This window comes from Bradyrhizobium oligotrophicum (genome assembly GCF_051168495.1).
Taxonomy (GTDB): domain Bacteria; phylum Pseudomonadota; class Alphaproteobacteria; order Rhizobiales; family Xanthobacteraceae; genus Bradyrhizobium; species Bradyrhizobium oligotrophicum_A.
Genome location: NZ_JBNPVB010000002.1, coordinates 626,017 through 741,089, shown reverse-complemented (window position 1 = coordinate 741,089; position 115,073 = coordinate 626,017). Strand labels below are relative to the sequence as shown.

Genomic DNA, 115,073 nt, shown 5'->3' with positions numbered 1-115,073 from the left:
GCGGAAAAGGCTGCGCGCGACATACCCGCGACGTTGGCAAGTCCTTCCACGGTCCAACGCCGTGAGACATCTTGATGGATCGCACGAAGAACCCGACCGAGCCGGGGATCTGAAAGCGCGCCAAACCATCCAACACCGGCTTGCTCGGACTGGCTCGCATAAGCGCGGATCGCTTCTACCAACAACAGGTCGGCCAGCCGTGCACTGACGACCTCTCCCCCAATTCTGTCTCTCTGGAGCTCGTCGTTCATCAGGCCGAGGATCGTTGCTATTGCGCTCGACGCAGGTGTGACGCGGGAGACGAGCAGAAAGTCCGGGAGCATGTCGAGCAAGAAGTCTGCATTGTCAGCGGCAAACGTGACTGTTCCTCCGATCCCTATTGTGTGATCGCCGCCGAAGCGCGTCACATCGCAGCCTGGAGCTCCATAAAAAGCCTCTCCATCGATCGGCGTTTGTGTCGGATCGCTGGCCACGACGTAAGGGGTGCGTCCGAGCAGACAGACGTCGCCCGCATGCAGGCACTGCGGCTGGCGCGAGGGCAGTAGCATCCAGCCTGTGCCGCGCAGCACCGCGACGAACTTGAGCCGATCCATCGCGGGAAACGCGAGAGCCCAGTCTCCCGCGGCCTCCATGCGGGTGCGCCGCGTCACCCTCGCCCCAAGGGCATCGAGAACATTCGATAGTGGGTCGGGCATCAATTTGGACGATTGCGACAACTTCATAGCCTGCGAAGCATAGAGCACCTTGTTCCGCTTAGCTATCGTTCTGGCAAGGACCCGCAATGGAGATGGGCAATGAGCGTCGAAGGCAAAGTCGTTGTGATCACGGGGGCGAGCAGCGGCATTGGATGCGCCACCGCTAAACTGCTGGCGGGACATGGCGCTTTCGTCGTGTTGGGCGCCCGTAACGAGAAGGCGCTCGGAGCGATCACGGAGGAGATCATAGCTGCAGGCGGCAAGGCCGGGTTTCAGAGGACGGATGTGCGCCTTCGTCAAGATCTGGAAGCGCTCGTCGCATTTGCGGTCAAATGCGGCGGCAAGCTCGATGCCATGATCAACAACGCTGGCATCGGACCGATCTCACGTTTCGACGCACTGCGGGTCGAGGACTGGGACGCCATGATCGACGTCAATCTTCGTGGCACACTGTATGGGATCGCGGCCGCGCTGCCCATATTTTTGCGCCAGGGAAGCGGTCACATCATCAACGTCGTCTCCACGGCGGGACTCAAGATATTGCCGACAATGGGTGTCTACGCTGCGACCAAGAATGCAGTCCGTACGGTCACGGAGGCATTGAGACAGGAGGCAGGACCGAACCTTCGTGTCACAGAGCTATCACCGGGAATGGTCGCCACCAACTTCGGAGAGTCGATTACAGACCAAGCGGTCAAGGAGGCCATCGGGAAGCGCTTAGGAAATATCGCGATCTCTCCCGATGCCGTCGCCCGGGGCATTTTCTTTGCGCTTGAGCAGCCGTTCGAAGTCGATGTTGGCAGCATAGTGATACGGCCGACAGCGCAAGATTGAAGCGAGGCGCTTGCGTTCTGGCTGAAGCACCCTTGCTTGACATTTTGTATTTCTTCGATCCCTCAAAGAACCACTCTTGACATCAAGTTAGCTAGCTGACATTATATGTTAGATGGCTAACAAAAGCAACGATCAGGGGCTTCTTTCGGTTGGGGCGTGGGCAAAGCGCTGCTATTTCGCTGGGCGAGCGATGATGGAAGATGCGCTGCGGCCGCATGGGATCGGCGCTACTCAATGGTATGTCCTGCATCAGTTGGCCCAAGTAGGGCCGACGATGCAGCGCGAACTGGTGCGCTTGCTTGAAATTGAACGAGCGACGCTGAGTATCATTGTCGCGACGCTCGTCCGCAAGGGGTTGGTTGAGCAGGTCACTGACGATGTCGATCAACGCCAGAAACTGCTGCGCCTGACCCCGTCGGGAAGAAGGCTGTGGGGAAAGCTGCCCGATCTGGGCTTTATCCATGAGGCGGCATTTGGCGGTTTCTCTGAGGCTGACCTTGCAACGACCGCGCGCGTGCTGAAAGCCGCGACCGAGCGCCTCAATCAACGAATGAAAGCATAGAAATCATGACAGTTCTGGTAACCGGAGCAACCGGCTTGGTAGGCGAGCGCCTGCTGCCGCGCCTCATCGCAGTGGGCGAGGATTGTCGGGTCTTGGTTCGTCGTGGCAAGTACGGCCCAGCTGGCGCGACATCCGTTAGAGGAGACCTCCTTGAGCCCGAATCGCTGGCGGAGGCCACCACCGGCGTCTCAGCAATCATCCACCTTGCAGCAGTGTTTCGCACGCAAGACGACGACCTGATTTGGCGTAGCAATCTGGACGGTACACGCAGCCTTATCGCCGCGGCGCAGACCCATGCGCCACATGCGCGCTTCATCATGGCGAGTACCTCCAACGTCTATAACAAGAATAGTCCGCAGCCCAGCCGAGAGAGCGACAGAGTTGATCCGGAGCTTGCCTACCCGGCGAGTAAGGTCGCCGCCGAGGCGCTGCTCCGCGACAGCGGGCTGAACTGGGCGATTGTACGGTTCCCGTTTGTGTATGGTGACGGTGATGGCCACCTGGAGATGCTTCCCAAGCATATGTCGGCGTTCGGATTCCATCCCGCCAACCGCATGAGCACGATCCACCACCGCGACATCGCAACTGCCATGAAACTGGCACTCGCAGGTGTATTCGATGGCCGCATCGTCAACATCGCCGACGAAGCGCCCACCACAATTTACGAGTTGGTCGGTCTCGTCGGTGCAAGGATGGAGGCTTCAGCGAAGCCGATGGAGAACCCCTGGCATCTGCACATCGATGCGTCGCTGGCGCGTGGCCTCGGTTTCCAACCCACCGTACGCACGGTCTATCAAGCGGTACAAGAAGCCCTACTTTGAGATCGCAAATTGATTAAGGGTTAAAGGGGCATAGCTCTGGCGGATGAGCTGAAGGGCGGGCAGGGGATGCATGAGGCAATGCCATCTTCCAGGAGTCGACAAAATTTAGGAGAGTCCGTAGCCCGTCTAATCAAGACCTTGCCAGCTTAGAGCAGCTCTCCATGTCGGACTTGTTTATTGTGAGGCCCCGCCGCTGGTTCTCTCCTCTATTTCCGCCAACAACCTGGAGGCACGGACGAGGTCTTGCGTACCAAACCCTTCAGTAAACTCCCCTAAAATCGGAGCGAGCAATTGGACTGCGCTGTTTTCGCGGCCTGTCGCCGCCCAATGAGCCGCGAGGTCAGTGGCGGTCCGAAGCGCGAAAGTCAATGCGCCGATCGCGCGGGCGTCGGCAAGCGCCTGCTTGAACAGCTTTTCAGCGCGGACAGTTTCGCCCGTTTGAAGAAGGATCGATGCATTGACACGCAGGAGTTCCGCACGGCACCAGCGTTCGCCTTGCCGTTCCTGATAATCGATCGCTCGCGTAATGGCGTCTCGCGCGTCCGCCACCCGTCCCTGCCGCAGGTAGGCGCGAGCGAGGAAAGCCAGATAGCTGCCGATCCGCATCAAGAAGCGGCATTCTATCAGTTCGTCGATCGCATCCCGAATATCCTCCACCGCCCGCCGATCGCCGCGCAGATTGCGCAGGCAGGCGGAGAAATAGCGCTCGACTGAAACCCAGCGAGAGATGCGCTCTCGTTCAAGGTTACGACGCAAACGTTCCGTGAAGAACGCGAGCGCGTCAAGATCGCCAGTTTCAAGCGAGATGGGAAGAGCGGCCAGCCCAAGTGCGTTCGACTGCGACACCCAATGGCCCCCGCGGTCTGCAGCATCGACGGCGTCGCGGGCCAGCTTGGCGGCGTAGTCGGCCTGCCCCTGCATCCACGCGACGAAGGGCAGGTTGAAGCGGACGGTGATGAAGCGGTAGACCTCATTTGCATCCTTGCGCGAACGCCCCTCGGCCAGCGAATGGGTTGACGCAAGACGATCGAGAACTGGGCGGCTTTTGCCCAATTCGCCTGCGAAGGCGTTGGCCCAGGCCAAGGCCCTGTCGGCCTCTGATGTGGCCGTCGAATCGCGGTCGCGGCCGGCCAGCGAGGTGGCCTGCTCAAGATAGGTTATGGCACGTGCGATTTCTCCGATCTGGAGCAGGTAGAACGCGAAACCCACCAGCGCGCGCTGCTGATAATCGACGTTGCCGGCGCTTGTCGCGAATGCGATGGCATCAAGCCAAGCGACCTCGTTCTCGTTCGAGCTCTTGCGGGCGTAGAACAGGCTCCAGCCGAGGGCACAGGCAAGCTTTGCTTTTGAGAGATCGTCGCATGGGACGCGTTTGGCCAAGGCGAGTGCGACCTCCAGCCGCGCCTGCGCCTCTGACAGGATGGAGGTTTCCGACCAGAGAGTGATAGCCGCAACCGCAAGCCTGATGCCGAGCATGGGATCGCCTTGCTCGCCGAACGACCACGATAATGCGCTTCTCAGATCGGCAATGCGGCCGAGGTAGCGCTCGGTCCAATCGGCCGGCTCGCGCCAATTCCACTCCTCCTCGGACTGCTCGAACAGCGCTATCATACGTTCCGCATGACGGCGCATCGCCGAGCCGCACGCCGGATCGGCCCGACACCGCTCGGCAGCGTAGCTGCGGGTACTGTCGAGCAGCCGGTAGCGCAGGCTTGCGCCGCGGGCCTGCGCGCTCAACAGTGATTTGGCGACGAGACTCCCGAGTGCGGTCACAACGTCGATTGGCGTGAGCCCCGCCGCTTCTGCCACGAAGACCGCATCATCGTGCTCGAACCCGTCACTGAACACGGACAGTACGGCGAAGAGTCTGGCTTCCTTCTGCGAGAGCAGCCGGTAGCTCCAGTCAATGGTTGCCATCAGCGTTTCATGGCGCGGCAACGAGACGGCGATGCTTGCCGCGGTAAAACCGAGCTTCTGATCGAGATTGGCCAATAGCTCCCGCGGAGTGAACCTGCCGATTTGGGCTGCAGCCAATTCGATGGCCAATGGAAGTCCGTCCAACGAGTGGCAGATCGCAGCTATTGCGTCGCAATCTTTGTCGACGAGCTCGTAGTCCGACCATTCGGTGGCGCGTCGGACGAACAACTCCACCGCCGAGAATCTGACAGCCTGATCGACCGACAGTCCAAGACCGAAGCTCGGAAATGAGAGAGAGCCGAGCCGAACGACATGCTCGATGGTGGTGCCGAGCGGTTCGCGGCTCGTGGCAAGCAGCCTTGATGACGATGTGTCCGTCATGAACTTGCTGGCAAAGATCGTGGCAGCAGGCAGCACATGCTCGCAATTGTCGAGAATGAGCAGCATTTGCCGGGGCCTCAGAAAGTCGAGGACAGCAGCCAGACCAATGTCGGTATTGCCTCGGATACCGAGCGCCGTTACCAGCGCCGCGCCGAACAGGGTTGGATCGGAGATTGTCGCGAGATCGACGAAGCAGACGCCGTCGCGATATCTTGAAGCGTACGCCTGAGCGACGGCTAAGGCGACGGTTGTCTTTCCAATCCCTCCAGCGCCAGCCAGGGTTACGTGTCTGTCCTCGGCGAGTAGATCGGCGACGGCGGTGATATCGGCTTTCCGGCCTACGATGCCGCGCGGCAATGGCGGCTGCAAAAGCGGGGGCGGATCGGCCGGCGTAGGCTCCTCCTCGATATTGCCGATCCCGACCCGGACATCGGCGATGAATTTGTAGCCGCGCCGTGCGACGGTTGCGATGTAGATGGGCTCGATCTGGGTGTCTCCCAGCGAGCGCCGCAAGCTCCACATATTGACCTTGAGATTGCTGTCATGGACGAATGTGCCAGGCCAAGCGGCGGCCGTCAGTTCGTTCTTGCTGACGAGCTCGCCACGGCGCTGCACCAGCAGCCGCAACAGCTCGAAGGCGCGCCCGCCGAGTTTGACGGGGCGCTCGTCCAGCAGAAGCAGCTGACGGCCGGGGACCAGTCGAAAAGGACCGAAGCTGAACGTCAGCTCCTGTCGGGGTGCGCCCCGTTTCTTTGTGGCGGTCCGCATTGAGCAAAGCCAATCGGTCGACGAGATACACTGGTAGTATCATCATCTGCAAAGTTGTTAAAGAGAACCATTTGCAACTGCATGAGTGCAGCGCAACACCTCTCGTCCGAGGTCGGTCTGGCTACTTTTTGGGCATGCGTCGAGGGGCCGTGCTTATCGGCCCGATGGCGCGAGCGCAGCAGTCGCCGGGGTTGGCTTCCTCAAGCGCCGCCCGTGATCCTCGGGAATGACTGGGCCGATCGCTCCGGAAATGACCGTTGCCACTACCTTGTTCGCCTGCGCGAACTGCAGATCCGCCATCTTGGCGGCGAATGAAAACGTAAGCGCGTCATCGCTGGCTCTGGACCTTCGAAATTGCCGTTTGCCAAGCCCGTTAGCGCGCGTGATGAGTTGGGATGTCTCTAGTTCCTGCGCGACCATGACCGCATCTTACTCATCTGCGGTGAGAGCGCGAGTGCAATCTGTTGCTCGCCTTTAACCACTTTTAACCGCGCCACGTCTGGACTTGGCTGTCGCTCCTTGTGAGAATTTGAGTGTCAGCGGGGCAGCGGCCCGGGCTGCATTCATTCACCGGGCGGAATGATCGCTCTCTTGAGGCCGGAAATAACCGCAACTTGCGGGATTCGTGATGGCTCGTGACGCATGGAGATCAGAAGTACCAGAACAGCAAGAAACGCGCAGCTGGCAACGACTGGCAGGGCTGAGCATAGAACATCGCAAGTTTGAAGCTGGATGCGAGAAGATGCCGGTTGCGCTCTGCACCGAGCTGATGATGTTGCTGTCTGGCGGCGTGATGTTATGTCGCACCGGCAACGGTGAAATCCGGAAGAACCTGGCGGGTCCCGGCATGAGCTATCTCGTTCCAGTCGGGGCGCAGGAAAGTCATCTCGAGCTCTCGGACCGAATGAGTGTCTTCATCTCTACCTCCCACCGACGCTCCTCGACCCGAGCACGCTGGCGGATTCCAACATCGATCCGGCCACGATCGAGAGTGCCTACGCTCAGGGTCTGACCAATCGGGTGCTCTTCCATATCTGCTCGCCGCTTCGGCATCTGCTCTATCGTCCGCGTTAGTCGACTGACGCGCTGTTCGTGGACGGATTGCAAGTCGCGCTCGCGGCACATCGTCTGGGCAACTATACGATCGATTGCTGGCGTTCGCCCGACAGGCCTCCGTCGCTCGATCCAAGGCGGCTGCTGCGCGTGCTCGACCATATCGAGACGTCTCTGGGAGACGAATTCAGACTCGACGATCTGCAGCTCAGGGCTGTCTCAGCCCCTATCATTTCTGCCGGCTGTTTCGCGAAGCGACCGGATTGTGACCGCACCGATACGTAACGGATCGGCGCGTTCAGGCTGCGCGGCACGGACTCGCGCGCGACCGGATCTCCTTGGTAAAAGTCGCCCTGAATTCGGCTTTGGCTCGCAAGCAAACGTCACGCGCGTCTTCCGCAAGGCTGCAAACCTCGCTCCTGGGCACCATCGAGAATTATGCTGCGGCCAGATCGAAGCAAATGCCCGCGGGTCCGATCCGAGTGACCGCAGTTATTGCATATGATTCCGCAGGATTTGCAAATACGGCTCTGGCGACCGGCGATACTGTCGTTGCGCAGCACTCCAGGAAGCTCATTATGACCCAACACGTCCTGTTTATTGTCAGCAACGCAGCAGTGATCGGCCCGCAGAATCGCAAGACGGGCTTCTTTTTCGCTGAGGTTGCGCATCCGTTCGATGTTCTTGACAAGGCAGGCATCGCGGTCGAGTTCGCTTCCCTAAGAGGCGGATGGACGCCTTACGATGCCTATGACGAGCAAGATCCTGCGCAGAAGGCCTTCTTGGAAAGCAAGGCGTTTCGCCGCCTCAATCGCAGCCGGAAGCTGGCCGAGGTGGACGCTGCGGACTTTGATGCCATCCTCGTACCAGGCGGTCTTGGACCGATGGTCGATATCCAGCGAAACCATATCGTTCAGGATGTAGTCGCGCGGGCGTGGAGCACGGGAAAATTGGTGACCGCCGTTTGCCACGGTCCGTGCGCGCTTCTCGGAGTCGACCTCGGGGACGGCAAGCCGTTCGTGCAGGGACGGAAGCTGACATCGTTCTCGAAGAAGGAAGAGTACGATTACGCACGTGAAGATGTTCCGTACGAGCTTGAAGATGCTCTGCGGGCGGAGGGCGCTGAATATACGTCTGTGGAAAACTGGCAACCGCACGTCGTCGTCGATGGACGCCTGATCACCGGGCAAAATCCTGCATCGGCCGGGCCCCTGGCGAAGGAGCTGCTGGCGGCGCTCAGAAGTAGCCAAGCTTAACCTGTCCGCATCGGAGGGGCGCAATCAAAAAGAAAGTCGGTTGAACAATGCCGTCAAAGATTACTGCCATTCTGGTTGCCCACCCCGGCAAGAGCCTCGAGCTTAGAGAATTGCTTGTCAGTATGGCACCACATTGCAGGGCAGAGCCCGGCAATCTGCGTTGGGACATCTGGCGCGACAGTGTGGACGATCATCGTTACGTCCTTGACGAGCTCTATCGGGATGGCGCCGCAGTCGAAGCGCATCGCGCTTCGCAGCATTATCAGGCCTACTTGGCCAAGGTCCCCCCACTGGCCGAACGTACGGCAGTCTTGGCAGAAGTCGTGGACGTAAGATGATCGCGAAGTGATGCCGATCATATCTAACTATCGCGGAATGAATCAGTTGTACAGCCGACGGAGCTGCCATGCGTCTTTGTTTCGCGACTGTCATCGCCCTGATGATTGGAGGTGTATCTCCATCGTTCGGAGAGTCCGCGGGGGCGCCCGCTCATGGCTGTACTTTGCCAGCTGCGACCTGCGGCCAGGGCGCCTCGACGATCCATTACCGCGCGGCCGTCGTCAACGGCGTGAACATGTTCTACCGGGAAGCTGGGCCAAGCGACGGTCCCGTCGTTCTCCTTCTGCACGGGTTTCCGACGTCATCCCATATGTTCCGCAATTTGATCCCGAAGCTGGCTCACGCTTACCATGTCATTGCGCCGGATTATCCGGGCTTCGGGCAGAGCGACGCGCCCGACCGTAGCCGGTTTTCCTATTCGTTCGCGAACTATGCCGAGATGATCGACGTGTTGCTCGATAAACTTGGCGCAAGACACTACGCCATGTTCGTCATGGATTACGGCGCCCCGGTCGGCTTTCGCCTCGCCCTCAAGCATCCGGAGCGGGTCACTGGCCTCATCATCCAGAACGGCAATGCCTATGAGGAGGGATTGGGAGAGGCCTGGGAGCCGATCAAGGCATATTGGAAAGAATCAACGGAAGAACGAAGAAATGCGCTTTCATTCCTCGTCTCGCTCCAGTCGACGAAGTTCCTGTACACCGATGGCGTGCGCGATCTGACGCGCATCAGTCCCGACAACTGGGTCCACGACCAGGCACTGCTGGATCGTCCAGGCAACAAGGATATTCAGCTTGACCTGCTGTACGACCACGCGACGAACGTCCCGCTTTACCCTGCCTTCCAGGCGTTTTTTCGCGAACGTCAGCCGCCCACTCTGATCCTCTGGGGCAAGAACGACAAGGTCTTCGCCGAAGCAGGTGCGCACGCGTATCTGCGCGATTTGCCGGTAGCCGATCTGCACATCCTCGACAGCGGCCACTTCGCACTCGAGGACCAACTCGACGTGATGGCGCCGTTCATCAACGACTTTCTCGACCGAATTAGCGACCGCCACTGATGCAAGACGTTCGCACGAAGCCGAAGCTGGCTGACTGGTCATGCCGGCCACAACACGAAAGGAATTCAGATGAAGTACCTGGCACCTTTGCTGGCGCTCTCCGCGCTTGCCATGACGTCGACCTCCTCGGGAGCTCAGCAGCAGAAAACGACATCCGTCGTCCTCGTCCACGGAGCGTTCGTCGATGGCTCCGGCTGGCAAGCGGTATACGATCTTCTCAAGAAGGACGGCTACGAGGTGTTGGTGGTGCAAAATCCGACCATCACCCTCGAAGGCGACGTCGCCGCGACAGAAACTGTGATCGCAGCAGCCAAATATCCCGTCGTGCTGGTCGGCCACTCCTATGGCGGCATGGTGATCACGCAGGCTGGCGAGAACCCGAAGGTCAAGAGCTTGGCTTACCTCGCGGCTTTTGCGCCGGACACTGGCGAATCTGCCGCATCGCTCAATGCATGGCCAGCAGAGCCCGGCGAGGCGAAGGCGCCCCTGCTGCCTCCGGAGAACGGCTATCTCCTGGTCGATCCCGCGAAGTTTCCGACGTCCTTTGCGGCGGATTCCCCCGTGGCGCTCACCGAGTTCATGGCGGTCGCCCAAGTGCCCTGGGGACTGCAGGCCGTTGAAGCGAAGGTCACGAAGGTGGGCTGGAAGACGAAGCCAAGCGTCTTCCTGATCCCGTCGAACGACCGCATGATAACCCCGAGCTCGCAAAGAAAGATGGCCAAGCGAAGCGGTGCGCGTGTGGAAGAGATCAGCAGCAGCCATGCAGTGATGCTGTCTCATCCGCGGGAGGTCGCCGCGTTCATCGAGTCCGCCGACCGATAATCGAGGCGGAATACGATACATTTCGGTGCGACCCGCAGCGACTTCTGCTGCGGGTCCTGGTTTGCGGGTACACGCAGCTAAACCGTCAAGCGAATGAAACGATCTCTGGGCGACGGCCTTGCTGGATCGAGCTCGCGAAGCGAGTTCCGATTTCAGCAGCGCTGTCGCTGCATTGAAAAGGGCTACCGTGGAGCTGATTGTAGCGATATGCTTGCAATGACGACGTGGAGGGGCAGCTGTTGGGTGGTTCACCAGGGAAAGTGACTATCGCGAGTAGCAGCGGCCTTCGTCCATTGCTCAGGGGCACCTTATTCTTCGTAGTAGGCACCGCCTTCGTGTTGCTTGCTAGCTGCGACAAACCACCTGAGCAGGCGGCGGCACCTCCACCCCCGCCGGTGACGGTGGCTCAGCCGACGAAACGGATGGTCACGGATTGGGACGAATTTACGGGCCGCTTCGACGCAGTGGAACAGGTGCAGATCCGCGCCCGTGTGACCGGTTTTGTGACCAAAGTGGCATTCAAGGACGGCGCTATCGTCAGCGTCGGCGACCTGCTCTACGAAATTGATCCGCGCCAGTATCAGGCCGCAGCCGAGCAGGCGCAAGGTCAATTGGCCGACGCCAAGGCGAAGGTGGAACTCGCGCAACGCGAGCTCGAGCGCGCTACGACCTTGATCCGGACACAGGCCATCTCGGAAAACATCGTTGATCAGCGCAAGCAGTCGCTGGCTGCGGCCGAGGCGGCGACATTGCAGGCGGAAGGTGCGCTGAAACGCGCTGAACTGGACGTCGAATTCACCAAGGTCACGGCTCCGATTGCCGGCCGGATCAGCCGTCATCTGGTGACCGTCGGAAATCTGGTGCAAGGGTCCGAAAGCGGTGCGACCTTGCTCACCTCGATCGTATCGATGAATCCAATCCACGTCTATTTCGACATGGATGAGTCGATCTATCAGCGGAACAGCAGGCTTTGGTTCGAAGGCAAGCGACCAAGCTCTCGCGATACGCCCAATCCTGTACAGATCATCATGGCGGGCGAAACGAAACCGTCCCGCGCGGGCAAGGTGGATTTTCTCGACAACCGTCTGGACGTCGGCACCGGTACACTCCGATCGCCGCGTGGATGCGCCCGACATCCATCAAATAGACCGAGAGGCCAAGCAGGGCGAGCAGCTCCGAGCGGAGGTCGCAGGCCTTGCGCGAATAGGCAACGGCCTTCAGCCAGCATTCTTCGGTCTCCGGCGGAAACTGGCGCGCATACATCATGCTCCAGGCATACGGGATCGTGAGTTTCGCTTTGGTGAGATCGTCGATCTGCAGCGCCTCGGCATGGTCGAGCGCCACTTTCACCCGCGCTTGCGTGTCCGAGATGAGCGAGGTCTCAAACCACAGCGGGATCGTCAACATGGTGAGGCGGACGCCGAGCGCGGCATCGCCGCCGTCCGTGAAGGCCCAGGCCAAAGCCGCCTGCACGTCGGCAAGCCGGCCGCGATAGGTCTTTGTCCAATCATCGCTGTCACGCCAGCCCCATTCGGTCTCCGACTGCGCGAACAGCGCCGTGATGCGCTCGGCATGCCAGCGCCGCGCCTGCGCCTGCAGGCCAGCGTCCTGCAGGCGCTTTGCGGCATACCGTCGCGTGCTGTCGAGCAGGCGGTAGCGGAGATTGGCGCCCTCGACTTGGGCTGTCAGCAACGACTTGAGAACGAGACCGCCAAGGCCGATGGTCACGTCGATGGGGGACAGGCCTCGTGGCGCCGCGATGGCGATCACGTCTTCCAGGTCGAAGGCGTCGGCGAACGCCGAGATCAGGCGGAACACCTCGACCTCGTGCGGCGACAGCAAGCCGTAGCTCCAGTCGATGGCCGCGAGCAGCGTGTCGTGGCGGCCCGGCGTTCTGGTGGGATCGTCGGCATGGAAACCGAGATAATCGCTCAGCCGCGCGGCCAGCTCCTGCACAGGACGATCATCGAGCTCGCCCGCCAGCAGTTCGATAGCAAGCGGAAGCCCGTCCACCGATCGGCAGATCTGGGTGACCGCGTCGCGATCGGCTTCGATGATCTGATAGCCGGTCCATTCCGAAGCTCTGCGCGCAAACAGCTCTACGGCGGGAAATTTCAGGAGCTCGTCGAGCGTGGACAGGTCGTGTGCTGGGAATGCGAGCGGATCGAGCCACATCACATGCTCGCCAGGGACGCGCAGCGGCTCGCGGCTCGTCGCCAGCAGTCTGGACCGCCCCGGCTGACGCAAAAAGCTGCGCGCGAAGATGGCCACGGCCGGCAGCACGTGCTCGCAATTGTCGAGCAGCACCAGCATTGCCCTGTCCTTGAGATGGGCGACGGCGGCGATGAGGGGATCGCCCATGTCGCCGCGAAGTCCGAGCGCTGCGACGAAGGCCGACGGCAGTAGCGCGGGATCATCGATTCTGGCGAGATCGACGAAACAGACGCCGTCGGGATAGTGGTCCTCCAGGCTGCGCGCCGCGGAGATCGCTACGGTGGTCTTGCCGACACCGGCGGGTCCGACCACTGTGACCTCGGGATGGGTCTGCAGCAGTTCGATCAGGCGGGCGATCTCGCGCTCACGGGCGATGACGTCCTCCAGCACCGGCAGCCGGCTCGGGCGTGCCGCGACCGGGGCGGCAGCCACCTCGGCGGCAGCAACGTCAGTTCGCTGCACCTGCGCCACAAAACGATAGCCCCGCCGGGCAACGGTCGCGATATAGGCCGATTGCTCCTGCGTATCGCCGAGCGAGCGACGCAGGCTGTGCATGTTGACCTTGAGATTGCTCTCGTGGACGAAGGTGGCAGGCCATGCATAGGCCATGAGCTCGTCCTTGGAGACCAGTTCGTTGCTGCGCTCGACGAGGAGGTGCAGAAGTTCGAAAGCTCTCCCGCCCAATTTGACGGTCGCGCCGTCACGCGTGAGCAATTGCCGCTCCGGAAACATCCGGAACGGTCCGAACGAATACACGACCTTCTGACGCATGAGCTCCTTTGACGTCGAACCTTGGATCGAGGCTTGCGGCCTCCGTTCGACTATCTATCAATGGAGCCTGCTATGCGCCAGTCGCGGCCCCCTTGGAGGCCGTCGGCCGGTTCGACGTGACGTCCGTTTCGCCTAATGGAACCTCAGGCGATGAGGGCGGCTGCCTTGCTTTGCTGCGTTTCGCCCTTTGCCCGGAATTCGATCATGGCCGCGGCGCGCCGAGAATCGTCATCCGCATGACATCGACGCCGCCCTCGGCAAGCTCCGGCAGCTTGGCGAACCACGCCTTCACATAGGGCATGGCGTTGTGGGCGTCGAAATCGGCCTGGCTGGCAAACACCTCGTAAAAGACGAAATGTCCCGGCTTGGCACGATCCTCCTGGAGGAAATACACGAGGTTCTTCGGGTCGGCTCGGACCAGATCGATCAAGGGCAGGGTGGCCGACCTCAGCGCATCCTCCTTGCCCGGCTTTGCCCGCACCTGCGCGACCACGGAATAGGCGCCGTTTGGAATAGCCGCATAACTCGGCGACGAGGTCTGCTCGGCGGAAGCAGCCGAGCCAGTCAGCGTCGATGCAGCGAAGAGGAGGGCGGTGAATAGCTGAGTGTGCAAGTATTTTGGCATGGAATGTCCTTTTCGCGAGGGAGGCCGCGATGAGCCGGTGTGGGCCGATCAGCCGTCGGTGGCACCAGCAGTCAGGTGGCTGCCGGCGCGTCTGGCGGATCAGCGCGTGATGGTCTGCTGCCGCTTGGCGAGCGCCTCGCTGAAGCGTTGCTTGACCGGGCCGAGCGCCTTGACGAATTCGAGCTGCTCGCCTTCCGGCCCCTTGCAATAGATCAGCTCCCACCCGTTCGACGGCTCCTCGGTCACCCGGTTGGTGTTGGCGCTGCGCGGCGCGGCCTTGCGCTCGGCCTCTGTCCGCACCCGCACGGTGCGGTTGGCCCTGACCTGCGTCATGCCGCGCTTGGCGGATTCCGCCTCGAGGTCGGCGATGAACTTGTTAAAGTCGACCTCGTCGCGCACGTAGAAGCAGATGTGCATCATGCGCGGAAAGGCAGGGCTCATGTGCTGCACGGGCTCGGCGAAGCTGACGGCGCTGCCCATCGGCTGGTCGGACTCGCGATATTGCAACAGTTCCAGCACCATATTGTCGAACTGGATGAAACGGACGTCGAGCCGCTGGGCGCCGCTGCGCAGGTCCGGAACGCCGATCGTCCGCGGATTGACGCCCCGGCTGTTCGCCTCGATCTCCTGATCGGCGAGCAGGGTGTTCTGCACGCCGTCGCCCTGGAAATCGCCGTGGCGGAAAACCTCCGTGCCGCCGAGCACCTGGGTGTAGAACTCGTAGGCGCGCTCCATGTTCTGAACGGTCAGTCCGAAATGCTGCATGCCCTGCAGCCGTGCGCCCAGCGGAGCATCGTTGCGCGCACCCGCTGCACCGCCCGCACCCTGCGCGGCGGCGTGCTGACCCCCGCAACGCTGCTCGCGGCAAGTCCTGACATCACAGCAGCACCGGCGGCGCGAAGCATGGTTCGGCGTTCGATATCGGCGGCATTGATCATAGCGTCGGTCATCTGCAATCTCCTTGAGGTCAACAGGCAGTGTTGCGGCCGAGACAGAGCAGGGACCGGCCGCATGTCTATGCAGCCAGCTCTGAGGCTCGTCAGTCCGTCTCCGGGACCGGAGCATCTGGATGGATGAGGCAGGCCGCACGCAAGTCGCTCCAGAACGCGGGCGGGATGACTTCCGCGAGCGCGGCATGATCGGCCGCGATACGGTCGGGGCGGCTTGCTCCGGGAATGACGGCGGCGACGGCGGGATTAGCGAGCGCGAACTGCAGGCCGGCCGCCTTCATGCTGATGCGATGGCGATCGGCGATAGCCTTGATGCGTGCCACCTTTTCGATGATCTCGGGTGGCGCCGGCGCGTACTCGAAGTTCGGACCGCCGACGAGCGCTCCGGAACTATAGGGGCCGCCGACAATGAGTCCGAGCTCGTGCTCGGCGACCATCGGCATCAGCCGCTGCAACGCCTGGGCATGGTCGAGCAGCGTGTAGCGGCCCGCCAGCAGGCAGCCATTGGGGCGGGGCGCATCGAGCGTGAGCAGCAGTTCGATCGGCTCGACTCGGTTCACGCCCAAGCCCCAGGCCTTGATCACGCCCTCGTCGCGCAACCGGTCGAGCACCTTGAACGCGCCCTTGCGCGCGGTATCGAATACGCCAAGCCACTCGTCGCCGTAGAAGTCCTGCGCAACGTCGTGAACGAAAACGATGTCGATGCGGTCCAGGCCCAGCCGCTTCAGGCTGTCCTCGATCGAGCGCAGCGTCGCATCGGCGGAGTAGTCGTTGACGATCCTGTTGGGACGTCCATGCTTGAACACGCCGCCCTTCTCGCCGAGGTCACGCGCGTTCACGTCCTCGATCTCGTCGAGGATCAGCCGGCCCACCTTTGTGCTGATCACATAGTCGGCCCGCGGCCGCCCGGCGAGTGCTGCGCCAAGGCGCAGTTCAGCGAGCCCTGCGCCGTAGAACGGTGCCGTGTCGAAATAGCGGATGCCGCCGTCCCATGCGGCGCTGACCGTCGCCAGCGCTTCGTCTTCGGGAATGTCGCGAAACATGTTGCCGAGCGGCGCGGCGCCGAAGCCCAGTTTGCCCGGCAGGATAGTCTTCAGTGACATGGTCTCGCTCCTTAGACTACGGGCGACGCCGGCATGCGGCAAAGGGACTGGCTGAGAGACACGATGACCTCCGATCGCGACTGTGGACGTGGCTGATTGGCTCAGCCTCCCTTACGGCGGATGAGCGCGGACATCTTTTCGATTTCTGCGCGATGGTGGACCGATCTTGCTGATTTCTGCGCAGCCTCAACAATCGTCCGAGAGGAATGAGCCTCCAGGAAGCCTCTGTACCTGCTGCGATTTACCTCTTTTAACCGTGGGCCCGCTGGACTTTGCCTGCGCTGTCGCGAACAAATGCCAAGTCAATGCAGACGTCCGGCAGCGTTCGTCGGATACCCCAGACCGAGCGGAGGCCACGATGCCGCTCCCCACGCATGGGGACGAGAAATACCAGAACAGTGAGAAGCTCGCGGAAGCCAAGGACTGGCAACACCTCGGCATCGAGCATCGCAAGTTCGAGGCCGGTCGTCAGGAGACGCCCGTTCCAATCTGCAACGAGCTCGTGCTGCTGCTGTCCGGCGGAGGCATCGTCTCGCGCACCGGTAATGGCGAAACACAAACCAGTCTCGCCCGACCGGGGATGACCTATCTCGTTCCGGTCGGCACGCAGGAGAGCCATCTCGAGCTGTCGGACCGGATGGAGTGCCTGCATCTCTATCTTCCCCCCGCGCTTCTCGATCACAGCGCGCTCGCCGATTTCGATGTCGATCCGGACAAGGTCGAGATCGTCTATGCCGACGGCCTCGCCGACCACGTGATCTTTCAGATCTGCTCCCCGCTGCGCGATTTGTTGTATCGGCCGCGCCAGCCGACCGACGCGCTGTTCGTCGAGGGCATCCAGACCGCGCTCGCGGCCCATCTCATCGGTTGCTACACGATCGATCGCTGGCGGCCGCCCGAGAGATCGCCTTCGCTCGGTCCGCGCCGGCTGCAACGCGTGATCGACTTCATCGAAGCTTCGCTCGGCACCGACATCCGGCTCGACGAGCTTGCCGCCCAGGCCTGTCTCAGTCCGTTCCATTTCTCGCGCCTGTTTCGCGAGGCGACCGGCCTGTCGCCGCATCGCTACGTCACCGATCGCCGAGTCCAGGCGGCGCGGCATGAGCTGACACACAACGACGCACCGCTAGTCCAGATCGCGCTCGACTTCGGCTTCGGATCGCAAGCCAATTTCACGCGTGTCTTTCGCAAGGCCACCGGCTTGACGCCGGGACAATATCGCGAGTTGTGCTGCGGCTCGTTGCAGGCGAAGCCCGGCCGCCGCGATCCGAACCAGCGCAGGGATTGCTCATGATCCCGCAGGATTTGCCAATACCGGCGCACCGCTTTGCGGCAAATTGCACGTCTCAGCTTTGCTGAGCTCACGACCGGTCTGATCCGGGGCGCGATGATGATCGCCATGCGCAAGCTGGCCGGCGCCTTCGCTTTCGGCCGTAATCCCTGCGAGAGGAGCATCAATCGACATGATCGAGTTCACGGTCAACGGAACAAAGCGCCAGGTCGACGTCACTCCCGACATGCCTTTGCTTTGGGTGCTCAGGGATGAGCTTGGGATCACAAGTGCCAAATATGGCTGCGGCGTCGCGCAGTGCGGCGCGTGCACGGTTCACATCGATGGCTTGGCGGTCCGCTCCTGTCAGTCGCGGATCGGCGATCTTGCTGGCAAGTCGGTCGTCACGCTCGACGGTGTCGACGGACGCGATCAGCATCCGGTGGTGCAGGCATGGATCGAGCATCAGGTGCCGCAATGCGGCTACTGCCAGACCGGGCAGATCATGCAGGCGATCTCGCTGCTGGACCTGATCCCCAAGCCGACCGACGAACAAATCGATCAGGTCATGTCCGGCAATCTTTGCCGCTGCGGCACCTATCCTCGTATTCGCGCCGCGATTCACACGGCGGCCGCAAAGAAGATGGCGGAGAAGTAACATGGATATCGCGCAAGGTGTTTCGCGTCGGTCCTTCCTCGTCGGTTCCGCGGCGCTGGCCGGCGGTGTTGCATTCGGCGGCTACGGCGCGGTCCTGCAGGCGGCTGAATCGGCCAGCGACAATCCGCTGGCTGCGGGCCTCGCGCCCGATGCCGTGACCTTCAATCCATGGGTCGAGATCAGTGCCGGCAAGATCACGCTGATTGCCCAGCATGCCGACATCGGCCAGGGCACCGGCTCGGTGCAGCCGATGATGATCGCCGAGGAGATGGACCTCGATCCCGGTCAGTTCGAGACCCGGTTCGCGGGACCGCACCCCGCCTATTTCAATACGGGCTTCAAGGAGGAGCTCGCACCTTTCCTGGCTGCGGACCAGAGCCCTGCCGCCGAGGAGGCGCGCGCCGCCGCGCTCGAAGGTCTTAGGAAGTCCGGCCTGCAGATGACGGGTGGGTCGAGCACCATCCCCGACACCTATGAGAAGCTGCGGGTGGCCGGCGCCGTCGCGCGCGAGACGTTGAAGCTTGCGGCGGCCAAGCGCACGGGCGTGCCGCTGGCCGATCTCCGCACCCAGTCCGGCCATGTGGTGCTGCCGAACGGCACTCGGATCGCCTATGTCGATCTTGCAGCGGACGCTGCGCGCATTCCGCCGGTGCTCGACGCCAAGCCGCGCGACCCCTCGACGTGGAGAATTCTCGGCAAACCAATGATGCGGCTCGACATCCGCTCGAAAGTGCTGGGCGAATTGAAGTTCGGCATCGACATGAAGATGGACGGCATGCTGTACGCCGCCGTCAAACTGAACCCCAACAAGGGGCAGCCGCTGAAATCCTTCGATGCCGCCAAGGCCCAGACAATGCCGGGCGTGAAGAAAATTATGCGTTTGAAGAACGGCGTCGCTGCCGTCGCGACAAACAGCTGGTATGCCATGAAGGCGGTCGAGACGATCGATTGCGAATGGGCGCCGTCGACCTATCCTGCCGAACAGGCCGACCATTGGAAGACGCTGGAGGGATCCTTCAAACCGGAGTTTCTCGGCAAGGAGTGGCGCAGGGTCGGCGATGTCGAGGCCGGGCTCAAGCAAGGCAAGCGGGTCGAGGCCGAGTATCGCGCACCTTATGTCGGTCATCAGCCGCTGGAGCCGCTCAACGGCGTCGCCCTCGTAACCGATGTGGGCATGGAGATCTGGGTCGGGCATCAGAGCCCACAGGCGGTGCAGGCTATCGCGGCTGCCAATGCCGGTCTGAAGCCCGAGCAGGTGACGTTTCACAACCAGTGGACGGGTGGCAGCTTCGGGCATCGTCTGGAGTTCGAGAACGTCCGCGTGCTGGCGGAGATCGCCAGCCAGATGCGCGGCACGCCGATCAAGCTGGTGTTCTCGCGCGAGGAGGATTTCCGTCAGGACATTCCGCGCCAGATATCGATCGCCCGCCACAAAGGCAGCGTTGCCAAGGGAAGGATCATTTCGGCCGATCTGAAGCTCGCGGGCACGATGCCCTATAACGGACTGCTCGAACACATGGGCATGCCGACCAAGGATCCTGATCCGCAACTCGCCGCCGGGCTGTGGAACGTCTACTACGATATCCCGCATTTTCGTGCGACGACCTTCGAGGCGCGCAACCTGTCGCCGTGCACGACCTGGCGCTCGGTCGGCGCATCCACGGGCGGCTTCTTCACCGAGAGTTTCATCGACGAGATGATTCATGCGGCGGGGCTCGACCCGATGAAGGCTCGCATCGAGATGTGTGCCGTGCCGACCTATCGCAAGGTGCTCGAGACGGTCGCGGAGATGTCGGACTGGAAGGGACCGCTCGGCCAGGGCAGGGGACGCGGCGTCGCCTTTGTCGAGTCGTTCGGAACACCGGTCGCCGAAGTCGTTGACGTGACGGCGACGCCGCGTGGCATCCGGGTCGACAAGGTTTTCGTCGCCGTCGACGTCGGCAAGATCATCGACCCCGTCAACTTCGAGAGCCAGGTGCAGGGCGGCGTCGTCTGGGGGCTCGGTCACGCCATGAATTGCGAACTGACCTATGCCAAGGGCGGGGTGCAGCAGACCAACTACAATCATCACGAAGCGATGCGGATGTACCAGTGTCCGGTGATCACCGTGCGCGGTCTTGAGAACGATCCGAAGGTGAGGGGCCTCGGTGAGCCGCCGGTGCCGCCTGTCGCGCCCGCCCTCGCCAACGCGATCTTCGCGGCCACGGGCAAGCGAATCCGCGAAATGCCCTTCAACAAGTTCGTCGAATTCGTGTGAGGCCGGCCATGAAACGCTCTTTGATTGCGATCGTCGCCGCCACGTCAGCTATTGCGGCGCTCACTGGCATCGTTGCCGCCAAAGACGAGGCCAACAAGGACGCGCTGCCGCCCGGCAGCGTCAGCCGCGCGGAAGGACTGAAGGCCTGGAAGCGGATCGAAGCGGTCATCACTCATCCGCGCTGCGCCAATTGTCATGTCGATGCCAGGGCGATTCCGATCTGGACGCCGGCGGGGGAAACCAAGCCGCGCGTGCACGGCATGAACATCCATGGCGGCGAAAGCCGCATCGGCGCCGAGGCGGTGCCGTGCTCGACCTGTCACATGACCTCGGCCATGCCGAATGATCCGGCGCCTGCGCCGCCGCACGCGGGCATCGACTGGCAGCTCGCGCCAGTCGAGTTCATCTGGTTCGGCAAGAAAGGCGCCGAGATCTGCGCGCAACTCAAGGATCCCAAGCGCAACGGGGGCCGCGACGCCGTCGGTCTGCTCGAACATCTGCGCCACGACGCTTCGCAGAATGGCTTCATCCCGCGCGGCTGGGCGCCCGGTGAGGGACGCTCGACGCCGCCGGGCACGTTCGAGGATCACGTCAAGGATGTGGCCCTCTGGGGCGCAGCAGGACAGCCTTGTCCAAAGTGACACAGCCACGCGGCGGGTTCCGAAGGCGTGAATAGTTGTACGCCAGAGCTTCTGCAGTGCGGACGCGCTGACATCAACATGTGAACCGAATGCGAGATCGTCGCGCCATGATCGCCACGATCTGACCTTCTCTGTGAGTGGAGACAGTGATGCTCGAGAGCGCCTACCGAGCGCAATGCGCAGCCGTCGAGGACCATTGCACGGATGAAACCCAGCAGCCCAGGCGCGGCCTGACGCTGTTTGCGCTCGCGTTCGGAAGCTTCTGTATCGGCACGTCCGAATTCGCGAGCATGGGAATCCTTCAGTTGCTCTCGAACGGGCTTGGCGTCGACATTCCGTCCGCAACCTACGCAATCACGGCTTACGCGTTGGGCGTGGTGGTCGGAGCGCCTCTCGTGACGCTGACGGCCGCGCGACTCAACCGGCGGACGCTGCTGCTCTGCCTCATGGCGCTGTTCGTGCTCGGCAACGCGCTGTCGGCGATTGCCCCAAATCTGCCGCTTCTGGCGCTCGCGCGCTTCGTGAGCGGACTGCCGCAAGGTGCCTACTTCGGCGCGGGCGCCATGGTCGCGTCCTACATCGTCGGTCCCGGTCAGTCCGGCAGGGCGTTCGCGCAGGTCATGGGCGGACTGACGATTGCAACCATCATTGGTTCGCCGCTGGCGACCTTCCTGGGTCAGGCGATCGGCTGGCGGCGGACCTATGCCGTCGTCGCATGCGTGGCGCTGCTTGCCCTGCTGGCGCTGTGGGCGTGGGTGCCGGTCAGTCAGGCGCTGCGCGGCCGTCCCTTGATGCAGGAGCTTGGCGCGCTGCGCCGGCCCGCCGTGTGGGGCACCATGCTGGTCGCAGCGCTCGGCGTCGCCAGCATCTTCGCGGTCTACACTTTCATCGGTCCGCTGGTGACTGACCAGGCCACACTCGATCGCGCCTGGATCCCGTTCGCGCTGGCGCTGTTCGGGTTCGGCATGACTTTCGGCAACTTCATCGGCGGGCGACTCGCCGACGCCTATCCCGCGCGTGGCCTTGTCGTCGGCTTCGGTTGCGCTCTCGTGGTACTCGCCGTGCTGGCGATCGCGGGCAGCCATGTCTGGGTGCTCATGCCCGCCTTGTTCGGGGTGGGCGCCACGATGATGACCGCGATCCCGACCATCCAGGTCCGGCTCACGCGCCTGGCGCCGGAAGCGCCCACGTTGATGGGCGCCATGAATCTCGCCGCGCTCAATTTGTCCAACGCGATCGGCGCATGGGCCGGGGGCCAGGTGATCGCGTCCGGTCACGGACTGCTGTCATGCGCATGGGCTGGTTTCGGTTTGACATTGCTGGGGCTCGCCGTCTTCGCGCTGACCCTGGCAAGGGTGCCGCAGCTCGCGCGGGCATGAACGAGGCCGGGTTGGCTGCATGGAACCGGTGAGTGACGATCATGGCTATCAGTGAGGCTCGCCGCGAGCAGATCTTCCCGACGCTTTCGGAGTTGCAGATCAGCCTGGCCCAGCGCTTTGCAAGCGCGGACGCGCGCCGGTTCGACGCCCATGAGACGATCTACGACATCGGTGCCCGCAACATTCCGGCCTGGATGATGCTGGAGGGATCGGCCGATGCGCTCATGCGCGGCGCCGCGGGCAAGTCGTCGCTGGCAACGACCTATCATCGCGGCCAGTTCACCGGCGAGACCAATCACCTGTCAGGCCGTCCAACGCTGATGTCGGTCGTCGCAGGCGAACAGGGGGCGCTGGCTGTTCCATTCGATGCGCCGCATCTGCGCGCCCTCGTCATTGCCTCGGCCGAGGTCGGCGAGATCATCATGCGCGCGTACATTCTTCGTCGCATCATGCTGATCGAGGAGGGGCACGGCGGTGGTGCCGGCTCCGTCCTGGTCGGCCGCAGCGATGCGCCCGATATCGTCCGCCTCGCCGGCTTTCTGGCGCGCAACGGCTATCCGTTTACCACGATCGATGCGTCGGAGGCGGAGGGATCCGAACTGGTGCAACGGCTCGGTATCGCGGCCGACGATCTGCCGTTGATGATATGCCCCAACGGCACGTTGCTGGCGAAACCGAGCGATGCCGACGCTGCGTCCTGTCTCGGCATTTTGCCGGTGCTCGACCCGCAGACGGTGTACGATGTCGCCGTCGTCGGCGCCGGGCCGGCGGGACTGGCGGCGGCGGTCTACGCCGCATCGGAAGGGCTCTCTGCCCTGGTGCTCGATTCCCGCGCCTTCGGCGGCCAGGCGGGTGCGTCCGCGCGGATCGAGAACTATCTCGGCTTCCCCACGGGCATTTCAGGTCAGGCCCTGGCCGGACGCGCGTTCAATCAAGCCGTCAAGTTCGGTGCCGAAGTCGCGATCCCGCTCACGGTCGACCGGCTTCACGGTCACGGGGATGGGGCGGATGCCGCCTTTACGCTGGCGCTCGGCGGCGGAAGCACGGCACGTGCGAAGACCGTCGTGATCGCGTCGGGAGCCCGCTATCGGCGGCCGGACATTGCCGGATTGGGCGAGTTCGAAGGTGCCGGCGTTTCGTACTGGGCGTCGCCGATCGAGGCCCGTCTCTGCGCGGGTGCCAAGGTCACGCTGGTCGGCGGTGGCAACTCAGCGGGGCAGGCGGTCGCCTATCTTGCGCCCAGGGTCGAGCGGCTTGACCTCGTGGTTCGCCGGCCGCTTGCGCAGACCATGTCGCGCTATCTGATCGACCGGATTTCCGCGCTTCCCAATGTCGAGCTGCATCTTGGCCCGGAAGTCGTCGGCCTGCACGGTAACCGCGCGTCGGGCGTGACCGCCGTGACGCTGCGCGACAACGGCAGCGGTACGACCCGCACCCTGGAGGCGCGCCATCTGTTCCTCTTCGTCGGCGCCGATCCCAATTCGGAGTGGATCAATGGCTGCGTCGACATCGACGACCGCGGCTTCGTGCTGACGGGCGAACAAGCCGGACCGGGGCACAGATTGCCGCTCGAGACGAGCAGGCCTGGCATCTTTGCGATCGGCGATGTCAGGGCAGGTTCGACCAAGCGCGTCGCAGCCGCCGTCGGCGAAGGCGCCACCGTCGTCTCGCAGATCCATTCGGTCCTGACGCGAAGCCGCTGACCGATCGATAACCTCCTTTCCTAGTCACGAGAGGCTCCTGAAAGACGAGAGCGTCCCTGTCGAGCATTCGACAGGGACGTTTTCATCTCGGAGTCAGGCGCGTGCCGACCGCCTCCGCTTATTGTTATCATGAATGCTGAATGACGTTCTTTGCACATCCGGGAGCACGGGCGCTGGATCATCCATGCACTGGACTGGCCTCGCATCTGGGAGTAGCTTGTATGCTAAAAAAGATCTTGTGCAGCCACACGCGATGACCGGATCTTGACGAAAACAGCTTTGCGACGGCGGTCTTAGTGAGGACCGTCAAGTCAATTGAATGTCGCGCAGTCGTCTATTGCGTCGCCGCGTAAGCGGAGTTGCGAACTTTCTGTCACACCTATTCATCAATAAGTGGATTAAAACTGGTCCTGTTCTGAGTCTCACAGGAGGCGGTAATGACAATTACTGTGACACCGAATCCGAACGGCACAATCACCATCAGCTGCGGCACCGAATCTATGATAATAGGGGCAGCTTCCGGGACACCGAAGGCGCCTGACACCCCGATTCCGATCCTTTGGCCGAACCCGGGCCCAGCAGCCTCCATCATTGCGGAGCGCAAGCAAAAGACAACAATCGTGCATGTCCCGTCGAATCGTGACCTCTTAAGAATGATCATGGAGCAACATGAGCTAAATCGGCTCAATCAGAAGCCGACGATCTTCGAGTTTCATGTTCAAGGGGAAGAGCCGCTCAGCGTCGAGGAGGTTAGTAAGGCATTCGCCGATCTTGGCAATCCCGATTGGATGATTGCACAGATTAAGATGACTGGCGGGCGAGTATGAGTGATACGTCAGCGCCTGACCCTTATGCCACGGCCAAGTCAAATCTCCGCGACACGATAAAATGGCTGGCGACGAGTCTTGCGGCTGTCGGAGCTGCTGTCATTGCGGGTGCGTCAATCAACGGACTCGCGGGTCTTGAGGGGCGGCCGCTCTACATGGCCTGCGGGCTTGGAGTAGTGGGACTGCTTTCCATTCTCCTTGCAGTCGCAGTTTTGCTAAATCTGCTTACGTCTGACGTTTTCTATTTTATGGAACTTGAGAAGGCGGACAATCCGATCACAAGGGAAATAAACGCTAACGCTAAGGATATTCTATCGCCGCAAACTGAAACGATTGAGGCGCTCATAAAATTTAGACAAGATGCGCATACGAAGGGAAAAAATTCCAAACCTGGCGAGGCTGATTATGCCGCCGGTTTCGCTGAATGGATGGCGGCAAATGGAATGATCGCGCGCATCACGAATTTGGCGCAGTTTCTCGCGCTTCGGAATAAGTTTAGATCCCGCCAGTGGCTGCTGTTCGGCCTAACAATACTAAGCATTGTCACACTCGGAGGTTATGCGCTACTCGCTGGCGGCAAATCGAGCGCGAGCCAGGAGCTTGCACAGAAGATTCGCTTTGACCCCGGTAGCAACTGGTCTGCCGCTAGCAATGCACTTGCAAAGGAATGCGGGTCAGATCCGCTGAACGGGATTCTGCTCTCGAAGAAAACGTTTGATGGATGGACCAGCGTACGGCTGACAGGCACCGGAAAGTGTAGCGGTCTTGAGCTGTCTGTTCCGGTTGGATTGGTTGCGCTGCTCGCGCAGTGATGTCGTCACGATCCAGTCAGGTGCAAAGCAAGCCGTTCGTCACCAGAGCGCCGACGTGGGTGCCTCGCGCCGCATCGGTGCGGCCATCGCCAAGCGGCTGGCCGCTGACGGTGCCAGGGTCGCCGTCACCTATGCGAGGACACTACGGCCGCAGCGGCTGTCGTCAAGGCAATAGGAAGTGCCGGCGGCCAAGCGATCACGATCCAGGCCGACGCGACCGATCTAAGACCGTGCACGCTGCGGTGGAACAGACCGTGGGCATGTACTGTAAGCTCGATGTGCTCGTGAACAATGCCGGCACGGCGATACCAAAGACATCGAGGAGACGCCCTGGAAGAGTTCGACCAGATAATCAACCTCAACATCCGCAGCGTCTTCGTCACGACGCAGGCCGTACTCAAGCAAATGAACGATGGCGGCTGAATTATTTCAATCGGCTCCTGTGTTGGCGAACGCATGATGACGCTTGGCCTGTTGCCAATTCCGCGAACAAAGGGGCAATTCGCATGTTCACGCAACGCCTGTCGCGCGAAGTCGGAGAACAACGTACAGTCAGGACCGATCGCCACCGATCTCGATCCCGCCTCTGGATATTGGGCCACCCTGCAGAGGGCGGTCACAGCCTTCAACCGCTACGGCGAGCTAGGAGAGGTCGCTGCGCTCTTGGCATTCTTGGTCAGCGAGGACTCGTCATATCTCACGGGAGCAAAGTTAACCGTCGATGGTGGAACCAACACCTCATGGGCTCGTGATTAATGCGCGTGTGGGCGGGGTACTTCCAAACGTCACGGCCGACGTTCGATCAAAAAACGGCCTGCGGGTCGCGCGCCCCCTAACGTCGGGTTTCCGAAGAAGCGTCGATCAATGAAGACGACGATTGAGCCAACTTCGCTCGATCGTCTACATCGAGCTCTTCCGCCGCCAAGCCGCCACCCAGCGCCGCGCGGCGGTCGAGGATTTCCGGCTGCTCGCGGTCGCCAATGCCATGTGAGCGCATCGAGGAGGCGACGGAGGGTTGGCAATGCTCTGCCGCTCGAATGACAGCGTGTCCCCTGATCTGGACCTGCTTGGTTGGATTGCTGGCTGGGGAGGATTTGCGGAAGAAAGGAGGCCTCCAACGAATCTTCCTGCTCAACTCGCGGGTTGGCTCATCCTTCGATATGAGAACAGAGCAGGCAAATCGTGGGTCTAGCGGTCTAGCGATGTAGCGGACCCCCGCTACCACCTTTCCCCACACTCCCTTCACTCTGCTTGGGTAGGCCTCACCGCCAATCAGCGAGTTGAGACGGCCTTCAATTTCGACACAGACCCCGCCCGGGCGTGTGTCATCTCTCGACACCGTCACCGTCTCCACGAGATCTCGGATTGCTTCGGCAGCCTCCTCGTCACCTGCGCTCACACCTTTGCCGAGCACACTTTCGAGCCGCATCAATTGCTCTTCGTATCGCCTTAGAATGACGGGGTGGAGCACGATCGACTGCGGGGCGGGTGGCTGCCTTTGCAATTCGGCCATGATCCGCTTCCGATCGGCATCCAAAGCCGTGGACCGCGGGCCGAGAATCGAAGGATCTCCATGCCCCTTGGCAATTGCGTCAACCAGCCGATCGATCTCGCGGTTCAATTGCCCGAGTTGCTGTTCCAATCGCCCTCTTTTCGCGCTGGCTGAAGCTGCCAACCGCTTCCTCTCCTCCAGGTAAGTCGTCACATACTCCGCAATCACCTTCGGCGAGCGCATTTCGGCACGCAGACCGCCAAGAACCGCCCGCTCGATCAAGTCGAGGTAGAAAGTCTTGGCGTCAGAACAGGTGCCGCTTTCCTTCGCTGCCGAGCATCGAACACGAACCCGCCCAGATTTGTCGCGGCCATTCGTTGACAGGCCCGACCCGCAGGCTGCGCAGCGCAGAAGGCCGGACAGCATCCTGCGGGGACGGCGCTGATAGCTCGGATGGGTGGAACTGCGTTCGCCCTTGCGTCTTTGTGCCGCCTCAAACAGGTCGGCGCTCACGATGGCAAGGTGTGGCACCTCGACAATCCGCCAATCGCTCTTTTGGTTTGGTCGAGAGAGGCGCTTGCCAGTGTCTGGATCCTTCACCATACGGACCTTGTTCCAGACGAGTCGCCCGACATAGAGCTCATTCTGCAGGATGCCCGAGCAGCGCATGCGGTTTCCGTTAATAGTCGAGGCATTCCACGATCGCCCACGCGGAGGCGGCACGTTTTCCCGGTTCAGGTCGTGTGCAATGTCTCGTGGCGTTCGACCGTCGACATAGTTCTGGAAGATCCGCTGCACGATCTTGGCTTCGGCCTCCACTATCGCCCGCTCTCCGCTCTTGCCGGCTACAGGCGTATAGCCATAGGTTACGCCCCCGCCGGCGAGACCTTGACTAACTCGGCCAGCCTGACCGCGTCGCACCTTGTGTGCATTGTCCTCACGGTAGAGCTGGCCAACCAATCCCCTTAGTCCGACAAGCACCGTGTTCACGACCCCCTCATGAACGGCTCTGATCTCGATACCGAGAAACGAGAGGCGCTTGTGGATGCCTGCGAGATCCTCCATGTCGCGTGACAAGCGATCGAGTGCCTCCACGATCACGACTTCAAAACATCTGTCCCTTGCCTGATCAAGCAACCGCAGAAGGCCGTCGCGTCCCATGACAGAACCGCCAGACCGCGCTCGATCTTCGTGAATATTGATGACCTCGAGGCCTTCGCGCTCCGCGTAGCTTTGACAAAGCGAAACTTGATCTTCAATCGATCGTTCGTTCTGCAGGTCTGTGGAGAAGCGAGCGTAAATTGCTGCCGTCTTCCTCTTCCCGTCGGGAAGCGATCTCGCGTTCATGATCTTCCCTCGCTGCTATCCGAGCAAGTGCGCGTGCGAGACGCAAGATCGCTCTATCTGGAGTCGCCGGCAAGGACCATTTGCGATTACGGGTCCGCACGGTCGTGCTCCAGGATGTTGCACGCGTAAGGAGCCCCGTCGTCTTCGGCGGGGCACACCTCGCAAATATCGACCGCGCTGATCATGCTCCATGGTTATGTTAACGGAGTAGGCGAGAGGAATGTTTGCCCAGATCGAGCCGTAAAGCTGGATGCCACAGCGAAGAAAAAGAAGTTCAGTCCTGCAGCATGATGGCCGGGACGGGGGTGCCCGCCACCTCACAGACCGCCTCGATGAGCAGGCGAACCGCTTTGGCATGCCAATCGATTTGGTCGATCGGCTTGTCCCAGTACTCTGACACGACGTGGGCAGTGTGACGTGCCTTCACGCCCAATCCGGCTATGCTACGAGCAGGCACTGTCATGAGTGCATGTTCGACGGGATACAGCTTTGCCAGGATGTCCTCGACCTCAGCTCGATGGGATCCCGCTTGTTCATTTTGCATCCTGGCAAGTTCATCCAGGAGCGCCGTCAACTGCGCTTCCAAAGTGAGCAACCTTTGGTCATCGGCCGCAGACGACGCGATTTCAGCTGAGCTCTCCTGCGCGTTCTGGACGGCATCGCTCTCTCCGACGGTCTGATTTCCCATGGTGGAGCCTCCAATCGAGCGCGCATTCGCGTCCGCCTGTTGAGCCATCTGGCTTTGTTGAGTATACTCAATTGATGGGTATGCTCAACAGGCCGCATTCGTTCACGAATGAACGATTTGCGAGATACTGTTGCTCGGAATTTGCGTCGCCTCCGAACGGGAAAGGGCTGGACGCAGGAGGAGCTCGCGTTCCGAGCAAAAGTCGACCGGAGCTATGTCAGTCAGCTGGAGACGGGCGTGTACAGCGCATCTGTGACGATGCTCGGTAAGCTGTCAAAGGCGCTCGGCGTAGATCCCAGCGAATTTCTAAAACCTTGACCAGAGCCTGGTACTCGTTTCGCTTGGGTGCTCTGGAAGAACATTCAGGCGGAGATGGTCGAACCGTTCACAGGGCGAGGCTGTCGCCTTTCTCAAACAGCAAGACTATAGGTCGACCTTCCTGCGAAGTCTGCATCATCCCATGGCGTACCAACTAACGTATTGGGATGATTGTGCACCAATATTGTTTTCGAATATATCGCATTGATTCAAAAAGATTTTCTATTGAGACAAGAGATCGATGGGGTATGAGTTTGGGGTCGGTAGTCGATGATCTAAAGTGATCTTCATCCTTGGCAACAGCTGGTCACGCTGAGGATGGTCTGAGCACGTTGGGTCACCAACAACTCTACCGCATTAGCGCGAAATGCTCAAAATCCATGCGCTTCCAGCTTTGCAGTGGCTGACTCCTTCGTCTGAAAGATTCGGGATGCGCAACGAGGCTCGATCGTTGTCGCTGAAAAGGAAGACAGCCGGCTGGGCGTGGCAGCCAGCTAAAGCTGATCGGGCTGATACGCTACTTGGGCGACCACTTTCGACGCATCACGTCGGCTCTGATATTTCCCGATCAGCGAACCACTTGGACCGTCGACTGTGCTTACGCGGTAGAGGTTCCACATCTTGTCCTTTGTCGGCGAGAGTCGATAGAGCCGTCCGTTCGTGCGGCAGTGCCAGTCTGGCGATTTCGCTCGCTGCGTCCATTTACAATCAGCGCCGGACAGAAGCCGATGCTCCCGGGCGATCCGATCTTTCCCGCGGGATTGCTCATAGCGTTCTTTTTGCTGGATCCTGAGGCGCTCTTCCTCGCGTTCGACATGATCTCGCAAGAGCCCGATAATGGCCGGCAGCTCGGTTCCTTTGGCCTTCTCACGTTCATAAATCACCAAGCAGCCCGGCTGCAGCTCTTCCTTCGGGTAGGAGAAATAGTCTTCATCTTCGAAGGCCCGCATGCGCTGGGTGACGTCTGTCGTTGTCAGGACCGGTCCAGGCATCCCGTTCAGAAAATCGCGCAGATCGTCGAATGGAATCCAGCAGCCTACGGCTGATTTGACGAGCTTCTCCCGATGTCCATCCCATTTGAGCCAAACTGAATTGCGGCCGTTGACGACGCGCATGACCTCGTTCGCGAGCACGATGACTGCATGCGGATCCCGGATGTGGCGCAAGGAGGGGCTCCGCACATAATTGAAAAGGAGATGCTTGATCGCCTGTAACCTCTCGTCTTCTGGCATCTCATCTCCTTTGGCTCTCCGGTTCGGTTTCTGGAGCGGCCGCCGGTTTCTCGATGGACGTTCCATCCTCGGTGATCTGAAGGCGGCGTACTGGATCGATCTGGTCTGCGACTCCCAAGGCCCAGGCCGTCCAACCTGCGACGGGGCTTTCTTCAGCCTTTTCCGAACCGAAGGCCGTGATGGCGGCTGCGACGAATGCGCGAATATCCTGGGCGGCTCGATGATCTGCTGCCATTCGGAGCAGCATCTTGCGTTGCTCTGCTTCCGCCTTGATGACTTTCTCGCGCGCAAGTCGGTCTGCCTCATCACGTTGTTCGGCCAGCCGACGCTCCATCTCGGCACGACGTCGGCATGCGTTTTCATAGACGGCGTGGGCGTTGGCGCGGTACTGAATCTCGCCGGCCACGATTAGTTTCAGAATGATTTCTCTGAGGCGATCTTCGATGCGACCGCTGTCATCATCTGCCCAGGAATCCCCAGTGGCTGGGATTTCCAGTCGGAGGGTTTCGTAAGCTTCGTGCGGCGTTTGGATTCGTCCGCTGGCTTGCGCCCTGGCTCTGGGGTGGTCGAGCGTGAACGAGATCTTCTGGCTGCCTACCGTCACACCCACATTGCGAGCCTGTTCGCCAAGCCAAGGCTGGTGGCGGGCTTTGATCAGGGCAAGGAACAGGTTGTTCAGGATCCGCAGCCGTCTTCGTTCGAATGGGCTATCAAAAAGCGGTTCGCTATAACGGAGCCTGTATGGAGCATCGCTGGGTTTCAGACGACGCAACGCATCTTCGTCGAGGAGATGGCGGATCAAGCTATGTGCCGACCCGAGATCGCGCACAAAGCGAATCTTCCCGAGTGACTGGTCCACTCTGACGGCGACAGCTTCGATGGATTCGGCGAACGTGGGCTCAGTCGGCGGCGGTGCGGCAAGTACGGCTTCAGGATTGGGAGGCCATAGATACGAGCGCGGGCCGCTTCCGATCGTCACGTCCGTCGCCATTCCCGGTGACCGTGGCGGCAGTTTTTGGCGGATAACCTTCTTGTCTGCGCGGAGTTTTGCCCAATAGCCCCGGTCCGGTACGGGAATATCGGCCTTGGCGCAGCACTTTTTCAGCCACACATCGGAGACGCCCATGCGCTGAGCGATCGCGCGCACCGGCTCTGTCCAGACAAGGTCGTAAAGTGCTTCACGAGAAATGGTGGTCAATCCAATCCTCTGGGTCAGTTCGACTTCACTGTAATCATTGAATATTGCGAAGGCGCGACGCCCTCGGCCTGGCTCCGGTGTTCGATCGAACGGATAGATGGGGTGGGCGGTCGATGCACAGGTGTCGGAGTGCGAAAGCGGTGCCCACGTGATGGACGGACCTAATGAAGCTCCTGACCGGGCTCGTCTAGACTAGAGCTTCACAAGGACAGCCTTGCCGTGTTGAGCTGTTCGCTCGAGATAGCGCCGCGTTTGCGGGTGCGCTCCTCAATCCGAAGCCGGTGAACGCGCGCTTTCAGGATACCGTTCGTCGTCACCGCGCGCTCATGGGGATATGATGAGCGAGAGCCCCTGAAAGCCCCCTGCAGGGGGAGTACGGGTTATACGTTGAAGCGTATTTCGCTGTGTTTTATGCGCCGCAGCGTATATGGCGTACCAGCGGGGATTCTCCGAAGGTTGGCGATCGATATCCGAAAGTCCTTGTCATCCAACCCGAAGCTCGTGCTCCGGGTCGATCGGCGCACAGGCGAGTGCCGAATGGCGGGCGAACGGCCCAGCCCGAAGGCGCCTCCCGAACTCAAGCCGCTTAGTCCGCTCGCGCGCCTTCACATGCGGGACATTCTGCTCGTGACCACTGTCGATTGACAATCCTAACGCCCGTCTCCCCCTCGCCGTAAGCCAACTCACCGTAAGCCGACAACCATGACTCACTGAGGCGGCCGCCGAGATTCGCGATGCGACCTTGCGACGTGACGAATACCCTGGTGAAAGAATGCGCTGGCGGCTGGAGCACGCAGTCGAGGGCAAGCTCGCTAAGCATCGCGGTCACGTAACTAAGTTCGATCGGACCATACGGCTGATAATGAGCGCCACACGCCGGCTCTTCCTGATTGGCGTCTCCGCCCTCCGGCCATTCCACAACTTTGAACGACGGTGTTCCCGTACGGCCGATGTGGCATTGTAGGCAGCCGCCAGCCTCGGCGATCGCCACACCGTGTCCGGCGCAAGCATGCGCCTCGGTCCAGCCATACACGATTGGTCGATCTCGTCCCTGAGCAACATGCCAGCGATTAAGAGCGGACTCAGCTGCCCAGCTTCCCGTTGCAGAAACGATCAAGTCAGCCGCCACCATAAGATCTTGCTCGGTATGAAGCAGGCGATGCAGGTCGCAATCGCGGTGCTCGATTGTAAGGTGGGGAAAATCAGCCTGTAGGCGCTCAGCCAGCGCCTCAGCCTTATTGCGGCCGACCGCAGTCGCGCCCAGAGGGTGCCGACCGACGTTCGGCCAGCTGAGTGTATCGTAATCGACTAGAATGAGGCGACCAACGCCAGCTTGCGCCAACGCAAGAGCGATCGGGGCACCAACGGATCCACATCCCACTAAGACGACAGTGGCCCGAAGCAAATGCTCCGTCCGAGGGTCGCGATCTCGGCCGTGGATCCAACTTGCGTCGGCGCGTTGCACCGAGGTTCTGACAACGGGGAGGGGCCCGAAGAAGCGACTGAGCAGAACCGGCCTCGGCGTGTGGCCGCGTCGAAAGCCTTTGGACAGAGGCTCAGCCGCCGATCGGACATGGTCCTTTAGGCACTTCGGATTTGGTACCTTGACGCCGATCAGGGCGGCACCGCCGCGGCCAGTCGCTCCCAGCATGGCGACGAGATAATCGGGTTCGCCAACAGCAGCATCCTCGAGCACCCCTTTTGATTCATGCCCGATCGCGGCAGCCAACGCGAGGAGATCTGAAGAGGTCTCGGGGTAAGCGGCGGGAAGCAGAGGTTCACCAAGCCAGATGAAGGCGGCGACCTCGGTCCTGGTATCCACATTGTCGCCGAAGCGGCGACGCACCCACTGTGCGAGTGAAGCGGCATCCTCACCGACGACTTCCAACCCTTTTCCTCTCCAAACCTGCACAAGTCTCGATGGCGGCGCAGGAGCGACCAAGCTGTAAAAGTCTGTTCCTTTCAAATGGGCCTTGTAGGCCCAGTAAGTCAGAAACTCCTCGCGGAAATCGCGTTCGATGATCGAGCCTTCAAGCAGCTCCTCAATGAGTCGTACCGAGCGGTGAAGCAGGTTTGCGGCGACGGCGGAGGGATCATCGGGATCATATTCCGCCATGTTCGGCAGCAGACAAAGAATGCCGTCACTCTCGACGTGTGGCCATGTCATGAAATCTGGATGATCGACGAGCGCGGTCCTAACCGGAACGGTTGGAAAGGCCGCCGTTGCCACCACGTCCACGCGACGCGTTCCACCATCGGAAAAGACCACGCTGACCCGCCACGCCGCGACCCATCGGCGCGAAGGATAGCAAGTGCTGATCGTCGCCTGGTCGAGCCGTTCGGGTGCCTGCCCTGTCAGTTCGCGCAGCGTACCTTCAAGGCGAAGCGCCGCCTGTCGCCAACGCAGCGGAAGCGTCTTCTCAGGCATGCCGACCGCCGCCAGCGCTGCTGACAGCGGCGGCCGCTACCGCGGTCTGCGAAAGCAGGCCGGCCGACGTGATGATCGCCGGGGCGGCGACCGCGGCGCGCTGTTCCTCCTCTAGCCGCTCGCTGAAGAAGGTGGTCGCGAAAACCTTGTCCCAGCACTTTAGCGCACGCTCGCGCGTGCAGTCGGCATCGAAGAGGGGCTGTAAGGTATCGATCGCTTCGGTCAGCTTATCGCGAAAGCAGCGCGCCCGAGCGTCGTCGGGCTCGCGGGTGATATAGTCGCCGGGCGTGACCGGGTGGGCGACTTGGAGATCGCCGTTGAGTCGATCACGGATTGCGACCATGCTATCGTAGAGGGCTTGATCCTCCCGGTCGTTGTGACGGAATCGCTCCGTCGTGAGTACCGAGATGCCGAAGCCGCTCAGGATGCCGTCCCGCCAGCTATCGCGGCTGCGTGCATATTTTTTGAGGTCTCGATTGATCCGACGGAGCTGAACGCCATCGGCGGACTTCGCGCGTTCGTCCTCGTACCAGTCCGACACGTCCCGTGCGTCGGATCGCTTCCACCCACTACTCGCTGCCAGCTCGTAATGGATTTCTTCGCCGAAGGCGGTTGACGTCAGCACTCGTCGATAGACCGGTAGGTCGACGTGATAGCCCTTTTCGTAAAAGACGCGCACGCAATTCGACCGAACCTCGGGCGGCGTCTTGAACTTGCCGTCATCAACGGCGTCGCGGACCATCTGGCGCGCCTGCAACGAAGTCATCTCCGCCCCGCGATCGCCGACCAAATCTTCCTTCCGAAAGTAAACGCCGTCATCGATGTCGTAGTCATTGTTGGGATCGCGGGTCATCGTCTTCATGGCGTAGCTGCCTTGCTTGACGAACTCGAGCGGCGCCGGCTTATCTGCTTCAGCAAGCCCGTTGCGGAGTCGGGTGCGGTTAGCGTTGCGCCGGTCGCGCATCGCGTCCTGCTCGCTCTTCGGCAGGGTCACTTCCTGATCGTGATATGCACGAACATCCTTGGAGCAGTCGAACATCCTCTATCCTTTCTGGTCGGAGGCTGCGGGGCGGTCCCAGACCGCTCCTGTGGCCGGCATCGCCGGAAGTTCGGTCATGAGGCGTCGGATCATCCGACCATCCTCGCTATTTGCGTCGTCGCAGGAGCTCTTGGTCAGGTCGGCATCCGTATGCGCCTGCGCGATCAGGCGCTCCATTGCTTCCGGCCGCGTGTCGTCGAGCGCCAGGTAAGGCATCATGCTTGCCGGGACAGGCTTGTTGGGGAACCGCACCCTCCGGATCGAGCGCCCACAATTGCTGATGGCGTTCGCCAAAAGCCGCGCCATGTGATCGAAGGCAAACTCCTGCGCCGAGATGCTGAGCGGCGCAACGTCGGCACCGAGCGTCCAGTCCAACATCGATCGATGGGCGCTTTCCGCGTCGAGATGATCTCCTTCGGGACGCGGACAGGTTCCCAACGAGAAGATCTCAATCGTGCGGTCCGGCGCGGCGATCGTCAGCGCATCGACGAGCCCGACCATGATAGGGTTATTGGCCCAGAGACCTCCGTCCGCAAACACTTGCTGTGGCCCGCCCGGCGTGTTCGGATCGTCGATAGCCGCAAGCGAGCGATAGATCGGCGCTGCGCTGGTCGCCATGCACACATCCACCAGCGGGTAGCGATCATCGCGGACGCCGCTCTTCGGCGTCTTCTTGAATACCCAGGCGCGGTGTTGGCTCATCAGCACGGCGGGAATTGACAGGGAGATGCCGCGCCCGTCGAAAACATCGCGCATCGTCACAGCGCCGAGGACACCTTGCAGCGCATCGCGAAGCGCTTTGTCGCCCTCGCGCACGAACCGGCTGCCCTGCGTAGCGCGATAGATCGCGCTGCCTTTCCCGGCGATCCGGTGCGGAAAGATCTTAGGCCCATGTTCACGGTAGAGCGCCACCACCTCGGACATGGGTCGGCCGACCGCGAGAGCACAGCCGACAATCGCCCCGGTGCTCGTGCCAGTGATCAGGTCGAACCCACGGCCAAGATCGAGCGCTGTCTCACCTCTAATCCGGGCGAATTGGTCGGTCAGGCGAGATAAGAACGCGGCGGTATAAATGCCCCGCATGCCGCCTCCATCAAGGCTCAGAACGCGAAAGGCGCGTGCCGTCTGTCGATGTTCCTCAGATATTTCCATCCGACGGGCCTTGGTAGCAAAGTAGGGGGCGCTCACACATCGATATGGACTTTCTGGCTCGTACGACTTCCGCCTCGGGGAATGGGCCACGCAACGGCTGCCGTCGGCATGTGGTTATCCTTTCGGCGGAAAGGGGTCGTTGCCGTACGAATTCGCGTCCCGGATACGACCATCAGGACGGTGGATGACGACTTCGCCATGCTCGCGAAGCGCGGTCTCGCGCGCAGCTTCTGTCGCTTCGGCTTGGGTGTCGTGAGTGGAGCCCACCCGCGACGCGCCTTCGCGGCGTGTGGCCCACCCCGTTTCGTGCGGCACTACATGGATGCGTTTTGACATTGCGGGTTCTTTCGACTCGCGGGGAGCCCAGCGCCCACCGGCCAGGATAGAGATTCCCGAGTTCAAGCTGGATGTCAACTATTGATCACATTGATATGTGAGTAATAAGCACATCATGTTTGTAATATTGACATCGGCCGCGATGCAGCGCAAACATCGGCTATGGCAGGCGATCCGGTCTATAGGGCGTTCGGGAGTGCCGTTTCGGCCCGGCGAAAGGCGCTCGGGCTGACTCAGGCGCAACTGGCAAGCAAAGTGAAAATGTCTCGCGCGTCGATCGCCAACATCGAGAGCGGCCGGCAGAACATATTGCTGCATCATGTCTATGCGCTCGCGGCCGCGCTCGACTTCGCGAAGGTCGCTGACTTGCTGCCGCCATTGCCGCAAAGGTCCATCGGGGAGGAATTGAAGATGACGCTGTCGAATCAGGCGCTGTCGAAGCAATCGCTATCGGAACATGCGGGGGCTCAGGTCGCGGACTTGATCACGAGCGCGCTGGCGCCACGTCGCGGTTCTAAGGTCGGATCGTGAGAGACGCCGATCCAGGTCGAGCGCGCGAAGCCGCGCGCGCGATCCTCCGGGAGTTCGGCGTTTCAGCGCCGCCCGTCCCGGTCGAACGCATCATCAAGTCGCGCAAGATCGTCCTTCAGTACGCGCCGCTGGAAGAGGATCTTTCGGGCATGGCCTATATCAAGGACGGCGTCGGCATCATCGGCGTCAACGCGCTGCATCATCCCAACCGCCAGCGCTTTTCCGCAGCCCATGAGCTCGCCCATCATGTGCTGCACGACGATGACATCAGACAAGCCGTTCATGTCGACAAGGGGATTCGTGTTCTCTTCCGGGACGACATCTCGGCGCTCGGAACCGAGCCGATGGAAATTGAAGCCAACGCCTTCGCCTCAGAGCTATTGATCCCCGGCGATCTCTTGGCCACCGCCTTGGAAGGCGGTGGCGTGGACCTCGAGGACGAGGCGGCGATTGAGGGTCTCGCGCGTCGGTTTAGGGTAAGCCCGGCAGCGATGCGTTTCCGGTTGACCCGTTGGTAGCACACCCATGAGCTTCGTCTTTTTCGACACCGAGACGACGGGGCTGAAACGGGGATTCGATCAGATACTCCACTTCGCGGCTGTTCGCACTGATGCGAACCTGAACGAGCTGGCGCGGTTCGAGACGCGCTCGCGTTTGCAACCGCATGTGCTTCCCCATCCTTCGGCGCTTCGCACGAATGGCTTGCCGATCGAACGGCTGACCGATGGGAACCTGCCGTCGCACTACACGATGGTGACAGACATTCGCCGGACCCTGATTTCCTGGAGCCCGGCGGTGTTCGTCGGCTTCAACTCCATCCGCTTCGACGAGGAGATGCTGCGCCACGCGCTCTTTCAGAACCTATATCCGGCATATCTGACGAGTAATCACCGCAACTGCCGCGCCGATGCGCTCAGCCTGGTGATGGCCGCCGATGCCGTATCCCCTGCGCAGCTGGTCGTGCCGGTCAACGAGGAAGGGCGGCGGACTTTTCGATTGCAACAGCTGGCGACCGCGAATGGCGTCTCCCATGCTCGCGCGCACGACGCGATGCCCGATGTACTTGCGACGCTCGACCTATGCCGGCTGGTCTACCAACGATCGCCGGAGTTGTGGCAGCGGTTTGTGCGCTTCTCGAACAAGGCGACCGTCGCGGATTTCGTCGAGGCCGAAGACGGCTTCGTGTTGACCGAGTTCTTCGGCGGCCAAGCCTATCATTCGCCGGTCGTCTGCATCGGCTCGGATCCCGATCAGGCCAATGGCCGGCTTTGCTTGAACCTCAACGAAGATGTGGGCCGGCTCGCCGCGATGAGCGATCCCGAACTGCAAGTTCATCTGACGCAGAAGCCGAGTCCGATCCGTCGCTTCAGGATCAATGCCGCACCCACACTGACGGCGTTCTTCGACGCTCCCGAGCATATGTTGGAGGGCGGTGCGATTGGCGATATCGAAGATCGGGCCCATCGGGTGAAAGCGGACATTGGTCTGCGCACGAGGCTTGTGGCTGCGTACATCGCCGCGCGCGAGCCCTACGCGTTATCTCCGCACATCGAAGAGCGCATCTATAACGGCTTTCCCGGCCCTGCTGACGAGGCACGAATTGCCGCCTTCCACGATGCGCGATGGGAGGACCGCTTCGCGATCGTCCAGGGCATGGAAGACGAGCGACTGCGCTGGTTCGGCCTCCGGTTGATCTATTTCGAAGCGCGTTCGGTTCTCCCCGAACCTGCTCGATTGGAGGTCGAACGCTATTTGACCGATCAGATGACGGGTGACGGTTCGGGTTGCCTCACTATCGATCAGGCGATGGCCGAGACGGGAAGGCTACTGGGAGAGGCTGTCGGTCCGGACGACCTTCTGATGCACTATCGCACTTACCTGCAGGATCGACGGGCGCGGTTGGAGGCCTATCGGGCGAAGTTGGTCGCCTGAATCCGCAGATCGGGACGGGTCTGACTTTCGCGCATCTGAAATGCGCGATTGTCCTTGACATTTTCCCCGGTTTCAGCGACTTTCGCGCATCTGAAATGCGGGCAAGTCTGTGACAATCCTTCTAGTCGGTGAAACCATTGACAGGCGACGCGCCCATGCCCAGGCGGCAGCGGGCGAGCTCATTCAGCTCGTCCGTGGGGTCTACGCCCAGGCCAATGCCGACGTCGATGCGGCGGTCTTGGCCCACGCCGTGCGCATCGCACATTATCTCTACCCGACCGCTTATCTCTCGTCGGCGTCCGCCGCGCTCCTGCGACCAACCCCCGACGGCCGGCTTTTCCTAAGCGGACGACGCAACCAGCGAACCCGGATCCGCACGCTCGAGATCGTCCAAAACGAAGCGCCCGCTCATCCGTCGACGGCGCCGGCGATCGTGGGCGACGATCAAGGTGAGATCAGGATCGAGGTGTCGTCACCGCGCCAGCGGTTCCTGGAAGCGTTCCGGCTCCGAAGCGAGCATGCCAGCGCTATTACCGACGAGCTTCGTGCCGATATGGCGGCACGGCTGATCGAGGAGTTTGGATCATCACAAGCGGCGGCGGACGCCGTCTGGGCGCTGGCTCGCGAGAATGGCTGGTATCGCGAGGGGGAAGGGGCCGAGCGCTACCTGACCACGCGCACCTCTGCCGGAAAGGCGGTGGCGAACAAGGCGGCTCTTGAGCGGATCGTCGCCTGGCATGGCGAGCCTCTCGGCCGCCTGATGCATGACGGCTTCGAATGGCGTTGGAAGGCGACGGCGAATACGGCACCGCCGCTCGTTCGCCAGACAGCTCCCGGCAAGCTCCCAGCATTTGTGGAGTCGCTGTTGCCGGAAGGCTGGCTCGCCCAGGTGCTTCACGAGCGGGACGATCGCGATGCCATTCGCCGCGGCAAGCGGTTCATGTCGAACGTCGCTGTTGTTACCAATAAGAAGGAGCTCGAAGCGCTCCCGCTCGACGTCCTGCAAGCGCCGCTTGCGAAGTTCGCGAAAGGCGGGGAATTCACTGGACGCTATGTCGGTCCATCGCGGGGTGAGCTGGAGCACAGCTTCGAGGAGAATCTCGCGCAGTTATTTGAGCGTGCGGAGACGCCCCGTCTGTCCGGCGTGCAAATCAAGGCACCGATGTGCCTGACGTCCGAGGGCGAGCTGATCCCGGCGATCGACGCGCCGTTCACCCACATCCTCAAGCCTGCGGGGCTCGCCGGCTTCGAGGCGCTGCCAGTCGTCGAATGGATCTGCCTGGAGCTCGGTCGAGCGGCGGGGTTCGTCGTGCCTGATGCCGCACTTGTCGGTATGCCCGACGGCATGGCGCCCGCACTCGTCGTCGAGCGGTTCGACATCAGGCGGGACGAGGCTGACGAGCGCCGCCTCGCGCTCGAGGATTTTTGCTCGGTGCTCGATCTGCCCGCGGCGGCAAAGTACGACGGCACTATCGAGCGCGTGGCGCGCGGGCTTCGACCGCTCTCCACCGATCCCGCCGACGATCTCGATATTCTATTCCGGCGCGCGCTCTTCGCCTGGCTGATCGCCGACGGCGACATGCACCTCAAGAACCTGGCGTTGCTGAAGATCGCCGCGCCCGGCGCGCGGCATTTCGAGAGCGTCCGGTTCGCGCCGCTCTACGACGCGGTCACGACGCGGGTCTTTCCGGGCCTTGCCAGTGATCGCATGGCCCTCAAACTGAGTGGGAAGGACGAACGGCTCACGCCGAGTGATTTTCTCACGCTTGCCCGTACTATCGAGCTCCCCGTCGCGCGCGCGGAAGACGCGATGGCGACCGTAGCGGTGGCAACGCGCAAGGCCGCGGATGCCTTATCGCTGCCCAAAATTGCGCGTGACCGCGAAGGCGCCACGTCCGCCGAGGGGCGCGTCAAGGCGATCGTGGCTGAGCGATGCGGTGCCTTCGCATGAGCTTGGAATCGGTCAAAATATATGTTGGCGTGACCGACCTCGACTGGTTCGAGTTTCTGTCCGCGCGAAGCGTCGACGAGGTCAATTTCTGGCAACCAGGTGGCCGATCGCAGTTTCGCGCGCTTCAGTCCGGCGAGCTGTTTTTGTTCAAGCTCCATAGCCCGAACAACTTCATCGTCGGCGGCGGTCTGTTCGGCCATGCCTCGATCGTTCCGATCTCGCTCGCATCGGAAGCGTTCGGGGACAAGAACGGTGCCGCCTCGCTCGACGAAATGCGCGATCGGGTGGCTCGCTATCGGCGCGAGCCGGTCGACTTTCGAACCGACTATTCGATCGGTTGCCGCATCTTGGAGCAACCGTTCTTCTGGCCGCGGGATCTCTGGCTTCCAATTGCCGATCGCTGGGCGCCGAGCATTGTGGTTGGAAAGGGGTCCGACACCGGCGAAGCGGACGGACGATTTCTATGGGACGCCGTTCGAGAGCGACTGACTGCCGCGCCTGTCGGTGCGTCGACTCCGCTCGCCGAGGTCGCGCGGTACGGCGATCCTAGGCTTGTACGGCCACGCCTTGGTCAAGGCACGTTCCGGGTTGCTGTCACTGACAGCTACGGTAGGCGCTGCGCAGTCACGGGCGAGCGCACGTTGCCGGTCCTTGATGCTGCACACATCCGTGCGTACGGGGCTGGCGGCCAGCATGAAGTTAGTAACGGCTTGCTCCTTCGCACCGATATCCACAAACTGTTCGATCGCGGCTACGTGACGGTAGACGCTGATCACAGGTTTGTTGTGAGCCAACGCCTTCGAGAGGACTTCCAGAACGGTCGGCACTATTACGAGTTGGAGGGGCAACGGCTCGCATTGCCAGTGCGCGTCGACGATAGGCCCGACATCGATGCGTTGCGGTGGCACCGCGAAGAAAGATACCTCGCGTGAAGACGAGCAAATCAGCGAGCACAAACGAGAGTGGAGCAGGTTCCGCTTCGCTTGCGGGCTATGAGTATCAGATCGACGTCTCAATATGGCTGGCGCTGGATCTGGTCCTGATTTCGCGCCTCACAGACGAGCTTGTCCTCGAACCTGCGAGCCAAGAGGACCTTGAAGCTACGCTTTCCGATGCCGAACCGGGACGGCTCGTCAGTCGAGTGCCGATGACCGGCTACACGCTGATTGTACAAGCCAAGCGCCGTGGCGGTGACGCTTGGACGCCGACAACACTCAAATCCCTGTTGAAGCACGGAAGTGACACTCGGATATCGGCGGCCGAGCGACTGAAGAACCTCGGCGCGCGCTATCTCTTGGTGACGAGCGCCGGCGTCAATGGCGATGCAAGGAAGCTGAACAGACGGCAAGCTGGCTCGTGGCCGAAGCCCAATGCGATGCCGAACGTCATCTCCAAGGACATCGATCACGACATCTCTGGGCGGGTTGCGGTCATTGCAAATCAGGATGACGAACGTCTGCGCGGAGACATTGATCGCCTTCTTTCAGAGGGCTGTCGCGTCCCCAATGCGCGCTTAGCTTCCTGCCGGTCGAAGCTGCGCGAGGAAGCACGTTCGAGAATTGCGCGAGCCAGCGGAGGGCGATGGCGCCGGCAGGATATCGAAAGAATCGTTCGGGAACACGAAGGTTATCTCGCGAGCGCGCCGGAGCTCGAACATTATGTGTACCCCAACAATTGGGGCGATCTTCGCGAGGCGATGGCCAAGGAATCGGCCGCAATCATCATCGGCCAGTCCGGAACGGGCAAGACGCTTGCGACCAAGATGCTCTACGATGAGCTCCGGAAGGTAACGCCCGGTTTGACACGTGTTCCGATCCGGCTTGGACCATCGCAGCTTCGCGATGACACGACGCCGCCACCAGTTCTCTACGACATCGAAGATCCTTGGGGGCGGTTCGACTTCGACCCGAACAGCCGACCGTGGAATGATCAACTGGGCGACTTTCTTGCATCTGCTCGGCCCGACCGCATGATCATCGCCACTTCGCGGCTCGACGTGGCGCAAGCAGCAGGCGTCCTTCCGACGATCAAGCCGTGGGTCGTGGGTCTCGAAGCCGAGAACTATGGCAAGGTCGCACGGCAAAAGCTGTACCGCAGCCGTATCGACAGCCTGCCAAGAGATCTGAGGCCGCTCGCACGCAGCTCCGAACGCCAAGTTCTCGATAATTTGGCGACGCCCCTCGAGATTCAAAAATTTTTCGACGCGTTGCGAACACAGGATCGCGAAGGGCTCAAGAATCCGCCTGGGTTCGTCGGAGCTGCCATCGATCGTGCTCATCAGGACTCGATCGAGCTCACTGTCATCGAGCAGATCGAGGGGCGGCGTGATGTGCCCGCCGCCGCTATCATGTGGGCCGTGCTAGCCGCCAACGACAAAGTAACGCGTTCAGTCCTTCGCGAGATTGAGGACGGCCTTGCCGATATCGATGCTACGATGGAGAAAGGTGTATCTCCGCTCGTCGACTTTTTCGTGGCGGCCCGTAACTTCCGCCAGAGCGACGGGGGGATCGTCACCTACTATCATCCGCGAGTCGAAGCCGGGATCACGCGGGCGCTTGAAAAAAATCGGCAGACGGTTCGCCGGACATTGCGCCGGCTAATCGACTTTCTGGTTTCGGCAGATGGCCCAGGGGAGGAATGGGGTGCGGGCGCAGCAGCCCGCATCCTGTCGCGTGCCCGCACTCAATTTGGTGTAAATCCGACAGGCAGCGCAGCACTCAAAATCGATGCTTGGCTTGAGGTAAGAGTTGCTTCCGGCGGAAAGGAATTCGGAGAGCATCTTGAGCTTGCCGCGAGCGCCGGCTCGACGGCCAGCAACGCTGCAGAAGTGGCGCGCTTCCTACTGCATCGTCCAGACAGATCGTTCGGTGGCATGCTCAGTTGGGGGCGACAGAAGAAGGATGTGGACTGGTACAACGCACGCGCTGCAAACCCAGCGACGAAGCCTCTGGTCGAGACGTTCATTCGTACGATTCTACCACAAGACCGCGTTCATTACCCGACCTCTCTTTCTGATGAGCTCGCACGGCTTTCTTCGGGCCTGACACCTGCGTTTCTGGAGGCTGCCGCAGAAGCCGTCCACTACGGTTACATCGCGTCGGATGACGTGATCGCTTATGGCGCGCTCAACGACATCGAGGGCTTTGAAGCGATCGTCGATTCTGCGGTTGCCGTTCTCACACCCTCCGAAAAGGAGCTGCGAGAGGCAGCTGAGACACATCTTGATATTGTCAACGACGTTTACAGTGATGATTACGCGCAGCACATCTCAGAGAACGATGACGGTTACACCGCCAGCGAGTTTCTGAAAGCGTATGTTGGACGCGTTCGCCGGGAAAGAGGTTGGCAGCTCATAGCCCAACATCGGCATGCCGAGAAGTTGCGGTCTTATTGGCTCAGAGCGCTTGCCGAAGAGGCTCGCGAAGGCCCGGTTAAAAGTGACGAGCTGGCTGGCGCATTTCAAGCCGTCTACGGCACGAAGGACGAAGACGACCTCTGGGTGGTGTTGCTGAAGCAATGGGATCCGCAATATACTCGAGCCCTCGCGGCACGCTTGATCGAGGGATCATCAGACGGCGGCGTCGAACGGGCAGCGCTGACGTGCCTCATTGAACACGATCCCAAGGCGCTTTCCACGATCATAGCTGACCTTATCGATCGAGGTGCAATCAGCCGCCTCGTCGGTCTCAGCAGCGGTATCGCCTACCTCCGTTGCGGGCGCTCACGTGATGGTGCGGAGCACGTAGCTGCTGTTGAAGCTGCGACAGCACAATTGCCTGAGCCATTTGCTGAGATCTGCAAGGCAGAGATGGCGCTCGCCAAGGAGGAGGTACCGTTTCTATCGAGCGCGGCCCGCGACGTGCTTGATAGCATACCCGACCCAAGCGATTCGGTCCGCATCCTTCGGCTCGAACTTCATCCGAGCAATGTCCTGTCAGTCGGAGGCGACATTCGCTGGGGACTCGAGAAAAGCGATGATTCTGCGACTGCCGTTCTCGCGGTTGAGGCTGCCATTCGCGAAAATATGACCAGCGAAGTGGAAGGGGCGCTCGATCATCGTTTTGCGCATGTCGCCGCGCGCGCGCTGACCTCAATCGCGACTCCCTTATCTGCCCCGCTGCCGTCGCGTCTCTTGAAGCTTGCCGACCATCGAGGGAGCCCGGTGAGAAGGGCGCTCGTGGATGTGCTGAAAGCCAAGCCGCACCGTGCGCATCAGGCGACATTGATCCAGCTCGCGGGCGATCAATGGTCGAAAAACACGATGCACTACGGGCAAGATAGCGATGATTACCCTATCGCACAGACAGCGGTAAACGCGCTTGCGGACGTCGCGCCGCTTGGCGGCGCAGACGATGAGGCGGTCTTCGCGATCGCGATCGACACGTCGGACCCTGATGTTCGTAACGCGATATTTCAGCTGCTTGCAAAAACTGGCGGTCTTGCCATGCAAAACAGACTGTTCGACATCGTAGTCGAACCTGGACGGACACATGTTCGATCGTCCGCGGCTCATGCAATGCTCCAAGCTGCGGAGCAACTTGATCCGGCCATCGTCGACAAGATCACGCCGCGGTTGCTGGCGACGCGGTACGAACCGGTCGCGGGCGTGCTTGCTATCCTAATCGCTTGGCGAGGTGAGATCGCTTCGATCCGCGCTGCAGCGGAGGAGATCGCGACAAATTCCAAGCGCAGGGTGCTACTTCTTCTTATCGTGTGGGTCCTCAAGGACCGCGACCCGCAAATCGCCGAGGAGATCGCGGCCATGTTGCCCGCAGGCCATAAAGCGGTGGCTTGGGCGCTCGGTGGCGAGCTTGCCAAGGTGGACGATTCATTGATCGCGGACTTGGGCGATCATGCCGTGTGCGCCGAAGTGTTGAAATACATGAGGCCTACATCTGACACGAAGCCGCAGAAATCCAAAAGGACATCGAGTCAGCATTAAGGGGTGAAGAGGTACGGCCCGCGTATGACACAATCAGTTGCCTCTAGCTGACGGCGACCGGCCGAATGACCCCGATCTCAATAATCCTGCCAGCCCCGAGCCCACTAGAACACAGGTGCGTAAGCTCGGGAGAATGATGTCGGACCCACGCAAAATCCCGTACAAGCACTGACCGTTAGTGCCTGACCGTGATGATCGGTGCCTAATGGTTAGGCGACGGATTGTTGTGCATGAGCGCGGCGCTGCAGCGATCTAGTTGATAACACGTAAACTTTCGGAGGCCAGCAATGAAATGGGGACTGAGAGTGGGGACGGTAGTGCGCGACAAATCGTGATCATCACGCCTGATCAGGCCCAGTCACCGGCGGTCGTCCTGGCGCACGGCAAGACACCATGTTTCTCTTGTCCCAAGCATCGAGTTCGCCAATCGGATATAGGACCGCTTTCCCGATTTTGACGAACGCCGGGCCTACGCGCATCGCTCGCCAGTTACGGAGGGTCCCGACGCTCACTGAGCCACGGTAGCGGTCCGAGACTTCTTCCGCCGTGAGATATTTTCGATTGTCCATTGCCGCACTCCCGGTCACGCGACCATGAAAGCAGTAATTCACGGTCCTGGCCGCTCTCGGAAGCTGGATGCATCGTGGATAGTGAAAGAGAGGGCTAACGGCGACGCAAAGGCGGATCGTCGACGTCAACCCGAGATCCGGCCGAACATTTCGATGAGATCGATTACGTGAAAATCACGAAGGAAATTCTCGATCTGGCGAGGCACGTCGTGGAGTAGAAGGCCGCCACCTTCGAGCCTCGCAAGTTCGAAGATCAGTATGGAACGGCTCTGGTCGACCTCATCAACCAAAAGCACGCCGACTGCCGAATAGTCGGAGGGAGCGCCCCCGTTGCGAGAACGTCGTCGACCTGATGGATACGTTGCGCGAGCGTCGGCTCCGTAGCGACAGAGACCAAGGCTCGGATCTGAGTCCTGAGCTCGATCCAAGCTGACCAGAAGGATTTCCTGATGCTCTCCCGGTCTTTCTGCTTCACTGTCGTCGGGAGAGCCTGCACCTCTCCCGCGAAAGGACGTCCTCATCGATATCGGTCGGCGCCTTGATCTCGCCCCGCGCTAACTTCACGCGCAAGGCTTCGGCCTTTCCGGTCGACTGGCGGCAGGCCGACTTCCTCCGCGAGAGCTGATCGACCAGCGTGTTGCGCGACAACGGATAGGTGGCAACCTGCTTGCGAAGATCCTCCCTTCGACGGCCGTCTATCGGCTGTGGTCGATGTAGAACCACACAGGAAACCACTTCCGTTGCACGTGAGCCTGGAACTGGAGGTACTGCGCCGGCTCGGCGACCTTTTCGTTCCATAGGAAGTTGCGGACGACAGCGTCGGCCGTGACGTGCTTGCGGATGACCTTCGTTCGCTCCCTTCTCGACCTCCGAGATCGACTCGATGTCGCAGATCCTGAGCTCTGGCGCGCCCTTCTCGTCGAACTCGCCTTGGCGAGCGACAAATCCAGAATAGCGGCCTACCGCACAAACTCGGTCAACTGAGCAACGGTACCAGCCTGTCTGAACAGAGTTGCGCGCAGATAAATGCTGGAACAGCTCACGAGATCGATGCCAGAAACATGGTCACATATCGACGCCGGCTGACAGTTCGCCCGAACATTGTGCCGATTGTTGAGTCCTTAGCCTTCCCGCTTGAAAAATGAGAATCTCTGCATCTTGGTCGGCGCAACACGCCTGTGCAGAAGCCTGCTCATGAGAAGGCAATAATGCAACTACGTTTGTCGATTGAGTGGTGGCAGCACGCGCCAAAGGGACAATCAAGTAGCAGATCCAAATTCAAGCCTAAAGTGGCGGTTTAAGAAAAAACAATCTTGGGCGTTGAATTACTAACGCGGGACCGCAATTGTTATGGCTGCATGAAGCCTGCAGCCGTCGACTTCGTAAAGGTGAGCCATGGAAGCAATGCAATTGACACGACTCGTTCAGCGTTTGGTGGAGGAAGAGCACGGCTCCTCTAGTATCCTACATCTGACTGCTAACGAGAATGTTCTGTCGCGCCTCGCGTCCAGGTTCGTGGCTGGCGCCCTGTACGGGCGGTACCATCTGGGGCACGCCAACAAGCGGGAGATCGAACGATTCGCAACAACGTTTTCCGGCCTAATTCTTAGGTCACTTTCGAGCGTACACGAAATGGAACAGGAAGCCCTGCGGGCATCTCGCGTACTGTTCGGCGCTGCCTACGCGGATTTCCGCCCTCTATCAGGGGTCCATGCGATCATCGCGACTCTCTCAGCTCTGACCTCACCCGGCGACACCATCTATTGCCTGAGGCCAACTGAGGCAGGACATTTTGCGACGGCCAACATAATCGGTCGGCTCGGACGACACTGCAGCTACCTTCCGTGGAACAATGAGTGTTCCGACTTGGATCTAAACCAGGCCACTGAGCTGTTCAAGAAAGTGCCTCCCAATGCCATTTATCTCGATCATTCTGGATCATTGTTTCCGCTTAACATCCGCGGTCTTCGCAGACTTGTCGGTAAGGAGACCCTAATAATCTACGATGGATCGCACCCGATGGGCTTGATTGCAGGGAGAATGTTTAAAAATCCCCTGGAAGACGGCGCGGATGTGCTGCAGGGAAGTACCCACAAGACCTTCCCAGGCCCTCAGAAAGCGATCGTGACCATGAATTCATACGAGTTGTGGCAGCGTTTTTCGAGGACGATGGATTCTTTCGTGTCTAGCCAGCATTCCGGTGACACTATGGCGCTGTACCTCTCGATGCTTGAGATGGAGGTATTTGCCAGCGAATACGCGGCGCAGGTCCTTAAGAACTCGAGCGCGCTCGCTCGAGCACTTCAGGAGCGAGGGTTTAGAGTATTTTCGAGAGATGGTGAGCTCCCGGTATCGCATCAGGTGCTCTTGATGGGTTTTGATAGCGGAGAGCATTTGCTTGGAGCCCAGAAGCTTCTTGATTGTGGCATCAGCGTCAATTCCAAGACTGCTCTCGGGAAAAGTATAATTCGGATCGGCGTGCAAGAGTCGACCCGTAGGGGCATGAAAGAACCAGAGATGCGTCGGATTGCCGATCTTTTCTGGGACGCGTTGGCTGGTATAGATAGCGCTCATAATATTCAGCGTAAGGTGGATGATCTCCTTCTCAGGCATCAGGATATCCGGTATTCGTTTGATAACCTTTGCTGAATTCGAGCGCGTGGTGCAAGTCGACAGCTCATACCAAGTTGGAGCCCGAAGGGGCTCCAGGTTGACGGGGCCAGCCGGAGCTATTCTCCTTCGCCCGGGGCGGAACTAATGCGGACAAAGTGATGGCCATGTCCGAGCCTGACGTGGGAGGGATGGGTGCCATCCACTAGCCACTGCCTTGGCCGCTCCGACGGTTATTATTGATCTTCTCCGTCCCGGTACCTTCCACGTCGACAGCGACAATCGGGTAGGCAATCTGCTGTCATCGGCTGCCGAAGCGACTCTGAAAGTTGAAGGGACGAAACAAAGAGCACTTGCGCATGGAGCGTCACCGGAAAGCAGTCTGTTTCGAGATAAATGAGCCGCCAAGCGACTTATTCCGGCACCTCGATTGGCGAAATGTTTGGAGACAAAGCGCTTTCAATCAGTGAGATGAGCTCACGTCCCGTGAATAACATATCGCCTCTTAGAATGTCTTGGACGCGCGCCAAATCGACCGGGTTCAGACCCTGAACAAGTATAGAAACGAGCTCCGCCAACGCCTCGCGATGAAGTCCTAGGCAGGAGTCGTCGGACTGCAACTGCAGACGGGACGGCGTCTTGCCGAGCACCGCTGGGCGCGGCTCTGTTTGCTGAGCAGCAGATCGAGCCGTCTTCAACTCTTCGCGGAGTCTCGAAATGGGAATCTCCTCGCCGGCCTCTACTCGAGCCATGACGACATGGACGAAACTCTCAGGTGTGCTTGATGAAGAAAGGAGGTAAAGGATAGAAGGTGGCAAATGTGCAACAGTCGGGCCCTTACCAGATGCCCAACCAGCGACACGCATGTAGGCCTGAGCGGTGCGGGCAGGAATCGAGACCTCGCTCTCGACCCAGCTTAGGAAGGCTCCGTGCGAAACATGGCGCTTCGCTTCGATCAATGCTTTCCCAATTTGAATTATTGAAGTTGCGCACTGGCGTCGAATTCGATCTGCCTGACCCTTGAGAAATTTTGCGACCGGCGGCGATAGGCTGGCGTAATCGAACGCTGGATTCGTGATCGCTTCGACGCGTTCGACTGAAAATCTTTGGTGACTGCCCAAGGTTCCCTCCACGCTCTTTCGACGCTCTTGTATGAAACACCGTCAGATTGCCGTCGTGTTCAGAAGCACCCGTGGTTGACGGTATCTAACTAATCCTTCTGGGATAAGAAAGGGCCGATTGTCTGCACCATGCTGGACAAATCGCCAGTTGCGATGAGGCGAGTGCTGAGCGGCAGGGGTAGAGATATAGTGGACTGGCAGCGCGCTCTGGGGACCCACTTGATTCCCGCCAAGAGTCACCGATTGACGCATTTCCATCGGCTCGGCCGCGAGGAGATCCTGGGGGGTACAGGTGCGGTTGACCGTGGCACGATGCTAGTCTCAGGTGGGCATGGCCGCCGTCTAGACGAGAAGCTGAGAGCGCTGTCTGGGCCGAACCGCCCCGTCGTAGAGTTTCTGCGACCGCGCCAGCGCGCGCCTACCCCGGCTTGATAACGAAAACTAATGAATTTATGGGAGTTCTACGAGGCTTGGCCTGGGGCTCCGGCCGGAAAAGCGGTGCGCACCGGCCGCATAAATGTTGTGCGCGCTATCCTGGCTACGCCTCCTTTCTCCTCATGGCTGAGTTTGCGCACTTAGCACCGCGGGTCACCCGATAATGATAGCGTCGGCCGGTGAACTCCCCGTCAGCAGGCGTACGACATCAGCCGAAAAATAGAGTGACCCTATGACATACAGAGTCGCCCCGCCGCGCTTAGCTTCGTCTATCGCTAACTCGAGAGCTTTGGGTAGATCCTCTGTGACCGAAACAACATTTCCGCCACAGTCCCTAAAGGCGTTCGCTAATTGGTCCGGATTCAATCCACGCGGTCCCGATCTTGAAACAATGATGGAAGCCGCGAGCTGCACAAGTATGTCGGCGATCCCTTGCCAATCCTTGTCCTCTGAAACGCCGACAAGCAGAACGCGCCGTTCTTGTCGCCATCTTAGCAGTGTACTGACCACGCCCTTCACCGAGTCAGGTGTATGTGCAGCATCCACCACGATCGTTGGATTCGTGCGGATGGTTTCCAGCCGCCCGGGGACCGAAAGCCCGTTCCACGCAGTGCCTGCGACGCCGATCCAGTCTACATCGGGCCCAATGTCCGGTTCGGTGAAGTGTTCGGCTAAGGCTAACGCGACGGCGGCATTGTTTAGTTGATACTGTCCAAAGAGCGGTAATCTAACAGAACGATCTCCGGAGGAGGCTCTGGCTCGCACTCGCGCGCGAGCACCATTAACATCCTCCGCGTAATCGTAAAGGCAAAACCGATCAGTCGCTCGCACCATCTTGATGTCGCGCCGTGACGCATAATAGCTCACACGGTCGACAAGTGTCGGGTCAATGGCGCCAAGAATTGCAGTCGAATGCGTTCCGCCAATGTCGAGCTTGTCGCATGCGATCTGATCGACAGTTCTACCTAAGAGGTCGGTGTGTTCCAGTTCAACGGAAGTTAGGCCAAATAATTTAGCTCCAACCACGCTAGTGGGATCGAGGCGACCACCGATTCCTCCCTCAAGGATCGCACAATCGACTCGTTCGTCCTGGGAGAGAAGGACTGCTGCTAAGAACAGGATTTCGAATCGGGCAAAGGTTTCCTGGTATCGACGACTGACCGTAGTCGTCGCGTCTAGAACCCGCTGTAAGAGGTCCTCAAATTGCGCGTCGTTAATGGGATCTCCATTTAGCGCGATGCGCTCAGATGGTGAAATGAAGTGCGGTGAGGTATGTCGCACTGTACGCAGGCCGATTGAGCGCAACAGCGCGTCGGTCATCGCTGCCACTGAGCCTTTGCCCTTAGAGCCGGTGATGGCGATTGAGGGCGGGCACACAATGCCCTCGTTTTCCAGTACCGCTGACACTCGTCGAAGACATATAGTGGAAACAAAGCGCGGCATAGCCGCGAGCCGTTCGATTGCACTATTGACCATGAACTTCTTCCCTTCATGTCCGGGCGGTTGAGAATAGGCTGCGAAGTCTTGGGAGCGTCGCGGCGAGCGGCCCGTGATCGTCAACCAAGAGCCCTCGACTGGCGGGATCGCCCTGCGACCAATTTGCCTCGACGGGGCTTTCCGGGCCGCCCACGGCAAGTGCCGGGCACGCCAGCGATTCCGCCCGCAGGCGAGAGGAGCGGTCTGTTCGTCGTTCTACGATCAATGATCACGGCGACTTATCCGCTTTGTTCGACCTCGCCACAACAAGATAGAAGGTCTCCCGAAAGACGAACGAGGGCATATCCAACAATGACGGCGGATCGGCAGCCAGGGCAGCCCATGTCCTAATGTCTCGCGATGGCAGCTCATAATATTGCGCGATCGAGCAATAGTAGCGCAGAAGCTCGGAGACGTAATGGCGCGCCTGGTGAGCCAGTGGGAAGCGGTGTTTAACTGTGTACTTCACACGCTTTAGGACATTGACATCATGGCGTGTTAGCCGGTCGGCGAGCGAGCCTCCGCACCAAGGCCCTAACCGCTTGCTTTGATTGCCTCGCTCAATTCGTGCGAGTTGCAATCGCAAGAGCAGTCCTCGATCCAGCGGCGCCAGCGTCGTCTCCCTGACGTCAACCTCCTTTATCGCGATCCGGCCACCAGGTTTGAGCACACGGCGAAATTCGTCGATGCACACATTGAATTCGTCTTCCAAGAGATATTGAACTACGTTGGCACACCAGACGTGGTCGAAAACGCTTTCGGCAAATGGGATACGCGTCACGCTGCCTACGCGTGCTTCTACTGGCGTAATGAGAGGTTCGCGCGCGAGCCGTCCGTTGAGAGCGTTGATAGCTTGTGCGGAGATGTCGATTGCCGAAATACGCCCGGACGGACCCACTTGCGTAGCTATCCGAGCCAGGAGGTCTCCGCCACCGCACCCAGCATCCAACACTCTGGACGATCGTCCGATTTGCGCGTCACGGATGGCGCTGTTGTATTCTGTTTCAGCGATGGCGTAATGGTTCGAGAGATGACCCGCGTTGGAGGCTCTCTCGAGCTCCGGGAGCGCGAGCCGTCGGTCTGACGCATACATTTGCACACTACCTTCTTCTGAGGAGGCGTTCACGTGAATGCCCACGTAACACACAACACGTCATTGTCGTTTAGAGCGAGGTCTTAACGCGCAGCAGCAGACGGAGCACAATCAGCAAAGAGATGGCCGAGAGCATCACTGCAACCCGGATATCTATCAGCTCAGAAACGCAGCCAAAGACGAGAGCTCCAAGCGCAGGCCCGGCCTTTAGCAAAATGTTGTATAAACTGTTCAAACGCCCGCGATATTCAGGGTGGACGCCGAGCTGAATCGCGCTGATCACCGCAATATTGTTCAGCGATAGGAATATGCCCAGTGCAAAGGCGCCGCCTAGGGCGATAGCCTCCTTTGGGCTGACTCCGTACAAGAGCAGTGCAATTGCAGCTCCGCTCATTGTGACGCTGATCGACGTGAGTTGATCCATCAAACGGATGGAAGCAAGAAGGCCGCCGGCTAGACCTCCAGCAGCAAGAAACGAGGCCAATCTGGCCAACGTATCGACACCCCCGCCAAGGACGGTCTCAGATATGGCCGAGCCCAGCGACAAGATTCCGCGCGCCGTGAGAGCCAGTGTAGTGAACGCGCTCAGGAGAATCCACAGTTGCGGATTGTGACGCAGATGCGCGATACCATCGCGTATCTGTACGTCGACAGGGAGGTGCGTTGATCTCGCTGACATCGCGTCGGCGAGAGTCCGGACAGGCGGGCTCATGATTGTCGACGGAACATACGCAGCGACCACGACCGCTGCGGCCGCCTGCAAGCCGTGATTAGAAATTAACCAGCCAGCGATCACTGGCCCCAAGAATGATGCCCCATTACTGGCTAGCGAATTGAGTGTGACGAGCCGTACGTAGTTCTCCCGCTGGACCATCAATGGGATGAGAGAGAGCCGTGCTGGCAAGCTAAAGGCGGTGCAGATCCCGAGCCAGGCCGAACATACAAGTATCCAGAAGGGTGCAACCGCTCCAGATGCAACGAGCGTTAGTAGTGTCAGGCCTTGGATGCATGCCGCCACTTGACTGAGTCGGTAGATCGCGGCTGGGTCCGCGCGATCTATGATCGCGCCCGCAGGTCCGCTGGTGATCAGCGTCGAAACAAGATCGGATACTGCAATCGACGCAACCCATACACTCGAGTGGGTCATCGTCCACATTGCCCAGGCCATGGAAAGCCGTTGCGCGGACAGCCCTGTAAGTGACACTGCTACGGCTGCGATCATCAGGAAGGGCATATAGCCGCTCCCGAGTCGGTGAGCATGGTGATATGTCGGGATCGAGTGTAAGCGACCAAAACAGGTCGTCCAGCACGCATACGCTGTGGTCGCTCAGCGAGAACATATCCAAGATGGCCTAAAGTCATCATTTTCCAACGCCACAGAACGCGAGGACTGGGCGGCGAATGATCCTGAGGCGCAAATGCGCAGCCATTGCGCTTTTGACCCAACCAATCTCCCACGTGCCTGCCTCGCCTCGCATGCTCATTGAAGGGCCAAAATTCTCACGGGGTGGTTTCGGCCCATTCGGTTCTCGACGATCAGATCTCGCTGAGCCGGATCAATGCGACCCACGAACGGAGCTCGCTTTCATCGCGCATCATGCGACGCAGGTGCGGACCTAGCAAGGATTTCGCGTGTCTGATTGATCGATCCGTTATCAAAAAGCCTGATACATGTATCAGCGCTTCTGGTTATTGCAGGCAGCGTACCTCTGCTACCTTTGGTATTGCCACTGAGTTTTGCGGGCTAGCGATCGGAGTGACCATGCGAACGGGTTACGATGCATCTACGGGGTGTTCGGTATCATCGATTCCAAGTCGACATCCGCAGGCAAACTTAGCGCTTATCAGCCACTCTTCGAATCGGCCGGGTCTAGAACGCGCGCCCGTCTTGTTCTTCCACGGCGCCACCGTCCCGACGTTTATGACCTCAGCGTTTCGGATCGACGGCACCTCGTGGTTCGACGCGTTGGCCGCTGCTAAGCGTCCGATCTACGGGATCGATCTTCTTGGATATGGCGAGTCGGATCCATACCCGTCCAGCAGCGAGGGCGAAGAAATCAATCCCGCTGACTTTGGCCCGGGACGAGAACTTGTTTCCGAGATTGACGTCGTTGTGGACGCAATCCGTCGGGAGTGCCACGCCGACAAGGTACACATTATCGCAATCTCGCGTGGAGCAATTCCGGCCGGCTACTACGCGACTGAGCACCCAGAAAAGGTGCAGACGATCACGTTTCACGGACCGATAACCAGGCAGGTGGGGCTGGGCCGCTCGGTCTCGCAGAAGTACTTTGGCGTCCCCGAACTGCCGCGTGTTTCGCACTTTGCGGTCAGCGCCAAAGAGAGATTCGTGCTTCTGCGCGATGATCGCCCGGCTGGGACGGAGTCGCCTCTTGAGGAGGACTTTGTCCGCAATTGGGCGGCGATCTATAGCCAGCGGGCGCACGGAGATGCCAGCAAGGTCGATGAGCCTATTCGCGCGCCGATGGGCTTCGCGGTCGATATCTTCAATGCGTGGGAGGATACGTATTTCGACGAGACACGTCTCACGATGCCGACCTTCATTATTCGTGGCGAATGGGACCAGTATCTCACGCCGGCCGTAAGCTGCCAGCGGATGTTCGAAGTAATCTCGAACTCACGGAAGCTCTATCTGCAGCTGCCAGAGGGCACACATTCGATGATGTTCGAGCGGTGCCGCCGCGCTCTCTATCGGCACACATCACAGTTTCTTATTGAAAACGAATGAGCGGTCAGGAGAGTCATATGTATAAGCGCCCGCGTATCATCAAGCTTGACGGCAAACGGGATCCAGAATTCTATCGTGAGCGTACAAAGCGCAATGAGCTTTTTCTCGGAATCGATCCAGAGCAAATGAATCGCTCGCAGCAGCGACTCGCCGGTGCGGTCGTCGGGGTAGCGGGGTCAGGCGGACTAGGCGGTGGTCTCGCGATGATGCTTGCCCGACTTGGCGTTGGACACATCAAGATCTGTGATCCAGATAGCTTTGAGATATCCAATATCAATCGGCAGCTCGGCGCGACCCCGAACACCATTGGTCACAACAAATCGATGGTGGTCGGCAACTTGATCCACGAGACGACGCCGGATGTTACTGTTGAGATCTTTCCGGAGGGAATGCAGAAGCACGTCGCGAAGGAGTTCGTCGACGGATGTGATCTACTAGTCGACTGTGTCGACTTCTATCTGGTCGATCAGCGTTACGATATGCATAAGGCGTTCCGCGAAAGCAAAACGTGCAAAAGCTGCGTCGCTGGAACAGTTGTGGGGTGGGGGGCAAACGTATACCACTTCACTCAAGACGGACTCACCTTGGAGGAATTTTACGGGATTCCGCCAGATGCGCAGCAGACAGAAGAAGTAGTCGATAAGCTTGTGAAGCTGCAGGCGTCATTCCTTCCGCGGTTTCCCAGCAAGGACGCCATCTACGACTATATGCGTGATACGGGGAATGTCCCAATTCTGTCACTTGCGCCGGCGCTAGGGCAGTACATGATCGTTGCACGGGCAGCGCTCATACTTATGGGGCTCGACAAAGCGCCGTACTGTACTGAGTTGCCCCCAATGCCCTCTTATCTGTGGATGGACGCCTCAACAATGGAGTGCGGCGTCTACGAATTCAACGGCGAGTTCGTGAATGAGGAAGAGTTCGACCAGCACTTCACGCCACGGCTTCTCGAGCCATCTCTCGCGTAGCTGACTAGTTCGAGAGTTTGGAGAGGCAAACATGACAATCAGACAGGACGGTGAAGCTGCGGAATTTGTGTTAACCAGGCGTGTCAATAGTGCCAAAGATCTGGAAGCGGTAACGTCTTTGTGGCGGTCCGTCTACGGGAGCGAGTTCGGGTGGTTGAGCGACGACGCGAACCCTGTCACTGACGGCTTTCACGAACGTTCAGATTATTATGTCTCTTGGCTCAATGGCCTGGTGCCAGTCGGAACAATGCGCATTGTGCGAGCCCAGCAAATGGGCTTCCACATCACCGATGCGGTTGATGTCCGATCCCTCTCGAGCCGTCAGCCGTTGGTGGTCGAGGTGCAGCGCCTGATGGTGGTCGGAAAGTTCCGCGACAAGCGTTTTGCAGGTGCTCCATTTGGAATCTACGGTTGCATGGTGAAGGCCTGTCTTCACCATGCCGTAGCGTACGGGGTGGACACTATTCTGGCCGACTGCCATCGAGATATGGCGATTAGCCCCCTCAAATCCATGAAGCAGATGGGGTTTCGTGAAACGGGAGACACGTATGTGGACAGCATGAACGGGTTAGTCTGCGTGATCCTAACGATCGATACCAAGGCGTGGCTTCAGAAGATCTACACGAACCAAAATCCCTTTAATCAGTATCTTCTGGACATGAACGACTGGAGCCCTGGGTTCGCACAAATATCCGAACAAACCGGTAAACGGAACGGGCCGTCAACGAAGGAACGAGCTCATGCATGAGGCCAACGTCGAGCAAGGGGTCGGGAGATCGGGCGCGCACCTAGGGGTTTTGACTATTGTGCTCGCTCTCCAGATTCTTCCGTTCTCCGACATCATGGCAAAATACCTCGCTCTGAGTGTCCCCGTCATTCAGGTCATCTGGGGGCGCTTCTTTTTTCACTGCATTGCTACCGGTATCTATTCGTCGGTCGCGTACGGGCCGCGCTATCTCAAGCCGACTCTGTCGAAAATGCTCCTACTTCGAAGTGCGGCCTTGTTTGCCGCAGTAGGACTGTTCTACGTGACGATTCACTATCTACCGTTGACCACGTCACTAACGCTCTGGTTCGTCGAGCCATTCATTCTGACGCTAATGGCCGCAGTTATCCTGAAGGAGAGAGTGACGCGCCTTCAGTGGGTAGCCATTGCTGTCGGGTTTATCGGCATTCTGATCGCAGTACGGCCGACATTTGTGGCACTGCACTGGTCGTATGGAACGGGTCTCCTTGCGGGCTTCTTTTACGCGCTATTTCTATTCTTGACACGATTCATCGACGCCAAGGTTCCGTCCGTGGTTTCGGTATATCACACGGGACTCGTTGGCGGCGTAATTGCTTCCCTAGCTGTCGCCCCGGTCTGGGTGAGCCCAAGCGGTGAGCAGTGGATATTGCTGGTTGCTACTGGAATCATCGCAGCCGTCGCACACCTCCTTATCATAAAGTCGTTCGAATGGTCGAACGCGAGCACGATTGCACCATTTACCTATACCGAAGTGGTGATGGGTGCGATCCTTGGTTATGTGGTGTTCAATGACGCGCCGGATGCATACTTATTCGCAGGGCTCGCGATCATCGTCGCTTCGGGGATCGCGCTGCTGAGAGCGAAGCACGACGAATAGGTGGAATAGTAGGAGGGTGTCATGAACGTGCAAGGCATTGATGTCGAGTCTGAGGTTCGCAGTTACTGTCGATCGTACCCAGCGACGTTTTCGCGGGCAACGAGTGCCTTTATGGTGTCCGAGACGGGCGAGCGTTACCTCGATTTCCTGTCGGGGTGCGGTGCGCTGAATTACGGTCACAACAACGTTCATCTTAAGTCCGTTCTAATGGACTACTTATCCGCAGATGGAATAGCGCTGGGGTTAGATCTGAAAACGGGAGCAAAGAACGCCTTTGTGGAGGCGTTCTCCAATCTGATCTTAGGGCCGCGGAGTCTTCCCTATCGGATCCAGTTCCCGGGGCCGACCGGCGCTAATGCTGTTGAAGCGGCGATTAAACTGGCGCGAAAAGTCACCAAGCGGACCAATATTGTTGCGTTCTCGAATGCATTCCACGGCTGTTCGCTCGGCGCGTTGGCGTTGACGGCAAACTCATATAATCGGGAGTCGTCAAGCCCTCTGCTGACTCATGTTGATAGGGCACTCTACGATGGATATCTCGGCTCGGATATCTGCACGGCGGATATTCTTGACAGGCAGTTAGGTGATCCATCGGGAGGGCTGGACAAGCCGGCGGCGATCATCGTTGAAGTGGTGCAGGGAGAAGGGGGGCTCAACGTCGCAAGCCGCAATTGGCTGCAGAAAATTGCCGCCATTGCGGCAAAAAGCGGAGCACTATTCATCGTTGACGAGATTCAGGCCGGATGCGGTCGAACCGGCAGTTTTTTCAGTTTTGAGAATTATGGGGTCGTTCCAGATATTGTGACGATGGCAAAATCGGTATCAGGGTTCGGATTGCCAATGTCTCTGGTTCTGTTGCGCCCTCAACACGATGTCTGGTCTCCCGGCGAGCACAACGGCACGTTTAGAGGCAACAACCATGCGTTCGTGACGGCCACTGCCGCGCTCAGACACTATTGGGCGGACGAAAAATTTGAACTGTCGGTTCGTCATAAGAGCGAGGTTCTATCCGATCTCCTCGGAGATTATTGCGAGTCGCGCCCCTTCCGCCCAAAGGGGCTGGGCCTAATGCAGGGGATCGATGTGAAGGATCCGCGCGTGGCCTCGGAGGTTAAGGCCGAAGCGTATCGGCAGAAGATCGTGGTGGAGCTGTGCGGTCCGTTGGATGAAGTAGTCAAACTGATGCCGCCACTGACGATCTCGGAAGAGGATCTCGTGGAAGGAGCCCAGAGGCTATTGGCGATCGTGGACGAGGTATTTGCCAGGCAGACGTTGGTAAGTGTGGACTAAGAGATCAGTGAGCGAGTGTCACCGGGGGTGTTCTGGGAGGCTAGAGAAATGTCATACGTGCAACCGCCCGAGTTTGTCACCAAGATGATAGACGCCGGTCAGGCGAAGGTTGCTATGGGTACCCGGGACACCTTAGTGCGGTCATTTATGGCTGGAGCGATCTTGGGGTTGTCTGCAGCCTTTGCGGTTTCGGTCACCGTGCAAACTGGGCAACCCCTCGCGGGGGCTGTCCTGTTCCCCGTCGGTTTTTGTCTTCTCTATCTTATGGGCTTTGATTTACTCACAGGCGTCTTTACATTGGTCCCTCTGGCATTGATTGATAAGAGGCCAGGAGTGACGGCTCTGGGCGTTCTGCGCAATTGGTCGCTGGTGTTCGCGGGGAATTTCGCGGGCGCCCTAACGGTCGCGATCCTTATGGCTATTGTTTTCACTTATTGCTTCAGCGTACCGGCGAATGATGTCGGCGTGAAGATCGGGCATATCGGCGAAAGCCGCACTCTAGGATATTCGGCTCACGGAGTCGCTGGGATGGTTACGCTCCTTGTCCGAGGAATCCTTTGTAATTGGATGGTGTCGACAGGCGTTGTCGCTTCGATGATGTCGACGTCCGTGACCGGAAAAGTGATCGGAATGTGGATGCCTATAATGGTCTTCTTCTACATGGGCTTTGAGCATTCGATAGTTAACATGTTTCTGTTTCCTTCCGGACTAATGCTTGGTGGTAGATTTTCGATTGTCGATTATCTCGTATGGAACGAAGTCCCCACTATCGTTGGCAATGCTATAGGGGGACTCGCATTTGTGGGCTTATCGCTCTACACCAGCTTCGCATCTGCCCGGGAAGGGCGAACGGCACTCAATAGCACAGCAACTTCGGCAAAGGTCATAGAGTTCGGCTAAGAGTTGTTGAGGTAAGGGGCGGCCGACTTTCGTATAGCTTGGCTTCGCGTCGGCGATGCCTGCGAGCGCCTGTCGGCTCGACGTTGTGCCGCCTCGTCATAGTGCGATTGCCGGGATCTTAATTGGGTTACATGCGTACTGGCCCAATGCTTCCAGGCCCTTGACCGCTGAGGCTCTTATGGCTCCTGTTGACGCAGCAGACGGCGCGAGACCGAGCCGCTCCGGTGCCGGATTCGGGACGAAGCAGTAGCGCTTGGCGGCCGGTCCATTGGAAGGAGCAGAAGATCGTCTTCCGGACCCGCGATGAGGGCCGAGTCGGCTCGTCAGACTGCGCGGACGTGGGCAATCTTAAGGGTTGCCTACACGGTACGCATCCGGTGAAGACCACAGGCGGAGTAGTCCGCGCGAATGGACGATTGATGGGAGCGATCAGGCGGCGGCAGAGATGGCGGGGGGCTTCCAGTTCCAGGGCAGCAGATCTGCGATCCTGCTAGCCGGATGATCGGGCAGCCAGGCGAGGGCGTCGGCAAGCCACGCCTGCGGGTCGACGTCGTTGAGCTTCGCAGTCTGGATCAGGGTGTAGATGGCGGCACGGCGACCGCCCTCGTCTGAGGTCCACACGCGCCCCGTGCGCGTCTTGCCCTTGGCCAGAACCTGCACCGTGGTGTCGTCGGCATGGATGCGCTCGCCAGCGAGGACATGCGCCTTGATCTCCTCGACCAGCGGCATCAAGGTCGCAGCCGCCGCGCCGACCCAGTCCGCGAGTGTGGAGACATCGAGCGCGATGCCCTCATGCGCATACGTCGTGCTCTGCCGGTTGAGGGGCAGGTGCAATCCGTATTTGGCAAACAGGATGTGTGCCAACAAACGCGGTCCGGCACGTCCGCGTGAGATCGGATGGAATGGTGCCGGCGGCTGGCTGATCGCCTCGCAGGCGCGGTAGGAGAACTTCTCGCGCACATGCTGGATCACCTTCCACTGCCGCGGCACGAGCTCCAGCGTCTCGGTCACGTCCTCGCCGATCTTGCGCAGCCTGTCGTCGCCGCAACATGAGCAGTTGGTCGGCGACAGCCGCGTGCGGATTAGCGGCGATCGTCACGGCGGCAAAGCCGGGTGGCGGCGCCTCCTTGCCACACAGCTGCTGGCGCCAGCGGAACACCTGACTGGAATGCACCCCGAACGCCCGCGCCACGCCCAGGATCGTTGCGCCCGGCTGCACCGCCGTCACTATCGCGGGATCCGCCGAGCCGCTGATCCGGATCTTCGTCTCAGTCCCGATATCGACCTCGATCAGCCTTTGCATGCCGGCGCCGCCACGACGACACGCTCCTTGTCAGCCCGCGACCAATGCCGCCGTCGCCGCTCCGACGTGATCACTTCCACTTCCGATTTGGCCATAGGACTAGCTCCAGGACTAGTCCTATGGCTTCGCGAAGCATCACTGCCGACGCAAGGCGGCCGTCACCGGGGCTTACCCTACACGTGCTCAAACCGAGGGTATGGCTTTGTCGCCGCGACGATCGCTGAGGCGCCATTCGTAATGAGGTGGCGGCCGGAACGCACCGGGTGTGAGTGCCTCGCCGCGCGTGAGCTCACCAATCTTGCGCAGCCCCCTCACCGCCTCAGGAGGTTGGCGCAGGATGCACGTAATCCTCCGCCGAGGGCCGCCTTGGCAATTTGGTGTTTGTGCTGAGAACTGTCCTTATGGACAGAGATAAGGACAGTGCCCGGATCGGGCGGCTTGAAGTGGTCGAGACGGGTCGGCGGCGGCGCTGGTCTGAGGATGAGAAGCTCCGGATCGTGATGGAGAGCCTGCAGGGGAGCCGGCAGGTTTCGGCAACCGCCCGGCGATACGGCATCTCACGTTCGTTGCTTCTCAAGTGGCGGCGGCTGTTCCGCGCGGAACAGAATGAAGCCGGGCCGCGAGTGGACTTCGTTCCGGCGACTGTGATCGCAGATCCGGTAGCGACACCTGATCCGGTCGTGTCTGCCAGCGGCGGCGCGATTGAGATCGAGCTTGTGGCCGGAGCCAGGATGCGGATCACGGGCGTCGTCGATGAGAGGACGCTGAAGGCTGCTATCGCGGCGTTGGCGGACGGGCGAACGCGATGATCCCAATTCCGCCAGGGGTACGCGTGTGGATCGCGACCGGCCACACCGACATGCGTCGCGGTATGCAAAGCCTGGCGCTTGGAGTCCAGGAGAGCCTGAAGCGCGATCCGCATGCCGGCGATCTCTACATCTTCCGCGGCCGCCGCGGCGATCTGGTCAAGATTCTCTGGCATGACGGGCTGGGCATGTCGCTGTACGCCAAGCGCCTGGACCGTGGCAGGTTCATCTGGCCTTCGGCGTCGGACGGCGCGGTGTCGATCTCGGCGGCGCAGATGGCTTACATGCTCGAGGGCATCGACTGGAGAAATCCCCAGGCAAGCTGGCGACCGCAAAGCGCGGGCTGAGCCAATAAATCCTTAGGCTCGGGGCGTTTGGGGAGTCACAACACCTCCGATCTGTGATTCACTGCGCTGCATGAACGCTGAGCGCGACGCCGTTCCCGATGACATGGTGGCCTTGAAAGAGGCGCTGGCAGCCGAGCGCGCCAGGGGGGTGGAGATTGCTGCGGAGCTGGCCGTCGCCCGTGCGAAAGCCTCGGAAGACAGCGCGCTGATCGCCCAGCAGAAGCTGCAGATTGCCAAGCTGAGACATCAGATCTACGGACAGCGGTCAGAGCGCTCGTCGCGGCTGATTGAGCAATTGGCGCTGACCTTCGAGGAACTGGAGGCCGACGCCACCGAGGACGAGTTGTCCGCCGAGCAGGCCGCGGCCCGGACGACGACCGTGCGCGGATTTACGCGCAAGCGCGCGGAGCGCCAGACCTTCCCGGAGCATCTGCCGCGTGAGCGGGTGGTGATCAATCCGCCGTCCGCGTGCGAGTGCTGCGGCGGCAATCGCCTGCGCAAGATCGGCGAGGACGTGACGCGGACGCTGGAGGCAGTGCCGCGGCAGTGGAAGGTGGTCGAGACGGTGCGGGAGAAGTTCTCCTGCCGTGACTGCGAGAAGATCAGCCAGGCACCGGCGCCGTTCCATGCCGTGGCGCGGGGATGGGCCGGTCCGAGCTTGTTGGCCATGATCATGTTCGAGAAGTTCGGCCAACATCAGCCATTGAACCGCCAGGCCGAACGTTACGCCTTGGAAGGCGTGCCGATCGCACTCTCGACCATGGCGGATGCCGTTGGATCGGTCTGTGCGTCGCTGGAACCACTGCTACGTCTGGTCGAAGCCCATGTCATGGCGGCCGAGCGCCTTCATGCTGACGATACGACCGTGCCGGTGCTGGCCAAGGGCAAGACCGATACGGGGAGATGCTGGATCTACGTTCGGGACGATCGGCCGTTTGGCGGCGCCGACCCGCCGGCAGCGATGTTCTATTACTCCCGCGACCGCAGGGGCGAGCATCCGCAGGCGCATCTGGCAGGCTATGCCGGCATCCTGCAGGCCGATGCCTATGAGGGATACAACCAGCTCTATCTGGCCGGGCGCCGCCCTGGACCGATCCGGGAAGCGGCGTGTTGGGTGCACGCCCGGCGTCCGTTCTTCATCATGGCCGACATCGAGGAGAACGCGCGACGCAAGGCTTCCGGCAAGAAGGACATCCCGCTCTCGCCCATCGCGATCGAGATGGTGCAACGGATCGATGCGTTGTTCGAGATCGAACGCTCCATCAATGGCACGAGCGCCGAGGAGCGCGTCCGGGTGAGGCAGACCCTGAGCCTGCCTCTGGTCGAGGACCTGCAAGTCTACATGCGTGAGCAACTCGCCCGACTGTCCCGTGGCCACGACCTCGCCAAGGCATTCAACTACATCCTCAAGCGCTGGACGAGCTTCACCGCGTTCCTCGATGATGGGCGGATTTGCCTCTCGAACAATGCCGCCGAGCGCGGTCTGAGGGGCATCGCTCTCGGTCGAAAATCCTGGCTGTTCTGCGGCTCCGATCGCGGAGGTCGGCGCGCGGCGGCCATGTACAGCCTGATCGTCACGGCCAAAATGAACGGCATCGATCCGCAGGCCTGGCTCGCCGATGTCCTCGCGCGCATCGCCTCTCATCCGGCTCACCGGCTGGACGAATTACTGCCCTGGAAATGGACACCGGCATCAGCGCTCTCTGCTCGCGCGGCATGACCATGCACGTCAACAAGGTTCATCACGTCACCACCATCACCCAAGTCGCGAAAGACCTCGGGGAAGATGAAGGCTGGCTGACCGACGTGGCCAACGAGATGGACATCGAGGACGGCGTGATCTGGGTCTATGGCGTCGGAGAAGACGGCGTCCCTGCCTTCACTGACCAAGGGGTCGAAACTCTGATCGAGCTGGTGCGGATGCACAAGGAGAAGCCGGAGCTGCTCTATCGCCAGCGAACCGAGTAATCGACCCAGCCTGCGGCTCACGCCGGATGCTTACGGATGCACGATCCACTCGCGCGATGCTCGGGCACCGACCGGCGACGCTGAAGCGGACGGACGGATCTGAACCTCAACTGCTGGAATGGCATCGGGACGTACATCGGTATTCGAACAGCTCAAGCTCGAACTGCCGATCTCGAAGGCCTTGCCGCCGAGCACCTTGCCGAGCCATGTATGCCAACGGCAAGCACGACCAGCTCGTTCACTATCGGCACGATCTCTTCTCTTGGTAAGCGGATGGCACTGCTCAATCTGATCGACCGTTTCGGCTGTTCTCTCCCGATGCCTGTCGCGGAACCTTCGGTCGCTTGCGCGTATAGCCGATCAGCTTGCGCTGACGCACGAGCGCAGTTGCAGTGCTGAACTCGGCCGGGTCCCTCGGCAATGTGGGCGTCCGAAAACCCCTATTCAATCATAAGGATAAATGGACGTTGCCGGTTGCATGGCGCCGGGGCGATCATGCAGCGTAGACCTACCTCGAGGTGGTCAGCTCGGGATTCACCAAAATCGGCGGAGCCATACTGGCCAAACGACTTCATGGACACCATCCTGCATCCACGTCCGTCGAAGGTTTGGCCTATCTACTCTGGTAGGTGTACCGGGTGTGATACCACTCGCGCGAGTGGGGGAACGGTGGTAACGTACCGGAGGCAGTGCCAGGCCAGGATAACCTGTCAATTACCCGTGCGTAGCTTCGCGAAGAGGGCTCCTATGTTGCGCAACATTGAAATTAGCTTGCTTCGCTCATTTGCGACACTTGCAAGCACGGGGAGTTTCACCCGTAGCGCCGAACTTCTATTTCGGACCCAATCGGCAATCACCATGCAAATGCAGAAGCTTGATGAATTGCTCGGTTGCAAGCTAACCTACCGGAGCGGGAAATCGATAAATTTGACAGCCGAAGGACGGATGTTGCTGCCTTACGCGCTTGAGATCATTCGCTTAAATGACGAGCTGCAAGCCAGCTTCAGCGCTTTGAAGCACCGCGAGCAGATACGCATTGGAACCTCGGATGATTATGCGGTGATTCTGCTTCCGAGAATAATCCACGCGTTCAGAGCGACCCATCCAGATGTCGAACTGACCGTACATTGCTCAAATCGCAATCAGAATCTGGAGAAGTTTAAGCAGGGTGAGCTCGATTTCTTGCTTACCCCCGTCACCGCGGAAGAAAACATAGGTGAGACACTGCGAACCGATCGCCTGGTCTGGATCGGTTCTCCGGGCATCAAGATCACAGAGAGTGAGCCGGTTCCATTGACAGGCTTTCCTCTGGGTTGCGTGTGCAGGGACTTGATGATTCGAATTCTGACAAAAAGTAATCGGAAGTGGAAGTTTGTCTATTCGAGCAACAGTATTGTCTCGATTCATTCCGCAATCATGTCTGGCCAAGTCGTGTCTGCAGTTGAAGAGAGCACGGTTCCCAATGGAGTGAACATTATCGACGGACAGTTTGGGTTACCGCCTCTTCCAGAGGTCAAGATTTCTGCGATATACAAGAACGACAAGAAAAATAAAGCGCTGCAACGTTTCTGTCAGCATGTCAGCGAGGGCATAAGGGCCGGTACGGCGAGCCACGCTGTGGAGGTCAGAAGCCTGGGCTTCGCGAGCGGTTGAAAACACACTCGGCTGTTTCTAGGTCAGCCCAGCTCGAACGAAAAGCGCGTTCGCTCGCGATCGTCGCGCCTACGTCAAAAGCCCTCGCCAGCTCCCGCCGCACATTCAGCCGCCCGAACTCCGGCCTGGACAAAATAAGGGGGCAAGGTCAGCAGGGCTTTTTGTCGAAAATGATGTTCTCTCGCGCGCCCTAACTTAACGGGTCCAACCGCTGGTGGCGATCTGTTCGCGATCGTCCCGGCAGAAGGCGCTCCAAAGGGGTAGTCGTTCCGCTATCTTTGCCGCACTTCCAGAGCTGCGCACAACTTTGATCGTGGCTTCGGGCTGCACGTCCTTGACGTCGCCTTGGCGCCCGATCAGCGGGATCCGGATCCCTGCGCCCGCGCAGCGTGGAGCCAGCTTGCGCCCGATCCGCAGGGTCACTTCGGTCTGCGGCATGATCGCGACCTGGCGGGTGCCGGCCGGCTTCATCATCAGCCGGCCCCCGATCTCGCAGAGGCCCTTGTCCAGCCTCGATAGCCGACCGCAGTGCCGCGTCTCGACCGTACCGCCCTTGCACTCGGCTTCGATGGTCTCGCCGGCCGCATCGGCGGTGACGCTGCTCATTCTGGGCTGCGGGTGGATGACGATCCGCTGTCCCTCGGCGTTTTCGAATGTGCCCGCGAAGGCAGTTGGCGCGGTTGCGATGCGTCCGAAGCCCCGCTTGGCGGAGCCAGCCCGGAAGTCGATCTGCTGCGCGCGCTGACCGTCCGGATGGATCTTGACCTGTTTGACCGGCTCGCTCCCGAGCAGGGGCATGGCGTAGGCCAGCATCACCGCCCCCTCGTAGAAGTGCCGGTCCGGGCGTTCCGGAGGCTCTCGGCGGTTGGCGGGCGCTCCACGATCAGGTCATCGAGGTCCATGTTCGAAATCGCCAGCGCGTGGAAATCGGCACCTGAACGCGACCCGGATTGCCGCCGTCGGCGAAACTAATGCTGGGCAGGTGGAGTGCCATACCCGGCTCGGTCTCTGTCGCTCTGGTCGTGGGCGCGTTCAAGATCACGAGTCTATTGCAGCACTCGATCTTGATCCACAGGTCTGAGGTCCGCAAGGGATCACTCGCGTCGCCTCGGATCGGATAGATCGCTTTCTGGTCTCCTGCGGAAAGCCGACCCGCCGTGCTGCTTCGCCTTTCTGATCAGTACAGCCCCGCTAACCAGAGGTCATAAGCGCGTGGAAGCCAAAGGGCCGGGCCACGCTGAGTCCGGTCAAGGCTGGCTAGCCGGCTTCGCCGGTCGCGCTTAGGCGCGAGCTCTAACTGGGCTACGGTGATCCGGCAGCGGTCTTCCATGCGCTTATGGCTAGATTTGCCCAATTTTGCGAACCAGTTCGCCAAGCTGCGATTGGTGCCATTCGGAACGTTGATCTCCCAGCTCTTTCTTCTTCTAGCAACACTCTGGGTGTTAGAGCAGTGCCGTGCTGCGACAAGTAACCACAATGACTTACGACCGCCGATACTACGCCGCGGAGAGGCGCTTTTATCTTGCCGTCGAGCCCGCTCTCCGCTCGCTCGTCTCAAATCCCAGTCTGAACTGCGCTCAGACACCGCGCGGCGGCGCGACGAGTAGTGGGTCTCGGGCACCATCTTTGCTGTTGCTCCGGTCTGACCATTGGCATACGGCCGCAGGCTCTTGGCGATCTATCGACAGAATCCAGAGCGATCGACCTGCACCAGCGATGCTATTCGTTCGAAGATTAGAGATGGGATGTCCGACGGCCCAGTAACGTCAATTCAACACGGACCGGGCCAGCATCGAGGAAAACTGGTGTTGAAGCCGCACGCAAATCGCCGACACGGATGGACCAGACTAAGTGTCGATTGGCGGCAGCTCTGCAGCAGCGGCCCGGATGGTGGCCGTTAAGGGTAGGGCTGTAGCGGGCAACGTCGCGCAATTCGGCCGTTACGCTCTCGCTTCGGATATGCCACCTTTGCGGCGCACCTGCGCGCAAGGCAGGGCTCGCGAGGCTTCGTCCGCTTTCGCCAAGCGGCGGGCAAAATCATCCCGCCGTCCGGCGCCACTCCGCCCAAGACTCTTCGTATCTTCTCCACGGGGCGAACAGGAGGGATGACTGATCCGGTCTGGGCAGGGAGCTCCCGTTCCCGCCACTTTGGTCAGCGTCATCGCTCTGAATCAGCCGGCCTTTCGCGCGCCTCCGATGGCGCGGGGCCGAGACGCAAGGAGCAACATCCGATCATGACCGAGTCCGTTCCGCCCCATCCATTCGATGACATGGAGGCGCTGGCCTGGCTTCGCTCGCAGCCCGAGGGACGCGTGACGGTCAGTGCCGCTGAGCTCGGACGCCAATGGGGCTGGAATAGGATGCGGACCGGTCGTCGCCTGAAGGCCTGGGAGCGCGCGGGTCTGATCAGTCGTAACGCTGAAGCGATCAATGTAACGGCGACCGTGACGTCGACCGTTACAAATGGCACCGCCGTCGTTACGAACGCTGCCGGCGTCACAGGGATGTCTGGAGCAGAGGAAGCCCACCGTTCGCCGACACGCGTCAAGCTCGCCGCCTTGATTGTGGCTCTGGCGCTGGCTTGTGTATCGGCTGCCTTTTCCATCGACGGCCTGACCTCGATCTTTGCCGGAGCCTTCTGGCCTGTCATCATCATGGGTGCGGTGCTGGAGGCCGGAAAGCTCGTGGCGGCGGCCTGGCTGACGGAGCATTGGACGTCGGCGCCGTCCCTCCTTAGGTTCGTCCTTGTCCTGATGATTGGCGTGTTGATGGGCCTGAACGCCGTTGGCGTATTCGGCTTCCTCACCCGCGCTCACCTCGACCATATGGCATCCATAGATATCAGCCTTGCCGACAGAAGCGCAGACGTCGAGGCCCGCCTCGGAATGCAGAGCAGAGTGGTCACCGACATCGACCGGCGCGTTGCCCAGATCGACGCGGCCATCGACGAGGCGACGCGCCTTGGCCGGCCGGTCGGAGCGATGACGATTGCTGACCAGAGGCGTCGCGAACGTGCCGACATCGCGGCGGAACGCCAACGTGAGTCCCAGGCTCTCGCTAATCTACAGATCGAAAAGGCCAAGACTGACGCGCAACGCAGGCGTGCCGAGGCCGAGGTCGGACCGATACGATATCTCGCCGAGCTGATTGGCATACCCGCCACGGACTTCGAGCGAGCGGTCCGGCTGCTCACGCTGGCGCTCGTTGCCGTCCTTGATCCGATGGCAGTAGCGCTCCTGCTCGCTGCCGGAGTTCACGCCAGACGTGCGGGTTCATTCTGACCGTTTGCAGCCAGCGCCAATGCTGATCCGAGCCGACGTTGCGAGGCAACGCGCAGCAAGCATGCGCGGCGAGGTTCTTCTGCGACCACCAGACGGTTTCCCCGGGGACCTTCACCGCGTCGCGATACATCGGCGGCAGGTCGGCAAAGAGTGCCTCGGCACTGGGATAGTTGATGCCCGGCATGGTGCCAACTATCGCTGCTTACCGAGGCTCGGTAGGCCGCCGCTGACCACGCCGCGCACACCGGTGGTGTAGTGGTCAAGGCTTTCGCCGCGCTGGCGCCAGATGCGATCCTCTTCGGTCGGGTCCGGCTCGCTGTCGCCGCGCTCGGCCATGATCTTGCGATTCCGCGCCTTGATCGCCTTCAGGCGCTTGGCGTTCGCCTTCCGCTTGGCCGCCTTTCCTTGGCGCCGCGCTTCTTTCACCTTCTCCGAACGCCTCGCCATGACACGGTTCCTAGGCCAGACGATGCCAATGATCCACGGATGAAGCGGCCACGGTCCCAGGTCCAAACCACCCCTGCCGGAGACCGGATCGGCCGTAGTTTTTGTATTACGACTAGTCAATACAAGCTGTGCTTGACGAATTCCAGGTATCTTGAAATCTCGGGACGCGGCGGCGCCACACCAGGGGTCCGCCCCGGTGAGGATCCAGCCTTCAACCGAAGGCCACCTCCACGGGGGCGCGACGTGTGCGCGTTTTCTGGTGCTGCTTGGCGTTCGGCGCTGGGGCGGCTCAAAACTGTAAGGGTGATCTGGTGTAAGCGTTGCGTAACGCGCCGGTTTGAAACGGGGGCACCAGATCCATTTTTGTTGTCCAGTCCAGCGGACGGTCACCATCCCAGAGCTTGGGTAAGAGCGGCTAGTGCCGCGAAGAACGCAGCAATAGCGTTCAGACGCGATTGACGCCGGAGCGTGCGCAATACGTCCTCGAATTGCTGGTTTGGCCCACCAGCACCAACATAGGCCTGAAACCAAACATTGCTAGGTATTTTGCCGAGAGCAGAAGCAAGCCAAAGCACAGCGGACACTACGGAAAATAGCACGGTCCAATTCATGTCGATCACTCCCAATCTCTTTCTGGTTGATGCGGAGGCTGGGCATTCCTGCCGAGCAGACCGATGGCCGGGTGAGAGCCGTAGGCATGCTAGTCCAAAGTCCTCAAATGCCGGTCCCATCCACCAACAAAACAGACCAAGCCTTGTGTTCGTTACATTGCGACACCGCGAAGATGGCTGCCTGAGCCGTTGTCCAATCCGTGCCCTGTAGCTGCAGGGCTTCATCGGTCAAATACAAATTTTCGGATTCGTGACATTCGAGTCCAGTAAATTTGATATGATTCTGCGGGTTATCCGCGTTTGGAAGCGGTTGTTCCTTATCGCCGTCCAATAGGGCGAATCTAGCCACTCCGACGTTCTAGCGAAGCGCCGGAATATCTTTTCGAGGTCCGTTTGATATTTCCGTATCTCCTCTCCGTTGCAGAGAATCACCGAAAAGCTAACCAAAGTGGTGCGGGGGGACTTGGCTCCAAGTTCGATAGTCGTCGTCCCCTTCGACCAAAGCATTCGCACGCGAACAGGCGTCCCAGCATGGCCTCCGAGGCATGCAGCCAAATCAGCTTTTACCCCAGTGAACGCATCTGCCGCCTCGTAAAGCTCGACCGGCTTACGTGGCTCGCCGAAGTAGGTCCTGTTCGCGACGGGCAAGAGGGCTTCCCGCAGGCCCACCATTTGGATCAGGTGGTCGAGCAGATCGATCGTGGCGCCGTAGCCATGGCGCTCATGGAAGCGAAACACGATGCAGGCCATGAAGCCGCGGACATTGTCCTCCGCGATCAGGACGCGGTCGGCCTCGGCGTCCAGGTCGTTTCCGGCGGCGAACCGGACCGGTTCCGCATTGGGCCCGCAGTGCGATGACGGGGCTGATCGTCAAGCGGCTCTTGCGAGGTGGCTGTAGGGGGTATGGAAGGGGGCGACAAATGCGATCGGTTCGGGACCTTCGTCAAGCTGCTGCTGCTGACGGCGCAACGGCGCGAGAAGGTCGCCAAGATGAAATACGCCGACATCTCCCAGGACGGGGTGTGGACCATTCCATCCGACGACGAACGTGAAGCTGATGAAGCATCTGCCGGACGACATGCCGCAGTGGCAATTGCATGATCTGCGCCGCACCGCTCGCAATCTGATGGCTGATGTAGGGGTAGAGGACCCTATCGCCGAACGAGTGCTCACCATGCCATCTGACCTTGCCCCTCGGGCTTAATCCAGTTTGAAGTTCGTTCTGGCCCAACGAGGACCAGAGCATGAAGCGCAGCCGCTTTACGGAAGAGCAGATCATCGGGATTTTGAAGGAGCACGAGGCTGGCGTTCCGGTCGCCGATCTGTGCCGCAAGCATGGCGTGAGCGACGCCAGCATTTACAAGTGGAAGGCCAAATTCGGCGGAATGGACGTCTCGGAGGCCAAGCGGCTAAAGACGCTGGAGGACGAGAATACGCGGCTCAAGCGGCTGCTGGCGGACGCCATGCTGGACAATGCCGCCCTGAAGGATCTCCTGGGAAAGAAGTGGTGACGCGCGCGGCGAAGCGGAAAGCTGTCGGACATCTCATGGGCGTTCACGGGATGAGCGAACGGCGGGCGTGTAAAGCCATCGGCTGTTGCCGCATGACGGTCAGATATCAGACGAGCCGGGCCGATGATGCCGGGCTGCGGCAGCGCATGAGGGCGATCGCCCATGAGCGCCGCCGCTTCGGCTATCGTCGCCTGCACGTCCTGCTCAAGCGGGAGGGCTACCTGGTCAATCACAAGAAGCTGTTCCGGCTGTACAGGGAGGAGCGGCTCACGGTGCGCCGCAGAGGTGGCCGCAAGCGCGCTATCGGGACACGAGCGCCGATGACGGTGCCGCTGCTCCCGAATGATCGCTGGTCGCTCGACTTCGTGTCGGATCAGATGACCGATGGCCGGCGCTTCCGCATCCTGACCATGGTCGACGACTGCACCCGCGAGTGCCTGGCGCTGGTGGCCGACACCTCACTCTCGGGCACCCGGGTCGCTCGAGAGCTGGACCGGCTGGTCACCGAGCGCGGCAAGCCCAAGATGGTGGTGAGCGACAACGGCAGCGAGCTCACGAGCAATGCTATCCTGACATGGGCCGATCAGAGCCGTGTCGCCTGGCACTACATCGCGCCGGGCAAGCCGATGCAAAACGCCTTCATCGAGAGCTTCAACGGCCGCTTGCGGGATGAACTACTGAATGAGACCCTGTTCACCTCGCTCGCCCAGGCCCGCGTCGCGCTCCGATGCTGGCGGACCGATTATAACGACGCTCGGCCGCACTCCCAGCTCGGATGGAAGACGCCATTCGAGTTCGCCGCCACCTGCAACCCGCGTCGGGATCTGGCGCTGCGCTATGTCGAGAGCTCCGCGCCAGCTCCCGCCGCTACCGCCGCCCAAATGGGCTCATCCAACCGCCCGAACGAACTCGGACTTGGATAAAACTTGGGGGCAAGGTCAGGTAAGATCGCCACCCAAATTCCGGCCGTGGACCACAATACGAGAGATCGGCGGGGAACCGCAGAGGGACCCCGTAAAGAGCCGACTCGGAGGGGAGTAGGAAGCGATTCGGGACGGTCCCGTTTGTCACCGGCATGACCTTAACGGCCATTAACCGTTGACCTAGTGGTCGTGTTATGGTGGTGGCTGCCTTAGGGGAGGAGGTCAGATGAGCAATCAAGTGCTTCAATTCGTAGAACAGTGGACCAGCCAGAACATTCACAATCAGGCGGGGCTGGACCCGACCGACTACATTTCCGATCAGGTAGAACAGCTAATCGATGATGCTGAAGCAAAAGGGATCAGCGAGGACGAACTCGAGACCGCAGTCGGCGATCTGGAGGAGTACCTCCGGGCGGCCTACGCAAAGATCGAGGATTCCGATCTCGGTTTTCACGATCCCGATTGAGGAGGGCGGCTTGGGCAGAGCGCCTAAAGGTGGTCCGGAAACCCCGAGACTTGCATGACGTTGAGTGATACTATTCGAAAGGCATTCAGGGACCGGAAACTGTTCGGTTCGGGGGTAGGCGAGTAATCCAAGGTGGCTGAGCGCCTCAAAATCACAATCCGAGCTTCCGGCGCCCATGTGGACGTTCTGACCGTTCAGGACGCCATGCGGCAGGTATTGGATATTTTCGAACTTCTCGAAGCCGAGAAGGACCCAGCAGTCGAATGGAAGCTCGCCAAGGCCACGACTAATAGTCCCTTCCACATCGAGGCGGAGGCGGTGAGCCTTCAGCCGGCAGTGGATGTCACAGTGATTGCCCGAGCGCAAAAGCTGGCGGTTGCCAACGGACTGCGGGAGGTTGCGGATGGACGCTTCCCGGATACCTGGGAACGGACCTCCCGGATCAGCACTGCCAAGCGGTTGTTCCTTAGAAACCTCAATGGGATCGGCGCAACCACCATAGATTTCGAAATCGGTGAGCCGATCACAGTCACTCCCACCGTCGCCGGGCAGGCCATAAGGACGCTAGAGCGTCGGCCTACGGATGGTCTCTACGAGTTTCGCACGCCTAAACAACAAATTGGATCGGTCGTGGGCACGCTATCCGAGTTAGGGACACATTGGAGTCATCCGGCAATCAAGATCGTGGAGGCTCGCAGTAATCAACATCTATGGTGCCGTCTCACCCCGGAGTTGATGGTTCAATTCGAGGACAGAACGAGTTTCAAAGACATCTGGGAGCACCGGCGAGTGATTGTTCGCGGACGGCTTCGCTACGACGACCGTGGCGCGCTGTCCTACGTCAATGCCACCGATATCGAGAAGATCGACCGCCCCACTGTCTCCACCAGTGATATCCTCGACCCCGAGTTCACTGGCGACCTTTCTATTAGCGAATACCTAAATCGATTTAGGGATGGCTCGATTGGCTGAGCGGCCTCGATATTACTGGGACGCCTGCGCTTGGATCGCACTGATCAAGCAGGAGGCAGGACGATTCGACGATTTGAATTTCTTGGTCGATCAAGCCAGAGCCAAGACCGTTGAAATATGGACTTCGGCCTTCACACTGGCGGAAGTGTTCAAGCGCCAGTGTGACTCTGAGAAAAAGGGACTCACCATCGTCGACGACACCTCATTCGAAGATCTTATTCTTCAGGATTGGGTGATGACCGTTCAGGTCGACTATCATGTTGGACAACTAGCCCGGAGATTGCTTCGAGCGTACCCGGGGATCGCCAAACCGCAGGATGCAATCCATTTGGCAACGGCGCTGCTCCACAACCTCGATGAAGTTCATACCTTCGACCGAAAGAACCTGACCGATCTAAACGGCAAAATTCAGCGCAAGGATGGGAAGTCCCTACGGATATGCGCGCCGCCAAAGAAGCCCGCGCCCACCCCCGACAATCAGATGAGTCTGCTCGACAACATCGACAAGGCGCAAGAGCAAGGCGGGACCGAGGAGATCGGCAAACAAGCAGGTGCGGCTGGACCATCATAGGTAGTTTCCGGAAGCCGAGATGACATCGGGCACCCTTTTCACTCACTGATCAATTCATGGCTGACGAAGTCAAAGAAAAGCCGACCGCGCTCGATTTGCTCCGTCGCGCGATAATACGCTTTCGTAAAGAACCGACGTAGGAGGTGCTTTGCATTCGCAGGAAATGGGGCGTCGGAAAAACGTACATGTGGGAGAACTTACTGGCGAAAGCAGGCAAGGACGTTGCCCTGCCTTCTTACTCCTACGTGTCGCTGTTCGGGGTCGATACCCTCGACCGCTTTAGACTCTCGATCTTCGAGAACGTCATCCCAATGGCCAGCATTGCGACGGGTCCAACCATGGAGTCGCTAGGTGAAGATCTGAAATCGGAATGCGAGCGGCCGAACGGCGCGCTGCTGAGATGCCCGCCTCTTGGCTCGGCTGGGTAGGCTCTGACCGGAACTTAGGCGAAGGACTGGATGAGATATCGTATGTTCGGCTGGTGTGGGGAAAGGCGGTAGCGTTCCCCTGAATCGAACCCCCGACTTTTATCGAAATCAGCGGCATCCGTCCGAAGCGCAGATTTTACGTCTACGGCGAGGGCATGCGCGAACTCGTGAGAAGCGCGGTGGCGGCTAGTGGCACACCTTTGTGCACGAGATCGGTAAAGCCAAACTCCGGTAAGAGAAGAGCGCCTCCTTTGCGGCTGTTTCAGCCGATTTCCTTGCGCAAGATCCATTTGGAAACGCCGGCTAAGCTATTGATAAGTCTGGTGGCCGATACGGGAGTGTTTTCCAAACTCGCCTTGAGGACATTGAATAATCGAACTGATTTTGATTCCGCCATACGGAGGTTCGATCCCTCCCGCCCCGGCCAGCTCACTCATCCGATGTTGCGTCCTAAACATGCGCCCGTGGCCGGCCGCTATCCTGCTGCAGGCATTCGGTCGCTACGAAAGGTTCGATCTTGTTCGGTTCGACGATCGGATCAGCGGCCTCCGAGAGGCCGTCACCGTTGACACTACGTCACGGCCTTCTGATGATACGCGTCCAGGACGTCGTCGGCGGTGTAACTCTTGCGTTCGGAGAACATCGTTCTCAGCATCGAATCCGACGACAGGCGAAGCCGCTTGACGACGGCCTCCGTCATGACCGGCTGAAGGCCGAGCTCCTGCAGGCCGTCGCGGACGCCTTCCATCTCGACCGCCCGACGTTCGGCGTGCAGCACATCCGTGCGAATGCACATGTCCACGAACTTGCTGAAGGTCGTCGCGTCCATCGTGTCGCAAATGCCGCGCAAAGCTTCCTGCCGAACGCCCGCCAACGACGCCGCCGTCAGTGCTTCAACAACCAGCGCTTCAATCCCCTTGGTCACGACGCTGCGCAGCATCTTGACGGCCGCCGCCATGCCCGCCTCGGGGCCGGCGATGTCGATCGTGAAGCCGAGCGGCGCAAATGTGCGGGCAAATTGCGCAGCTCCGCTGCCCGACGTGTACAGCGGGACCTTCGCCCCATAGAGACTGACCGCGCCCATCAGATTGGCGTCGGCGAACCGTCCGCCGCGCGCTTCGACGGCTTTCGCCACATGCGTCTTCGCCGCTGGCGTCGAGGCGTTGATATCGACTACCAGCGCGTCAGGCCTGATGATTCCTGCGATCGCTTCGCCGGTGGTCTTGGCGGCGGCGACGACCACCGCCGAAAAGATGACGTCGCTGTCGGACAGCCTCTCGAGTCCGTCGACCAAGGTGACGCCGTGTCGAGCGGCCTGCGCGATGAACGCGTCGGAATAGGGCGGGCGATTCACCTGTCCATGACAGTAAGCCGAGATCGGTGCGACGCCCTGTGTCGCCAGATGTGCCGCAAAGCACTGCGCGGCTTCTCCAAAGCCGACGAAACCAATCCTGGGAGGCGGCATTCTGATGCTCCGAAAGACGTGAACCTGTCGATGTGCGATCCTTGCAGGTCTGTCTGATGGTGTCAATGAACCGTTTCATCGAAACTGCAAGAAGGGTTTGCCGGTCGGTCCTCTCGCCGTTCGCGCCGGCAAATCCCGACCACGCGGAGGTGCTGAGACGCGATCGCGACGTGCGGCGGTCGATGCGATCAGATCGCTCTGCAGGAGCCGCGAACGACGAGCGAAACCGGAAGCCGGATGCGGCGGGGAGGCGCCTGCTTTTCCTGGTCGATCCTGTCGAGCAGCATTTCGGCGGCATGGCGGCCCATTTCCGATCGGTCCCAACGCAACGCCGTGATCGGCGGTGTGCTGAGTTCGGCGAGATCGGAGTCATTCCCGCTGATGATGGAGATGTCCTGGCCGACCACGAGGCCCGCTGCGCGCACGGCGCGCAACGGCCCGGACAGCGTATCGAGGCCCGCGGCATAGATGGCGGTCGGTCGTTCGGTGCGGCCGAGCAGGGCGGCCGTTTCGCGAAATGTCGCCTCGTTCGAAAGCAGGCGGGTGCGAACGAGATTGGGATCAATTGGAACGCCTGATGAACGATGCGCCTCCGTATAGCCTGCGATGCGGCTGCGGGACGGATAGGCTTTGGGATCGCCCACCAGCAACGCGATACGGCGATGACCAAGAGAAAGGAGATATTCGGTGGCCTGGCGCGCGCCGGACTGATGGTCGGCCGAGACGCTGTCGACGGATTGAACGAGTTCACGGTCGATCAGCACGATCGGCATGGCCGCATTGGTGATGGCGTCGACGAGATCCGGATCGGTCTCGTCGCTCATCGTCATCATCACGCCGTCGACGCGGCGCTGGGAGAATGTCTGCAGCAGCGAAAGCTCGACGCTCTTGGCATTCGCGGTGCTTGCAAGAATGAACGTGTAGCCGGCAGCCCGGAAGGTCGCTTCTGCGGCCTTCACATAGTTGGCAAACCCCGGAATGTCGAAATCGCGGATGGCGCAGGCGACCATCTTCGTCCGCGTGCTGCGCATGCTCTGGGCGATGGCGTTTCTTTGATAGCCCAGTGCGGAGATGGTCTTGAGGACGCGCTCGCGCACCTCCTTGGTCACCGACTGGTGGTCGTTCAGGACCCGCGACACCGTTCCAATCGCGACGTCTGCGGCCGTCGCGACATCGCGGATCGTCACGCTGCGTTTCGTCGCCTTTCCCATGGTCCCGCCCCTCCGGCCGCCGCTCACGCCGACCGGCGTGATTGACGCCAGTTAGCATGGAAATCGCCACCCGGTACGAAATACGCCCGAGAAGACGGGGAATGATTGGAAACGGTTCATTGACGGCGGGCCAAAGACCATGTTTACTGGCCGCAGCAACTCGTTTCCTGGAGATGAACGTGTTCCAATCCGCCCAGCGCCTCTCGCGCGTCAAGCCTTCCCCCACCGTCGTGCTGTCCGCCCGTGTTGCCTCGCTCATGGCGGCCGGGAGGGACGTTCTCGGACTCGTCGCCGGAGAGCCAGATTTCGATACGCCGGACAACATCAAGGCGGCCGCTTCCGACGCGATCGCCCGGGGCGAGACCAAATACACGGCGGTCGACGGGACGCCCGCGCTCAAGGATGCGGTCGCCAGCAAATTTCAGCGCGAGAACGGATTGAACTATGAGCGTGACCAGGTCATCGTCAGCACCGGCGGTAAGCAGGTCATCTACAACGCATTGATGGCCAGCGTCAGTGCGGGAGATGAGATCATCATCCCCGCGCCTTATTGGGTGTCCTATCCGGAAATCGTGCTGCTGGCCGAAGGGACGCCGGTGATCGTTCCATGCGGGGCGGACCGAGGTTTCAAACTCGCAGCTGCCGACCTCGAGGCTGCGATCACGCCGAGGACACGCTGGGTCATCCTCAATTCTCCCTCGAATCCGTCGGGCGCCGCCTACACGAAGGCGGAGCTCAAGGCGCTCACCGACGTTCTGGTGCGTCATCCCCATGTCTGGGTGCTGACCGACGATATCTACGAGCACCTGACCTACGGCGGCTTCGCGTTCGCCACGCCGGCGCAGATCGAGCCGAAGCTCTATGACCGGACCCTGACGATGAACGGAGTTTCGAAGACATATTGCATGACGGGTTGGCGCATCGGCTATGCGGCCGGGCCGCGGCCCCTGATCAAGGCCATGGCCGCCATACAGTCACACTCCACGACGAACCCGTCCTCGATCAGCCAGGCAGCTGCCCTGGAGGCGCTCACCGGTTCTCAGGACTTCATTGCCAAGCATGTGGCGGAATTCGAGAAGCGGCGCAACATGGTCGTCGACCGCATCAACACGATCGATGGGCTCGTCTGCCACAAGCCGGAAGGCGCCTTCTATGTCTTTCCGTCCTGTGCCGAATTCATCGGTGCGCGCCGTCCTGATGGCGGCGCCATCACGAGCGACGAAGACTTCGTATTGTATCTGATGGACCACGCAGGTGTCGGGTTGGTGCACGGCTCCGCGTTCGGCTTCCCGGGATATTTCCGGTTGTCTTACGCAGCTTCGACACAGCGGCTGGAGCAGGGGCTCGAGCGCATCGCCGCCGCCTGCGCGGATCTCGAGCGTGTCGAGACGCCGGCGGCGGTACTGGCCTAGCGTGCTGAATACTGGTTGAAGGTCCCAGCTTTCATCAAGTCGAAGCCGGACACCAACTGGTCCAGCTTATATTCCCGGGCGGTCTCCATCTCGAATTTGGAGCCTCTCCGTTTCATTCGGGCTCGATCGGCTGGCCATTCAAGGAGCGAGCGTGGATCTGTCTGACCAATCGCGGGAAGGCTATCTGATTGGCGCGGCGCCGGGGATGGCCGTCACCAGCCAACCCCGGCTTTCGGAGCGGATGATCACCGTTCTCCTCAGTACGCTTGCATTCGTGGTCGCCCTCAATTCCATCATCATTTTTCCGCTGGGCCCATTCTTGGCGGACAGCCTCGGTTTTCCGCCACACAAGGTTGGCTTTATCGGCGGCAGCTATTCGATCGCCGCCGCCGTCGGCGGGATCGTGTCTGCCGCTTTTCTCGACAGATTTGATCGTCGTACCGCGCTGGTCGTCTGTGCGCTCGGCTTCGTCATGGCGACAGCCTTGTGCGCGACGGCGACGACCATCGTTGAACTGGTCGTCATCCGGGCCTGCGCCGGATTCTTTGCCGGCCCGCTGTGGGGGCTGCTCATCGCCATCGCGTCGGACAACGTTCCGCCGGAACGACGAGGTACGGCGGTTGGAATATTGATCGGCGCCTACGGCTTGGCATTGGTCGCCGGGTTGCCTCTCGGAGTCATGGTCGCGGTCTCGGCGCTGGGCTGGCAGATGAACTTCGTCGGTATCGCTGTCATCGGTCTTGCTCTCACGGTGATCGTCAGTTGGCAAATCGGCGCGCAGCGCCAGCACCTGTCGGACCTGCGCGCCTGGAGTTGGTCGGGGCAACATGGGGCCATGATCGAACTGATCACGGCGCGGTCGAGCGTCTTGGCTTTCTTGCTGATCGCGACCGCGTCCTATGCCGCTCTGTTGATCTCGCCGAATCTGGCTGTGTTTGCCGTCCATAATGGAGGACTGTCTCCTGCGCGCCTTGCAGACGTCTATCTGCTGGGCGGCGCGATGAGCGTGCTGGCGATACCGCTGACGGGTCGCTTCGTGGATAGTTTCGGCGCCGCGCCGGTGTCGATCGCGGTCGCTGTCATCACCACCGGTTTGCTGAGCGCGGTCTTCGTCGTCGGTCATGCGACGGGCATGCTCGCGGTTCCGCTGTTCGCCATGGTCATTGCGTTCCAGCTGGTGCGCAGCACGGTCAACCAGGCCTGGGTGACCCGCGTGCCGGCTGCCGCAGAGCGCGCGGCATTCCAGGCTCTCGTCGCTGCCGTCACGAATCTTGCCCAAGCCGCTGGAGCGGCCAGTGCGCCGTTCCTGCTCGACTTTGCACAGGATGGGCGGCTGGTCGGAATGGATGGTGTTGCCGTGCTCGCCCTCTCGATGACGTGGGCCGCGCCTCCCTTGTTGCTCATGCTTGATCGCGTCCTTGCCAATCGGCCGCCGGCTCTGCTCCCCAGGAGCACGTCGTAAAACTTCTGGAAGGAGAGCGCCATGCGAGATGGGTTGCTGCAAGACAATGAAACCTCCGTGCCTCAGGTTTACAGGATGGGAAACGACCATCCGGCGGCGCGAGTTCTGACCGGCAGCGAACGGGCCGATGTCGCGATCGTTGGGGCGGGACTCACCGGTCTATCCGCGGCACTCGAAGCTGCGAGGCGTGGAATGACGGTCGCAGTGATCGAAGCGAACGGAATCGGCACCGGCGCAAGCGGGCGAAGTTTCGGCCAGGTCGTTCCCTATCTGAAGCACGAGCCGGCGCATGCGCTGAAGCTGTTAGGGAACGGTCTCGGGGAACGGTTGATCGCGGCGGCCGCCGGCGGGCCGGATTTCGTATTTCGGCTCATCGAGGAATTTCAGATATCCTGCGAGGCGATGCAGACGGGGCTGATTTTTGCGGCCCATTCCGCCGCGGGCCTCGAGCGGCTGAACGAGCGTGCCGCCTTTTGGCAGGAGCGTGGCGCCGCCGTCGAAATCCTCGATCGCGACAGGACTGCAAAGGCGATCGGTGGGGGAGACTATCCGGGCGCGCTGCTGGATCATCGCGGCGGAACACTGAACTCTTTCGCATTCACCGCAGGCCTCGCGCGGGCTGCCGCAATGAACGGCGCTCGCCTTTTCTGCCGCTCACCGGTCGATGCGCTTCGTCGCCACGGGAGCGTCGGATGGGAGCTCGTGACGAAATCGGGATCGGTCATTGCCGACAAGGTATTGATCTGCACGAACGCTTACCGAAACGATTGGGCTCCTGACATAGAGGCGCTCGTCCTTCCGATCCGAGTGCACCAGGTCGCAAGCGAACCTCTCCCTGCTGAGATCGCATGCACGATCCTGCCGGGAGGACGAGCTCTCACGGATACGCGCCGGCTTCCTTCCGGCGTTCGTGTCACGCGAGACGGGCGCCTCGTCGTCACGATCGAAGGGCCGATGTTTGCGGCCGAAGGCGCCGATCTGAAGCGAGCAACTGAACGCATTTCCAGACTCTTTCCGTATCTCGAGCGGATCACCTGGCAGTCCTGCTGGAGCGGATGGATCGATATGGCCCCGGACCAGTATCCACGAATTATCGAGACGGCGCCCGGCATTCTCGCCGGGCTGGGTTTGAGCGGTCGTGGTCTTGCTCTTGGGCCCCTGCTTGGCCGCGACCTGGCCCGCCGCGCAAGCGGCGCACATTCGGACGACCTCGCGTTCGACATGGTCGCGCCACGGGATGCTCCGCGTTGGCCGATCGGGGCTCGGGTCATTGCCGGAGGGGCGGCCCTGCAACGTAGGTGGATGGATCGTATCGAGGTCTGGCGCGAACGCCGCGAGGCGCAGAACCAGCGTATCTCCAAGCATGAAAAGCGCGCCGCGCGCGAAGCAACCTGATCTGGCGCTCCGTCGCCCGAGCCTGAAATGTCACGCTGCATCCGCCTGGCGTCCCGTGCTGCCAGGCTGTTGAAAGGTCCCCAGCCGTGCGGCCGATGTCATGGTCGTTGCAAGCGGATGCATCACGGCGAACCTCCTGACTGCGTAGTTGGACGACGATACGCACTGCAGCGACCGGTCCCATGGCGCGGCGGGGCAAGACGGGAAACGGCCAGCCGGCAGCAGCTCAGCTATATCGATCACACGTTGCTCGTAAGCCGCAACAGCCTCGCCGGTTTGGGCCGCTGAAGGTCGTCGACCTCCCTCCGGTGACTGTGACGTCGTGAAGTGAACGACCGGCACGGTTGTCACTCCATTCCTCAGACCAAAGAAGGCAAGTGTGCCGACGATCGTTGCAGCCTGCGCAGACATTGAGCGGCCGATCGTGCCACGCCACGTCGGTCGACGACGAAGAACGCCGAAGCGCGCCGTCGCTTTTCGGGAAGAGGCCCTCGATCGCGTTGTCTTGGCGTCGTCCCGGGTCGATTTGGAACCGTTTCATTTCTGGCCTGCGATTTGCTTTGAGCACACGGTCTTTTGAGAAGGAGGGGACGATGCGCGCATCCGCGAAAGTTGTCAGTTGGTCGATCCTGATCTGTATGTTTCTCGCCTCGCAGCTCCCGTGTCGGCTGATAGCGGCGGAAACCATGCCAAAGCTCGACTTCGCCGGCTCCGTGACCTGGCTGGGGCAGGTGCCGATCCTTGTTGCCGTCGAGAAGGGGTTCTTCAAGGACGAAGGCCTTGATGTGAACGTCCAGGTCATCCTGAGTTCGAGTGACCGTATCCGGGCGGTGACGTCCGGCTCGGTTGCGTTCAGCAACCTCGGTCGCTCGACCGTGATCAGCGAAATGGCGCGTGGCAACGACAGTTTCTTCTATTTCGCCAATGTCGATGATTCCCCGGGCAGCGAGGGGTGCTGGGCGCGCGCCGGATTCCAATCGTTTTCCGATCTCAAGGGGCGCAAGATTGCTGCCAACACGTCTGCCGAAGTGACGATGGACGGCCTGCTTCAGAGGGCCGGGATGAGCATGCAAGACGTCCAGTTCGTGAACCTTTCGCCCAATGAGATGGCGCTCGCACTGGGGCGTGGCGATGTCGACGCTGCCTGCGTGTGGCAGCCGCTGCTCGACAATCTCAAGAAGGCTGCGCCGGACGGGACGCTTCTCGGTACGGATGCGGATACTGAAACATACAGGCGCTTCGGGACCATGTCCTCGCCTGACATCCTGATCATCTCCCGGAAACTGGTCGAGGAGCATCCTGATCAGGCGCGTCGATTGGCGACCGCGATCTTGCGTGGCGCAGACTATGTGATCGCGAATCCCGAGGCGGCGGCTGCCGCTGTCGCGCACCTTTTCCGGCAGCCGCCGGAAGTCGTGCTCGCCGGCATCCGGAACTTCAAATATTACGGTTCGAAAGGCTGGCGCGAGCATATCGACAAGCACACCGAGCAGATGCAGTTCCTGTCGCTTTGGCTTCATCGAAACAAGAAGATCGCCAGTGCTCCCGACGTCAAGCAGTGGGAGAAGACATCGTTCGTTCCAGAATGAGACCAGTTGGCTCAATCAAGAAAAGCGGCGGATTTCTTCGCCTCAAAGTCCAGAGAAAGATGATTGACATGGCGTCGGCTCGCAATTTGGTCAGTAACCTGGTGGCTCCGCTCGGGTGGACGAAGCGGAAGCGCGGTTTTGGTTTTCCGGATCGTCCCATCATCGTGTTGAACGTCGTCGGCGTGTTCGTCTTTTGCTTCACCTGGACATTGGTGACGGAGCGGGGCTGGGTCTCTCCGCTTTTCCTTCCGTCTCCGTTCAAGGTGGCAAGCGAGGCTGCAGGCGTCGCCGCGACGAACGAATTGTGGTGGGCGATTGCGGCGTCATCGCTTCGGGTCTTCGTCGGCTTTGCACTCGCTGCAGCCGTTGCGGTGCCGCTTGGCATCGTGATGGGAAGCTGGTGGCCGGCGAAGGCGTTGCTCGATCCGCTGGTCTCGCTCCTGCGTCCGTTGCCCTCCATCACCTGGATTCCGCTCGCCATGCTGTGGCTCGGCATCGGCGAGGCCCAGAAGGTCGCCATCGTGTTCATGGGAACGTGGATCTACATCCTGCTCTATACCGTGGAAAGCACGAAGCGTGTCGATCCGATCCTGATCAAGGCGGCAAGAAACCTGGGAGCCTCGAACTTTGCTGTCATGAGGTGCGTCGTGCTGCCGGGGGCGCTTCCAGGGATTCTTTCCGGCCTCAAGGTCAGTCTCGCCATTGCCTGGTCCTGCGTCTTGTCAGCTGAAATGGTTGCGGCCCAGAATGGTCTCGGCGCTTTGATCTGGTCTGCAAAGGATTGGGGAAATCTTGCTCTGGTTCTCGTGGGCATGGTCAGTATTTCGGCCACCGTGCTCGTCGCCGATCTTCTCGCCAACAAACTCGAGCGCGCCCTGCTACCGTGGGAGCGCCACAAGCGCCAAAGCTGAGCTGCCGCCAACCATGACGAAGGATGCTTCGATGTCGTCTATCATTCTCTCGGCCCAACACGTCAGCAAGTCTTTCTCCGTACGCCAGAATGACGACATTCTGGCGCTACGCGACGTCAGTCTCGACGTGCACGAGCTCGAGTTCTTGTGCCTTCTCGGGGCTTCCGGATGTGGCAAGTCCACCCTGCTGAACATGTTCGCGGGCTTCACGGTCCCCTCACACGGAGACATTCTGCTGCGATCGAGCCCGATCGTCGGCATCGACCCGCGCTGCGGCATGGTATTTCAGTCTTATGCGCTGTTTCCGTGGCGGACGGTTCGCAAGAATGTCGAGTTCGGACCCCGCATGAAGGGCCTGTCGGCCGCCGAATGCCGCGCGATCGCCGATCGATTTATCGACATGGTCGGACTGCATGGTTTTGCCGACCATTATCCAGCGGAATTGTCCGGAGGAATGCAGCAGCGCGTGACGCTGGCGCGCAGCCTGGCTGCTGATCCGGAGGTGCTCCTGATGGACGAGCCATTCGCAGCGCTGGACGCGATGACACGTCACGTCCTTCAGGAGGAATTGACCCGCATACAGCGCGAGAGTCTCAAGACCATCGTGCTCGTTACGCACAACATCGATGAGGCGCTGATCATGGCTGATCGTATCGTCGTGATGTCACCCCATCCCGGCCAGATCAAAGCTGTCATCCCGAATGAACTCCCGCGGCCGCGCGACATGGATGTTCAGCTGTCCCGTGGGTGGGGCGAATTGAAGAAGGAGATCTGGTCGCTGGTGGCAGGAGACGTGTCGCTGCACGCATCCTGATGTTCACGCAGCGAGACGCTGTGTCGCGCAAGGCCGCGAACAGGCAAGTCGGGGGAGGCGTTCCCGCCCCTGCCGGCACTGCGCAATTGCAGATCAGGCAAGAGGCCGCGAGACGATTCAGAACTGTCGTGCTGTCGCTCCGTCGATCATGAGCAGGCAACGTAGCGACGGAGGGCAGCCCCTCGCCTAGGCGGCACGTCAGCCGCGAATTAGTTCCGGGTTCTCCCATGTCTGCTTTCGGGCTTCATCGCGGTGAGGCCTGCTGATCGAGCCGTCTTGAGCGTCGCGGTGCCGAGCGTCGACCGGAGATGCCATGGACAAAACTCACGCACGGCAACGCCTGCAATTCGTGCAACCCCAACGCGATTTGAGCACTGGAGATAATTGACGCAGCGCAAAAATTTGGTAACGTTTCATTTGAGAGGTGAGAGGAAGAAGATGAAGGCGGGCTGTATGAGCGACATGTCGTCGCCGAAATAGCTCCGCGTTTTACAGTAATACGTGAAGGAGTACGTCTATTCATGGCGGTCGCTTTCAGTAGATGTGCTCGTAGTGCTCGCCTTGTTTGCTAGAAATATAGCCTCGTCTTCGTGAATACGAAAGGAATACGGCTATGTCTTGGAGCGATGCCGACACAACACCTATTGCGCCTTCAGGTCACGAGATCGAGCACGGTATAGAGGCGTCGAGGCGCTCGCTTGGTGATCAGTCTTGCATTGCAGCATCGCAGCAGCTCTTCGACCGTATTTGGAACATGTTCATTCCGATCATCAAGCGCGAGTTGATGTCGGACGGCGATGCGGTCGTGGTGAGCGACATCGATCTCCACGAAACCTACGGCACGTTCTCATCGATCGATACAGTTGGCCGCGTCATCGGCACAGTGCGCGCAGCGCACGACCCGGCATCACTTCCGACGGACTTGAGAGCAGTGCGTATCGCTTTGATGCGCCAGCTCCTCATCAATGCATCATTGCAAGCTTGCCTTAGTCGGCAGCGTTGCAAGGCGGTGGTTCTGGACTGGGCCGAAGACCGTTCATCGGGCAACGAGAGCGGACCTCTGCAGTTCGAGCTCGGTCTGCATTGTCAGGAAACGGAGTTTCTGCGAGCTCGCGTCATCAAGGGGGTGCGGGCCCTGGTCCAGGTGCTCGAGCAGGAGTTTTCGCAGCACGACGTCGCCGTTGCGCTTGACACCCTGTGGGATGCGGTTTGGTCCAACGAGGACGTCGACCTGATCGCCACCCAGTTGCTCTATGCAGACAGCGTCTACGCGGCTTTGCCGCGAGCGTTGAGCGAGGCGGCGGGCTTGCTCGCCATGAAGGGGCTCGATGCCTCGGGTCTGGAGAATTGCCTGAAGGCCTATACTTGGCTTTACGGAGATCGCGACGGGCGTCCGCATGACACGGATGCGCATACCGAACGATTGATCGTCGCTCTTGAGAGGGGCGTTCGCGCCAACTACCAGCGCGATCTCGCCGAGATCGCCGGAGATCATTCCGCGCCGGAATTCTTTCAGCGTCTCGCAGACCGGCTCGAGCCTGATCACGCGGAGGCCTTCGACTCCCCGAGGCAATTGTTGGCAGCGCTGGAGGCGGGCGACGGCCATGCCGACGAGCGCGTTCGTGCACTGATGTTGCGCATCAACGTCTTCGGCTTCCACTATCTGAAGATCGAATTCCGTCAGAATGCAGCGATGCTGACCGAGGTTGTTGACAGCATTGTCCCAAGCAGCCTGATTGCGAAGGTGCTCAGGCTCGACGCTCCGGCGTCGTATGCCGGTCTTACGATGGCCGACCGGGTTAGGCTGCTGACATGTCTGCTCGATCGCGGTCGTCGGGGTCTCCCCGAAGAAGCCTGGCTGCGATTCTGTGACAAGAACGCCGCTATTTTCCATGAAAAAAGCGCTCAATATCAGGGCAGGGACTACATCGACATCTACAACGTCGACCGCGCCCATATTCGAGTCGTGAACGCCGTCACCACGCTGAACACGCTCAGGATGTTGGAGCGATACCGTGATCGCATCACGATCCACGGCATCGCGGAGGCCGGCAACATCGATGAGCCGCTGGCGCTGCTGTTCCTGCTGGCGGCGGCAGGCCACCGTAACGGCGTCGACATCGCCCTGCAGCCCGAGGACCTCGCTGGCGCGGAATCCATGCTCCAGCAGGTCGAGCAGCTCTACGGCAATCCGGTCTATCGGGAGCATCTGGCAATCCGCGGCGACAAGCAGTTCATCACCTTCGGGCCGAGCGACACCGGCAAGCAGGGTGGCAAGGCAATGCATATCGCGAATATGCAAATAGCCAAGCAGCACCGGGCGATCGCGCGCCGCTTCGGAATCGAGCTCGTCCCAAGCATCGTCATCGGATACGAACATGCGCGATCGAACGGATCGGTCGCGGAGAACATCGAGGCGTTCGACGCCCTTGCCGGGCGCGCCGTACGCTACATGCTCTCCGGCATCCTGGAGATGCGAAGCCATCTCTTGACGCCGTTGATGGCACATCAGTCTCTGCGTGATCTTTTCCTGTTGAATGCGACGCGCAAACCGCAAGGCGTCTCAGGCGCGGTTCGCTGCAATGTGCCGGGAGAGCCGTCTCAGGTGGAGTGGACCGCGGTGGTCAGGCTCTACAAGCAGAAGTTCTTCGAGCATCCGCTGCTGCCCGCACTGCTGCGCGACATGGCGCGATTCGACATCGTTCGCGCAAACACGAAAAGTACCCGTCCTCCGTCTCGCGCCTTCGATGTGCAAGATCTGGAGTCGCGGCCGGATGCGATTCGGGCCATCCCCTGGACGCGCGCGTTCCTGCTGAGCGGCGTACATCATGAGCTGATCGGTGCGAGCCTGCTGGCGGCGCTCGATGCCGGCCATCTGCGTGATCTCTACAGAAGAGATGCGAGTTTCTGCGGCTACGTCAGGAATATTGCCTACGCAGCCGCGCGTACGCGCATGGAACTCGCCTGGCGGACGTTGTCGGGCTCTGTTCCGGAATTGGCTGAAGTCGTCTGCTTGGCAGGCGGCCTCGATCAACCGGACGGAAGGGATCCACGCGTGCTTCTGGCGTCGATTCACCTCGAATACGTCCAGGCCAAGCGCATGGTCTACAAGGCGCTGCATGGCGCCGAACCCAGCCGTCCCGAGGAACTGACCGCTGATCAGTTGCTTCGAAGCTGGCCTCTGTTGGCGCAGGAGGTGGCATGGAAGGAGCGTGAGATCGACCGCTACGTTTCTCTTCTCGTTGCCACGAAGCACGAAGGGGACCGCTTCGGCAGGGCGGAGATCCAGGACATCTATTCCGGTTTCATCCTCTCCGCCAACACCGATCTGTTTTTCTATTCGCCCATGGATCCGGGCGAGAGTCCGCCGCAACCGGTGCGTGACAGCACTGATGATGAATCCAATGTGGCTGCGGTCGACTTCCGCAGACCTCTACGCGGCGGTGTGATGGCCACGTACGCGATGCAGTGATCCGAGCCGCGGCCCATTCGGCAAGCGGCGCGTAACGAGGCTTCATAACCGCGTCACATTGCGGGGAGGGGAGACTCGCCGCTCTCGTGAAGAAGGACTTGGTGTTGTTTCGTTGACCATACGGCCTTGCAAGAAGCGGGAGACGAGCATGAGTGACGTTATCATCGTCGGCGGAGGAATTGGCGGCCTGACCCTGGCTTTGGCTCTCGACAAGGTCGGTATCGCCTCGACGATCTACGAAGCCACGACGACGATTCAGGAGGTCGGTGTCGGCATCAACGTATTGCCCTACGCCATGCGCGTCCTGGCCGGGCTGGGGCTTGAAGAGGAACTGGCAAGACGGGCAATTGCCACCCGCGCGAGCGCGTATTTCGATCGCTGTGGCCACTTGCTGGATCAGATGCCCGTCGGACGCTTCGCCGGAGAAGCCTATCCACAACTCTCAATTCGACGTGCGGAACTGCAGACCGCACTGCTCGACGCTGTCGGCCGACGACTGGGCCCCGATCACATAAGGACCGGATGGGAGTGCACGGGTATCTCGTCGCAGGACGACGGCGAGGTGGTCTTGGACTTCAAGGATCGCCGAACCGGCCAGAAACGAGAGCCGCAGCGCGCGGCTGTCGTCATCGCGTGTGACGGGATTCATTCGAAAGTCCGCCAGCAGTTTTATCCCCACGAAGGTCCTCCACGTTACTCCGGCGTCTTCATGTGGCGGGGGGTTACGCGCCGTTCGCGATTTCTGGATGGCGCCACCATGGTGCGCGTGGGCCTTCCCTCCGTCGGCAAGATGGTCATCTATCCGGTTCGGAGCTACGACGATGGTACACAGCTCATCAACTGGGTGGCGGAGGTCGAGGTCCCGGACTCCGCAGGCTTTTGTGAGAAGAGGGACTGGAATCGTGCCGGACATGCGACGGACTTTGTCGACGTTTTCGCGGATTGGCGCTTTGACTGGCTCGACGTGCCCGAACTGATTCGCGACGCCCACACGATTCTGCAATTTCCCATGATGGATCGAGATCCACTCCCGCGCTGGAGCTTCGGTCGGGTCACGCTCCTCGGTGATGCGGCTCACCCGTTGGTGCCGCTTGGATCCAATGGTGCGGGGCAGGCGATACTCGACGCCGAGGTGCTGGCGAGGGAGCTTGCTTCGCTTCATGACCCGGCCAGCGCTTTCGCGCGGTACGAGAGCATCAGGCGGCCTGCGACAGCGGAGATCGTCATCTCGGACCGGGCAGGAGGACCCGACGTCATTCTCCAGCAAGGCGAGGAGCGTCTCAGACTACTGGTTCCCGTTCCAACGGGGCGGTCGGCGTTCCCGCGGGCTGTGGAAGCGGCGTGAGTTCGCTGCGAAGCTCGCTTACGAAGCCGTCGATCGACGGAATACATTCCAGCAATGAGGAGCCCGCAGATGAACGCCGTATGGATGAAGGTCCCCGTCTTCGATCATTTGCAATATGTTCGTGCGAGCGACCTGATCGCCTCGGAGCGCTCTGCTCTCTCGAATGGTTGGACCCCAAGGTCCTGGCGCGACAAGCCGGGGCGGCAGATGCCGCAATACGCTGACTTGGGGAAATTGGCCGCGGTGGAGCAGATCCTTTCCCAATATCCGCCGCTGGTGTTCGCGAGCGAGGCTCGTTCACTCAAGGCAGAACTCGGCCGAGTGGCCGAGGGAGAAGCCTTTCTTCTTCAAGGCGGGGATTGTGCCGAAAGCTTTGCCGAGTTCCATCCTGACAAGATCAGGGATACCCTCCGTGTGCTGCTGCAAATGGCGGTCATCCTCACTTTTGGCAGCGGTCTGCCGGTCGTGAAGGTCGGTCGCGTGGCCGGACAGTTCGCCAAGCCGCGGTCCGCCGAGATGGAGAGCATCGGCGGCGTGTCGTTGCCCTCTTATCGCGGTGACATCATCAACGGCTCCGATTTTGACGAGGCGTCGCGCACCCCAGATCCGACACGCATGATCCAGGCCTACAATCAATCGACGGCAACCCTAAACCTGCTACGGGCATTCGCGCAGGGCAGCTATGCCAGCCTTCACAATCTGCGTCAGTGGAATTTCGGCTTTGTCGATCAGTCTCCTCTCGCTGAACGCTACGAAACTCTCGCCGGGCGACTCGACGAAGCTCTGGAGTTCATGGGCGCCTGCGGCGCTGCTGGGCAGACCGGATCTGTGCTGCGCGAAACCGAAATCTTCACCAGTCACGAGGCGCTGCTGTTGCCTTATGAGCAGGCAATGACCAGGATCGACGGCGACACGGGCGATTGGTACGATGTTTCAGGTCATCTCCTCTGGATCGGTGACCGCACGCGTGAGATCGATGGCGCTCATGTCGAGTTCTTGCGTGGTGTGAAGAATCCGCTCGGCTTGAAATGCGGTCCATCGCTTGAACCGGACGACCTGATCCGGCTGATCGACGTCCTAGATCCCCACGGCGAACCAGGTAGGCTCACGCTGATCGTCCGCATGGGGGCAGACAACGTGAGGCGCAAGTTGCCGCCACTGCTGCGTCGGGTCCGCGAAGCCGGGCGGGTCGTCGTCTGGGTCTGCGACCCGATGCATGGCAACACCGTCACCTCGCGCTCGGGGTACAAGACGCGGTCGTTCGATCGGATTCTGTCAGAGGTCTCCGACTTCTTCGACGTGCATCGCGCCGAGGGCACCCATCCGGGCGGTGTGCATTTTGAGATGACTGGTGAGGACGTTACCGAATGCATGGGCGGCGCCCAGTCCATTACGGACGAAGCATTGTCGCTGCGCTACCAGACGGCGGTCGACCCACGGCTGAATGCCAGCCAAGCCCTCGAGTTGGCGTTTCTGATCGCCGAGACGTCGCGGTCCCAGCGTATGGCTGGCAAGCAGTTTTCGACGAACCGGAGGCCATTCAGAACCAACCGTGTGTCGCATCAATAGCGCTCATGCGGCGAGACGCCGTCGCGTTGGGCAAATGCGATTAAGGTCGTGGATCGAACTATGGCGGCCCATCGAGCTGACAGGAGACGGCAAAAGTGCGCGACCTCACCACGCGCCTTAACGCGAGTGGCCGCGCCGGAGTCGATCCGGCACGGATATTGCTAATGTACGGATATTGCTAATGTCAGAAGTCGGCCGAACCGCGAGATGATCTCTTAAAATGCTTCGTGTGTGTAATATCGGTGTGACCTTCATGCAGAAGGCACGAACTCAGGGTGGTTGCTCCGGGATTGGTGACGGTGGGCCGGCTGTGCAGCCAGCCGTCGGTGAGAACCTGCGATGAGCGATCCGACCGCCACGGCCGCCAAGATTGCAGGTGCGGTTGAGTTATGGATCATAGCATGACCGAGCATATTCCGGACGTCTCGCGGGAGCGTCGCGACGTCTCGGTTGTGAAGTCCCAACCGTCATCCGATTCATGTCGGACGCTCCATCGCCTCAGTCCGCTGCGATCCAATCCGACGGGTGTTCCGAAAAACACGATCCTGGCGCGTAGTCGTCCCGAAGAGCTGCTGGCGATAAGCAAGTTGCTCGAGCCCGTCGTCCTGAAGCGGGATACCGTGCTACACGATGCGAAGAGGTTCGATCACGTCTATTTCATGGAAACCGGTCTCGTCTCGCTCAGAGTCGTCGCGGCGGGAAGCATTCTCGAGACCGCAGTCATAGGCCGTCACGGTGTGGTCGGTGCATCGTTCTTGATCGGCGCGCATCTGGCCACGCATCAATCAGTTGTCCTACTGCCCGGGACCGCCCATCGGATCGGTGTCGCGGACTTGTGGCGCATTGTGGGTGAACACCCGGGGCTCCGGGACCGTCTGCTTTGCTATGTTCAAGCTCTCAACTTGCACTGCGCGCAAACGGGCTTGTGCGGCATTCGACACAATCGCGAGGAGCGTCTCGCGTGCTGGCTGTGTTTGGCCGGTGACGCCCTCGATGCCGACGTGCTGCCGGTCACGCATGATTATATCTCGTCCGTATTGGGTCTGCGTCGCCCGGGCGTGACGGAGACGCTTCTGCGTTTTGAACAGCAGGGTTTGATTCGTAAATCACGCGGGGTGCTGCAGCTCCCGGAGCGACAGCGGCTCGAGAAGAAGGCATGTGGTTGTTACAAGCTGATTGCGAGCGCCTACGCGTCGCCGGTTCGGCCGATGTTCATTCCACCTTATTAGATCAGCGGTCGCATGCAGGCGGGCTGAACAGAGATCCGAGCGGCGAGAGCCGGGATCGTTGTGTCAGTCGATACCGTCGCGGACGACAGGCGTCATTTGCGGGATTTGCAGCTGCGGAGCGATGCTGACGCTCATGCCGCGCAGGTCGGTCAGGCTCATCGCCACTGTCTGATTCAAGCCTTCAAGCGCTTCTAAAGTATCATTCGCTACGACAGAACGTGCTTGCTGTGAACTCGGCAACCGAAGGCCGGCGCGCGCGTTGGTCACGGGCAGGCGATCGGCATGGACGACCCGCGGCGGGGCGGTGCGCGTCGGCGCACGCCGCTGCGTAGTCAAGAGATGGTCCACGTCAATCACCGAGAAATCGCTCGGTCATGCGACGCATACGTCCCGACGTGAAGACCGTACGAATCGCACCGTTGTGACGCCGTCTGGACACGCCTGTGGGGCGTGGGCGCGCGTCGGTTCATTGCGTACCAAGTCTTTACGCCGACGATCAACGCGATCTGCCAAGGTCACCTTGCGAGCGGCGGAATGGTCCGCACCGCGACGCCTTCTGGCTCTGTCTCGGGTGGGCGTTTGAGAACGGCCCTGCAGTCGAAAAGAATTGGGGCGGGGACGAGGGTGGTCGATCTCTGGGGCGACAATTGAGCGATCAGTCTCGATACGAAAGAACTTGGAGAATTTCATGACGAAGCTGAGGAATGTCTTGCTCGGTTCGGCGGCGGGCTTGATCGCTGCAAGCGCAGCGCAGGCTGCCGATCTACCGATCAAGGCCAAAGCGATCGAGTATGTGAGGGTCTGCTCTCCGTATGGTGCTGGATTCTACTACATTCCGGGTACGGACACCTGCATCAAATTGGGAGGCTATCTGCGGGCTGAAGCATCTTTGGGCACCAGCTACCATTTTTCTCCCGCCGAAAGCGGCGTGGGCGGCGCTCGCAACCGCCTGAGCGACTACTACAATTCACGTTCGCGCGAGGACCTCACCATCGACACCCGCACGGCCACCGAGTACGGCACGGTCCGCACCTTTTTCGAGGCCACCTTCACTTGGACCACGGGCACCTACAGCGGCGCCGGCAATGGCGGAACCACTTATACGACGTCGACCAGCTCCCAGGTCGCCGGTGGATTCTTGGGGGTCTACTACGCCTTCATCCAGTTCGCCGGCTTCACGATCGGCAAGGCGCAGTCCCAATTCACGTCCCCTTGGGCCCAATATCCGGCGAATATCATGGAATTGCCAGGCTCCTCCAGCTGGGACCCGGTGAACCAGTTCGCCTATACGTTCGACTTCGGCCAAGGCATCACCGCCGCCCTCTCAGTCGAAGATCAGGTCGTTCGCAGCACCACCAACGTTTGGAACGTCAGCGCCGCGACGGCGGCGAGTCTCGCGACCGGGGCGTATGGCGGGAACGACATCGGCGGTTCACGTGCTCCGGACCTCGTTGCGATGGTTCGTATCGACCAGGCATGGGGTCTCTTCCAGGCGTCGCTTGCCGCTCACGACAATCATGCTGCCTATTTCGGCGCATCGGAGACGACGGGACATCCCGACGACAAGTGGGGTTGGGCGGGGCAGGTGGCGCTGTCGATCAAGAACATTCCCACCGGCGCAGGTGACACGATCAACCTGACCGGCGTTTATACGAACGGCGCAAGCCGCTACAATTTTCAGGACTACATGTCCGGAACCACCTTCGCGATGTACGGCGGATCGGGCCTTGCAGGTGTGTACCAGAGCGTCGGCCTGGCCGGCATCTCGGACTCGGTGTTCGTGTCGGGCTCCGGCCAGCAGCTGACGACAACCTATGGCGTGCAGGGCGGCTACACTCATAACTGGAATCCGAATTGGAATACCAGCATCTTCGGCGCGTGGGCTGCGGCGCGCTACAACGCCCAGGCCAAAGGGTATATTTGCGGTGCCTTTGTCGCAGGTCTGGCACTCTCGAGTGGCGCTGCCGGCTGTAATCCCGACTTCAACTACGCGATCGTGGGTACGAAGACGGCCTGGACTCCCGTTAAGAACCTCACGTTTTCGGCCGAACTCGCGTATTTGATGCTCGATCAAAAATATGCGGGGGGAAGTACGGTGGTGCTGCCGGCGCAGTCGGGGATTGCCAAGCCGGGCGCCGTGTACGAGTTGAAGGACCAGAACACGTTTGCACTCATGCTGCGCGCCCAGCGCAACTGGTGATCCTGATCCTCATCAGACTGGAGGACGGAAGCGGCCCTGCACACGAGGGTGAACCTCCAAGAAGGCCTTCGGTATGCCCACCGGAGGCCATGTTGCGACCGAGAGCGTCTTGCATGGACGTCTGTATCCGCCCTTGCAGCACAAAGGTTTCGATTGAAGCTAGCGCAGGGCGTGACGTTTTGTTCGACTGACGCGTGCGGCGGCCTTATGGTGACGCGAGACGCACACCGCCGTGGGTCCCCTCTAGACGCGATTGAAGCCAGACGGATCCGGGCGGCTGATCTGTCAGAGATGCCAGTATTTCGATGCGAGTCGACGACCGAGTTGACGGCAAGCGGAGGGGTTGCCGCGGATGCGAATCCGAATCGAGCGGCGCTCACGCGTTACAGGATGTTGCTTCAATCATCGGCAATTTGCGTCGCGTGCTGCTGCCGGACCCGCTGAAGATGTTCGACGGTCCCAAGATCGATCTGCGTATCTCGACGTGCGCGAGAGCATCTACCACAACCCTATCCGCGGCACAGCTCCGGCCGTCAACGAGGACGCGTTAGACGTCGCCGCGCCCGGCACAGTGCGTCGCTGACGAGCGATGGCTCCAGGTGCCATCGACGGTTCGGCGGTCCGCCTGCTTCAATACGTCGCTCTGCCCCCGGATAGATCGAAGACGGCGCCGGTCGAGAACGAGCATTCGTCGGACGCGAGCCACACGACCATGGCGGCGACCTCGTCGGGGCGGCCGGCGCGGCCGAGCGGAATCTTGGCCAGCACGGCGCGATAGGCGTCGTCGGACATCTGCTTGACGAGATCGGTGGCGATCACCGCGGGCGCGATCGCATTGATCCGGATGTCGCTCGCCGCCAGTTCCTTGCCGAGAGATTTCGTCAACGCGATCACGCCGGCCTTGGCCGCGGAATAGCCGGTCATGCCCGCATTGCCCTCTTTGCCCGCGATCGAGGCCAGGTTGACGATGCGTCCCGCGTTCTGCCGTCGCATCGGCGCGATGGCTGCCTTGCAGCAGAGGAACGTGCTGGTCAGATTGACGTCGATGACGCGCTTCCACTCGGCAAGGCTGTATTGCTCGATGTTGACCGTCGGGCCAGTGATGCCCGCAGCATTGACGAGCACGTCGATACGGCCGAACCGATCGAGGAGACGGGCCATCGCCGCGTCGATGGCGGTTTCGCTGGTGAGATCGATGCGCTCGTCGGCGCCGTCAGCGAGGTCCCAGACGATCACGGTTGCACCGGCCGAGACCAGCCGCGCGCGGACGGCCTGGCCGATGCCCCCGCAGCCACCCGAAATGACTGCGATGCGTCCGGAGAAATCGGGGGTGGTCATGTCGTCGTCCTTCCTTCTGCGACCTCGGCGACAATCCGGCGAGCTGCCGCAAGTGCCCGCCGGCTCCATTCTTCAGCGCCGAGCTTGGGGAGCCATTCGTCATTCGGGATCTCCAGGCTGAGCGGCAGATCGTTTGGCAATGCACGCACGAGGCCGCGGAGATCGGTACCGCCGTCTCCCGGAAGAAGCCGCGCGCATCGCGCGGTGTGGATCAGTTCTTCATCGGTCTTGGGAATGCCGGCCGGCGCATCGCAGAGCTGGGCGTAGCTGAGGAGATGCCGGGGCAGGCTCGCGATGTCGTCGAGGGTCGTGGCCGAGCGCGCTGCGTGCAGCGCGTCGACCAGCACGCGGCCGTTGGGCTCGCCGGCGTTGGTGACGATGCGGAGCGCAGCGGTTGCGTTCTTCACCGCGGTCCATGGCATGAATTCGAGATCCGCGGTGAGGCCGTAAGGTGCGGCCGCACGGCAGAAGCTTGCGAACGAATCCGTCAGGCGCGCTTCATCGGGATCATCGCCGGCCACCAGAATGGCGCGCGCCTTCAGTCGACCCGCGGTTTCGAGGAAGGCGGCAAAGTGCTCGGGTTTGAAATCGGCCTTCAGCCGCGCGATTTCGACGTCGAACACTGGCACGCCGCTGTCCTCGATGCGGCGGAGCGTCTCCCGCAACATGGCAGGGTCGGTTGCGAGCGGTGAAAAGTCCCCGCCGGGCGCCGCCGGCGCGATACGAACGCCGATCGCCTGATAACCGAGCTTGTGGGCCAAGGTCACCGCATCTGGAGGCGCCATCGGCGCCGACGTGAGGTAGGCGAGCGAGTAGATGTGCATGACGATGGTCTCGCCTCACGCCAGCGGAGAGATCACGGTCGGCACCGCGATCGTCGAGTGCATGTCGCCGGTCAACCAATCCGGCCCGCCCTTCGGCGGCCAGACGCCCTTGGCGACGGAATCGGCGCGCACCGCCGCGCGGGCGTCGAGGCTGGCGAACGGCCAGATATGGGTGAAACGCGGCGGGCCGTCGAGCGCGTACATGGCGATCGAGAGCGGCGACAGCTTGCCACGCTCGGGCATTGCCGCTTCCCACGCCGCGATGGTCGGAGGAACGCCGCCATGCTTGAGGCGATAAGTGCGGATCTCGTAAACGTTGCCATACTTGCCCGGCACGACCGGCGGCAGGAAAGGAAACGGCGCGTAGGTGTCGAAGTTCATCTGGGTGATGGCTTCGCCCGCATTGAACGGATTGCTGGTGCGCAGCGCGCGCTCGCGCTCACTGCGCCAGGCATCGTGATCTGCGAAGGCGCGCAGCACCAGGAGCTGATTGAGCTCGCCGATCTCGCTCGCCCAGCAGCCGAGCAGCGTGCCCTTGGCGTCGGATCCTGTCGTGTACTCGCCGATTCCGGCCACGGCCTTGGCGGCGGTGCCGAGCCTCACCGTCAGGGTTGCGATCTCGTACATCATGTCATTTCTCCCGGGGGTCATGCGGCTGCAGACCTGTTGTTCTCGAGCGGAATTCCGCCGGCATGGTGCGCGGCGATGTAGCCGAAGGTCATGGCGGGGCCGAGCGTGATGCCGCCGGACGGATAGCGGCCGGCCATGATGCTCGCCATGTCGTTTCCAACGGCGTAGAGGCCGTCGATGGGGTTGTTGTCGCCGTCGAGCACCCGCGCATGCGCGTCGGTGTCGAGGCCCGCGAACGTGCCGAGACTGCCGGCCACGATCTTGACCGCGTAGAACGGACCGGTCTCGATCGGGGCGACGCAGGGATTGGGGCGGTGCGATGCTTCGCCCTGTACCCGATTGTAGGGCGTGTCGCCGCGGCCGAAGGCCGGGTCCTCGCCGCGCGCGGCGAAGCGGTTGTAGTGTTCGATCGTTGCTTGCAGTCCCGCCGCGGAAATCTGGCAGGACCGTGCCAGCTCTTCGATGCTCGCGCCTCGTTTCAGATAGCCGTTGCGCAGCCATGGCGCGGTCGGGAACGGGGGTGGACGCACGCGGCCGAGGCCATAGCGTTTCAGAAATGGCGCGCCGCAGATCGCCCAGGCTTCGGCCGGCTCGCCCGCCTGTGTTGCGGCGAACAGCGCCTTCATGACGTCGTGATAGGAGTCGGCTTCGTTGGCGAAGCGCTGGCCATTGCTGCGCACCATGATCAGCCCCGGTTTGGCGCGCTCGATCAGATGCGGAAAGCGGCCGATCGATCCGTCGCGATGCGGCACCAACGACACCGGCGCCCAGGCACCGTTGTCGGACAGATCGGCTCGCATCCGGCCACCCGCGGTCTCTCCGAGTCGGATGCCGTCGCCGGTGTTGCTCTCGGGAGCTGCGGACCAGTGTTCACGCCCGGTCGGCGCATGAGGAAACATGGCGGCCTTTCGGGCGACATCGTGTGGAAAGCCGCCGCAGGCGAGCACGACGCCGCGGCGGGCGCGGATCTCGACCGGCGCGCCGCTCCGGCGGACACGGGCGCCGACCACGCGCGATCCTTCCGTCAACAACGATTGCGCCGATGTCGACGGCATGATCCTGACGCCGAGATCGTCGGCCGACTTCAGGAGGCGCGCGACCAGCGCGTTGCCGTTGACGAGATGCATGCCGCGACCGAAGCGCAGCAGGTCGAGGACGTGCCGCGCGAGCCGTCGCGTGACATGCAGCAGCGAGGCGAGAGAAGAGCGGACATTGAGGAAGTGCCGGAGATCGGCGCCGGACGCGATGCCCATGCCGAACGGAGAAACCTCCCCCAGCGGCGGCTTGAGATCGCGAATGCGCGGGCCGAGTTCGCGGCCGTCGAACGGCGCCGCGCACACCGAACGCCCGCCGGTGACGGCGCCCGGACTCTTGCCGTGGAAATCCGGAACCTGGTTGCCGTCGATGAAGGCGAGGCGGGTCTCGCGCTGGAAGAACGCGATCATGCGCGGCCCTTGATCGAGAAACATGTCGATGCGGGCCTGGTCGTAGCCGTCGGCGAGCTCGTTTCGCAGATAGAGCCTGGGTTGCTCGGGTATCTCGACGATGCCGGCCGCCTGCGCCAGCGGGTTGCGCGGGATCCACATCCAGCCGCCGGACCACGCCGTGGTGCCGCCGAGCTGCGCCTCTTTCTCGATCAGGACGACGTCGAGCCCGAGAGCGGCGGCCGTGACCGCTGCCGACAAGCCTCCCGCGCCCGAGCCGATCACGAGCAGGTCGCAGTCGGTAATGTCGTTCTCTGCCATGGGAGCCTCACGCCGCACGGCGTGCCTGTGTTTTGCCGAGCGCGTGACGGATCGCGCGGTAGCCGAACGTGATCGCCGGGCCGATCGTGATGCCCGGCCCCGGATAGGTCCCGCCCATGATCGAATTGGCCTCGTTGCCGCAGGCATAGAGACCCGCGATCGGGCTGTCGTCGGCACGCAGCACCTGCGACCATTCGTTGACGATGAGGCCGGTCGCCGCGCCGATGTCTCCGGGATAGAGCCGCACGGCATAATAGGGCGACGTGGAGATCGGTCCGAGCGTCGGATTGGGGCCAACCGACGGGTCACCGTTGACGCGATGATAGGGCGTGGTGCCGCGGCCGAATTCGGTGTCGACGCCGCTGGCGGCATAGCCGTTCATCGCGGCGATGGTGGCTTCGAGACCGGCCGCCGGCACGCCGATCTTGCTTGCGAGCTCCGTGACGGTCGCGCCTTCGGTCAGATAGCCGTCGGCGAGATAGGGCGCGAGGTTTTTCGTGCCCATGCGGGCCATGCCGAGGCCGTATGTCTTCAGGCCCACTGCGTCGGTGATGATGAAGCAGGGGATGCAGGGCACCTGTTTGTTGTGCTCGAACATCGCGCGTCCGAACAGATGGTAGGAAACGGACTCGTTGACGAAGCGCCGCCCGGTCTGATCGACGCAGACCGTGCCGGGCTTGCTTCGGTCCATGACGAAGTGCGGAAAGCTCGCGGTGCTGCCGTCGGCGCGCCGCCGGATGGAGACCGGAGCCCAGAACGCGTTGTCGACATTATCTTCGCCGAACCGCGCGCCGAGCCTGACGGCGATGTCCTGCATTGCGCCGGTGTGGCCCGGAGCCGAGGGGCTATGGGTCTCGCCCTTCGGCAGCAATTCGCCGCGGCGATCGGGATGTCGATTGAAACCGCCGGCGGCGAGCACGACACCCAGCGCCGCGGCGACGTGCCGCGTGCTTGTGCCCGACCTGAGCATCGCGCCGGTAACGGCGCCGTTCTCGGTGGTGAGATCCAAGACTTCCGTGCGCAGCAGGATATCGACGCCGCGCGCGTTGAGCGACGCGAGGAAGCGTCCGATCAGCGCGTTGCCCATGACGAGCCGCGATCCGCGCCGCCGCTTCATCCGGTCGCCGGCGTAGTGGGCGAGGATCTTGAGTGCGTGCGCAAACGAGCGTCGCGATGTCCTGAGGGCAAGGAGGTGGCCGATGTCGGTGCGATCGACCATCATCCCGCCGAGGATGGTAAACTCGGGAATCGGCGGGCGAATCTTGTCGAGATCGGCACCGAGCGCGCGGCCGTCGAACGGCACCGGCTCCAGCGCCCGGCCGCGCATGGTCGCGCCTTCGAACTGCTGCTCGTAGTCGGGATGTGTCGCGTAGGGGCGGAATTTGACCTCGCTGTTGGCCTCCAGCGCCGCGACCGCCTCGGGCGCGCTGTCGAGGAAGGCCTCGCGCATCGCCGCCGGTGAGTGATTGCCGACGACGCCGTCGAGGAATTGGCGGACCTTCTCCCGGCTGTCGTCGGGATTGACGCTCTTGGAATGATGAGAGTTCGGCATCCAGGTGGTCGCCGCCGACAGCGCCGATGTGCCGCCGACATAGTCGGTGCGTTCGATGACGAGGACCTTGCGGCCTTCGATTGCAGCAAACAGCGCAGCCGCCATGCCGGCCGCGCCCGAGCCGACCACGATGATGTCGTAGCGGGCGCCTTCCGGAATCGCGTCGATGGTTCTGAACATGACCGTTACCTCGATCCGTCGCGCGCGAGCAGGAAATCGAGCATCGAGCTCTGCAGCGCATCGTACATGTCGGTGCCGGTCGAGGTCGGACACCCGCGGCGCCGTGCCGCCTCGATGAGCGGCGAGACGGCGGGGCTGGTGATGACGCAACCGACGAACGTTCCGGGCTCGAGCCGCGCCACGTCGACGGGCAGCGGATCGCCCGCCTTCATGCCGAGCGGCGTCGCATTGGCGACCAGATCGAAACCGGCGGGGTCCGCCGTGCCCGCATGAATCTCGGCGGTCCCGAGCGACTTCAGTTTGGCAATCAGTTGGTCCCGGCGGGCCACGTCCGTGTCGTGGATCGCAAGCGACCTGACGCCGGCCTCGACCAGCGCCATGGCGATGGCCGAACCGGCCCCGCCCGCGCCGATTTGCAACGCGCGCTTGCCAGCGGGATCGCCGCCATTGGCACGCACCGCGCCGACGAAGCCGAGGCCGTCGACGATGTCGCCGTGCCAGCCGCCTTCCGTCCGCCGGCGCATGATGTTGACCGAGCCGAGCAGGCGCGATCGTTCCGTTGCGCTGGCGCAAAACGCGTAGCAGGCGAATTTGTGCGGGACGGTGACGATGATGCCGTCGAGATTGCGCACCTCCGTTGCGGCCGTCAGGAACGCCTGGAGATGGGAGCCGTCGATCTGGACCGGGACCAGGATGGCGTCCTGGCCGCGATCGATGAAGGCTTGGGTGACACCGCCGGGCGATTTCACCTGCGCGATCGGATCGCCGACGATGATGTTGAGGCGGGTTGCGCCGGTCAGGTTCAGGCTGATCATTGTTCTTCTCTTTGCTAGGCCGCTCCGCGGGCTTCTGCTGCATCGGCCTGGACGACGCCGAGCAGGCGGGCCTGCAATTCGTGGTCTCGTTCGAGGATCTCGGCGTCGCCGGTGAAGGCGATCTGGCCGTTCACCAGGACATAGGCGCGATCGACGATCGGCAGCACCAGTTCTGCGTGGTGCTCGACGATCACCATCGCCACCTTGCCACGCAGCTTGATGAGCGCGTCCATCACTTCCTTGACGACGGCAGGCGCCAGGCCTTCGAACGGCTCGTCGAGCAGGATGAGCTTGCTCGGCACCATCAGCGCCCGTGCGATCGCCACCATCTGCCGTTCGCCGCCCGACAGGCTTTCCGCCTTCGCCGCTCGCCGTTCGCGAAGCCGCGGGAACAGGTCGAATGCCCCGTCCAGCCCGATGCCGCCGGGCCGCGCCGCGAGCTGGAGATTTTCGGTGACCGTCAGATTGGGGAACAGCCTGCGCCCCTCCGGGACGAGCGAGATGCCGAGCCGGTTGATCTCGTGGGGTTTGAGGCGTGCGAGCGAACGGCCTTGGAACGTGATGTCGCCGTTGCTGATGGTCAGCGTCCCGCTGAGGCTGCGCAACAAGGTCGTCTTGCCGACACCGTTGCGACCGAGCAGCGCTACCGCCTCGCCGGCGTGCACGGTGAGATCGACGGCTTCGAGCACCGTGCTGCCGCCATAGCCGGCCGAGACGCCGGCAGCCTCGAGCAGCACCGCGGCGCGGGCATGGGCGATGCGCTCGATTGCCGGAGGCGGGGCTTGCGCGCCGTCCTTGGCGGCGCCGAGATAGGCTGCGACCACGTCGGGATTGGCCGCGACCTCCGCCGGCTTGCCGTCGGCGATCATGCGCCCCTGGTGCAGCACCGAGATGCGATCGGAAATCGCCAGGACGCGGTCGATGTCGTGCTCGATCAGCAGCACGCCGTGGGTCTGCGCGAGCGTCCTGATGAGTTCGGCAACGACGACACGGTCGGCTTCGGCGAGTCCCGCCAGTGGTTCGTCGAGCAGCAGCAATTTGGAATCGATCGCCAGCGTAATCCCGATCTCCAGCAACCGCTTCGCGCCGTGCGGAAGATTGACGCACTGGTCGGCCGCGACGTCGGCGAGGCCGACGGCATCCAGGATCGACCAGGTCCGCGCATTGATCGCGTGCATGGCGTAGGCGTCGGCGATCAACCGGCCCGATCCGTTGCGCTGGGCCTGCACCGCCACGCGGACGTTCTCGAACACGGTCAGGTTGGGGAAGATCGACAGGATCTGGAACGAGCGTCCGATGCCGAGCCGGGCGCGGACATGCATCGCAACCCGTGTCACGTCGGTGCCGTCGAAGACGATGCGCCCGCCGCTCGGCTTCAGCGCGCCGGACAGCATGTTGAAGAACGTGGTCTTGCCGGCTCCGTTCGGTCCGATGATGCTGTGAAGCACGCCGCAGCGGACATCGAGGTCGATGCTCCTGGCGGTCACCAGGCTGCCGAAGTTCTTGCTCAGTCCGATGGTCTGCAACAGCAGTTTGCCTTGGCCGAGGCCGGCGGCGCTGCTTGCGAACGGCGCGATGACGGCGGGCCGCGGCGGGATGTCGGGACGCACCAGCGTCCAGCGCTGCCGGCCGAGCACCCGCTGCCAGAGCCCCTGCATCCCTTCCGGAGAGGTCAGCGCGAACAGCATCAGGATCGGCGCGAAGATCAGCCACCAGTTTTCCGTCACCGCCGACAGCCGGTCCTCGAGCATGATGAAGGCGATCGCGCCCCACAATGGTCCGAGCACGTGATGGACGCCGCCGAGCACGGTCATCAGCAGCGAATCGCCGGCATGCTGCCAGCTTAGATTGTTGGCGTAGACGCCTTCCAGCATGAAGGTAAGCAGCGCGCCGCCTAGGCCGACGAAGGCGCCGGTGAGGATCAGCGCGCCGTGCCGGAAGCGGTGGACGTCGTAGCCGAGACTGCTCGCGCGCTGCTCGTTGTCCCGGATCGCCTGCAGCACGCGGCCGAACGGCGAATGCGCGATCCGCCACAACAGCCAGATGCAGACGACGGTGACCAGAACGACGAAGACGTGAAACGACCAGGCGCTGGTGAATGTCGTGCGGTGAACGCCCTGCAAGCCGTTTTCGCCGCCGGTCACCGCGGTCCATTTGAAGGCGATCTCGAAGGCGATCTGGGAGAAGGCCAGCGTGAGCAGGGAGAAATACAATCCCTTGCGGCGCAGGATGATGGCGCCGATCGCGAGCGCGAGCAGGGCCGAGAACACCGTTGCGAACAGCAGCGCCACGAGATCGTTGCCGTAGCGGCCGAGGATGAAGAAGGCGGCCGCATAGCTCGCGCAGCCGAAGAACACCGAGGCGCCAAAGGGCACGAGGCCCGTGTAGCCGACAAGCAGATTCACGCCGGCGCCGTAGAGCGCGTAGATCGCGATCTGCGTGATCAGCGAGATCGGCGCTCCGAGCAGCGACCACACCGCGGTCAGCGCGGCGAGGACGAGCGCGGTTACGACCGCGGGATGACGTAGTGTAGCCAGATGTGTCACTCGAACCTCTCCCAGCGTTCGCCAAACAGTCCGCGCGGGCGGACGAGGAGAATGGCGGCCATCAGGATGTACATGGCCGCGCCCGACCATTCCGGTTGGAACTGGATGGTCATCGCGGTGGTGATGCCGACCAGGAGGCCGGCCACGACGGCGCCGAGGAAGGAGCCGAGCCCGCCGATGGTCACGATCACGAAGGCCGGCATGATGGCGCCGGCGGCCATCGACGGCGTGATGGTCCACAGCGGCGCTGCCAGCAATCCGCCGAGACCGGCGAGTAGGCAGCCGATGCTGAACACGCCGGTGAAGACGATCGGCAGGTTGATGCCGAGCAGTCCGACCATCTCCGGATCGCGCGATCCGGCGCGGATGATCCGGCCGTAGGGCGTGTACGCGAGGAAGGCCCAGAACAGCACCAGCACCAGCGCCGTCGTGGCCAGCACGAACATCCGGTACCTGGTGATCAGGATCGGGCCGTATTCGACGAAGCCCGAGAGGAATTTCGGCGCGGCGAAAGGCACCGGAGCTCCTCCGAAGATCAGCCGCAGCACCGCCTCGGCCAGCAGAGCCAGCGCAAAGGTCAGAATCAGGCCGAGCAGCGGCTCCTTGCCGTAGAGATGCCGGATCAGGACCATCTCGACGACCGCGCCGATCGCGCCTGTCAGCAGGGGGGCGGCAAGCGCGGCCCACCAGCCGAATTCCTTGCCGAGCGCATAAGCGAGATAGGCGCCGACCGCAAAGAAAGCGCCGTGGGCGAAATTGACGATACCGAGCATTCCGAAGATGATCGAGAGACCGATCGCGATCAGCACGTACAGAAAGCCCAGCACCAGGCCGTTGACGGCCTGAGACAGGATCATATCGAGCATGGCGTCATCCGTTGTTGGCGGACGGCGCGATGTGGCGGCCGCGGGCCTCCGCATCGCGCACGACCCGTGAGCGACGTCAGAGCGTGTCCATCTTGCAGGCGCTGTCGGCCTGCGCGCCGAAGGCCTTTGCGAGGTCGTCCGGCGTCTTCGGTAGTTCGGCCTTGACGTCGAAATAGTCCCACTTGTCGGTGATCTTCGGGCGGATGCCGGCCACCAGCAGGCGGCTCGTCATCTGGTGGTCGAAGCTGCGATAGCCGACGTCCATGTCGCCGCGGCGATAGGTCCAGTTCTCGAGCGCCTGGACGATCGCGCCGGGCTCGGTCGACTTCGCCATTTCGATGGAATCGAGCAGGCTCTTCATGCCGAGCCAGCCCATCCAGGCCTTGTCGGCGGCGGGGCGGCCGTGCTTCTTTTCGTAGGCCGCCGCCATCGCCTGCTCCTCGGGCGAATTGTTGGGATTCTTGTACCACCAGGTGATGGTGTAGAGCCCGTCGGCGGCTTCCGGGCCGACGCCCCACAGATCGGTGTTGCCGACCGAGATCTCGGCGAAGGGAATCTTGCCCTTCATGCCGAGTTCGTTCCACTGCTTGAGGAAGGTGGTGAGATCGCTGGCGGCGATGCCGCCGATCACGACGTCGGGTTTGGCGGCGCGGATCTTCAGGATGAAGGACGAATAGTCCGGCGTTCCGACCGGGACTTCGTCGGCGCCGACCACGGCGCCGCCGTTGGCGGTGATATAGTCGGTGAAGGCGCGCTTGATGTCCTGGCCGAAGGCGTAGGACGCCGTCAGGAGGTACCACTTCTTGCCGATCGAGGCGCAATAGGGCGCAAGGACGCGGGCGTGCACGTCGACTGGCGGCTGCAGGCGGAAGGTGTACTTGTTGCAGGACTTCCCGGTGAGGTCGCCGGTGGCGGCGTTGGCCGCGATGTAGGGAATCTTGGCCTTCTTGGCGACCGACGAAATTGCGAGTGCAAAGGACGACAGCGCGCCGCCCACCATGCCGACGACCTTCTGTTCGCCGACGAGCCGCTCCGCGCTCTGCTGCGCGCCTTGCGGATTGGGCTCGTCCAGCCAGACGATCTCGGCAGGCCGCCCCAGCAGCATGTTGTTGCGCTGCTCGAGCGCGAGCATGCCGCCCTGGGCGAGATATTCCGCCTGGTCGACGATCGAGCCGGTCTTGGCCCAGATCATGCCGATCTTGATCGGTTCGGTGGCGGCAGCGTTGCCGATATAGGGCATGCCGAGGCGCGAGGCCGCGAGCGATGTCGCGCCCAGGAGAAGTCCGCGCCGGCCGATGCGCAAACTCGTGGCGGTGCGGGTCTTCGTTGGTTCCGTCATGTCGATCCTCCCCTCGTTGATCGAGCCGGTCGTTACCGGCGGGCCGCACATGCGGCTCTTGCGGGGCGAGCCCTACCATGGCTGGAATTGGATTCCAATATCAAAAAAGCCAGAACTGGAATCCAATTCCAATCGGGATGGACGCATGCTAGAAGCGATCCAAGCGATGCCAAGTCGAAGAGGGGTGTGGAATGACCAAGGCCACGGTGGCCGTGATCGGCGCTGGCGCGATCGGGCGTGCCCATGTCGAGACGATGCTTGGGGCGGACAGTTGCGTGCTCGCGGCGATCGCCGAACCCTCAGCCGGAGGAAGGGCTTACGCCGACGGCCTTGGCGTGCGCTGCTACGCCGACCCGCTCGACCTGTTGCGTGAGGTGAAGCCGGAGGCGGCGATCATTGCCACGCCGAATGCGACGCATCGCGAGCTCGCCATCGCATGCATCGAGCGCGGCATCGTGCCGCTGGTCGAGAAGCCGATCGCGAGTACGCTTGCCGATGCCGCGGCGATCGCGGCGGCGTCGGAGCGCTCGGGCGTGCCCGTGCTGGTCGGGCATCATCGGCGGCACAATCCGATCATCCGGCGGGCGCGGGCGATGGTGGCGGAGGGCGCGCTCGGTCGCCTGACCAACGCCACCGTGCTCTACACTTTCTACAAGCCCGCCGAATATTTCGAGATGGCGTGGCGGCGCGAGGCCGGCGGCGGGCCGGTCCTCATCAATCTGATCCACGAGATCGACCTGATCCGCCACGTCTGCGGCGAGATCGCCTCCGTTCAAGCCATCGCATCCAACGCGGTGCGCGGCTTTGCTGTCGAGGACTCGGCGGCCGTGCTGCTCCGCCTCGTCAATGGCGCGCTGGTGACGCTGAACCTCAGCGACACCGCGGTCTCGCCGTGGAGCTGGGATCTCGCCAGCGGCGAGAGTATGAACTATCCGCCGCAGCCGGTCCCGGTGCAGACCCATTTCCTGAGCGGCACCGAAGGTTCGCTCACGCTGCCGACGCTCGACCATTGGCATTACAAGTCCGGCAAGAGCTGGTTTGCGCCGATCACGCGCGACGGCATCGAGATCGGGCGTGGCGATCCCTATCGCGCCCAGCTCGACCATTTGGTACGGGTGGTTCGCGGTGAGGAACCGCCGCTGATTTCCGCGCGCGACGGCGCGCTCACCCTGCGCGCCACGATGGCGGTTCACAAGGCCGCCGAATCCGGCCAGATCGTGCGGCCTGATCAGGAGATGCAACTGTGAATCAGGATGCCCTGATGTCGAAGAATTCGGATCCCGCGGAAGCGCCGAGCGGCCTTCTGGAGCGCACTCTCGGCGTGCTCGAACTGCTGGCCACCAATGCCCACGGCATGCCGCTGTTCGAGATCGCCGATGCCTTGCACATCCCGCGCAGCGCGACGCATCGCGTGCTCACCAGCCTGATCGAGCACGGCTACGTCAAGCAGGAGCGCGAGCAGGGCGCCTACCAGCTCACGGCCAAGATCGCTTCGCTCGCCTTCACCTTTCTCGCCGGCAGCGGCATCACCGACTTTGCGCAGCCGCTGCTCGATCGCCTCGCCCGCGAGAGCGGTGAACTGGTGCGTCTCGCGATGATCGACGGCCGCGAACTGGTCTGGGTTGCCAAGGCGCAAGGCTCGCCCGCCGGGCTACGCTACGATCCCGACATGGGCCAGGTCGGCCGGCTGTCCTGCTCGGCGAGCGGACTTGCCTGGTTGTCATGCCTGCCGGACGAGGAGGCGCGCGCGCTAGTCGAGCGGCAGGGCTACGGCCTGCGCAAGGACTATGGGCCGCGCGCGCCGGAGAACTGGCCTGCGCTGCAAAAATATCTGCGCCAGACCCGCAAGCGCGGGGTCAGCATCTGCGTGCAGACCTATACGCCCTGGATGAGCGCGACCGCCGCGCCGGTCCGCCATCCGAAGACCAAGGAGGTGACCGGTGCCGTCGTGATCGCCGGCCCTCATATCCGTCTCACCGAAGAGCGGATGCTCGCGCTGGCGCCGGCTCTGCTGCAGACGGCGCAGGAGCTGTCGATGGCGACGCTCGCATCGCCGGGACTCCGCGGCGCGGGACTGCACGGCAGCTTTTTCAACACCAATGCGTCCTGAGTGGGCCGAGCATGACGACGATGCGGATGTTGATCACGGGCGGTGGCGGCTTCATCGGCGCATGGCTGGCGCGGCGTCTTGCGGCTGATGACCATCGTCTCGTCGTGTTCGAGCCGGTCGCGCGCAGCGCGCAGTTCGACGGGATCGTCGGGCCGGCCGCGGCGGCCATCGAATGGTGCCACGGCGATATTGCCGACTCGCGGGCTGTGCGCGCGGCGGCCGAGGGCTGCGATGCGATCGTCCATCTCGCCGGCATCCTGACGCCGGCCTGCAAGGACGATCCGGTCCGCGGCGCGATGATCAACCTGGTCGGAACGCTGAACGTGTTCGAGGCGGCGCGCATATTGGGGATTCGGCGCATCGTGTTCAGCAGCAGCGCCGGGGTCTACGGTCCCGACGACGACGTCACGCCGCGTCCGATCACCCATTACGGCACGTTCAAGCTCGCCTGCGAGGGTAGCGCGCGCGCCTATTGGGCGGACCACGGCATCGCCAGCGTCGGCTTCCGGCCCTACATCGTCTACGGCTTTGGCCGCGAGACCGGGCTGACGGCGGGGCCCTCGCTCGCCTGCCGCGCGGCGGCCCGCGGTGAGCGCTACGCGATTCCCTATGTCGGCACCGCGGGCCTCGTCCATGTCGACGACGTGGTCGCGGCCTATGAGGCGGCGCTCCGCCGCGAGCCCGACGGCGCGCTGGTGTTCAACCTGCCGGGCGAGGTGGTCTCGAACGACGATGTCGTCGCGGCGGTGCGCGCCGCCGTGCCCGATGCGAAGATCGGCATCGAAGGGCCGGTGCTGCCTTTTGCAGAGGACATCGGCGAGGGCGATTTGCGCCGCGTCTTTCCCGATCTGCCGGCGACTTCGCTGCGCGAGGGGATTCGCCGCACCGTCGAGCAATACCGGGCCGCGTCATGATTCTGCCGGCGCTCGGCGCCCACACGTTCGGCTTTGTCTGGGACTGCGCCGCCGACGAAGCGATCGAGCGGCTTGCCGCCGCCGGCTATCGCGCCGTGCAATTGATGGCGACGCCGCCGCATTTCGATCCCTGGCGAGCGGATGCGGCGCGAACGCGGCGAATCCGCGCGGTGCTCGACCGTTACGGCCTCTCGCTGCTCGCGCTCGATCTCGCCAGCAGCGACGTCAATCTCGCCAGTCCTGCGCCACACGTGGTCGATTTTGCGGTGGAGGCCTATTCGGCCGCCATCGACCGCGCGGCCGAACTCGGCGCCCGCTGGATCTGCGTCGGCTCCGGACGCCGCCATGCGCTGCTGGCCAGGGCCAACGATCGCCTGATGGTCAGCTTTCACGACGCCTTCGCCCGCATCCATGACAAGGCGCAGCGCGCGGGCATCCCGATCGTCCTGGAAAATCATCCTCAGGGACTTCTCGCCAGCGCCGCCGATATCGTGCGCTTCCTCGACGCCGAAGGTTACGCCGACATGCCGGTGATCTACGACGTCGCCAACGCTGTTGCGATCGGCGAGGATCCGGTCGCGGGGCTGGAGGCGCTGTGGCGGCGCCTCGGCATCATCCATCTGTCCGATAGCCCGAAAGGGCATTGGCGGCACGATCCGATCGGCACCGGGGAGATCGATTTTGCCGCCATCGCCACGTTGCTTCGGCAGCGCCGTTACGCGGGCAAGATCGTCCTCGAAATCCTGTCGGACCGGCCTCTGGAGGATCTCGACGCGGGTGCCACTCTTCTGCAGGGGCAGGGGCTGGCGTTCACGCGCGGCGCCTGACCGATCCGTTGGCGCGCGTCTCCTCGGGGATCAGGCTGTCGCGAAAGCGCCCGGGCGGCAGGCCGGCATTGCGCGCGAAGAACCGGTTGAAGTAGGCGGGATCCTCATAGCCGAGCGCGGCGCCGATCTCGTTCACGGTCATGTCCGAATAGAGCAGGTTGCGCTTGGCCTCGGTGATGAGGCGGTCATTGATCAGTGCCAGCGACGACTTGCCGGTCGCGAGGCGGCAGCAGGCGTTGAGGCGCGCCGTCGTTACGCCGAGCCTGCGGGCATAGAAATCGAGCGGCGGGTGCTGGCGGTAATGTTTTTCGACCAGTTCGCGAAAGCGCATCACCGTCTCGATGTCGCGCGCGAGGGCGACGGGGCGGGCCTGTTCCTGCGCCCGCAGCCTCCGGACAGCGACCGCCAGCAGTTGCAGATAGGCCTTGATGGCGCTGCGCCGGCCCGGCGCCGACCAGACGAATTCGTGCGCGAGCGCGGCGAACAATCCGATCAGGTCGATGTCCTCGCCGATCTGCTGCGGCAGAAAGCGGCGCGGCGCGGCGAAGCCGTCGACCAGTTCGGGATCTCCATCCAGTGCCGCCTGGAGGAAAGGCGGTGCGACGGTGATGACGTAGCCGTCGGTGCCGGGCTCGAAGCGGATGGCGTGGATCGTGAGCGCCGGAACGATCACCAGCGCCGGCGGCGACAGCTCCCAGGTCTGCCCCTCGATCTCGATCTCGCCGCCGCCCTTGCTGATGGCCAGGAGCTGATGGTGGTCGGGATGGCTGTGCGTCCGGATCGTCCAATCGTGACGGCCGCTGCGCACGGGGATCGGCTCGATGTGCAGGAACGACGGCTCGACCTTCGGCGCGGCCTCTTCGTAGAGAAAATAGTGCGGGATCATGTCGATGGTTCCCCCCGGCGGCGCCGTCGCGAAGGCTGCGCGCCGCACCGCACTTGCGGAAAGTACAATGCAAAAGGAGTTTCGTCCATTGGCGGCGCAATCCGCTGCGCCTATCCCGAGCACACGTATCGGCGCGTTCGCAGCATAAGCGGCGGCCTGAGAGGGAGATGCCAATGCCGGGAGCACAGCGCAATCGGTCGTGCGACGTACTGGTGGTGGGATCCGGTGCCGGCGGATTGTCCACCGCGATCACCGCTCGCAAATCCGGGCTCGATGTGATCATCGTCGAGAAGGACGAGTATTTCGGCGGCACCACCGCCTTCTCCGGCGGCGTGCTCTGGGTGCCCGGCAACCGTCATGCCCGCGATGCCGGGGTGACCGACAGCCGCGAGGCGGCGCGCATCTATCTCCAGCACGAGACCGGCAACCATTTCGACGATGCCGCGATCGACACCTTTCTCGACGCCGGCCCGCGCATGCTCGACTTCTTCGAGACCGAGACCGAAGCGAAATTCGTGCTGTCGGCCTATCCCGACTATCACCCGGACGTCGAGGGCGGCGCGAAGCTCAGCCGCTCGGTGACCGCGGCGCCCTACGACGCCCGCGCGCTTGGCGCGGAGATCCGAAGGCTGCGGCCGCCGCTCGAGACCATCACCTTCATCGGCATGATGTTCAACTCGTCCAACGACGAGCTGAAGCACTTCTTCCGCGTCACCAGTTCGCTCGCCTCCGCGATCTACGTAGCCAAGCGGCTTGCGAGCCATCTCTGGGATCTCGCGCGCTATCGCCGCGGCGTCAAGATCACCAGCGGCAACGCGCTGGCGGCGCGGCTTGCCAGGACGGTGTTCGACCTCAAAATCCCGCTGCTCACGGCAACGCCGGCGCAACGGCTCATCAGCCGCAACGGTGCCGTCGCAGGCGCGGTCGTCAGCGATGCCGAGGGCGAATACGAGATCACGGCACACCGCGCCGTCGTGCTGGCAAGCGGTGGGTTTCCGCACGATCAGGCACGCATCGCGCGCGCCTATCCGCACCTGGCCCGCGGCGGCGAACATCTGTCGCCGACGCCGTCGGCCAACACCGGCGACGGCATCCGCATGGCGGAGGAGGCGGGCGGCAGCTGCGACATCCGCTTTCCCAATGCGGCGGCCTGGATGCCGGTGTCGCGCGTGCCGCTGGGGCATCGCACCGGCGTGTTTCCGCATCTCGTCGACCGCTACAAGCCCGGCGTGATCGCGGTGAACAGGCAAGGACGCCGCTTCACCAACGAGTCCGAATCCTATCACGACGTCGGCGCGGCGATGATCGCCGATGGCGCGGGCGGCGGGGAGACCGCGGCCTGGCTGATCTGCGATCACGCCACGATCCGCAGATACGGCCTCGGCTATGCCAAGCCGGCGCCGGTACCCGTCGGCACCTTCGTGCGCAACGGCTATCTGAGCCGCGGCGCGACCTTGCGCGAGCTTGCTGCGGCCGTGGGAATCGATGCCGCCGGCCTGGAAGCAACGGTGCGTGAGTACAACGAGGGCGCGGTGCACGGGATCGACCGCGCGTTCAAGCGCGGCGCGACGGCCTTCAACCGCTATCTCGGCGACGCCGAGCATAAGCCGAATCCCAACGTCGCCCCGATCGGCGCCGGGCCGTACTACGCGCTGAAGCTCATCATGGGCGATCTCGGAACGTTCGACGGCCTGACCACCGACGTGGTCGGCCGCGTGATGCGCCCCGACGGCACGGCGATCGCCGGGCTCTATGCCGTCGGCAATGATCGCGCCTCGATCATGGGCGGCAACTATCCCGGCGCCGGCATCACGCTCGGGCCGATCATGACGTTCGGCTACATCACCGGCCGCCATCTCGCCGGCCAGCAAGCCTAGAGGAGCCTCCGATGACCGAGCCTGCGATCGTCGACCTGCGCGTCTACACCATACGCCTGCGGAAGATGGCCGAGTTCATCGACGTTTTCGACCGGCTCGCGATGCCTGTGCAGCTTCAATATC

97 protein-coding genes and 4 pseudogenes (1 of these 101 running past the window's edge) are annotated in these 115,073 nt (G+C 61.4%); 61 read left to right on the top strand and 40 right to left on the bottom strand.

Annotation, left to right across the window (positions count from 1 at the left end):
* Positions 1 to 743: cupin domain-containing protein (locus ACQR1B_RS06775; protein WP_434875127.1), on the bottom strand; the 743-nt coding region annotated here is incomplete at its 3' end.
* 51 nt (positions 744 to 794) lie between these two features.
* On the opposite strand from ACQR1B_RS06775, the gene ACQR1B_RS06770 reads away from it, so the two are divergent.
* From ACQR1B_RS06770 to ACQR1B_RS06760, 3 genes are all read left to right on the top strand, one after another.
* Complete coding sequence (locus ACQR1B_RS06770; RefSeq protein WP_434835226.1) at positions 795 to 1,529, top strand: SDR family oxidoreductase; 735 nt, start codon at positions 795 to 797, stop codon at positions 1,527 to 1,529.
* 112 nt (positions 1,530 to 1,641) lie between these two features.
* Complete coding sequence (locus tag ACQR1B_RS06765) at positions 1,642 to 2,091, top strand: MarR family winged helix-turn-helix transcriptional regulator (RefSeq protein ID WP_434835227.1); 450 nt, start codon at positions 1,642 to 1,644, stop codon at positions 2,089 to 2,091.
* A gap of 5 nt (positions 2,092 to 2,096) precedes the next feature.
* On the top strand, positions 2,097 to 2,912 hold the full coding sequence (locus ACQR1B_RS06760; RefSeq protein ID WP_434835228.1) for an NAD-dependent epimerase/dehydratase family protein: 816 nt from the start codon (positions 2,097 to 2,099) through the stop codon (positions 2,910 to 2,912).
* A gap of 174 nt (positions 2,913 to 3,086) precedes the next feature.
* Here the strand turns inward: ACQR1B_RS06760 and ACQR1B_RS06755 are convergent, their stop codons facing one another.
* Positions 3,087 to 5,978: an ATP-binding protein gene (locus tag ACQR1B_RS06755; protein ID WP_434835229.1), complete on the bottom strand. Its 2,892-nt coding sequence runs from the start codon at positions 5,976 to 5,978 to the stop codon at positions 3,087 to 3,089.
* A 1,631-nt stretch (positions 5,979 to 7,609) separates the two neighbouring features.
* Here ACQR1B_RS06755 and ACQR1B_RS06750 point away from each other — a divergent pair.
* From ACQR1B_RS06750 to ACQR1B_RS06730, 5 genes and pseudogenes are all read left to right on the top strand, one after another.
* Positions 7,610 to 8,287: a type 1 glutamine amidotransferase domain-containing protein gene (locus ACQR1B_RS06750; RefSeq protein WP_434835256.1), complete on the top strand. Its 678-nt coding sequence runs from the start codon at positions 7,610 to 7,612 to the stop codon at positions 8,285 to 8,287.
* Between the two features lie 47 nt (positions 8,288 to 8,334).
* Positions 8,335 to 8,625, top strand: a complete 291-nt coding sequence (locus tag ACQR1B_RS06745) for a putative quinol monooxygenase (RefSeq protein WP_434835230.1) — start codon at positions 8,335 to 8,337, stop codon at positions 8,623 to 8,625.
* A gap of 68 nt (positions 8,626 to 8,693) precedes the next feature.
* Positions 8,694 to 9,686: an alpha/beta fold hydrolase gene (locus ACQR1B_RS06740; RefSeq protein WP_434835231.1), complete on the top strand. Its 993-nt coding sequence runs from the start codon at positions 8,694 to 8,696 to the stop codon at positions 9,684 to 9,686.
* A 111-nt stretch (positions 9,687 to 9,797) separates the two neighbouring features.
* On the top strand, positions 9,798 to 10,508 hold the full coding sequence (locus ACQR1B_RS06735) for an alpha/beta fold hydrolase (protein WP_434835257.1): 711 nt from the start codon (positions 9,798 to 9,800) through the stop codon (positions 10,506 to 10,508).
* Positions 10,509 to 10,849: 341 nt separating this feature from the next.
* Positions 10,850 to 11,677 (top strand): annotated as a pseudogene (locus tag ACQR1B_RS06730) (efflux RND transporter periplasmic adaptor subunit); the annotation flags it as partial.
* A 1,528-nt stretch (positions 11,678 to 13,205) separates the two neighbouring features.
* Here the strand turns inward: ACQR1B_RS06730 and ACQR1B_RS06725 are convergent.
* From ACQR1B_RS06725 to ACQR1B_RS06705, 5 genes and pseudogenes are all read right to left on the bottom strand, one after another.
* Positions 13,206 to 13,454, bottom strand: a pseudogene (locus ACQR1B_RS06725) (winged helix-turn-helix domain-containing protein); the annotation flags it as partial.
* Between the two features lie 241 nt (positions 13,455 to 13,695).
* Entirely contained in the window at positions 13,696 to 14,118 is a 423-nt protein-coding gene (locus ACQR1B_RS06720; protein WP_434835232.1) for a putative quinol monooxygenase, read from the bottom strand.
* Between the two features lie 99 nt (positions 14,119 to 14,217).
* Positions 14,218 to 14,883, bottom strand: a complete 666-nt coding sequence (locus ACQR1B_RS06715) for a VOC family protein (protein ID WP_434835233.1) — start codon at positions 14,881 to 14,883, stop codon at positions 14,218 to 14,220.
* Positions 14,865 to 15,068, bottom strand: coding sequence for a hypothetical protein (locus ACQR1B_RS06710; RefSeq protein ID WP_434835234.1), 204 nt, complete (start codon positions 15,066 to 15,068; stop codon positions 14,865 to 14,867). Before ACQR1B_RS06710 ends, ACQR1B_RS06715 begins: the two co-directional genes overlap by 19 nt.
* An 89-nt stretch (positions 15,069 to 15,157) precedes the next feature.
* Entirely contained in the window at positions 15,158 to 16,171 is a 1,014-nt protein-coding gene (locus tag ACQR1B_RS06705; RefSeq protein ID WP_434835235.1) for an aldo/keto reductase, read from the bottom strand.
* Positions 16,172 to 16,529: 358 nt separating this feature from the next.
* Between ACQR1B_RS06705 and ACQR1B_RS06700 the strand changes: the two genes are divergently transcribed.
* The 9 genes from ACQR1B_RS06700 (at position 16,530) to ACQR1B_RS06660 (ending at position 26,474) form a co-directional block, all read left to right on the top strand.
* Positions 16,530 to 17,465, top strand: coding sequence for a helix-turn-helix domain-containing protein (locus ACQR1B_RS06700; protein WP_434835236.1), 936 nt, complete (start codon positions 16,530 to 16,532; stop codon positions 17,463 to 17,465).
* A 169-nt stretch (positions 17,466 to 17,634) separates the two neighbouring features.
* Positions 17,635 to 18,099 carry a (2Fe-2S)-binding protein gene (locus ACQR1B_RS06695; protein ID WP_434835237.1) on the top strand — a complete coding sequence of 155 codons (465 nt, stop codon included), beginning with the start codon at positions 17,635 to 17,637 and terminating at the stop codon, positions 18,097 to 18,099.
* A gap of 1 nt (position 18,100) precedes the next feature.
* Positions 18,101 to 20,356, top strand: coding sequence for a xanthine dehydrogenase family protein molybdopterin-binding subunit (locus tag ACQR1B_RS06690; protein ID WP_434835238.1), 2,256 nt, complete (start codon positions 18,101 to 18,103; stop codon positions 20,354 to 20,356).
* 8 nt (positions 20,357 to 20,364) lie between these two features.
* Positions 20,365 to 20,997: a hypothetical protein gene (locus ACQR1B_RS06685; RefSeq protein ID WP_434835239.1), complete on the top strand. Its 633-nt coding sequence runs from the start codon at positions 20,365 to 20,367 to the stop codon at positions 20,995 to 20,997.
* 149 nt (positions 20,998 to 21,146) lie between these two features.
* Positions 21,147 to 22,376, top strand: coding sequence for an MFS transporter (locus ACQR1B_RS06680; protein ID WP_434835240.1), 1,230 nt, complete (start codon positions 21,147 to 21,149; stop codon positions 22,374 to 22,376).
* Between the two features lie 41 nt (positions 22,377 to 22,417).
* Positions 22,418 to 24,079: an FAD-dependent oxidoreductase gene (locus ACQR1B_RS06675; RefSeq protein WP_434835241.1), complete on the top strand. Its 1,662-nt coding sequence runs from the start codon at positions 22,418 to 22,420 to the stop codon at positions 24,077 to 24,079.
* 437 nt (positions 24,080 to 24,516) lie between these two features.
* Complete coding sequence (locus ACQR1B_RS06670) at positions 24,517 to 24,906, top strand: hypothetical protein (RefSeq protein ID WP_434835242.1); 390 nt, start codon at positions 24,517 to 24,519, stop codon at positions 24,904 to 24,906.
* Complete coding sequence (locus tag ACQR1B_RS06665; protein WP_434835243.1) at positions 24,903 to 25,718, top strand: hypothetical protein; 816 nt, start codon at positions 24,903 to 24,905, stop codon at positions 25,716 to 25,718. The genes ACQR1B_RS06670 and ACQR1B_RS06665 overlap by 4 nt, the downstream gene beginning before the upstream one ends.
* 456 nt (positions 25,719 to 26,174) lie before the next feature.
* Entirely contained in the window at positions 26,175 to 26,474 is a 300-nt protein-coding gene (locus ACQR1B_RS06660) for an SDR family oxidoreductase (protein WP_434871358.1), read from the top strand.
* 76 nt (positions 26,475 to 26,550) lie between these two features.
* Here the strand turns inward: ACQR1B_RS06660 and ACQR1B_RS06655 are convergent, their stop codons facing one another.
* Both ACQR1B_RS06655 and ACQR1B_RS06650 read right to left on the bottom strand, forming a co-directional pair.
* Positions 26,551 to 28,557 carry a recombinase family protein gene (locus tag ACQR1B_RS06655; RefSeq protein WP_434835244.1) on the bottom strand — a complete coding sequence of 669 codons (2,007 nt, stop codon included), beginning with the start codon at positions 28,555 to 28,557 and terminating at the stop codon, positions 26,551 to 26,553.
* Between the two features lie 274 nt (positions 28,558 to 28,831).
* Positions 28,832 to 29,245 carry a hypothetical protein gene (locus tag ACQR1B_RS06650; RefSeq protein ID WP_316203642.1) on the bottom strand — a complete coding sequence of 138 codons (414 nt, stop codon included), beginning with the start codon at positions 29,243 to 29,245 and terminating at the stop codon, positions 28,832 to 28,834.
* Between the two features lie 108 nt (positions 29,246 to 29,353).
* Between ACQR1B_RS06650 and ACQR1B_RS06645 the strand changes: the two genes are divergently transcribed.
* On the top strand, positions 29,354 to 29,563 hold the full coding sequence (locus ACQR1B_RS06645) for a helix-turn-helix domain-containing protein (RefSeq protein ID WP_172181405.1): 210 nt from the start codon (positions 29,354 to 29,356) through the stop codon (positions 29,561 to 29,563).
* 494 nt (positions 29,564 to 30,057) lie between these two features.
* Here ACQR1B_RS06645 and ACQR1B_RS06640 read toward each other — a convergent pair whose 3' ends face one another.
* From ACQR1B_RS06640 to ACQR1B_RS06615, 6 genes are all read right to left on the bottom strand, one after another.
* Positions 30,058 to 30,795 carry a hypothetical protein gene (locus tag ACQR1B_RS06640; protein ID WP_316203641.1) on the bottom strand — a complete coding sequence of 246 codons (738 nt, stop codon included), beginning with the start codon at positions 30,793 to 30,795 and terminating at the stop codon, positions 30,058 to 30,060.
* A gap of 1 nt (position 30,796) precedes the next feature.
* Entirely contained in the window at positions 30,797 to 31,993 is a 1,197-nt protein-coding gene (locus ACQR1B_RS06635) for a hypothetical protein (RefSeq protein WP_434835245.1), read from the bottom strand.
* Between the two features lie 586 nt (positions 31,994 to 32,579).
* The gene (locus tag ACQR1B_RS06630; RefSeq protein ID WP_316203639.1) at positions 32,580 to 34,421 is read right to left on the bottom strand and encodes a ThiF family adenylyltransferase; all 1,842 of its coding nucleotides are present in this window, start codon (positions 34,419 to 34,421) and stop codon (positions 32,580 to 32,582) included.
* Positions 34,414 to 35,460: a cyclic GMP-AMP synthase DncV-like nucleotidyltransferase gene (locus ACQR1B_RS06625; RefSeq protein ID WP_316203638.1), complete on the bottom strand. Its 1,047-nt coding sequence runs from the start codon at positions 35,458 to 35,460 to the stop codon at positions 34,414 to 34,416. The genes ACQR1B_RS06630 and ACQR1B_RS06625 overlap by 8 nt, the downstream gene beginning before the upstream one ends.
* Before the next feature lie 3 nt (positions 35,461 to 35,463).
* Complete coding sequence (locus ACQR1B_RS06620; RefSeq protein WP_316203637.1) at positions 35,464 to 36,612, bottom strand: patatin-like phospholipase family protein; 1,149 nt, start codon at positions 36,610 to 36,612, stop codon at positions 35,464 to 35,466.
* A 114-nt stretch (positions 36,613 to 36,726) separates the two neighbouring features.
* Positions 36,727 to 36,948, bottom strand: a complete 222-nt coding sequence (locus ACQR1B_RS06615) for a DUF2188 domain-containing protein (RefSeq protein WP_316203636.1) — start codon at positions 36,946 to 36,948, stop codon at positions 36,727 to 36,729.
* Between the two features lie 162 nt (positions 36,949 to 37,110).
* On the opposite strand from ACQR1B_RS06615, the gene ACQR1B_RS06610 reads away from it, so the two are divergent.
* The 6 genes from ACQR1B_RS06610 to ACQR1B_RS06585 all read left to right on the top strand — a co-directional run bounded on the left by ACQR1B_RS06610 (position 37,111) and on the right by ACQR1B_RS06585 (position 46,304).
* On the top strand, positions 37,111 to 37,479 hold the full coding sequence (locus tag ACQR1B_RS06610; protein WP_316203635.1) for a helix-turn-helix transcriptional regulator: 369 nt from the start codon (positions 37,111 to 37,113) through the stop codon (positions 37,477 to 37,479).
* On the top strand, positions 37,476 to 37,997 hold the full coding sequence (locus ACQR1B_RS06605; RefSeq protein WP_316203634.1) for an ImmA/IrrE family metallo-endopeptidase: 522 nt from the start codon (positions 37,476 to 37,478) through the stop codon (positions 37,995 to 37,997). Before ACQR1B_RS06610 ends, ACQR1B_RS06605 begins: the two co-directional genes overlap by 4 nt.
* Before the next feature lie 7 nt (positions 37,998 to 38,004).
* Positions 38,005 to 39,411 carry an exonuclease domain-containing protein gene (locus tag ACQR1B_RS06600; protein WP_316203633.1) on the top strand — a complete coding sequence of 469 codons (1,407 nt, stop codon included), beginning with the start codon at positions 38,005 to 38,007 and terminating at the stop codon, positions 39,409 to 39,411.
* 109 nt (positions 39,412 to 39,520) lie between these two features.
* Entirely contained in the window at positions 39,521 to 41,362 is a 1,842-nt protein-coding gene (locus ACQR1B_RS06595) for a HipA domain-containing protein (protein WP_316203632.1), read from the top strand.
* On the top strand, positions 41,359 to 42,294 hold the full coding sequence (locus ACQR1B_RS06590) for an HNH endonuclease (protein WP_316203631.1): 936 nt from the start codon (positions 41,359 to 41,361) through the stop codon (positions 42,292 to 42,294). Before ACQR1B_RS06595 ends, ACQR1B_RS06590 begins: the two co-directional genes overlap by 4 nt.
* Positions 42,291 to 46,304 carry a hypothetical protein gene (locus tag ACQR1B_RS06585; protein WP_434835246.1) on the top strand — a complete coding sequence of 1,338 codons (4,014 nt, stop codon included), beginning with the start codon at positions 42,291 to 42,293 and terminating at the stop codon, positions 46,302 to 46,304. The genes ACQR1B_RS06590 and ACQR1B_RS06585 overlap by 4 nt, the downstream gene beginning before the upstream one ends.
* A gap of 338 nt (positions 46,305 to 46,642) precedes the next feature.
* On the opposite strand, the gene ACQR1B_RS06580 is transcribed toward ACQR1B_RS06585, so the two are convergent.
* Positions 46,643 to 46,873 (bottom strand): helix-turn-helix domain-containing protein, encoded by a 231-nt coding sequence (locus ACQR1B_RS06580; RefSeq protein WP_284421653.1) that lies wholly within the window; start codon positions 46,871 to 46,873, stop codon positions 46,643 to 46,645.
* Positions 46,874 to 48,268: 1,395 nt separating this feature from the next.
* Here ACQR1B_RS06580 and ACQR1B_RS06575 point away from each other — a divergent pair.
* Complete coding sequence (locus tag ACQR1B_RS06575; protein ID WP_349817293.1) at positions 48,269 to 49,522, top strand: hypothetical protein; 1,254 nt, start codon at positions 48,269 to 48,271, stop codon at positions 49,520 to 49,522.
* Between the two features lie 374 nt (positions 49,523 to 49,896).
* Here the strand turns inward: ACQR1B_RS06575 and ACQR1B_RS06570 are convergent, their stop codons facing one another.
* The 4 genes from ACQR1B_RS06570 to ACQR1B_RS06555 form a co-directional block, all read right to left on the bottom strand.
* A complete protein-coding gene (locus tag ACQR1B_RS06570; protein ID WP_284421652.1) occupies positions 49,897 to 50,604 on the bottom strand; it encodes a DUF3102 domain-containing protein in 708 nt (235 codons plus the stop codon).
* A gap of 588 nt (positions 50,605 to 51,192) precedes the next feature.
* A complete protein-coding gene (locus ACQR1B_RS06565) occupies positions 51,193 to 52,515 on the bottom strand; it encodes a bifunctional folylpolyglutamate synthase/dihydrofolate synthase (protein WP_434835247.1) in 1,323 nt (440 codons plus the stop codon).
* Positions 52,516 to 52,744: 229 nt separating this feature from the next.
* Positions 52,745 to 53,608: a class I SAM-dependent methyltransferase gene (locus ACQR1B_RS06560; RefSeq protein WP_284421650.1), complete on the bottom strand. Its 864-nt coding sequence runs from the start codon at positions 53,606 to 53,608 to the stop codon at positions 52,745 to 52,747.
* A gap of 70 nt (positions 53,609 to 53,678) precedes the next feature.
* Positions 53,679 to 54,842 carry an MFS transporter gene (locus tag ACQR1B_RS06555; RefSeq protein WP_434835248.1) on the bottom strand — a complete coding sequence of 388 codons (1,164 nt, stop codon included), beginning with the start codon at positions 54,840 to 54,842 and terminating at the stop codon, positions 53,679 to 53,681.
* A gap of 654 nt (positions 54,843 to 55,496) precedes the next feature.
* On the opposite strand from ACQR1B_RS06555, the gene ACQR1B_RS06550 reads away from it, so the two are divergent.
* From ACQR1B_RS06550 to ACQR1B_RS06525, 6 genes are read left to right on the top strand one after another with little or no spacing between them, the layout of a single operon-like run.
* Positions 55,497 to 56,357, top strand: coding sequence for an alpha/beta fold hydrolase (locus ACQR1B_RS06550; protein WP_284421647.1), 861 nt, complete (start codon positions 55,497 to 55,499; stop codon positions 56,355 to 56,357).
* A 17-nt stretch (positions 56,358 to 56,374) separates the two neighbouring features.
* Positions 56,375 to 57,325 carry a ThiF family adenylyltransferase gene (locus ACQR1B_RS06545; protein WP_284421646.1) on the top strand — a complete coding sequence of 317 codons (951 nt, stop codon included), beginning with the start codon at positions 56,375 to 56,377 and terminating at the stop codon, positions 57,323 to 57,325.
* 31 nt (positions 57,326 to 57,356) lie between these two features.
* Positions 57,357 to 58,073 (top strand): hypothetical protein, encoded by a 717-nt coding sequence (locus ACQR1B_RS06540; protein ID WP_284421645.1) that lies wholly within the window; start codon positions 57,357 to 57,359, stop codon positions 58,071 to 58,073.
* Positions 58,066 to 58,950, top strand: coding sequence for a DMT family transporter (locus tag ACQR1B_RS06535; RefSeq protein WP_284421644.1), 885 nt, complete (start codon positions 58,066 to 58,068; stop codon positions 58,948 to 58,950). Before ACQR1B_RS06540 ends, ACQR1B_RS06535 begins: the two co-directional genes overlap by 8 nt.
* Positions 58,951 to 58,971: 21 nt before the next feature.
* Positions 58,972 to 60,240: a diaminobutyrate--2-oxoglutarate transaminase gene (gene ectB / locus ACQR1B_RS06530; protein WP_284421643.1), complete on the top strand. Its 1,269-nt coding sequence runs from the start codon at positions 58,972 to 58,974 to the stop codon at positions 60,238 to 60,240.
* A gap of 48 nt (positions 60,241 to 60,288) precedes the next feature.
* The gene (locus ACQR1B_RS06525; RefSeq protein WP_434835249.1) at positions 60,289 to 61,140 is read left to right on the top strand and encodes a formate/nitrite transporter family protein; all 852 of its coding nucleotides are present in this window, start codon (positions 60,289 to 60,291) and stop codon (positions 61,138 to 61,140) included.
* A gap of 429 nt (positions 61,141 to 61,569) precedes the next feature.
* Here the strand turns inward: ACQR1B_RS06525 and ACQR1B_RS06520 are convergent, their stop codons facing one another.
* From ACQR1B_RS06520 to ACQR1B_RS06510, 3 genes and pseudogenes are all read right to left on the bottom strand, one after another.
* Positions 61,570 to 61,761, bottom strand: a complete 192-nt coding sequence (locus tag ACQR1B_RS06520) for a transposase domain-containing protein (RefSeq protein WP_349817294.1) — start codon at positions 61,759 to 61,761, stop codon at positions 61,570 to 61,572.
* A pseudogene (gene tnpC / locus ACQR1B_RS06515) lies at positions 61,753 to 62,211 on the bottom strand (IS66 family transposase); the annotation flags it as partial. The pseudogene tnpC (ACQR1B_RS06515) and the gene ACQR1B_RS06520, both read right to left, overlap by 9 nt.
* A gap of 94 nt (positions 62,212 to 62,305) precedes the next feature.
* Positions 62,306 to 62,443: pseudogene (locus tag ACQR1B_RS06510) on the bottom strand (hypothetical protein); the annotation flags it as partial.
* A gap of 401 nt (positions 62,444 to 62,844) precedes the next feature.
* Between ACQR1B_RS06510 and tnpA the strand changes: the two are divergent.
* From tnpA to ACQR1B_RS06485, 5 genes are all read left to right on the top strand, one after another.
* Complete coding sequence (tnpA, locus tag ACQR1B_RS06505) at positions 62,845 to 63,252, top strand: IS66-like element accessory protein TnpA (RefSeq protein ID WP_434835250.1); 408 nt, start codon at positions 62,845 to 62,847, stop codon at positions 63,250 to 63,252.
* A gap of 23 nt (positions 63,253 to 63,275) precedes the next feature.
* Positions 63,276 to 63,596 (top strand): IS66 family insertion sequence element accessory protein TnpB, encoded by a 321-nt coding sequence (gene tnpB, locus ACQR1B_RS06500; RefSeq protein ID WP_409998550.1) that lies wholly within the window; start codon positions 63,276 to 63,278, stop codon positions 63,594 to 63,596.
* A gap of 70 nt (positions 63,597 to 63,666) precedes the next feature.
* Positions 63,667 to 65,316, top strand: a complete 1,650-nt coding sequence (gene tnpC / locus ACQR1B_RS06495) for an IS66 family transposase (RefSeq protein ID WP_434835251.1) — start codon at positions 63,667 to 63,669, stop codon at positions 65,314 to 65,316.
* Positions 65,277 to 65,564 (top strand): hypothetical protein, encoded by a 288-nt coding sequence (locus ACQR1B_RS06490; RefSeq protein WP_434835252.1) that lies wholly within the window; start codon positions 65,277 to 65,279, stop codon positions 65,562 to 65,564. The genes tnpC (ACQR1B_RS06495) and ACQR1B_RS06490 overlap by 40 nt, the downstream gene beginning before the upstream one ends.
* 747 nt (positions 65,565 to 66,311) lie before the next feature.
* A complete protein-coding gene (locus ACQR1B_RS06485) occupies positions 66,312 to 67,217 on the top strand; it encodes a LysR family transcriptional regulator (protein ID WP_284421641.1) in 906 nt (301 codons plus the stop codon).
* 195 nt (positions 67,218 to 67,412) lie between these two features.
* On the opposite strand, the gene ACQR1B_RS06480 is transcribed toward ACQR1B_RS06485, so the two are convergent.
* Positions 67,413 to 68,030, bottom strand: a complete 618-nt coding sequence (locus ACQR1B_RS06480) for a hypothetical protein (RefSeq protein ID WP_284421640.1) — start codon at positions 68,028 to 68,030, stop codon at positions 67,413 to 67,415.
* Positions 68,031 to 69,451: 1,421 nt separating this feature from the next.
* Here ACQR1B_RS06480 and ACQR1B_RS06475 point away from each other — a divergent pair.
* Entirely contained in the window at positions 69,452 to 70,498 is a 1,047-nt protein-coding gene (locus ACQR1B_RS06475; protein WP_316203624.1) for a hypothetical protein, read from the top strand.
* 192 nt (positions 70,499 to 70,690) lie between these two features.
* On the opposite strand, the gene ACQR1B_RS06470 is transcribed toward ACQR1B_RS06475, so the two are convergent.
* The 3 genes from ACQR1B_RS06470 to ACQR1B_RS06460 all read right to left on the bottom strand — a co-directional run bounded on the left by ACQR1B_RS06470 (position 70,691) and on the right by ACQR1B_RS06460 (position 71,905).
* A complete protein-coding gene (locus ACQR1B_RS06470) occupies positions 70,691 to 70,945 on the bottom strand; it encodes a hypothetical protein (protein WP_316203623.1) in 255 nt (84 codons plus the stop codon).
* Between the two features lie 386 nt (positions 70,946 to 71,331).
* Positions 71,332 to 71,556 (bottom strand): hypothetical protein, encoded by a 225-nt coding sequence (locus ACQR1B_RS06465; RefSeq protein WP_316203622.1) that lies wholly within the window; start codon positions 71,554 to 71,556, stop codon positions 71,332 to 71,334.
* A gap of 103 nt (positions 71,557 to 71,659) precedes the next feature.
* Entirely contained in the window at positions 71,660 to 71,905 is a 246-nt protein-coding gene (locus ACQR1B_RS06460) for a hypothetical protein (RefSeq protein ID WP_316203621.1), read from the bottom strand.
* A gap of 182 nt (positions 71,906 to 72,087) precedes the next feature.
* Between ACQR1B_RS06460 and ACQR1B_RS06455 the strand changes: the two genes are divergently transcribed.
* The 7 genes from ACQR1B_RS06455 to ACQR1B_RS06425 all read left to right on the top strand — a co-directional run bounded on the left by ACQR1B_RS06455 (position 72,088) and on the right by ACQR1B_RS06425 (position 76,427).
* A complete protein-coding gene (locus ACQR1B_RS06455) occupies positions 72,088 to 72,414 on the top strand; it encodes a hypothetical protein (RefSeq protein ID WP_316203620.1) in 327 nt (108 codons plus the stop codon).
* Positions 72,415 to 72,459: 45 nt separating this feature from the next.
* A complete protein-coding gene (locus ACQR1B_RS06450) occupies positions 72,460 to 72,657 on the top strand; it encodes a hypothetical protein (protein ID WP_316203619.1) in 198 nt (65 codons plus the stop codon).
* 143 nt (positions 72,658 to 72,800) lie between these two features.
* Positions 72,801 to 73,990 (top strand): IS3 family transposase gene (locus tag ACQR1B_RS06445; RefSeq protein WP_434875099.1). Its coding sequence is split into 2 segments (ribosomal slippage): positions 72,801 to 73,050 and positions 73,050 to 73,990, totalling 1,191 coding nucleotides; the frame shifts between segments, so codons are not numbered across the junction.
* Between the two features lie 226 nt (positions 73,991 to 74,216).
* Positions 74,217 to 74,456: a hypothetical protein gene (locus tag ACQR1B_RS06440; protein ID WP_316203306.1), complete on the top strand. Its 240-nt coding sequence runs from the start codon at positions 74,217 to 74,219 to the stop codon at positions 74,454 to 74,456.
* A 132-nt stretch (positions 74,457 to 74,588) separates the two neighbouring features.
* Positions 74,589 to 75,428, top strand: a complete 840-nt coding sequence (locus tag ACQR1B_RS06435) for a hypothetical protein (RefSeq protein WP_316203305.1) — start codon at positions 74,589 to 74,591, stop codon at positions 75,426 to 75,428.
* On the top strand, positions 75,421 to 75,999 hold the full coding sequence (locus tag ACQR1B_RS06430; RefSeq protein ID WP_316203304.1) for a type II toxin-antitoxin system VapC family toxin: 579 nt from the start codon (positions 75,421 to 75,423) through the stop codon (positions 75,997 to 75,999). The genes ACQR1B_RS06435 and ACQR1B_RS06430 overlap by 8 nt, the downstream gene beginning before the upstream one ends.
* Positions 76,000 to 76,184: 185 nt before the next feature.
* A complete protein-coding gene (locus tag ACQR1B_RS06425; protein WP_434837177.1) occupies positions 76,185 to 76,427 on the top strand; it encodes a hypothetical protein in 243 nt (80 codons plus the stop codon).
* Positions 76,428 to 76,998: 571 nt separating this feature from the next.
* Here the strand turns inward: ACQR1B_RS06425 and ACQR1B_RS06420 are convergent.
* Positions 76,999 to 77,892 (bottom strand): DUF1932 domain-containing protein, encoded by an 894-nt coding sequence (locus ACQR1B_RS06420; protein WP_434837176.1) that lies wholly within the window; start codon positions 77,890 to 77,892, stop codon positions 76,999 to 77,001.
* A 188-nt stretch (positions 77,893 to 78,080) separates the two neighbouring features.
* Positions 78,081 to 79,103: a LacI family DNA-binding transcriptional regulator gene (locus ACQR1B_RS06415; RefSeq protein ID WP_434837175.1), complete on the bottom strand. Its 1,023-nt coding sequence runs from the start codon at positions 79,101 to 79,103 to the stop codon at positions 78,081 to 78,083.
* A gap of 173 nt (positions 79,104 to 79,276) precedes the next feature.
* On the opposite strand from ACQR1B_RS06415, the gene ACQR1B_RS06410 reads away from it, so the two are divergent.
* From ACQR1B_RS06410 to ACQR1B_RS06365, 10 genes are all read left to right on the top strand, one after another.
* Entirely contained in the window at positions 79,277 to 80,515 is a 1,239-nt protein-coding gene (locus ACQR1B_RS06410; protein WP_434837181.1) for a pyridoxal phosphate-dependent aminotransferase, read from the top strand.
* Positions 80,516 to 80,666: 151 nt separating this feature from the next.
* Complete coding sequence (locus ACQR1B_RS06405; protein WP_434837174.1) at positions 80,667 to 81,977, top strand: MFS transporter; 1,311 nt, start codon at positions 80,667 to 80,669, stop codon at positions 81,975 to 81,977.
* A 21-nt stretch (positions 81,978 to 81,998) separates the two neighbouring features.
* On the top strand, positions 81,999 to 83,372 hold the full coding sequence (locus tag ACQR1B_RS06400; RefSeq protein ID WP_434837173.1) for an NAD(P)/FAD-dependent oxidoreductase: 1,374 nt from the start codon (positions 81,999 to 82,001) through the stop codon (positions 83,370 to 83,372).
* 593 nt (positions 83,373 to 83,965) lie between these two features.
* The gene (locus tag ACQR1B_RS06395; protein WP_434837172.1) at positions 83,966 to 84,961 is read left to right on the top strand and encodes an ABC transporter substrate-binding protein; all 996 of its coding nucleotides are present in this window, start codon (positions 83,966 to 83,968) and stop codon (positions 84,959 to 84,961) included.
* A 59-nt stretch (positions 84,962 to 85,020) separates the two neighbouring features.
* Entirely contained in the window at positions 85,021 to 85,872 is an 852-nt protein-coding gene (locus ACQR1B_RS06390) for an ABC transporter permease (RefSeq protein ID WP_434837171.1), read from the top strand.
* A 31-nt stretch (positions 85,873 to 85,903) separates the two neighbouring features.
* Positions 85,904 to 86,686 (top strand): ABC transporter ATP-binding protein, encoded by a 783-nt coding sequence (locus ACQR1B_RS06385; protein ID WP_434837170.1) that lies wholly within the window; start codon positions 85,904 to 85,906, stop codon positions 86,684 to 86,686.
* A gap of 613 nt (positions 86,687 to 87,299) precedes the next feature.
* The gene (locus ACQR1B_RS06380) at positions 87,300 to 90,158 is read left to right on the top strand and encodes a phosphoenolpyruvate carboxylase (RefSeq protein WP_434837169.1); all 2,859 of its coding nucleotides are present in this window, start codon (positions 87,300 to 87,302) and stop codon (positions 90,156 to 90,158) included.
* Between the two features lie 148 nt (positions 90,159 to 90,306).
* Positions 90,307 to 91,503, top strand: a complete 1,197-nt coding sequence (locus tag ACQR1B_RS06375) for an FAD-dependent monooxygenase (RefSeq protein WP_434837168.1) — start codon at positions 90,307 to 90,309, stop codon at positions 91,501 to 91,503.
* 69 nt (positions 91,504 to 91,572) lie between these two features.
* Positions 91,573 to 93,072: a class II 3-deoxy-7-phosphoheptulonate synthase gene (locus ACQR1B_RS06370; RefSeq protein ID WP_434837167.1), complete on the top strand. Its 1,500-nt coding sequence runs from the start codon at positions 91,573 to 91,575 to the stop codon at positions 93,070 to 93,072.
* Between the two features lie 401 nt (positions 93,073 to 93,473).
* Positions 93,474 to 94,301 carry a Crp/Fnr family transcriptional regulator gene (locus ACQR1B_RS06365; protein ID WP_434837166.1) on the top strand — a complete coding sequence of 276 codons (828 nt, stop codon included), beginning with the start codon at positions 93,474 to 93,476 and terminating at the stop codon, positions 94,299 to 94,301.
* A gap of 63 nt (positions 94,302 to 94,364) precedes the next feature.
* Here the strand turns inward: ACQR1B_RS06365 and ACQR1B_RS06360 are convergent, their stop codons facing one another.
* Complete coding sequence (locus ACQR1B_RS06360; RefSeq protein WP_434837165.1) at positions 94,365 to 94,658, bottom strand: hypothetical protein; 294 nt, start codon at positions 94,656 to 94,658, stop codon at positions 94,365 to 94,367.
* A gap of 331 nt (positions 94,659 to 94,989) precedes the next feature.
* Here ACQR1B_RS06360 and ACQR1B_RS06355 point away from each other — a divergent pair, with 331 nt between their 5' ends.
* The gene (locus ACQR1B_RS06355) at positions 94,990 to 96,501 is read left to right on the top strand and encodes a porin (RefSeq protein ID WP_434837164.1); all 1,512 of its coding nucleotides are present in this window, start codon (positions 94,990 to 94,992) and stop codon (positions 96,499 to 96,501) included.
* 630 nt (positions 96,502 to 97,131) lie between these two features.
* Here the strand turns inward: ACQR1B_RS06355 and ACQR1B_RS06350 are convergent.
* From ACQR1B_RS06350 to ACQR1B_RS06310, 9 genes are all read right to left on the bottom strand, one after another.
* Positions 97,132 to 97,839 (bottom strand): SDR family oxidoreductase, encoded by a 708-nt coding sequence (locus tag ACQR1B_RS06350; RefSeq protein WP_434837163.1) that lies wholly within the window; start codon positions 97,837 to 97,839, stop codon positions 97,132 to 97,134.
* Positions 97,836 to 98,606 (bottom strand): sugar phosphate isomerase/epimerase family protein, encoded by a 771-nt coding sequence (locus ACQR1B_RS06345; RefSeq protein ID WP_434837180.1) that lies wholly within the window; start codon positions 98,604 to 98,606, stop codon positions 97,836 to 97,838. Before ACQR1B_RS06345 ends, ACQR1B_RS06350 begins: the two co-directional genes overlap by 4 nt.
* Positions 98,607 to 98,678: 72 nt before the next feature.
* Positions 98,679 to 99,293 carry an NIPSNAP family protein gene (locus tag ACQR1B_RS06340; protein ID WP_434837162.1) on the bottom strand — a complete coding sequence of 205 codons (615 nt, stop codon included), beginning with the start codon at positions 99,291 to 99,293 and terminating at the stop codon, positions 98,679 to 98,681.
* Positions 99,294 to 99,310: 17 nt separating this feature from the next.
* Positions 99,311 to 101,038 (bottom strand): FAD-dependent oxidoreductase, encoded by a 1,728-nt coding sequence (locus ACQR1B_RS06335; protein ID WP_434837161.1) that lies wholly within the window; start codon positions 101,036 to 101,038, stop codon positions 99,311 to 99,313.
* A 7-nt stretch (positions 101,039 to 101,045) separates the two neighbouring features.
* Positions 101,046 to 102,770 (bottom strand): FAD-dependent oxidoreductase, encoded by a 1,725-nt coding sequence (locus ACQR1B_RS06330; protein WP_434837160.1) that lies wholly within the window; start codon positions 102,768 to 102,770, stop codon positions 101,046 to 101,048.
* Between the two features lie 5 nt (positions 102,771 to 102,775).
* On the bottom strand, positions 102,776 to 103,585 hold the full coding sequence (locus ACQR1B_RS06325; RefSeq protein ID WP_434837159.1) for a shikimate dehydrogenase family protein: 810 nt from the start codon (positions 103,583 to 103,585) through the stop codon (positions 102,776 to 102,778).
* Between the two features lie 14 nt (positions 103,586 to 103,599).
* Positions 103,600 to 106,131, bottom strand: a complete 2,532-nt coding sequence (locus ACQR1B_RS06320; protein WP_434837158.1) for a branched-chain amino acid ABC transporter ATP-binding protein/permease — start codon at positions 106,129 to 106,131, stop codon at positions 103,600 to 103,602.
* A complete protein-coding gene (locus ACQR1B_RS06315) occupies positions 106,128 to 106,997 on the bottom strand; it encodes a branched-chain amino acid ABC transporter permease (RefSeq protein WP_434837157.1) in 870 nt (289 codons plus the stop codon). The genes ACQR1B_RS06320 and ACQR1B_RS06315 overlap by 4 nt, the downstream gene beginning before the upstream one ends.
* A 76-nt stretch (positions 106,998 to 107,073) precedes the next feature.
* Positions 107,074 to 108,336, bottom strand: a complete 1,263-nt coding sequence (locus tag ACQR1B_RS06310) for an ABC transporter substrate-binding protein (protein ID WP_434837156.1) — start codon at positions 108,334 to 108,336, stop codon at positions 107,074 to 107,076.
* 191 nt (positions 108,337 to 108,527) lie between these two features.
* Here ACQR1B_RS06310 and ACQR1B_RS06305 point away from each other — a divergent pair, with 191 nt between their 5' ends.
* Genes ACQR1B_RS06305 through ACQR1B_RS06290 form a run of 4 tightly spaced genes read left to right on the top strand, consistent with a single transcriptional unit; the run spans position 108,528 to position 112,187 of the window.
* Positions 108,528 to 109,583, top strand: coding sequence for a Gfo/Idh/MocA family protein (locus tag ACQR1B_RS06305; RefSeq protein ID WP_434837155.1), 1,056 nt, complete (start codon positions 108,528 to 108,530; stop codon positions 109,581 to 109,583).
* Between the two features lie 14 nt (positions 109,584 to 109,597).
* Positions 109,598 to 110,446, top strand: coding sequence for an IclR family transcriptional regulator (locus tag ACQR1B_RS06300; protein ID WP_434837154.1), 849 nt, complete (start codon positions 109,598 to 109,600; stop codon positions 110,444 to 110,446).
* A gap of 20 nt (positions 110,447 to 110,466) precedes the next feature.
* A complete protein-coding gene (locus tag ACQR1B_RS06295) occupies positions 110,467 to 111,360 on the top strand; it encodes an NAD-dependent epimerase/dehydratase family protein (protein WP_434837153.1) in 894 nt (297 codons plus the stop codon).
* A complete protein-coding gene (locus tag ACQR1B_RS06290; protein WP_434837152.1) occupies positions 111,357 to 112,187 on the top strand; it encodes a sugar phosphate isomerase/epimerase family protein in 831 nt (276 codons plus the stop codon). Before ACQR1B_RS06295 ends, ACQR1B_RS06290 begins: the two co-directional genes overlap by 4 nt.
* Here ACQR1B_RS06290 and ACQR1B_RS06285 read toward each other — a convergent pair.
* Entirely contained in the window at positions 112,171 to 113,073 is a 903-nt protein-coding gene (locus ACQR1B_RS06285) for a helix-turn-helix domain-containing protein (protein WP_434837151.1), read from the bottom strand. The two genes, ACQR1B_RS06290 and ACQR1B_RS06285, sit on opposite strands and share 17 nt — an antisense overlap.
* A 173-nt stretch (positions 113,074 to 113,246) precedes the next feature.
* Between ACQR1B_RS06285 and ACQR1B_RS06280 the strand changes: the two genes are divergently transcribed.
* Both ACQR1B_RS06280 and ACQR1B_RS06275 read left to right on the top strand, forming a co-directional pair.
* Positions 113,247 to 114,950 (top strand): FAD-dependent oxidoreductase, encoded by a 1,704-nt coding sequence (locus ACQR1B_RS06280; RefSeq protein WP_434837150.1) that lies wholly within the window; start codon positions 113,247 to 113,249, stop codon positions 114,948 to 114,950.
* Positions 114,951 to 114,961: 11 nt separating this feature from the next.
* Positions 114,962 to 115,073, top strand: the 5' end (the start) of a protein-coding gene (locus tag ACQR1B_RS06275) for an NIPSNAP family protein (RefSeq protein ID WP_434837149.1). The gene runs 227 nt beyond the window's last position; the window shows 112 of its 339 coding nt (coding positions 1-112); its start codon is at positions 114,962 to 114,964; the stop codon falls past the right edge of the window.

Excerpts from the sequence above, each read along its gene's own strand:
- ACQR1B_RS06770 (WP_434835226.1), top strand. The coding sequence starts at position 795 with ATGAGCGTCGAAGGCAAAGTCGTTGTGATCACGGGGGCGAGCAGCGGC.
- ACQR1B_RS06765 (WP_434835227.1), top strand. The coding sequence starts at position 1,642 with ATGGCTAACAAAAGCAACGATCAGGGGCTTCTTTCGGTTGGGGCGTGG.
- ACQR1B_RS06760 (WP_434835228.1), top strand. The coding sequence starts at position 2,097 with ATGACAGTTCTGGTAACCGGAGCAACCGGCTTGGTAGGCGAGCGCCTG.
- ACQR1B_RS06755 (WP_434835229.1), bottom strand. The coding sequence starts at position 5,978 with ATGCGGACCGCCACAAAGAAACGGGGCGCACCCCGACAGGAGCTGACG.
- ACQR1B_RS06750 (WP_434835256.1), top strand. The coding sequence starts at position 7,610 with ATGACCCAACACGTCCTGTTTATTGTCAGCAACGCAGCAGTGATCGGC.
- ACQR1B_RS06745 (WP_434835230.1), top strand. The coding sequence starts at position 8,335 with ATGCCGTCAAAGATTACTGCCATTCTGGTTGCCCACCCCGGCAAGAGC.
- ACQR1B_RS06740 (WP_434835231.1), top strand. The coding sequence starts at position 8,694 with ATGCGTCTTTGTTTCGCGACTGTCATCGCCCTGATGATTGGAGGTGTA.
- ACQR1B_RS06735 (WP_434835257.1), top strand. The coding sequence starts at position 9,798 with ATGACGTCGACCTCCTCGGGAGCTCAGCAGCAGAAAACGACATCCGTC.
- ACQR1B_RS06720 (WP_434835232.1), bottom strand. The coding sequence starts at position 14,118 with ATGCCAAAATACTTGCACACTCAGCTATTCACCGCCCTCCTCTTCGCT.
- ACQR1B_RS06715 (WP_434835233.1), bottom strand. The coding sequence starts at position 14,883 with ATGCAGCATTTCGGACTGACCGTTCAGAACATGGAGCGCGCCTACGAG.
- ACQR1B_RS06710 (WP_434835234.1), bottom strand. The coding sequence starts at position 15,068 with ATGACCGACGCTATGATCAATGCCGCCGATATCGAACGCCGAACCATG.
- ACQR1B_RS06705 (WP_434835235.1), bottom strand. The coding sequence starts at position 16,171 with ATGTCACTGAAGACTATCCTGCCGGGCAAACTGGGCTTCGGCGCCGCG.
- ACQR1B_RS06700 (WP_434835236.1), top strand. The coding sequence starts at position 16,530 with ATGCCGCTCCCCACGCATGGGGACGAGAAATACCAGAACAGTGAGAAG.
- ACQR1B_RS06695 (WP_434835237.1), top strand. The coding sequence starts at position 17,635 with ATGATCGAGTTCACGGTCAACGGAACAAAGCGCCAGGTCGACGTCACT.
- ACQR1B_RS06690 (WP_434835238.1), top strand. The coding sequence starts at position 18,101 with ATGGATATCGCGCAAGGTGTTTCGCGTCGGTCCTTCCTCGTCGGTTCC.
- ACQR1B_RS06685 (WP_434835239.1), top strand. The coding sequence starts at position 20,365 with ATGAAACGCTCTTTGATTGCGATCGTCGCCGCCACGTCAGCTATTGCG.
- ACQR1B_RS06680 (WP_434835240.1), top strand. The coding sequence starts at position 21,147 with ATGCTCGAGAGCGCCTACCGAGCGCAATGCGCAGCCGTCGAGGACCAT.
- ACQR1B_RS06675 (WP_434835241.1), top strand. The coding sequence starts at position 22,418 with ATGGCTATCAGTGAGGCTCGCCGCGAGCAGATCTTCCCGACGCTTTCG.
- ACQR1B_RS06670 (WP_434835242.1), top strand. The coding sequence starts at position 24,517 with ATGACAATTACTGTGACACCGAATCCGAACGGCACAATCACCATCAGC.
- ACQR1B_RS06665 (WP_434835243.1), top strand. The coding sequence starts at position 24,903 with ATGAGTGATACGTCAGCGCCTGACCCTTATGCCACGGCCAAGTCAAAT.
- ACQR1B_RS06660 (WP_434871358.1), top strand. The coding sequence starts at position 26,175 with ATGATGACGCTTGGCCTGTTGCCAATTCCGCGAACAAAGGGGCAATTC.
- ACQR1B_RS06655 (WP_434835244.1), bottom strand. The coding sequence starts at position 28,557 with ATGAACGCGAGATCGCTTCCCGACGGGAAGAGGAAGACGGCAGCAATT.
- ACQR1B_RS06650 (WP_316203642.1), bottom strand. The coding sequence starts at position 29,245 with ATGGGAAATCAGACCGTCGGAGAGAGCGATGCCGTCCAGAACGCGCAG.
- ACQR1B_RS06645 (WP_172181405.1), top strand. The coding sequence starts at position 29,354 with ATGAACGATTTGCGAGATACTGTTGCTCGGAATTTGCGTCGCCTCCGA.
- ACQR1B_RS06640 (WP_316203641.1), bottom strand. The coding sequence starts at position 30,795 with ATGCCAGAAGACGAGAGGTTACAGGCGATCAAGCATCTCCTTTTCAAT.
- ACQR1B_RS06630 (WP_316203639.1), bottom strand. The coding sequence starts at position 34,421 with ATGCCTGAGAAGACGCTTCCGCTGCGTTGGCGACAGGCGGCGCTTCGC.
- ACQR1B_RS06625 (WP_316203638.1), bottom strand. The coding sequence starts at position 35,460 with ATGTTCGACTGCTCCAAGGATGTTCGTGCATATCACGATCAGGAAGTG.
- ACQR1B_RS06620 (WP_316203637.1), bottom strand. The coding sequence starts at position 36,612 with ATGGAAATATCTGAGGAACATCGACAGACGGCACGCGCCTTTCGCGTT.
- ACQR1B_RS06615 (WP_316203636.1), bottom strand. The coding sequence starts at position 36,948 with ATGTCAAAACGCATCCATGTAGTGCCGCACGAAACGGGGTGGGCCACA.
- ACQR1B_RS06610 (WP_316203635.1), top strand. The coding sequence starts at position 37,111 with ATGGCAGGCGATCCGGTCTATAGGGCGTTCGGGAGTGCCGTTTCGGCC.
- ACQR1B_RS06600 (WP_316203633.1), top strand. The coding sequence starts at position 38,005 with ATGAGCTTCGTCTTTTTCGACACCGAGACGACGGGGCTGAAACGGGGA.
- ACQR1B_RS06590 (WP_316203631.1), top strand. The coding sequence starts at position 41,359 with ATGAGCTTGGAATCGGTCAAAATATATGTTGGCGTGACCGACCTCGAC.
- ACQR1B_RS06580 (WP_284421653.1), bottom strand. The coding sequence starts at position 46,873 with ATGGACAATCGAAAATATCTCACGGCGGAAGAAGTCTCGGACCGCTAC.
- ACQR1B_RS06575 (WP_349817293.1), top strand. The coding sequence starts at position 48,269 with ATGGAAGCAATGCAATTGACACGACTCGTTCAGCGTTTGGTGGAGGAA.
- ACQR1B_RS06565 (WP_434835247.1), bottom strand. The coding sequence starts at position 52,515 with ATGGTCAATAGTGCAATCGAACGGCTCGCGGCTATGCCGCGCTTTGTT.
- ACQR1B_RS06560 (WP_284421650.1), bottom strand. The coding sequence starts at position 53,608 with ATGTATGCGTCAGACCGACGGCTCGCGCTCCCGGAGCTCGAGAGAGCC.
- ACQR1B_RS06555 (WP_434835248.1), bottom strand. The coding sequence starts at position 54,842 with ATGCCCTTCCTGATGATCGCAGCCGTAGCAGTGTCACTTACAGGGCTG.
- ACQR1B_RS06545 (WP_284421646.1), top strand. The coding sequence starts at position 56,375 with ATGTATAAGCGCCCGCGTATCATCAAGCTTGACGGCAAACGGGATCCA.
- ACQR1B_RS06540 (WP_284421645.1), top strand. The coding sequence starts at position 57,357 with ATGACAATCAGACAGGACGGTGAAGCTGCGGAATTTGTGTTAACCAGG.
- ACQR1B_RS06535 (WP_284421644.1), top strand. The coding sequence starts at position 58,066 with ATGCATGAGGCCAACGTCGAGCAAGGGGTCGGGAGATCGGGCGCGCAC.
- ectB (WP_284421643.1), top strand. The coding sequence starts at position 58,972 with ATGAACGTGCAAGGCATTGATGTCGAGTCTGAGGTTCGCAGTTACTGT.
- ACQR1B_RS06525 (WP_434835249.1), top strand. The coding sequence starts at position 60,289 with ATGTCATACGTGCAACCGCCCGAGTTTGTCACCAAGATGATAGACGCC.
- tnpA (WP_434835250.1), top strand. The coding sequence starts at position 62,845 with ATGGACAGAGATAAGGACAGTGCCCGGATCGGGCGGCTTGAAGTGGTC.
- tnpC (WP_434835251.1), top strand. The coding sequence starts at position 63,667 with ATGAACGCTGAGCGCGACGCCGTTCCCGATGACATGGTGGCCTTGAAA.
- ACQR1B_RS06490 (WP_434835252.1), top strand. The coding sequence starts at position 65,277 with ATGGACACCGGCATCAGCGCTCTCTGCTCGCGCGGCATGACCATGCAC.
- ACQR1B_RS06485 (WP_284421641.1), top strand. The coding sequence starts at position 66,312 with ATGTTGCGCAACATTGAAATTAGCTTGCTTCGCTCATTTGCGACACTT.
- ACQR1B_RS06480 (WP_284421640.1), bottom strand. The coding sequence starts at position 68,030 with ATGCTGGCCTACGCCATGCCCCTGCTCGGGAGCGAGCCGGTCAAACAG.
- ACQR1B_RS06475 (WP_316203624.1), top strand. The coding sequence starts at position 69,452 with ATGACCGAGTCCGTTCCGCCCCATCCATTCGATGACATGGAGGCGCTG.
- ACQR1B_RS06470 (WP_316203623.1), bottom strand. The coding sequence starts at position 70,945 with ATGGCGAGGCGTTCGGAGAAGGTGAAAGAAGCGCGGCGCCAAGGAAAG.
- ACQR1B_RS06465 (WP_316203622.1), bottom strand. The coding sequence starts at position 71,556 with ATGAATTGGACCGTGCTATTTTCCGTAGTGTCCGCTGTGCTTTGGCTT.
- ACQR1B_RS06455 (WP_316203620.1), top strand. The coding sequence starts at position 72,088 with ATGGCCTCCGAGGCATGCAGCCAAATCAGCTTTTACCCCAGTGAACGC.
- ACQR1B_RS06450 (WP_316203619.1), top strand. The coding sequence starts at position 72,460 with ATGGAAGGGGGCGACAAATGCGATCGGTTCGGGACCTTCGTCAAGCTG.
- ACQR1B_RS06440 (WP_316203306.1), top strand. The coding sequence starts at position 74,217 with ATGAGCAATCAAGTGCTTCAATTCGTAGAACAGTGGACCAGCCAGAAC.
- ACQR1B_RS06425 (WP_434837177.1), top strand. The coding sequence starts at position 76,185 with ATGTGGGAGAACTTACTGGCGAAAGCAGGCAAGGACGTTGCCCTGCCT.
- ACQR1B_RS06420 (WP_434837176.1), bottom strand. The coding sequence starts at position 77,892 with ATGCCGCCTCCCAGGATTGGTTTCGTCGGCTTTGGAGAAGCCGCGCAG.
- ACQR1B_RS06415 (WP_434837175.1), bottom strand. The coding sequence starts at position 79,103 with ATGGGAAAGGCGACGAAACGCAGCGTGACGATCCGCGATGTCGCGACG.
- ACQR1B_RS06410 (WP_434837181.1), top strand. The coding sequence starts at position 79,277 with ATGAACGTGTTCCAATCCGCCCAGCGCCTCTCGCGCGTCAAGCCTTCC.
- ACQR1B_RS06400 (WP_434837173.1), top strand. The coding sequence starts at position 81,999 with ATGCGAGATGGGTTGCTGCAAGACAATGAAACCTCCGTGCCTCAGGTT.
- ACQR1B_RS06395 (WP_434837172.1), top strand. The coding sequence starts at position 83,966 with ATGCGCGCATCCGCGAAAGTTGTCAGTTGGTCGATCCTGATCTGTATG.
- ACQR1B_RS06390 (WP_434837171.1), top strand. The coding sequence starts at position 85,021 with ATGATTGACATGGCGTCGGCTCGCAATTTGGTCAGTAACCTGGTGGCT.
- ACQR1B_RS06385 (WP_434837170.1), top strand. The coding sequence starts at position 85,904 with ATGTCGTCTATCATTCTCTCGGCCCAACACGTCAGCAAGTCTTTCTCC.
- ACQR1B_RS06380 (WP_434837169.1), top strand. The coding sequence starts at position 87,300 with ATGTCTTGGAGCGATGCCGACACAACACCTATTGCGCCTTCAGGTCAC.
- ACQR1B_RS06375 (WP_434837168.1), top strand. The coding sequence starts at position 90,307 with ATGAGTGACGTTATCATCGTCGGCGGAGGAATTGGCGGCCTGACCCTG.
- ACQR1B_RS06370 (WP_434837167.1), top strand. The coding sequence starts at position 91,573 with ATGAACGCCGTATGGATGAAGGTCCCCGTCTTCGATCATTTGCAATAT.
- ACQR1B_RS06365 (WP_434837166.1), top strand. The coding sequence starts at position 93,474 with ATGACCGAGCATATTCCGGACGTCTCGCGGGAGCGTCGCGACGTCTCG.
- ACQR1B_RS06355 (WP_434837164.1), top strand. The coding sequence starts at position 94,990 with ATGACGAAGCTGAGGAATGTCTTGCTCGGTTCGGCGGCGGGCTTGATC.
- ACQR1B_RS06350 (WP_434837163.1), bottom strand. The coding sequence starts at position 97,839 with ATGACCACCCCCGATTTCTCCGGACGCATCGCAGTCATTTCGGGTGGC.
- ACQR1B_RS06340 (WP_434837162.1), bottom strand. The coding sequence starts at position 99,293 with ATGATGTACGAGATCGCAACCCTGACGGTGAGGCTCGGCACCGCCGCC.
- ACQR1B_RS06335 (WP_434837161.1), bottom strand. The coding sequence starts at position 101,038 with ATGGCAGAGAACGACATTACCGACTGCGACCTGCTCGTGATCGGCTCG.
- ACQR1B_RS06330 (WP_434837160.1), bottom strand. The coding sequence starts at position 102,770 with ATGTTCAGAACCATCGACGCGATTCCGGAAGGCGCCCGCTACGACATC.
- ACQR1B_RS06325 (WP_434837159.1), bottom strand. The coding sequence starts at position 103,585 with ATGATCAGCCTGAACCTGACCGGCGCAACCCGCCTCAACATCATCGTC.
- ACQR1B_RS06315 (WP_434837157.1), bottom strand. The coding sequence starts at position 106,997 with ATGCTCGATATGATCCTGTCTCAGGCCGTCAACGGCCTGGTGCTGGGC.
- ACQR1B_RS06310 (WP_434837156.1), bottom strand. The coding sequence starts at position 108,336 with ATGACGGAACCAACGAAGACCCGCACCGCCACGAGTTTGCGCATCGGC.
- ACQR1B_RS06305 (WP_434837155.1), top strand. The coding sequence starts at position 108,528 with ATGACCAAGGCCACGGTGGCCGTGATCGGCGCTGGCGCGATCGGGCGT.
- ACQR1B_RS06300 (WP_434837154.1), top strand. The coding sequence starts at position 109,598 with ATGTCGAAGAATTCGGATCCCGCGGAAGCGCCGAGCGGCCTTCTGGAG.
- ACQR1B_RS06295 (WP_434837153.1), top strand. The coding sequence starts at position 110,467 with ATGCGGATGTTGATCACGGGCGGTGGCGGCTTCATCGGCGCATGGCTG.
- ACQR1B_RS06290 (WP_434837152.1), top strand. The coding sequence starts at position 111,357 with ATGATTCTGCCGGCGCTCGGCGCCCACACGTTCGGCTTTGTCTGGGAC.
- ACQR1B_RS06285 (WP_434837151.1), bottom strand. The coding sequence starts at position 113,073 with ATGATCCCGCACTATTTTCTCTACGAAGAGGCCGCGCCGAAGGTCGAG.
- ACQR1B_RS06280 (WP_434837150.1), top strand. The coding sequence starts at position 113,247 with ATGCCGGGAGCACAGCGCAATCGGTCGTGCGACGTACTGGTGGTGGGA.